This window comes from Corynebacterium jeddahense, from assembly GCF_028609865.1.
GTDB lineage: Bacteria > Actinomycetota > Actinomycetes > Mycobacteriales > Mycobacteriaceae > Corynebacterium > Corynebacterium jeddahense.
In genome coordinates this window covers 1,009,308-1,124,650 of record NZ_CP063194.1, presented here as the reverse complement: position 1 = coordinate 1,124,650, position 115,343 = coordinate 1,009,308, and the positions used below count along the sequence as shown (strand labels likewise).

The 115,343-nt window shown below is 65.1% G+C and carries 101 protein-coding genes, 1 tRNA gene, 1 pseudogene and 1 riboswitch (2 of these 104 cut by a window edge); of the genes and pseudogenes, 49 read left to right on the top strand and 54 right to left on the bottom strand.

Features of this window, described 5'->3' with window-relative positions; translation table 11 throughout:
* The 3 genes in view from prmC to rho are tightly spaced (each overlapping or abutting the next) and all read right to left on the bottom strand, a layout consistent with a single transcriptional unit that may run on beyond the window.
* Positions 1–510: the 5' portion of a peptide chain release factor N(5)-glutamine methyltransferase gene (gene prmC / locus CJEDD_RS05555; RefSeq protein ID WP_042406495.1), read on the bottom strand. It extends 354 nt beyond the left edge of the window; only the first 510 of its 864 coding nucleotides appear in the window; it begins with the start codon at positions 508–510; the stop codon falls past the left edge of the window.
* A complete protein-coding gene (prfA, locus tag CJEDD_RS05550; protein WP_042406493.1) occupies positions 497–1,576 on the bottom strand; it encodes a peptide chain release factor 1 in 1,080 nt (359 codons plus the stop codon). The genes prmC and prfA overlap by 14 nt, the downstream gene beginning before the upstream one ends.
* Positions 1,577–3,415, bottom strand: coding sequence for a transcription termination factor Rho (gene rho, locus CJEDD_RS05545; RefSeq protein WP_042406491.1), 1,839 nt, complete (start codon positions 3,413–3,415; stop codon positions 1,577–1,579). It lies immediately after the preceding gene.
* A 296-nt stretch (positions 3,416–3,711) separates the two neighbouring features.
* On the opposite strand from rho, the gene CJEDD_RS05540 reads away from it, so the two are divergent.
* Positions 3,712–5,496, top strand: coding sequence for a long-chain fatty-acid--CoA ligase (locus tag CJEDD_RS05540; protein ID WP_273657662.1), 1,785 nt, complete (start codon positions 3,712–3,714; stop codon positions 5,494–5,496).
* Positions 5,497–5,509: 13 nt separating this feature from the next.
* Entirely contained in the window at positions 5,510–6,652 is a 1,143-nt protein-coding gene (locus CJEDD_RS05535) for a glycerol dehydrogenase (protein ID WP_273657661.1), read from the top strand.
* Positions 6,653–7,022: 370 nt separating this feature from the next.
* Here the strand turns inward: CJEDD_RS05535 and thrB are convergent, their stop codons facing one another.
* From thrB to argS, 4 genes are all read right to left on the bottom strand, one after another.
* Positions 7,023–7,946 (bottom strand): homoserine kinase, encoded by a 924-nt coding sequence (gene thrB / locus CJEDD_RS05530; protein WP_042408601.1) that lies wholly within the window; start codon positions 7,944–7,946, stop codon positions 7,023–7,025.
* Between the two features lie 13 nt (positions 7,947–7,959).
* On the bottom strand, positions 7,960–9,312 hold the full coding sequence (locus CJEDD_RS05525; RefSeq protein WP_042408604.1) for a homoserine dehydrogenase: 1,353 nt from the start codon (positions 9,310–9,312) through the stop codon (positions 7,960–7,962).
* Between the two features lie 92 nt (positions 9,313–9,404).
* On the bottom strand, positions 9,405–10,769 hold the full coding sequence (gene lysA / locus CJEDD_RS05520) for a diaminopimelate decarboxylase (RefSeq protein WP_042408607.1): 1,365 nt from the start codon (positions 10,767–10,769) through the stop codon (positions 9,405–9,407).
* Entirely contained in the window at positions 10,770–12,422 is a 1,653-nt protein-coding gene (gene argS, locus CJEDD_RS05515; protein WP_042408610.1) for an arginine--tRNA ligase, read from the bottom strand. It abuts the gene before it with no gap.
* Between the two features lie 188 nt (positions 12,423–12,610).
* Between argS and CJEDD_RS05510 the strand changes: the two genes are divergently transcribed.
* From CJEDD_RS05510 to CJEDD_RS05490, 5 genes are all read left to right on the top strand, one after another.
* A complete protein-coding gene (locus CJEDD_RS05510; RefSeq protein ID WP_042408615.1) occupies positions 12,611–14,281 on the top strand; it encodes an L-lactate permease in 1,671 nt (556 codons plus the stop codon).
* A 90-nt stretch (positions 14,282–14,371) separates the two neighbouring features.
* On the top strand, positions 14,372–15,157 hold the full coding sequence (locus tag CJEDD_RS05505; protein ID WP_042408618.1) for a (Fe-S)-binding protein: 786 nt from the start codon (positions 14,372–14,374) through the stop codon (positions 15,155–15,157).
* Positions 15,154–16,707, top strand: coding sequence for a LutB/LldF family L-lactate oxidation iron-sulfur protein (locus tag CJEDD_RS05500; RefSeq protein WP_042408622.1), 1,554 nt, complete (start codon positions 15,154–15,156; stop codon positions 16,705–16,707). The genes CJEDD_RS05505 and CJEDD_RS05500 overlap by 4 nt, the downstream gene beginning before the upstream one ends.
* Before the next feature lie 77 nt (positions 16,708–16,784).
* Positions 16,785–17,393 carry a LutC/YkgG family protein gene (locus CJEDD_RS05495; RefSeq protein ID WP_042408625.1) on the top strand — a complete coding sequence of 203 codons (609 nt, stop codon included), beginning with the start codon at positions 16,785–16,787 and terminating at the stop codon, positions 17,391–17,393.
* 292 nt (positions 17,394–17,685) lie between these two features.
* Positions 17,686–17,762: transfer RNA gene (locus CJEDD_RS05490), tRNA-Arg, on the top strand.
* 550 nt (positions 17,763–18,312) lie between these two features.
* Here CJEDD_RS05490 and CJEDD_RS05485 read toward each other — a convergent pair.
* The 5 genes from CJEDD_RS05485 to CJEDD_RS05465 all read right to left on the bottom strand — a co-directional run bounded on the left by CJEDD_RS05485 (position 18,313) and on the right by CJEDD_RS05465 (position 22,820).
* Complete coding sequence (locus CJEDD_RS05485) at positions 18,313–18,915, bottom strand: cadmium resistance transporter (RefSeq protein WP_042410550.1); 603 nt, start codon at positions 18,913–18,915, stop codon at positions 18,313–18,315.
* Positions 18,912–19,271 carry a Cd(II)/Pb(II)-sensing metalloregulatory transcriptional regulator CmtR gene (cmtR, locus tag CJEDD_RS05480; protein WP_273657660.1) on the bottom strand — a complete coding sequence of 120 codons (360 nt, stop codon included), beginning with the start codon at positions 19,269–19,271 and terminating at the stop codon, positions 18,912–18,914. Before cmtR (CJEDD_RS05480) ends, CJEDD_RS05485 begins: the two co-directional genes overlap by 4 nt.
* A 170-nt stretch (positions 19,272–19,441) precedes the next feature.
* Positions 19,442–20,224 (bottom strand): ATP-binding protein, encoded by a 783-nt coding sequence (locus tag CJEDD_RS05475; protein WP_042410518.1) that lies wholly within the window; start codon positions 20,222–20,224, stop codon positions 19,442–19,444.
* Between the two features lie 2 nt (positions 20,225–20,226).
* Complete coding sequence (gene istA / locus CJEDD_RS05470) at positions 20,227–21,870, bottom strand: IS21 family transposase (protein ID WP_273657659.1); 1,644 nt, start codon at positions 21,868–21,870, stop codon at positions 20,227–20,229.
* A 272-nt stretch (positions 21,871–22,142) separates the two neighbouring features.
* Positions 22,143–22,820, bottom strand: a complete 678-nt coding sequence (locus CJEDD_RS05465) for a TetR/AcrR family transcriptional regulator (protein ID WP_042406082.1) — start codon at positions 22,818–22,820, stop codon at positions 22,143–22,145.
* Between the two features lie 92 nt (positions 22,821–22,912).
* Between CJEDD_RS05465 and CJEDD_RS05460 the strand changes: the two genes are divergently transcribed.
* Positions 22,913–24,142: an MFS transporter gene (locus tag CJEDD_RS05460; RefSeq protein WP_042406081.1), complete on the top strand. Its 1,230-nt coding sequence runs from the start codon at positions 22,913–22,915 to the stop codon at positions 24,140–24,142.
* Here the strand turns inward: CJEDD_RS05460 and CJEDD_RS05455 are convergent, their stop codons facing one another.
* The 4 genes from CJEDD_RS05455 to CJEDD_RS12395 all read right to left on the bottom strand — a co-directional run bounded on the left by CJEDD_RS05455 (position 24,143) and on the right by CJEDD_RS12395 (position 26,075).
* On the bottom strand, positions 24,143–24,700 hold the full coding sequence (locus tag CJEDD_RS05455; RefSeq protein ID WP_042406079.1) for a P27 family phage terminase small subunit: 558 nt from the start codon (positions 24,698–24,700) through the stop codon (positions 24,143–24,145).
* Between the two features lie 246 nt (positions 24,701–24,946).
* Positions 24,947–25,324 carry an HNH endonuclease gene (locus tag CJEDD_RS05450; RefSeq protein ID WP_014320314.1) on the bottom strand — a complete coding sequence of 126 codons (378 nt, stop codon included), beginning with the start codon at positions 25,322–25,324 and terminating at the stop codon, positions 24,947–24,949.
* A 155-nt stretch (positions 25,325–25,479) separates the two neighbouring features.
* Positions 25,480–25,944 carry a hypothetical protein gene (locus CJEDD_RS05445; RefSeq protein ID WP_042406075.1) on the bottom strand — a complete coding sequence of 155 codons (465 nt, stop codon included), beginning with the start codon at positions 25,942–25,944 and terminating at the stop codon, positions 25,480–25,482.
* A complete protein-coding gene (locus CJEDD_RS12395; RefSeq protein WP_273657658.1) occupies positions 25,941–26,075 on the bottom strand; it encodes a hypothetical protein in 135 nt (44 codons plus the stop codon). Before CJEDD_RS12395 ends, CJEDD_RS05445 begins: the two co-directional genes overlap by 4 nt.
* A gap of 269 nt (positions 26,076–26,344) precedes the next feature.
* On the opposite strand from CJEDD_RS12395, the gene CJEDD_RS05435 reads away from it, so the two are divergent.
* The gene (locus CJEDD_RS05435) at positions 26,345–27,694 is read left to right on the top strand and encodes an IS256 family transposase (RefSeq protein ID WP_042406074.1); all 1,350 of its coding nucleotides are present in this window, start codon (positions 26,345–26,347) and stop codon (positions 27,692–27,694) included.
* Here CJEDD_RS05435 and CJEDD_RS05430 read toward each other — a convergent pair.
* From CJEDD_RS05430 to CJEDD_RS05420, 3 genes are all read right to left on the bottom strand, one after another.
* On the bottom strand, positions 27,653–28,750 hold the full coding sequence (locus tag CJEDD_RS05430; protein ID WP_232297684.1) for an SNF2-related protein: 1,098 nt from the start codon (positions 28,748–28,750) through the stop codon (positions 27,653–27,655). The two genes, CJEDD_RS05435 and CJEDD_RS05430, sit on opposite strands and share 42 nt — an antisense overlap.
* Positions 28,731–29,009: a PDDEXK family nuclease gene (locus CJEDD_RS05425; RefSeq protein ID WP_042406072.1), complete on the bottom strand. Its 279-nt coding sequence runs from the start codon at positions 29,007–29,009 to the stop codon at positions 28,731–28,733. Before CJEDD_RS05425 ends, CJEDD_RS05430 begins: the two co-directional genes overlap by 20 nt.
* Positions 29,010–29,145: 136 nt before the next feature.
* Positions 29,146–30,699, bottom strand: a complete 1,554-nt coding sequence (locus CJEDD_RS05420) for a DNA primase family protein (protein ID WP_232297683.1) — start codon at positions 30,697–30,699, stop codon at positions 29,146–29,148.
* Here CJEDD_RS05420 and CJEDD_RS05415 point away from each other — a divergent pair.
* The 4 genes from CJEDD_RS05415 (at position 30,674) to CJEDD_RS05400 (ending at position 33,375) form a co-directional block, all read left to right on the top strand.
* Positions 30,674–31,354: a peptidase dimerization domain-containing protein gene (locus tag CJEDD_RS05415; protein ID WP_074432496.1), complete on the top strand. Its 681-nt coding sequence runs from the start codon at positions 30,674–30,676 to the stop codon at positions 31,352–31,354. The genes CJEDD_RS05420 and CJEDD_RS05415 overlap by 26 nt on opposite strands.
* 191 nt (positions 31,355–31,545) lie before the next feature.
* Entirely contained in the window at positions 31,546–31,809 is a 264-nt protein-coding gene (locus CJEDD_RS05410; RefSeq protein WP_042406070.1) for a hypothetical protein, read from the top strand.
* A 75-nt stretch (positions 31,810–31,884) separates the two neighbouring features.
* A riboswitch (SAM riboswitch) is annotated at positions 31,885–32,002 on the top strand.
* Between the two features lie 24 nt (positions 32,003–32,026).
* A complete protein-coding gene (locus CJEDD_RS05405) occupies positions 32,027–32,632 on the top strand; it encodes a hypothetical protein (RefSeq protein ID WP_251769752.1) in 606 nt (201 codons plus the stop codon).
* 170 nt (positions 32,633–32,802) lie between these two features.
* Positions 32,803–33,375, top strand: coding sequence for an NADPH-dependent FMN reductase (locus tag CJEDD_RS05400; RefSeq protein WP_019174205.1), 573 nt, complete (start codon positions 32,803–32,805; stop codon positions 33,373–33,375).
* A 112-nt stretch (positions 33,376–33,487) separates the two neighbouring features.
* Here CJEDD_RS05400 and CJEDD_RS05395 read toward each other — a convergent pair whose 3' ends face one another.
* From CJEDD_RS05395 to CJEDD_RS05385, 3 genes are all read right to left on the bottom strand, one after another.
* Positions 33,488–35,353, bottom strand: coding sequence for a phosphoenolpyruvate carboxykinase (GTP) (locus CJEDD_RS05395; RefSeq protein WP_070507295.1), 1,866 nt, complete (start codon positions 35,351–35,353; stop codon positions 33,488–33,490).
* A gap of 135 nt (positions 35,354–35,488) precedes the next feature.
* On the bottom strand, positions 35,489–36,370 hold the full coding sequence (locus tag CJEDD_RS05390) for an IS3 family transposase (RefSeq protein WP_016664107.1): 882 nt from the start codon (positions 36,368–36,370) through the stop codon (positions 35,489–35,491).
* Positions 36,340–36,624 carry a transposase gene (locus CJEDD_RS05385; protein WP_016664108.1) on the bottom strand — a complete coding sequence of 95 codons (285 nt, stop codon included), beginning with the start codon at positions 36,622–36,624 and terminating at the stop codon, positions 36,340–36,342. Before CJEDD_RS05385 ends, CJEDD_RS05390 begins: the two co-directional genes overlap by 31 nt.
* 231 nt (positions 36,625–36,855) lie before the next feature.
* Here CJEDD_RS05385 and nrdI point away from each other — a divergent pair, with 231 nt between their 5' ends.
* The 4 genes from nrdI (at position 36,856) to CJEDD_RS05365 (ending at position 41,712) form a co-directional block, all read left to right on the top strand.
* Positions 36,856–37,365, top strand: a complete 510-nt coding sequence (gene nrdI / locus CJEDD_RS05380; RefSeq protein WP_016664109.1) for a class Ib ribonucleoside-diphosphate reductase assembly flavoprotein NrdI — start codon at positions 36,856–36,858, stop codon at positions 37,363–37,365.
* Positions 37,362–39,536 carry a class 1b ribonucleoside-diphosphate reductase subunit alpha gene (nrdE, locus tag CJEDD_RS05375; RefSeq protein ID WP_042406064.1) on the top strand — a complete coding sequence of 725 codons (2,175 nt, stop codon included), beginning with the start codon at positions 37,362–37,364 and terminating at the stop codon, positions 39,534–39,536. The genes nrdI and nrdE overlap by 4 nt, the downstream gene beginning before the upstream one ends.
* A gap of 114 nt (positions 39,537–39,650) precedes the next feature.
* A complete protein-coding gene (gene nrdF / locus CJEDD_RS05370; RefSeq protein WP_016664111.1) occupies positions 39,651–40,679 on the top strand; it encodes a class 1b ribonucleoside-diphosphate reductase subunit beta in 1,029 nt (342 codons plus the stop codon).
* A gap of 199 nt (positions 40,680–40,878) precedes the next feature.
* Positions 40,879–41,712: an ATP-binding protein gene (locus CJEDD_RS05365; protein WP_273657656.1), complete on the top strand. Its 834-nt coding sequence runs from the start codon at positions 40,879–40,881 to the stop codon at positions 41,710–41,712.
* Here CJEDD_RS05365 and CJEDD_RS05360 read toward each other — a convergent pair.
* The gene (locus CJEDD_RS05360; protein ID WP_052333896.1) at positions 41,709–42,362 is read right to left on the bottom strand and encodes a DDE-type integrase/transposase/recombinase; all 654 of its coding nucleotides are present in this window, start codon (positions 42,360–42,362) and stop codon (positions 41,709–41,711) included. The two genes, CJEDD_RS05365 and CJEDD_RS05360, sit on opposite strands and share 4 nt — an antisense overlap.
* 208 nt (positions 42,363–42,570) lie before the next feature.
* On the opposite strand from CJEDD_RS05360, the gene CJEDD_RS05355 reads away from it, so the two are divergent.
* Complete coding sequence (locus CJEDD_RS05355) at positions 42,571–43,875, top strand: ISL3 family transposase (protein ID WP_273657482.1); 1,305 nt, start codon at positions 42,571–42,573, stop codon at positions 43,873–43,875.
* 107 nt (positions 43,876–43,982) lie between these two features.
* Here the strand turns inward: CJEDD_RS05355 and istB are convergent, their stop codons facing one another.
* The 4 genes from istB to CJEDD_RS05335 all read right to left on the bottom strand — a co-directional run bounded on the left by istB (position 43,983) and on the right by CJEDD_RS05335 (position 47,682).
* Entirely contained in the window at positions 43,983–44,717 is a 735-nt protein-coding gene (gene istB, locus CJEDD_RS05350) for an IS21-like element helper ATPase IstB (protein ID WP_081764632.1), read from the bottom strand.
* The gene (gene istA, locus CJEDD_RS05345; RefSeq protein ID WP_273657484.1) at positions 44,714–46,207 is read right to left on the bottom strand and encodes an IS21 family transposase; all 1,494 of its coding nucleotides are present in this window, start codon (positions 46,205–46,207) and stop codon (positions 44,714–44,716) included. Before istA (CJEDD_RS05345) ends, istB begins: the two co-directional genes overlap by 4 nt.
* Before the next feature lie 240 nt (positions 46,208–46,447).
* Entirely contained in the window at positions 46,448–46,723 is a 276-nt protein-coding gene (locus CJEDD_RS05340; protein ID WP_273657655.1) for a hypothetical protein, read from the bottom strand.
* 41 nt (positions 46,724–46,764) lie between these two features.
* Positions 46,765–47,682, bottom strand: coding sequence for a hypothetical protein (locus CJEDD_RS05335; protein WP_042410540.1), 918 nt, complete (start codon positions 47,680–47,682; stop codon positions 46,765–46,767).
* A 120-nt stretch (positions 47,683–47,802) separates the two neighbouring features.
* On the opposite strand from CJEDD_RS05335, the gene CJEDD_RS05330 reads away from it, so the two are divergent.
* From CJEDD_RS05330 to CJEDD_RS05315, 4 genes and pseudogenes are all read left to right on the top strand, one after another.
* Positions 47,803–48,162 (top strand): ATP-binding protein, encoded by a 360-nt coding sequence (locus tag CJEDD_RS05330; protein WP_273657654.1) that lies wholly within the window; start codon positions 47,803–47,805, stop codon positions 48,160–48,162.
* A gap of 302 nt (positions 48,163–48,464) precedes the next feature.
* Positions 48,465–48,961, top strand: a pseudogene (locus tag CJEDD_RS05325) (transposase); the annotation flags it as partial.
* A gap of 36 nt (positions 48,962–48,997) precedes the next feature.
* On the top strand, positions 48,998–49,573 hold the full coding sequence (locus tag CJEDD_RS05320; protein WP_042410300.1) for a hypothetical protein: 576 nt from the start codon (positions 48,998–49,000) through the stop codon (positions 49,571–49,573).
* Between the two features lie 90 nt (positions 49,574–49,663).
* Entirely contained in the window at positions 49,664–50,683 is a 1,020-nt protein-coding gene (locus tag CJEDD_RS05315; RefSeq protein WP_042410296.1) for a hypothetical protein, read from the top strand.
* 682 nt (positions 50,684–51,365) lie between these two features.
* Here the strand turns inward: CJEDD_RS05315 and CJEDD_RS05310 are convergent.
* From CJEDD_RS05310 to CJEDD_RS05295, 4 genes are all read right to left on the bottom strand, one after another.
* A complete protein-coding gene (locus CJEDD_RS05310) occupies positions 51,366–51,968 on the bottom strand; it encodes a cadmium resistance transporter (protein WP_273657653.1) in 603 nt (200 codons plus the stop codon).
* Positions 51,965–52,324 (bottom strand): Cd(II)/Pb(II)-sensing metalloregulatory transcriptional regulator CmtR, encoded by a 360-nt coding sequence (cmtR, locus tag CJEDD_RS05305; protein ID WP_273657652.1) that lies wholly within the window; start codon positions 52,322–52,324, stop codon positions 51,965–51,967. The genes CJEDD_RS05310 and cmtR (CJEDD_RS05305) overlap by 4 nt, the downstream gene beginning before the upstream one ends.
* A 31-nt stretch (positions 52,325–52,355) precedes the next feature.
* Positions 52,356–52,598 (bottom strand): hypothetical protein, encoded by a 243-nt coding sequence (locus CJEDD_RS05300; protein WP_157034557.1) that lies wholly within the window; start codon positions 52,596–52,598, stop codon positions 52,356–52,358.
* A 511-nt stretch (positions 52,599–53,109) separates the two neighbouring features.
* Positions 53,110–53,808: a hypothetical protein gene (locus CJEDD_RS05295; RefSeq protein WP_157034556.1), complete on the bottom strand. Its 699-nt coding sequence runs from the start codon at positions 53,806–53,808 to the stop codon at positions 53,110–53,112.
* Positions 53,809–54,111: 303 nt separating this feature from the next.
* Between CJEDD_RS05295 and CJEDD_RS05290 the strand changes: the two genes are divergently transcribed.
* Positions 54,112–54,993 carry a polysaccharide deacetylase family protein gene (locus tag CJEDD_RS05290; RefSeq protein ID WP_042406402.1) on the top strand — a complete coding sequence of 294 codons (882 nt, stop codon included), beginning with the start codon at positions 54,112–54,114 and terminating at the stop codon, positions 54,991–54,993.
* Between the two features lie 10 nt (positions 54,994–55,003).
* On the opposite strand, the gene CJEDD_RS12265 is transcribed toward CJEDD_RS05290, so the two are convergent.
* The 6 genes from CJEDD_RS12265 to CJEDD_RS05260 all read right to left on the bottom strand — a co-directional run bounded on the left by CJEDD_RS12265 (position 55,004) and on the right by CJEDD_RS05260 (position 63,720).
* On the bottom strand, positions 55,004–55,291 hold the full coding sequence (locus tag CJEDD_RS12265) for a PspC domain-containing protein (RefSeq protein ID WP_042406399.1): 288 nt from the start codon (positions 55,289–55,291) through the stop codon (positions 55,004–55,006).
* Positions 55,292–55,359: 68 nt separating this feature from the next.
* Positions 55,360–55,833, bottom strand: coding sequence for a MarR family winged helix-turn-helix transcriptional regulator (locus tag CJEDD_RS05280; RefSeq protein WP_042406395.1), 474 nt, complete (start codon positions 55,831–55,833; stop codon positions 55,360–55,362).
* A 10-nt stretch (positions 55,834–55,843) separates the two neighbouring features.
* The gene (locus CJEDD_RS05275; RefSeq protein ID WP_042406393.1) at positions 55,844–58,528 is read right to left on the bottom strand and encodes an AAA family ATPase; all 2,685 of its coding nucleotides are present in this window, start codon (positions 58,526–58,528) and stop codon (positions 55,844–55,846) included.
* Positions 58,529–58,530: 2 nt separating this feature from the next.
* A complete protein-coding gene (locus CJEDD_RS05270; RefSeq protein WP_042406389.1) occupies positions 58,531–59,712 on the bottom strand; it encodes a metallophosphoesterase family protein in 1,182 nt (393 codons plus the stop codon).
* A gap of 58 nt (positions 59,713–59,770) precedes the next feature.
* Positions 59,771–60,586 (bottom strand): hypothetical protein, encoded by an 816-nt coding sequence (locus tag CJEDD_RS05265; protein ID WP_042406386.1) that lies wholly within the window; start codon positions 60,584–60,586, stop codon positions 59,771–59,773.
* Positions 60,583–63,720, bottom strand: a complete 3,138-nt coding sequence (locus CJEDD_RS05260) for a DEAD/DEAH box helicase (protein ID WP_042406383.1) — start codon at positions 63,718–63,720, stop codon at positions 60,583–60,585. The genes CJEDD_RS05265 and CJEDD_RS05260 overlap by 4 nt, the downstream gene beginning before the upstream one ends.
* A 136-nt stretch (positions 63,721–63,856) precedes the next feature.
* Here CJEDD_RS05260 and putP point away from each other — a divergent pair, with 136 nt between their 5' ends.
* Genes putP through CJEDD_RS05245 form a run of 3 tightly spaced genes read left to right on the top strand, consistent with a single transcriptional unit; the run spans position 63,857 to position 66,604 of the window.
* Positions 63,857–65,431, top strand: coding sequence for a sodium/proline symporter PutP (putP, locus tag CJEDD_RS05255; protein WP_042406380.1), 1,575 nt, complete (start codon positions 63,857–63,859; stop codon positions 65,429–65,431).
* Between the two features lie 6 nt (positions 65,432–65,437).
* Positions 65,438–66,115 (top strand): HNH endonuclease family protein, encoded by a 678-nt coding sequence (locus tag CJEDD_RS05250; RefSeq protein WP_042406378.1) that lies wholly within the window; start codon positions 65,438–65,440, stop codon positions 66,113–66,115.
* 6 nt (positions 66,116–66,121) lie between these two features.
* Complete coding sequence (locus CJEDD_RS05245) at positions 66,122–66,604, top strand: hypothetical protein (protein WP_042406377.1); 483 nt, start codon at positions 66,122–66,124, stop codon at positions 66,602–66,604.
* A 189-nt stretch (positions 66,605–66,793) separates the two neighbouring features.
* Here the strand turns inward: CJEDD_RS05245 and CJEDD_RS05240 are convergent, their stop codons facing one another.
* Together CJEDD_RS05240 and CJEDD_RS05235 are read right to left on the bottom strand one after the other, a co-directional pair.
* The gene (locus CJEDD_RS05240; RefSeq protein ID WP_052333759.1) at positions 66,794–67,609 is read right to left on the bottom strand and encodes a chymotrypsin family serine protease; all 816 of its coding nucleotides are present in this window, start codon (positions 67,607–67,609) and stop codon (positions 66,794–66,796) included.
* 139 nt (positions 67,610–67,748) lie between these two features.
* On the bottom strand, positions 67,749–69,860 hold the full coding sequence (locus CJEDD_RS05235; protein ID WP_042406374.1) for a DEAD/DEAH box helicase: 2,112 nt from the start codon (positions 69,858–69,860) through the stop codon (positions 67,749–67,751).
* Between the two features lie 109 nt (positions 69,861–69,969).
* Between CJEDD_RS05235 and CJEDD_RS05230 the strand changes: the two genes are divergently transcribed.
* The 8 genes from CJEDD_RS05230 (at position 69,970) to CJEDD_RS05195 (ending at position 78,730) form a co-directional block, all read left to right on the top strand.
* Entirely contained in the window at positions 69,970–71,319 is a 1,350-nt protein-coding gene (locus tag CJEDD_RS05230; protein WP_042406371.1) for a CitMHS family transporter, read from the top strand.
* 54 nt (positions 71,320–71,373) lie between these two features.
* On the top strand, positions 71,374–72,351 hold the full coding sequence (locus CJEDD_RS05225) for a hypothetical protein (protein WP_042406370.1): 978 nt from the start codon (positions 71,374–71,376) through the stop codon (positions 72,349–72,351).
* A gap of 88 nt (positions 72,352–72,439) precedes the next feature.
* Positions 72,440–73,357 carry a hypothetical protein gene (locus CJEDD_RS05220; RefSeq protein WP_042410540.1) on the top strand — a complete coding sequence of 306 codons (918 nt, stop codon included), beginning with the start codon at positions 72,440–72,442 and terminating at the stop codon, positions 73,355–73,357.
* Positions 73,354–74,373, top strand: a complete 1,020-nt coding sequence (locus CJEDD_RS05215) for an IS3 family transposase (protein ID WP_273657694.1) — start codon at positions 73,354–73,356, stop codon at positions 74,371–74,373. The genes CJEDD_RS05220 and CJEDD_RS05215 overlap by 4 nt, the downstream gene beginning before the upstream one ends.
* A 469-nt stretch (positions 74,374–74,842) precedes the next feature.
* Complete coding sequence (locus tag CJEDD_RS05210; protein WP_042408341.1) at positions 74,843–76,243, top strand: amino acid permease; 1,401 nt, start codon at positions 74,843–74,845, stop codon at positions 76,241–76,243.
* 84 nt (positions 76,244–76,327) lie between these two features.
* On the top strand, positions 76,328–77,740 hold the full coding sequence (locus tag CJEDD_RS05205) for an amino acid permease (RefSeq protein ID WP_042408345.1): 1,413 nt from the start codon (positions 76,328–76,330) through the stop codon (positions 77,738–77,740).
* Positions 77,741–77,759: 19 nt separating this feature from the next.
* Positions 77,760–78,428, top strand: a complete 669-nt coding sequence (locus CJEDD_RS05200) for a hypothetical protein (RefSeq protein ID WP_042408349.1) — start codon at positions 77,760–77,762, stop codon at positions 78,426–78,428.
* The gene (locus tag CJEDD_RS05195) at positions 78,416–78,730 is read left to right on the top strand and encodes a hypothetical protein (RefSeq protein WP_157034502.1); all 315 of its coding nucleotides are present in this window, start codon (positions 78,416–78,418) and stop codon (positions 78,728–78,730) included. Before CJEDD_RS05200 ends, CJEDD_RS05195 begins: the two co-directional genes overlap by 13 nt.
* Here the strand turns inward: CJEDD_RS05195 and hisD are convergent, their stop codons facing one another.
* On the bottom strand, positions 78,731–80,032 hold the full coding sequence (gene hisD / locus CJEDD_RS05190) for a histidinol dehydrogenase (protein WP_042408351.1): 1,302 nt from the start codon (positions 80,030–80,032) through the stop codon (positions 78,731–78,733). It lies immediately after the preceding gene.
* A gap of 92 nt (positions 80,033–80,124) precedes the next feature.
* On the opposite strand from hisD, the gene CJEDD_RS05185 reads away from it, so the two are divergent.
* The 7 genes from CJEDD_RS05185 (at position 80,125) to CJEDD_RS05155 (ending at position 88,663) form a co-directional block, all read left to right on the top strand.
* Positions 80,125–81,087, top strand: a complete 963-nt coding sequence (locus CJEDD_RS05185; protein ID WP_042408354.1) for an L-lactate dehydrogenase — start codon at positions 80,125–80,127, stop codon at positions 81,085–81,087.
* 18 nt (positions 81,088–81,105) lie between these two features.
* The gene (locus CJEDD_RS05180; protein WP_042408357.1) at positions 81,106–81,501 is read left to right on the top strand and encodes a (deoxy)nucleoside triphosphate pyrophosphohydrolase; all 396 of its coding nucleotides are present in this window, start codon (positions 81,106–81,108) and stop codon (positions 81,499–81,501) included.
* A gap of 2 nt (positions 81,502–81,503) precedes the next feature.
* Positions 81,504–84,623 carry a DUF3427 domain-containing protein gene (locus tag CJEDD_RS05175; protein ID WP_042408360.1) on the top strand — a complete coding sequence of 1,040 codons (3,120 nt, stop codon included), beginning with the start codon at positions 81,504–81,506 and terminating at the stop codon, positions 84,621–84,623.
* A 53-nt stretch (positions 84,624–84,676) separates the two neighbouring features.
* Positions 84,677–85,744 carry a ParA family protein gene (locus tag CJEDD_RS05170; RefSeq protein WP_042408367.1) on the top strand — a complete coding sequence of 356 codons (1,068 nt, stop codon included), beginning with the start codon at positions 84,677–84,679 and terminating at the stop codon, positions 85,742–85,744.
* 46 nt (positions 85,745–85,790) lie between these two features.
* Positions 85,791–86,321, top strand: coding sequence for a hypothetical protein (locus CJEDD_RS05165; protein WP_042408363.1), 531 nt, complete (start codon positions 85,791–85,793; stop codon positions 86,319–86,321).
* A gap of 128 nt (positions 86,322–86,449) precedes the next feature.
* Positions 86,450–86,956 carry an excalibur calcium-binding domain-containing protein gene (locus tag CJEDD_RS05160; protein WP_273657651.1) on the top strand — a complete coding sequence of 169 codons (507 nt, stop codon included), beginning with the start codon at positions 86,450–86,452 and terminating at the stop codon, positions 86,954–86,956.
* A 156-nt stretch (positions 86,957–87,112) separates the two neighbouring features.
* Positions 87,113–88,663: an HNH endonuclease signature motif containing protein gene (locus tag CJEDD_RS05155; RefSeq protein WP_052333888.1), complete on the top strand. Its 1,551-nt coding sequence runs from the start codon at positions 87,113–87,115 to the stop codon at positions 88,661–88,663.
* Here the strand turns inward: CJEDD_RS05155 and CJEDD_RS05150 are convergent.
* From CJEDD_RS05150 to CJEDD_RS05130, 5 genes are all read right to left on the bottom strand, one after another.
* Positions 88,660–89,838, bottom strand: coding sequence for an ATP-binding cassette domain-containing protein (locus CJEDD_RS05150; RefSeq protein WP_273657650.1), 1,179 nt, complete (start codon positions 89,836–89,838; stop codon positions 88,660–88,662). The genes CJEDD_RS05155 and CJEDD_RS05150 overlap by 4 nt on opposite strands.
* A complete protein-coding gene (locus tag CJEDD_RS05145; protein ID WP_042405669.1) occupies positions 89,829–90,506 on the bottom strand; it encodes an energy-coupling factor transporter transmembrane component T family protein in 678 nt (225 codons plus the stop codon). The genes CJEDD_RS05150 and CJEDD_RS05145 overlap by 10 nt, the downstream gene beginning before the upstream one ends.
* The gene (locus CJEDD_RS05140; RefSeq protein ID WP_232297668.1) at positions 90,507–91,355 is read right to left on the bottom strand and encodes an ECF transporter S component; all 849 of its coding nucleotides are present in this window, start codon (positions 91,353–91,355) and stop codon (positions 90,507–90,509) included.
* A gap of 91 nt (positions 91,356–91,446) precedes the next feature.
* Positions 91,447–92,442 carry a nucleoside hydrolase gene (locus tag CJEDD_RS05135; RefSeq protein WP_042405666.1) on the bottom strand — a complete coding sequence of 332 codons (996 nt, stop codon included), beginning with the start codon at positions 92,440–92,442 and terminating at the stop codon, positions 91,447–91,449.
* Complete coding sequence (locus CJEDD_RS05130; RefSeq protein ID WP_042405664.1) at positions 92,439–93,644, bottom strand: MFS transporter; 1,206 nt, start codon at positions 93,642–93,644, stop codon at positions 92,439–92,441. Before CJEDD_RS05130 ends, CJEDD_RS05135 begins: the two co-directional genes overlap by 4 nt.
* 99 nt (positions 93,645–93,743) lie before the next feature.
* Here CJEDD_RS05130 and CJEDD_RS05125 point away from each other — a divergent pair, with 99 nt between their 5' ends.
* A complete protein-coding gene (locus tag CJEDD_RS05125; protein ID WP_232297667.1) occupies positions 93,744–94,286 on the top strand; it encodes a hypothetical protein in 543 nt (180 codons plus the stop codon).
* Positions 94,287–94,643: 357 nt separating this feature from the next.
* Here the strand turns inward: CJEDD_RS05125 and CJEDD_RS05120 are convergent, their stop codons facing one another.
* The 3 genes from CJEDD_RS05120 to CJEDD_RS05110 all read right to left on the bottom strand — a co-directional run bounded on the left by CJEDD_RS05120 (position 94,644) and on the right by CJEDD_RS05110 (position 99,236).
* Positions 94,644–96,155 (bottom strand): IS3 family transposase, encoded by a 1,512-nt coding sequence (locus CJEDD_RS05120; protein WP_198132963.1) that lies wholly within the window; start codon positions 96,153–96,155, stop codon positions 94,644–94,646.
* A gap of 431 nt (positions 96,156–96,586) precedes the next feature.
* Positions 96,587–97,528 carry a hypothetical protein gene (locus CJEDD_RS05115; protein WP_042405660.1) on the bottom strand — a complete coding sequence of 314 codons (942 nt, stop codon included), beginning with the start codon at positions 97,526–97,528 and terminating at the stop codon, positions 96,587–96,589.
* Between the two features lie 172 nt (positions 97,529–97,700).
* Entirely contained in the window at positions 97,701–99,236 is a 1,536-nt protein-coding gene (locus CJEDD_RS05110) for a carboxylesterase/lipase family protein (RefSeq protein WP_042405658.1), read from the bottom strand.
* 49 nt (positions 99,237–99,285) lie between these two features.
* Between CJEDD_RS05110 and CJEDD_RS05105 the strand changes: the two genes are divergently transcribed.
* The 3 genes from CJEDD_RS05105 to CJEDD_RS05095 all read left to right on the top strand — a co-directional run bounded on the left by CJEDD_RS05105 (position 99,286) and on the right by CJEDD_RS05095 (position 107,637).
* Positions 99,286–100,149: a hypothetical protein gene (locus CJEDD_RS05105; protein ID WP_074432484.1), complete on the top strand. Its 864-nt coding sequence runs from the start codon at positions 99,286–99,288 to the stop codon at positions 100,147–100,149.
* A gap of 76 nt (positions 100,150–100,225) precedes the next feature.
* Entirely contained in the window at positions 100,226–103,783 is a 3,558-nt protein-coding gene (locus tag CJEDD_RS05100; protein WP_232297666.1) for an ABC transporter ATP-binding protein, read from the top strand.
* Between the two features lie 122 nt (positions 103,784–103,905).
* Positions 103,906–107,637, top strand: coding sequence for a multifunctional oxoglutarate decarboxylase/oxoglutarate dehydrogenase thiamine pyrophosphate-binding subunit/dihydrolipoyllysine-residue succinyltransferase subunit (locus CJEDD_RS05095; protein WP_042405655.1), 3,732 nt, complete (start codon positions 103,906–103,908; stop codon positions 107,635–107,637).
* Positions 107,638–107,697: 60 nt separating this feature from the next.
* On the opposite strand, the gene CJEDD_RS05090 is transcribed toward CJEDD_RS05095, so the two are convergent.
* Entirely contained in the window at positions 107,698–108,462 is a 765-nt protein-coding gene (locus CJEDD_RS05090; RefSeq protein ID WP_273657649.1) for a hypothetical protein, read from the bottom strand.
* Positions 108,463–108,470: 8 nt separating this feature from the next.
* A complete protein-coding gene (locus CJEDD_RS05085; RefSeq protein WP_042405653.1) occupies positions 108,471–108,986 on the bottom strand; it encodes a YflT domain-containing protein in 516 nt (171 codons plus the stop codon).
* A gap of 52 nt (positions 108,987–109,038) precedes the next feature.
* Here CJEDD_RS05085 and CJEDD_RS05080 point away from each other — a divergent pair, with 52 nt between their 5' ends.
* Positions 109,039–110,175 carry an Mrp/NBP35 family ATP-binding protein gene (locus CJEDD_RS05080; RefSeq protein WP_042405652.1) on the top strand — a complete coding sequence of 379 codons (1,137 nt, stop codon included), beginning with the start codon at positions 109,039–109,041 and terminating at the stop codon, positions 110,173–110,175.
* Here the strand turns inward: CJEDD_RS05080 and tatB are convergent.
* The 3 genes from tatB to sigE are packed head-to-tail and all read right to left on the bottom strand — an operon-like array spanning position 110,168 to position 111,538.
* Positions 110,168–110,563, bottom strand: coding sequence for a Sec-independent protein translocase protein TatB (tatB, locus tag CJEDD_RS05075; protein WP_042405651.1), 396 nt, complete (start codon positions 110,561–110,563; stop codon positions 110,168–110,170). The genes CJEDD_RS05080 and tatB overlap by 8 nt on opposite strands.
* Positions 110,564–110,573: 10 nt before the next feature.
* On the bottom strand, positions 110,574–110,921 hold the full coding sequence (locus tag CJEDD_RS05070) for an anti-sigma factor family protein (RefSeq protein ID WP_052333724.1): 348 nt from the start codon (positions 110,919–110,921) through the stop codon (positions 110,574–110,576).
* A 14-nt stretch (positions 110,922–110,935) separates the two neighbouring features.
* Positions 110,936–111,538, bottom strand: coding sequence for an RNA polymerase sigma factor SigE (gene sigE, locus CJEDD_RS05065; protein WP_042405650.1), 603 nt, complete (start codon positions 111,536–111,538; stop codon positions 110,936–110,938).
* Positions 111,539–111,627: 89 nt separating this feature from the next.
* Here sigE and CJEDD_RS05060 point away from each other — a divergent pair, with 89 nt between their 5' ends.
* On the top strand, positions 111,628–112,293 hold the full coding sequence (locus tag CJEDD_RS05060; protein WP_232297665.1) for an O-methyltransferase: 666 nt from the start codon (positions 111,628–111,630) through the stop codon (positions 112,291–112,293).
* On the opposite strand, the gene glgC is transcribed toward CJEDD_RS05060, so the two are convergent.
* On the bottom strand, positions 112,290–113,507 hold the full coding sequence (gene glgC, locus CJEDD_RS05055) for a glucose-1-phosphate adenylyltransferase (RefSeq protein ID WP_042405649.1): 1,218 nt from the start codon (positions 113,505–113,507) through the stop codon (positions 112,290–112,292). The two genes, CJEDD_RS05060 and glgC, sit on opposite strands and share 4 nt — an antisense overlap.
* A gap of 67 nt (positions 113,508–113,574) precedes the next feature.
* Between glgC and glgA the strand changes: the two genes are divergently transcribed.
* Positions 113,575–114,729, top strand: a complete 1,155-nt coding sequence (glgA, locus tag CJEDD_RS05050) for a glycogen synthase (RefSeq protein WP_042405647.1) — start codon at positions 113,575–113,577, stop codon at positions 114,727–114,729.
* On the top strand, positions 114,729–115,343 hold the beginning of the coding sequence (locus CJEDD_RS05045) for a GH32 C-terminal domain-containing protein (RefSeq protein WP_273657648.1). Its footprint extends 783 nt past the window's final position; only the first 615 of its 1,398 coding nucleotides appear in the window; its start codon is at positions 114,729–114,731; its stop codon lies beyond the right edge, outside the window. Before glgA ends, CJEDD_RS05045 begins: the two co-directional genes overlap by 1 nt.

Genomic DNA, 115,343 nt, shown 5'->3' with positions numbered 1-115,343 from the left:
GACAATGCGTATCGACGGCGCGAGCGCCGCCACGTTTCGCTCCAAGTACCGCCGCGCCTCGGCCGAGCGCTCCACGGCATAGACGGTGGCGGACGGAACGGCGTGCGCGATGGTGATGGCGATCGCGCCGGAGCCGGAGCCGAGGTCGACGGCGATTGGGTGAGATGTTGCCGAAGGGGCGTCGAGAAGCGAGCGCACCGCCCACTCGGCGAGGAGTTCGGTCTCGGGCCGGGGGATGAACACGCCGGGCCCGACGGCGAGGTCGACGCCGGCAAACGGCGCGGTGCCGGTGATGTGTTGCAGCGGCTCGCGGGCGGCGCGGCGGGCGACGAGTGCCGCGTACGCCTCGTCGAACCCCGCGGGCGGCTCGGCGAACATGAGCTCGAGCGGCGCGACGCCGAGGATGTGCGCGGCGAGCAGGCGCGCGTCGACCCCCGGCGACGCGACGCCCGCGCCGGCAAGGGTCTGCTCGGCGCGGGCGATGGTGGTGCGCAGGTTATTCGGCTTCAAGACGCTCCTGGCGCTCGTGGGTCTGCAGGGCGGTGATGAGGTCGTCCATGTTGCCGTCGAGCACCGAATCGAGGTTGTTGGCCTTGTAGTTGATGCGGTGGTCCGAGATGCGGTTCTCCGGCCAGTTGTAGGTGCGGATGCGCTCGGAGCGGTCCATGGTGCGCACCTGGGAGGCGCGGCCCTCGGCCTCCTCCGCCTCGGCCTTCTCGCGCTCGAGCTGGTCGAGGCGGGCCTGGAGCACCTGCATGGCGCGGGCGCGGTTCTGGATCTGGGAGCGCTCGTTCTGGCAGGTGACGACGATGCCGGTGGGCAGGTGCGTGATGCGCACCGCCGAGTCGGTCGTATTCACGCCCTGGCCGCCCTTGCCGGAGGAGCGATAGACGTCGACGCGCAGGTCCTTCTCGTCGATGTCGACGCTTTGCACCTCGTCCGCCTCCGGGAAGACATAGACGCCGGCCGCGGAGGTCTGGATGCGGCCCTGGGACTCGGTGACGGGCACGCGCTGGACGCGGTGCACGCCGCCCTCGAACTTGAGCTTCGACCACGCGCCGTCGCGCGACGGGTTCTTCGACTTCACCGCGACGGTCATGTCCTTCACGCCGCCGAGGTCGGACTCGGCGACGTCGAGGACCTCCCAGGTCAGGGCGTTCTTCTCGCAGTACTTCTGGTACATGCGGGCGAGGTCGCCGGCGAACAGCGCCGCCTCCTCGCCGCCCGCGCCGGCCTTGAGCTCCATGATCACGTCGTCGCCGTCGTGCTCGTCGCGCGGTGCGAGCAGGTCGGCGAGCTCCTCCTCGAGGCGCACGATCTCGGACTCGAGGCGCTTCGCCTCGTCGGCGAACTCCTTGTCCTCGTTCGCCATCTCCGCGGCGGCCTCGTGGTCCTCGCGGGCCTGTGTGAGGTCGTTGTAGACGTTGATGATCGGCTGGAGCTCCGCGTAGCGCTTCGACAGTTTGCGGAACTGCTCCTGGTCGCCGGCGACGTCCGGGTCGCCCATCTGGGCCTGGATGCCCTGGTACTCGGACACGTAGTCGTCGACAAGCGAAACCTGCGTATTGTCTGCCATTTAGACGTAATCCTCCTCGGTCTCCGCCTGCGCCATCGGCGCGGAGCTGGCCACGCCCATGAGGAACTCGCCGTTCGACTTCGTCTTCTTCAGCTGCTTGATCAGCATGTCGATGGCCTGCTGCGGCTCGAGCGCGGAGAGGATGCGGCGCAGCTTGTGCATGACGCGCGCCTCCTCCGGGCTCATGAGCAGCTCGTCCTTGCGCGTGCCGGACGGGTTGACGTCCACGGCCGGGAACACGCGGCGCTCCGCGATCTTGCGGTCGAGCTTGAGCTCCGCGTTGCCGGTGCCCTTGAACTCCTCGAAGATGACGGTGTCGCCCGCGGAGCCCGTCTCCACCATGGCGGTGGCGATGATGGTGAGCGAGCCGCCCTCCTCGATGTTGCGCGCCGCGCCGAGGAAGCGCTTCGGCGGGTAGAGCGCGTTCGAGTCCACGCCGCCGGAAAGGATGCGGCCCGACGCCGGCGAGGAGTTGTTGTACGCGCGGCCGAGGCGGGTGATGGAGTCGAGCAGAACCACGACGTCCTGGCCCATCTCCACGAGGCGCTTCGCGCGCTCGATGGCCAGCTCCGCCACGGCGGTGTGCTCTGACGGCGGGCGGTCGAACGTCGAGGCAATGACCTCGCCGTTGACGCTGCGCTGCATGTCCGTGACTTCCTCGGGGCGCTCGTCCACGAGCACGACCATGAGGTAGCACTCCGGGTTGTTCGTGGCAATCGCGTTGGCGATGTTTTGCACGATCGTCGTCTTACCGGCCTTCGGCGGGGAGACGATGAGCGCGCGCTGGCCCTTGCCAATCGGCATGACGAGGTCGATCACGCGCGTGGTGAGGATCTTCGGCTCCGTCTCCAGGCGCAGGCGGCGGTTCGGGTACAGCGGGGTGAGCTTGTGGAACTCCTTGCGCGCCTTCGCCGCCTCGGTGGTCTGGCCGTTGACGGTGTCCACGCGCACGACCTGGTTGTAGCTCTTGCGGTTGCGCCCGTTGCCCTGCTGGTGCGCCTGGCCGTTCACGCGGACCTGGCCGGTCACCGCGTCGCCGGAGCGCAGCCCGGACTGGCGCACGAGCTTCTGCGGCACGTACACGTCCGAGGGCGACTGGCGGTAGCCCGTCGTGCGGATGAACGCCGAGCCGTTGTCCTGCACGTCCGCGATGCCGGCAACGTCCTGCAGATCCTCCGGATCGAAGTGCTGCTCGTTGTTGCCGCCGTTGTTGTGGTTGCCGCCCCCGTTGCCCTGGTTGTCGCGGTTGTTGCGGTTCCGGTTGCGACGCCCGCGGCGTCCGCGGCGGCCGCCGCCCTGGTTGTCGTCGTCGTGCTCGTCGCGGTTGTGGTTGCGATTCCGGTTGCGCCCGCCCTGGCCGTCCTGGTTGTTGTCGCGGTTGTCCCGGTTGTCCCGGTCGCGGTTGTCCCGGTTGTCATCGCCGCCGCGCTGCTGCTTCTCGACGCCCTCCGGCTCGCCCCGCCCCTGCTCAGCCATGTCGCGCTGCTGCTCGTCCTGCTGGGAGCGGGCGCGGTTGCGGCGTGCGCGGCGGGCCGCGGAGCGGGATCCGCCGCGGTCCGCATCGTCGCGATCGTCACCCTCGCGAGCGCCCTCGTGCGAGCCCGCGTCCTGCGGCTCGCGGTTGGCGGGCTTGTCGGCGGCCGGCGCGTCGGCGGTCTGCTGCTCCGCGGCAGCCGCGGCCACCTTCTTCGGCACCTGGCCGGTGGTGATCGCCTGGATGAGGTCACCCTTGCGGAGCCCCGAGATACCCTTCAGTCCCTGGTCCGCCGCGAGTTTTCGCAGCTCGGGAAGCTTCATGGCGGCGAGGTCTGCGCCTGCCGCGGTGCCGGTATCGGTCACGTGTGTCCTTTCGTCGCTACGCCGGATGCTGCTCACGCGCCCGCGCGTGCGCGGGGGCGGGCACCGGTAGCGTTCGTGTGCAGTGCGGTCTATCGGGGTGGGCGGTGCTCGTCGTGCGTCGCCCGGCCGGATCTCACGGGCCCGGGAATGCTGCATCCACCCGGCGGCCCGCCGCCACCCTCTGCCCGGGCCATCCCCGGCGGGGTGCGGTTCGCACGATCCACGCAGCAGTGTAGCGCATCGTCCCAGGCGCATTCACCCCGGCACGGCCACGGCCCCGCGCTAACATATCCACCATGCTTTCAACGATGCAGGAAGTGCCGTTCTCCGTCGCCCGCATCCTCGAGTTCGGCTCGACCGCGCACGCCACCACAAAGTGCACGACGTGGCGCGCGGACGGCGCGGAGGAGACGACGTTCGCTGACATCGGCGCCCGCGCCGCAGCGTTCGCGAACGCCCTGCACGACGACCTCGGCATTGACGGCGACCAGCGCGTGAGCACCCTCCTCTACAACTGCGCGGAGCACCTCGAGGTGATGTTCGCGGTCGCCTCGAAAGGTGCGGTGTTCACCCCGCTCAACGTCCAGCTCATGGCGGACCAGATCGCCTACGTGGTCAACCACTCCGAGGCGCAGCTCATCGTCGCCGACCCGCGCCTCGCCGAGAAGCTGGGTACCATCCTTGAGCAGTGCCCGAAGGTGCGGGCGGTCGCGTTCACGGGCGTCGAGCCTCTCGACGCCGCCCGGCAGCACATGCCCGACTCAGTCGCCGTCTACAGCTACGAGCAGCTCCTCGACGGTCGCCCCACCGCCTACCCCTGGCCGGAGCTGCCTGAGAACACCGCCGCCGCGCTCGTCTACTCCACCGCGACCACCGGCGCGCCGAAGGGCGTCGCCTACTCGCACCGCTCCCTCTGGCTCGAGGCGACGGGCCTGCGCGCGACCGATTCGCTCGCCGTCGCCCACGGCGAGACGTTTCTGTGCTGCATCCCCATCTACCACGTGCTCAGCTGGGGCGTGCCGTTCGCGGCGTTTCTCGCCGGCACGCCCCTCGTGTTGCCGGATTCGGACGTCTCGGCGCCCACCCTGGCCAAGCTCATCGCGGGCACGCACCCGCGCGTGGCGCACGGCGTGCCCACGCTGTGGATCCAGCTCATGGTCCACTACCTGCACAACCCGCCGGAGCGCATGAGCCTGCAGGAGATCTTCGTCGGCGGCTCCCCCGCCCCGCCCGCCCTGATCAAGGTGTGGGAGGAGCGCTACGGCGTGGACATCGTGCACTGCTGGGGCATGACGGAGACCTCGACGGTGGGCACGGTGGCGCGCCCGCCCTCAGGCGTGTCCGGCGAGGCGCGCTGGGCCTACCGCATCTCGCAGGGCCGCTTCGCGCCGACGCTGCAGTACCGCGTGGTCAACGACGGCCGGGTCATGGCGTCGAACGACCTCACCCAGGGCGAGATCCAGGTGCGCGGCAACATGGTCGCCGCCGAGTACTACCACTCGCCCACCCAGGAGCCGGGTAAGCTCGCGTCCGCGTTCCGCGGCGAGGCCGTCGACGACGTCCGCGGCCACTTCACGGCCGACGGCTGGCTGCGCACCGGCGACGTGGGCACGGTGACCAACGCCGGGTTCATGACGCTCTACGACCGAGCCCGCGACGTCATCCGCTCCGGCGGCGAGTGGATCTACTCGGCGCAGGTGGAGAACCTCATTATGGAGTCCGACGACGTTGTCGAGTGCGCCGTCATCGGCATCCCCGACCCGAAGTGGGGCGAGCGCCCGCTCGCGGTGACAAAGCTGCTTGCGGGCATCGCAACCGACGAGGCGACCGCGACGCGGCTACGCGAGGGCCTCGCCGACACACTGCCGAAGTGGATGGCGCCGGAGTACTGGACGTTCGTCGATTCCATCGACAAGACGTCGGTGGGCAAGTTCGACAAGAAAGATCTGCGCAAGCACCTCGAGCGCGACGAGTTCGACATCATCACCCTGCCCGGCCCGGGCAGCCGCACCCACGGCGACCCGACCAGCGAACAGGTGCAAGCGATGGAGGTCACACACGACGGGGAAAGTGAAAAATAGCTAGGATGGGGCCATGGCTACCAAACCAAGCATCTTCTCCAGTCCATCCCGCTACGTCCAGGGCCAAAACGCGATCAATGAGCTCGGTACCTACCTCAAACAGCTGGGCACCAACCCGCTTTTGCTTGCCGACGACACCGTGTGGGGCCTCGTCGAAAAGCCACTGACCGACGGCTTCGAATCCGAGGACCTGCCCGTCAACCGCATCGAGTTCGAGGGCTTCGCCACCGCTAAGCGTGTCGACGACCTCGTGGCCACCATCAAGGAACACGACCACGACGTGGTGGTCGGCCTCGGCGGCGGCGCCGCGATCGACTCCGCGAAAGCGGCCGGTTACGAAGCCGGAATCCGCTGGGCCTCCGTCCCCACCGCCGCATCCTCCGACGCCCCGACTTCTACCTTGTCGGTGATCAACACCGACAAGGGTTCCTTCGACGAGTACCGCTTCTTCCCCCGCAATCCGGACCTCGTGCTCATCGACACCCAGCTCGTCGCCGGCGCCCCGGAGCAGTTCCTCATCGCCGGCATCGGCGACGCCCTGGCCACTTGGGTTGAGGCCCGCGCTGCCGCCAAGGGCAACGGCACCACCATGAACGGCGGCCACCCCACCCGCGCAGGCGCCGCGCTCGCGGAGCTGTGCTGGGACATTCTTTGGAACGACGCCTTCGCCGCCCTTGACGCCGTCCGAGCGGGCGTGGTCACCCCGGCCCTCGATGCCGTGGTGGAGGCCAACACGTTGCTCTCCGGCTTGGGCTTCGAATCTGGCGGCCTGGCCGCGGCCCACGCCATCCACGACGGGCTTTCCGCCGCCGAGCAGACCCACGGGTTGCAGCACGGCCAGAAGGTGAACATTGGCACCATCGCCCAACTAATCATGGAAGGCGCCGATACCGACGAGCTCGAGGACTTCATCGAGTTCACCACCCGCGTCGGCCTCCCCACCACCCTCACCGAGGTTGGCATCTCCCCCGACGACACCGACACCCTCGAGGAGATTGCCAAGGCCGCCTGCACCGAGGACGAGACCATCCACAACATGCCGTTCCCGGTTGAGCCGCACCAGGTTGTCGAGGCCCTCCAGGTTCTCGAGACCACCTCCCGCCGCGTCCGCGAGGAGCGAGGTCTCCCCGAACCGAAGCTGTACGTCGCCGATTAGTCCCCTTCTATAAGGCCTCCGTTCTTTGGGGCCGCTGGGCCGCGCATCCATTGCGCGGCCCTTTTTGCTGCCGGCGCAGCCTTCATGATGTAACACCCCGCAAGATTCAAGCCCTGCCGGTACACGCCGGCAGGGCTTCACTTGTGCTGAGGGAGTTTGAAATATTCTTCAGCCCGCTCACCAAATCTCAGGTGGCGACAACCACTTTGAAAAATCGTTCAGCTGCCCGGGCGGATCTCAAGTCTCCATTCCACAGCCTGCCGGCTGAGCCACTAGAGCACAACGCGGACGACGCCACATCAGCACCACCCCACCTGCACAAACACGGCGGCCGAACTATCTTGATCTAGTGGAAACCGGTGACCGGGTTCTAAACAAGCTCCGCGGTGGCGGGGCCAGCCACCTCGAGTTCGATGACACGGAGGCCGGCGGCGCGGGCGTCGTCGAGAAGCGAGGGCTCGACGGCGGTGGTGGTGAGCACCATCGCGGTCGGGCCGGCGCCGGAGAGGTAGGCGGCGTAGCCGCGGTTGCGCAGGCGGTTGACCCACTCGGCGGTGACCGGGAGGACATCGGCGCGGTACGGCTGGTGCAGGCGGTCGCGCGTGCCTTCGAAAAGCAGCTCGGGGTGGTGCTGCAGCGCGGCCGTCATCACCGCGGTGCGCGAGACGTTGAAGCGCGCATCCGTGTGCGTGACGTGGCTGGGCAGCACCTTGCGCACCGCGTTCGTCGAGGCGTGGAAGTCCGGCACGAGCGCGACAGCGTGGATCGACTCGTCGACGGGGATGCGCACGGCGCGGTACGACGGCTTCGAGCGGCCGTCGACCGGGATATCGGTCCAGGACACCACCGCGCCGCCGAGGGCGGTGGCGCCGGCGTTGTCGGGGTGGCCCTCGAACTCGCTGGACAGCTGCACGATCGCGTCGTGGTCGAGGGGCGAGCCGGCGAGCGCGTTCGCGGCGACGACGCCCGCGACGGCAGCCGCAGCGGAAGACCCGAGTCCGCGCGACTGCGGGATCGAGTTGTGGCACACAACCCGCAGCCCCGGAGCGGAAACGTCAGCGGCGGCAAGCCCTGAGTTAATCGCCTTCACAACCAAGTGGGAGGAATCACGCGGAAGGTCATCGGCGCCCTCGCCGAAGATCTCCACCTCGAGGCCGGACTCGGTGACCTCGACCTCGACGGTGTCGTAGATGCTCAGCGCGAGGCCGAGGGTGTCAAATCCGGGGCCGAGGTTCGCGGTCGAGCCCGGGACGGTGACCTTGACTTTCAGGCCCACCTGCAGATCGGTTGCCATGGTGGCTCCTTTTCTACGCGTCCAGCCGGATGACGGAGTTGACGGAGAGCACATCGTCGTGGCCCGTGAGCTGGTCCACGATCGCGTGGAGGTCCTGCTCCCGGGCGGCGTGGGTGACCACGATGAGGTGCGCCTCGTCGCCCGACACCTCCTGGCGCACCGCGGAGAGCGAGATGCCGGCCGCGGCGAAGCGCTTCGTCAGGTTCGCGAGCACGCCGACGCGGTCGTTGACCGTCATGTTGATGTGGTAGCGGGTGGTCACCTCGCCGAACGGGACGACCGGGTAGTCCGCGTACGGGTTCTCCGCCGGGGCGCGGCCGCCGTGCACCTTGTTGCGCGCAGCGCCGACGAGGTCGCCGAGGACCGCGGACGCGGTGGGCGCGCCGCCCGCGCCGTTGCCGTAGAACATGAGCCGCCCGGCCGCCTCCGCCTCGACGAAGATGGCGTTGTAGCTCTTGTCCACGCTGGCCAGGGGGTGCTCGTTGGGCACGAGCGTCGGGTGTACGCGGGCGTTGATGCCGGTGGTGTTGCCTTCGGCGTCGATAAGCCTCTCGCAGATCGCGAGCAGCTTGATCGTCTGGTCGGACTGCTTGGCGGCCTCGATGTCGTCCGAGGTGACGTGGGTGATGCCCTCGCAATAGACGTCGTCGAACGTGACGCGGGTGTGGAAGCCCATCGAGGCGAGGATCGCGGCCTTCGAGGCGGCGTCGTGGCCCTCGACGTCTGCGGTCGGGTCCGCCTCCGCGTAGCCCAGGCGCGTCGCCTCCGCGAGCGCCTCCTCGTAGCTCGCACCCGTGGACGCCATCGCGTCGAGGATGAAGTTCGTCGTGCCGTTCACGATGCCGGAGATGCGCTGCACCTGGTCGCCCGCGAGCGAGCGGCGCAGCATGCCCACAACCGGGATCGCGGCGGCGACGGCGGCCTCGTAGTAGAGGTCCACCCCGGCCGCGTTCGCGGCGTCCGCGAGCTCGGAGCCGTGCGCCGCGACGAGCGCCTTATTCGCGGTGACCACGGACTTGCCGGCGCCCAGCGCCTCGAGCACGAGCTCGCGCGGGTAGTCGATGCCGCCGATGAGCTCGACGACGATGTCTACGTCGTCGCGCGTGACCAGCTCGCGCGCATCCCCGGTCAAGTATAAGCCCTGGACTTCGGGGGCATCTTTGTGCTTCTCGACGTCCGAGACCGCCACCCCGCGCACCTCGATCGGGCTGCTAATCCGCTGCTCGAGGTTGTCCGAGAATTCGCCGAGCAGGCGCAGCACCTCCGTGCCGACGGTGCCCTTGCCCAGCACCGCGATGCCGACCGGGGTGCCGATGCCCTTGCCCGGGTAATTGCCGTTGAAGCCCTCTGCGCTGGCCGAAGTCATAGTCGTTGTGCTCCCTGGTGTGTCCGGTCCGTGCCCGGGGTCGTGTATGAACAGCTTGGTCTACTATCGCCTAATTCCGGGCCCACGCGCAATTAATATTCTCGCGCGAGCAGGTCCTCGACCGTCTCCCGGCGCACCATCGGCGTGACCTCGCCGCCGCGCACGCTCACGATTGCGGGGCGGCCGAACGCGTTGTAGTTCGACGCCATGGAGTAGCAGTACGCGCCCGTCGCGGCGAGCGCGATGAGGTCGCCCGGCGCGATGTCGTCGGGCCACGTGGCGTCCTCGACGAGGATGTCGCCGGACTCGCAGTGCGAGCCGACAAGGCGCGTCGCCGTCGGGGCGCCGTCGGTGAAGCGGTTGACCACGCGGGCGTCGTAGAGCGCGCCGTAGAGCGCGGGGCGGATGTTGTCGCTCATCCCGCCGTCGACGGCGATGTAGCGCCGCGAGGTGGTGTACGAGGTGTCCACGTCCTTGATCACGCCCGCGGAGTACACCGTCACCGCGGACGGCCCGGCGATGGCGCGGCCCGGCTCGACGACGACGGTGGGCGCGGTGATGCCAAGCTCGTCGGCGACGTCCTGCACCGCGGCCAGGAGGTCCTTCGCCACGGCGGCGACGTCAAGGGGCGACTCCCCCGGCATGTACGCGATGCCGTAGCCGCCGCCGAGGTCGAGGTAGCCGAGCGCCACCCCGCGGGTCTTCCAGATCTCCGCGTAGAGGCCGAGCACGCGCTCGGCGGCGAGCTTGAAGCCTTCCGCGTCGAAGACCTGCGAGCCGACGTGGCAGTGCAGGCCGGTAAGTTCGAGCCACTCCGACTCGATCGCCTCGGTGGAGGCGGCGAGCGCGTCCCCGGTGGCCAGCGAGATGCCGAACTTCTGATCCTCGTGGCTGGTTGCAATGAACTCGTGCGTGTGCGCGTCCACGCCGGGCTTGACGCGGACGAACACGTCCTGCGTCACGCCCGCCTCGCGCGCCACGGCCTCGAGCTGGCGCAGCTCCTGGCGTGAGTCGATGACCACGTGGCCCACTTTCGACTCCACGCACAGGCGCAAGAACGCCTCCGACTTGTTGTTGCCGTGGACGGTGATGCGCTCCGGCGGGAAGCCGGCGGCCAGCGCGATGCGCAGCTCGTTCTCGCTGGCCACGTCGAGCGCGAGGCCCTCCTCGTCCACCCAGCGGGCGACGCGGCGGGTGAGAAACGCCTTCGAGGCGTAGTGCACGTTCGCCGGCGCACCGAACGCGGCGGCCATGTCGCGACAGCGGGAGCGGAAGTCGTCCTCGTCGACGACGATCACCGGCGTGCCGTACTCCGCCGCGATCTCCGGCAGCGGGACCCCGGCGATGGTGACCACGCCGTCCTCCTCGCGCTTCGCGCAGCGCGGCCAGACGTGGGCGGGCAGGTCGTTAAAGTCGCCGTCGTCCGTCTCGTACGGCGTGGAGATGAAGACGGTCATTTACATCCGCTCCGGAGCGCTCACGCCGATCAGGCCGAGGGCGTTCGCGACGACCTGGCGCGAGGCCATGGCGAGCGCGAGGCGGGAGGTGTGGATCGGCTCCGCGTCCTCGCCCGCCTTGGGCAGGATCTGGCACGCGTCGTAGAACTTGTGGAACGCGCTCGCGAGCTCCTCGGTGTAGCGGGCGATGCGGTGCGGCTCGCGCAGCTCGGCCGCGGCGCGCACGACCGCCGGGTACTCGCCGAGCGTGCGGATGAGGTCGCCCTCCTTCTCGTGCGTGAGCAGCGCCAGGTCCGGGTCGACGTAGGACACGCCCGCGTCGATGGCCTTGCGCTCGATGGAGCACAGGCGCGCGTGCGCGTACTGCACGTAGTAGACGGGGTTGTCGCTCGACTGCTTCGTCCACAGGTCGAGGTCGATGTCCAGCGTGGAATCCACCGAGGAGCGCACGAGCGAGTAGCGCGCGCCGTCGACGCCAATGGCGTCCACGAGGTCGTCGAGCGTGATCACGGTGCCGGCGCGCTTGGACATCTTCACGGCCTGGCCGTCGCGCACGAGGTTGACCATTTGGCCGATGAGCACCTCCACCGCGCCCGCGTTGTAGCCGAGCGCCTGGGCCGCCGCCTTGAGGCGCGCGATGTAGCCGTGGTGGTCCGCGCCGAGCATGTAGATGGCCAGCGTGTGGCCGCGGTCGAACTTGTCCGCCACGTACGCGATGTCGCCGGCGATGTAGGCCGCGTCCCCGTCGGACTTGATCACCACCCTGTCCTTGTCGTCGCCGAAGTCCGTCGAGCGCAGCCACCACGCGCCCTCGGCCTCGTAAAGGTTGCCGTTGTCCTTCAGCGTCGCCACGGCCTTGTCCACCGCGCCGGACTCGAAGAGCGAGTTCTCGTGGAAGTACACGTCGAAGTCCACGCCGAAGTCGTGCAGCGAGGCCTTGATCTGGTCGAACATCATCTCCACGCCCGCGGCGCGGAAGGTCTCCTGCACCTCCGCGTCGGTGCCCTCGAGCGCGTGCGGCTGCTTCTCGACGACCGCCTGGGCGATCTCCTTGATGTAATCGCCGCCGTAGCCGTCCTCCGGGGTGGCCTCCCCCTTCGCCGCGGCGACAAGAGAGCGGGCGAAGCGGTCGATCTGCCCGCCGTGGTCGTTGAAGTAGTACTCCCGGGTTACCTGCGCACCGGACGCCTCGAGCACGCGGCCGAGCGAGTCGCCCACCGCGGCCCAGCGGGTGCCGCCGAGATGGATCGGGCCCGTCGGGTTCGCCGAGACGAACTCGAGGTTGATCTTCTCGCCGGCGTAGAGGTCGGAGCGGCCAAAGCGCTCGGCCTCCGCGAGCACCTTCGCCACCAGCTCGCCCTGGGCGCCAGCGGCGAGGCGGAGGTTGATGAAGCCGGGGCCGGCGACCTCGGCGGAATCCACCGCCGCGTCCGCCGCGAGCTCCTCCGCCAGCCAGCCGGCGAGCTCGCGCGGGTTCGTGCCCGCCTTCTTCGCCACCTGCAGCGCGATGTTCGTGGCGTAGTCGCCGTGCTCCGGGTTGCGGGGCCGCTCGACGGTGACGGTGTCGGGGACGACGGAGGCGTCGAGGTCGTGGGCCTCAAGGACGCGGGTGGCGGCCTGTTTCACGGTGGTGGCAAGTTCTGCTGGCGTCATGGGGCACCAGTCTAAAACAACCGCCGACACGGGCACTTTTGGGCTGACGGTGGCGGCGCGAAGCGACGTCGACACGCCATATGCCTTAAGTCACACCAATGAATTTTCGCTTCGCTTTTCACTTTTCGCGCCCACCTGGCATATTTATTCCCGTCGTTTCCCGTACACCGACTCGAAAGAGCTCACCCATGGATCAATTCCAAGTCTTCACCGACGCGATCGGCGGCAGCGTCGGCCTGTCGGCGCTCGTGTCCACACTCCCGCTGCTGACGTTCTTCATCATGCTGCTGGGCTTCAAGGCCCGCGCGCACACCTCAGGCGCGGTCGCGCTCGTCGTGGCCATCCTCGTCGCTATCTTCGGCTTCAACATGCCCACCGGAATGGCGATCTCCTCGGCGTTCCGCGGCGGCCTGTTCGGCCTGTTCCCCATCGTCTTCGTCATCCTCACGGCGATCTGGTTCTACCAGATCACGGTGGCCTCGGGCCGCTTCGAGGATCTGCGCCTCGTCTTCGACAAGATGGGCAACGGCGACGTGCGCATCCAGGCGATGCTCATCGCGTTCTGCTTCGGCGGCCTGCTTGAGGCGCTCGCCGGCTTCGGCGCCCCGGTCGCCATCACCGCGACCATGATCCTCGCGCTCGGCATCCCGCCGCTCAAGGCCGCCACCGTCGTGCTCCTGGCCAACACCGCCCCCGTGGCCTTCGGCGCGGTGGGCATCCCGATCGCCACCGCCGGCGAGGTCGGCGGCCGCACCACAGAGCAGACGGAGAACATCGCCGCGATCATCGGTAACATCACGCCGATCCTCGCGTTCTTCATCCCGTTCATCATCGCCTTCATCATCGACGGCAAGCGCGGCATGCGCGAGACCGCCCCGGCGGCGTTCACCATCGGCCTTACTTTCGGCCTCGCCAAGTGGGCAACCTCCCACTACTTCGCGTACCAGCTCACCGACGTCGTCGCCTGCATCGTCGCCCTCGGCGCCGCGTTCGTGCTGCTGCGCTCCTGGCGGCCGAAGGGCGTGCCGGAGATGCGCGAGCGCCTCCAGCTGCCCGCCCACACCGACACGGCCGAGCTGCCGGGCAACCGCGTGTGGATGGCGCTGCTTCCGTACGCCGTCGTCGTGGTCATCTTCGGCCTGGCCAACCTGGGCAGCACCATCCCGGACTGGCTGAACAAGTTCAAGATCTCCTTCCCGTGGCCGGGCCTGGACGGCAAGCTGCTCGATTCCGCCGGCAACCCGGTGAACACCGACTACAGCTTCGCGTGGATCAACAACCCCGGCACCCTGCTGGTCATCTCCGGCCTCATCGTCTCCGTGATCTACATGATGTTCGACGAGAACGGCCGCTACCCGCTCACGTGGGGCCAGGTGGGCAAGGAGTTCACGGACACCGTGTGGAAGATGCGCTGGTCCGGCCTAACCATCGTGCTCGTCCTCGCGCTGGCGTACGTGATGAACTACTCCGGCCAGACCGTGACCATTGGCGAGTTCTTCGCCAACCTCGGCCCCGCGTTCGCCTTCTTCTCCCCGGTGCTCGGCTGGGTCGGCGTCGCCGTGACCGGCTCCGACACGTCCGCGAACGCACTGTTTGCCAACCTGCAGGTGACCGCCGCGGAGAACCTCGGCCTCAACCCGGACCTGCTGCTCGCGGCGAACACGACCGGCGGCGTCGTGGGCAAGATGATCTCCCCGCAGTCCCTCGCCATCGCCGCCACGGCGGTGAATATGGAGGGCCAGGAATCCGAGATTTTCAAGAAGGTCGTCGGCTGGTCCTTCGGCCTCCTCCTCGCCGTCTGCGTGATAGTGTTCCTTCAGTCGAACGTCTTGAGCTTCATGGCTCCGGTCGTCCCGTAATCGACTCAAGCTTGCGGAGCGCCCGAGGTCTCGTTGAGGCCCCGGGCGCTTCGCATTTCCCTGTGATTCCACGAATTGAGGAGCCCGACTATGCGAGTAGCCCTGTTTTCTACTTGTATCGGCGACGCCCTGTTCCCGGACGCGCACAAGGCCTCGGCCATCGTGCTGTCGCGTCTGGGCTACGACGTTGTCTTCCCTGAACAACAAACCTGCTGCGGCCAGATGCACGTGAACACCGGTTACAAAGAGCAGGCCATCCCGATCATCGAGACCTACGTCGACGCCTTCGCCGACCCGTCCATCGATTACGTCGTCGCTCCCTCCGGCTCCTGCACCGGCGCCGTACGCGAGCAGCACGTCGAGCTCGCCGAGCGCTTCGGGTCCAAGGCGCTTGTCGACGGCGCGAAGATCGCCGCGAAGAAGACCTACGACCTCTCCGAGTTCATCGTCGACGTCGCCGGCACCTACGACGTGGGCGCGTTCTTCCCGCACCGCGTCACCTACCACTCCTCCTGCCACTCCCTGCGCTTTATCAAGGTGGGCGAGCGCCCGAAGGAGCTGCTGCGCCACGTCGAGGGCCTCGAGCTTGTGGACCTGCCGAACGCCGAGGAGTGCTGCGGCTTCGGCGGCACCTTCTCCGTGAAGATGCCGGAGGTGTCCTCCGCGATGGTCTCCGACAAGGTGCGCCACATCAAGGACACCCAGGCGGAGTATGTCACCGCGGGTGACTCCTCCTGCCTCATGAACATCGGCGGCGCACTCTCGCGCCAGCACCAGGGCATCCGCTCCATCCACATGGCGGAGATCCTGGCCTCCACGAAGGAGCACCCGCTGACCCCGACGTCCGCGGTGTACAAGAAGGAGAAGATGCTGTGAAGGTCGCACTCGGTCACCCCACGATGCCGCCGTACGCCAACGGCCCGTCCCACCTGCGCGGCAAGGAGAAGTTCCAGAAGGCCGCGCACCACGAGCTGAACAATGTGACCAAGCGTCGCAACTACCAGTACGCCACCACGACGATTCGCGTGAAGCGCCAGAACGTCGTCGACGAGCTGGACGACTGGCAGCAGCTGCGCGAGGCCGGCTCCACCATCAAGCGCTCCGTCGCGGCGAACATGCCCGAGCTGCTCGAGCAGTTCGAGCAGAACGTCACCGCCCGCGGCGGCCACGTGCACTGGGCGCGCGATTCCAAGGAAGCCAACGAGATCATCCAGGACCTGATCAAGGCCACCGGCGAGAAAAAGGTGGTCAAGATCAAGTCGATGGCCACCCAAGAGATCGCCCTGAACGAGGAGCTGGAAAAGGCCGGCATCTTCGCCCAGGAGACGGACCTGGCCGAGCTCATCGTCCAGCTCGGCGAGGACTTCCCCTCCCACATCCTCGTGCCGGCGATCCACCGCAACCGCGCCGAGATCCGCGACATCTTCGTGGCCAAGATGCCGAACACCGACGAGTCGCTCCAGCCGAACCCGGCTGAGCTCGCCGAGGCATCCCGCGAGTTCCTGCGCCAGCAGTTCCTGGAGGCCAAGGTGGCCATCTCCGGCTGCAACTTCGGCTGCGCCGATACCGGCACCGTCTCCATCGTCGAGTCCGAGGGCAACGGCCGCATGTGCCTCACCCTGCCGGAGACGCTGATCACCGTCATGGGCATCGAGAAGCTCCTGCCCTCCTTTGACGACCTCGGCGTATTCCTGCAGCTGCTGCCGCGCTCCTCCACCGGCGAGCGCATGAACCCCTACACCTCGCTCTGGTCCGGCGTGACCGAGGGCGACGGCCCGCAGAACTTCCACATCGTCCTGCTGGACAACGGCCGCACCGCCGCGATGTCCAACGAGATCGGCCGCGAGGCGCTCAAGTGCATCCGCTGCTCCGCGTGCCTCAACGTCTGCCCGGTCTACGAGCGCGCCGGCGGCCACTCCTACGGCTCGACGTACCCGGGCCCGATCGGCGCGATCCTCACCCCGCAGCTCACCGGCATCGACTCCTCCGAGGACCCGAACGGCTCCCTGCCGTACGCGTCTTCGCTGTGCGGCCGCTGCAACGAGGTCTGCCCGGTGAAGATCCCGATCACGGACATCCTGCTGGAGCTGCGCTACCAGAAGGCGAAGAACGAGCCGAACCACGTGGAGAAGGCAGCCTTCGCCTCCCTCGCCCAGGTGTGGGGCCACAGCGGCGCCTGGGACAAGCTGGTGCGCATGGTCGCCCTCGGTCGCGTCCTCGGCGGGTTCAACGGCAAGATCGAGACCATGCCGCCGCCGATTTCCGGCTGGACCGAGTACCGCGACGTCGCGGTGCCGCCGAAGAAGTCCTTCCGCCAGTGGTGGGGCTCTGAGGAGGCCGAGCGCCTGCTCGCCGAGGCCCGCGTCGAAGGCGTCCCGCAGGGCCAGGACGTGAACACCAAGCGTTTCGAGGAGGAAAAGAAGTGACCACCCGAGTAACCGGCACCGCCGGCAACGCTGGCTCCCCCGCCCGCGACACCCGCAACGAGGACGCGAAGCGCGAGATTCTCAAGCGCATCCGCGACGCGCAGCAGCTCTCCGAGGTGCCCGAGCACGTGGAGATCGTGCGCGAGTACCGCACCACCTCCGACCTGTCCGGCGAGGAGCTCCACGAGCTGCTCGTGGACCGCCTCATCGACTACAAGGCCGACGTGGTGGAGACCACGGAGGCGACCCTCGGCGAGGACATCGTCCGCGTGCTCAACGACCGCAACTGCTCCAACGTGGTCTACGCCCCGGGCCTCGACGAGTCCCTCTTCGCCGGCTTCGGCGGCACGGTGCGCCCGGATTCGAACGACACCGACCCGCGCTCGCTCGGCGAGGCCGACGCGGTGGTCACCGACTCCCACGTCTCCTCCGCCCAGACCGGCACCATTGTGCTCGAGTCCGGCGACGTGTGTGGCCGCCGCGCGCTGTCCCTGGTGCCGGACCGCCACATCTGCATCGTGCGCCCGGACACCGTGGTCTACGGCGTGCCCGAGATGATCGCCCGCGTCAACCCGGAGCGCCCGGCGACGATGATCTCCGGCCCGTCCGCGACGTCCGACATCGAGCTCGTGCGCGTCGAGGGCGTGCACGGCCCGCGCGACCTCATCGTCATGGTTGTGAAGTAACCGCCTGACAACACGAAACGGCCGGTCCCTTGCGGGGCCGGCCGTTTCGCTGTCATTGTTTCCCGTGTCACGCCGTTCCCGCGGCGTGCACCAATGATTATGGGGCACCGTCGTTGAGAATCCATGGGGTGAGCCTGGGAGTCCGCCGAATGTTGGTTCCCCATTTCCTCCCCCTCGCAGTTGCGTATCGACGCCCTCCGGACCCCCACGCCAAACCCCTCACCGAACACCCCTCGCGCGCCCCCAAGCAATTTCTTCGGTGGGTATACCGGGTGCTACCCTTAGATCCATTGTCTTCGTAGCTCAGTGGATTAGAGCATCGGTTTCCGGTACCGAAGGTCGCAGGTTCGAATCCTGTCGGGGACACCATTTTTTTTGGGGGGGTTTCACGAAACTGTTCCAATCTTTTCACGAAACCCCGCGCCGGCCGAAGGAAAACGGCCGCGAACACAAAAATGACCCGCTCCGTTCGTTCGGAGGGGTCATTTTTCTCTTCTAAAGCGCCGTTCCTGCTCGGGTTGTCGCGCCGCATTGTTTAGGAGCGCGGACCCAGCGGGGAAGAGTTTCCGTACTCATTCCGAGCTCGCCGGCGATGCAGAATTCCGCATCGCGAGACGTGTGAGGGTCAGCTTGCCCGTGCAGCACAAGTTCGATGGCGCGCTACTGAACTCAGGGGTGTACTTCGAGGGAGTATGTAGGGTTCCTTTTCCAAATTCCCGCTCTCTACTAATCCCGTGGCGAACCAGTAGTGGCGCGTGCACTCGGAGGCTGTGGCTTCGTTCAACTGGTGGCGCGGTTTTTGCAGCGCTCCATGGCGGTCTTATTGCTGCGATCACACAGGACTGGCTGCGGGTAGCTGTTGGGGTCTGAACCGAGAGGGGTACGCCCGGTCGGGGCCGTTTGGAACACTGCCGCTGCGTCAAAGCCCGAAGGCTCCGCCGCTGACGAGGATCACGATGCCGAGGCCGATGAGAACGACGGGAAAGAGGATGTCCTCCCAGCGTTCGAGCACTTCCGCGATCGGGGGGCGGGTGGCGACGAACTTTGCCAGGGCCACCAAGACCGCCACGAGCGCGAGGAAGATAACGCAGTAGGCGACTACTGCGAGAGGTTCCACGCTGAGGAATACAGGGGTGTAGACGCCGATGTTGTCGCCGCCATTGGCAAAAGTGACGCCTGCGACTGTCCCTACGCCGACCTTCTTGCCGGAAACCTTGGCCTCGTCGTCATCGTCGTCATCGTCTCCGCGCCAGGCCTCCCATGCGGCCCAGAGGCCGATGCCCAGAGGGATGAGACCAAAGTATGGAATAGCTGCCGGGGGCAGAAATGCTCCGGCGCCGACGGCCACAAGGATCGCGGCGACGAGGATGCCGGCAAATCCGAGGTACTGGCCGGCCAAAATACGGGCGGTGGTGCCGCTCTGGCCTGCCCCTCGCGCGAAGAAGAGGGAGAGCACGATGATGTCGTCGATGTTGGTAGCTGCGAACAGGCCTATCGCCTGCAAGACCGTGGTGAGGATCATGCGCCCTCCCCAGCTACGTCGCATCCGGGAAGCGAGCAAGCGGGATCGATGCACGGGGCGTCTTCGTCTACTGCGAGGATGGCATCGACCAGTGTCGTCAGCGCCTGCGCCAGGTGCGGATCGGCAATCTCGTATCGTGTCCGACGACCCTCGGGCTCGGAGACGACGATCCCGCAATCGCGCAGGCATGCCAGGTGGTTGGACACATTCGAGCGTGTCAGGTCCAAAGCTCGAGCCAGTTCCGTCGGGTAAGCGGGATGGTCGAGCAGGGTCAAGATGATCCGCGATCGAGTGGGATCGGCCAGTGCACGACCCAGGCGGTTCATCACGTCGAGACGCGAAGCAATAGTCAGCATGAACTGAACTATACAGCGAGCACTGAACCTGTCAGAGACGTCCTAGCCTCAACCGAACCTCGTACCCCTGTGGTTGTTTGTTTAGACCACGTAGATGGTAGCGGTGTGGTGGCTTTCTGGTAGCGCCCGCGTGGGTTTGTGGTAGCAGTGCCCCCACGCGGGATGTTGCTCTATTGGTTGGGGGTCAGTCGCATGTTTTCTCCTTCGATGGTGATGATTTCGGCGCCGGCGACGAGGCGGTTGAGGATGGATTCGGCAATTACGGCATCCGGGATGGATTTGTACCACTCGTCCGGGGTGAACTGCGATGTCACGATGGTCGCTCCGCGGCCTTCACGCTCAGCGAGGATGTTGAGCAGCTGGTGCGCGGTGAGTGTGTCGATGGGTGTAGTCAGGAAGTCATCGAGGACTAACACGTCGGTGTTGTGCAACTCGGTGAGAAACGTCATCCGCTCTGGATCAGCTGGCGTGAGCACGGCGAGGTGGTTGGCTAGGGTGTCGGTGCGGAAAAACGTTGCGGAGTAGTCCTTGCGGCACGCCGCGGTGAGCAATGCAAGTGCGAGGTAGGTTTTGCCGACTGAGGATTTGCCCAGGATGACAATGTTTTGGGTGTTTTGGCACCATTGGCAGTGAGCGAGTCTGCTGATTTGCTCTTTGTTGATGGTGCGGCCGGGCGCGTAGGTGATGTCTTCGACGCAAGCATCGGGATTTGGCGATCGGGATGCTTTGAGTAGTTTGGCAACCCGCCTTTCGCGTTTGGCCGCGACCTGTTTGTCGATGGCGTAGAGGATTTTGTCGGAGAAGCTCCAGTCGTCGAAATCGGGGTTGTGGGCGATGTCGATAACGGTTTGCCCGAACGCGGTCATCCTCAAGTCGGTGAACACCGGCAGGATCGACTCGTCAAGGAAACGCGCGTTTGCTGAAGCTGGCTGTGGGGTCGTTTGGGTGGGCATGGTTAGTGGGGGCCTTTCTTGGTGAGGTTGTCGAGGCTGAACTGGGCCGCGCCGCCTAGGAAGGCGCCTGCGGTATCGCGCGCGGATGGTTGGGGTGTATCTGTGTCCGCTTGTGGCGGGGTGAACGTAGCTGCGGGTGGCACAGGCCCAGTGGGTCGTGTGGCGGCTTCTTTGTGCACGATGGCCATCATGGTTTTCACCGCGGTATATGTCACCGCCCTGCGTGCACCGGTGGTGTCGACGAGGCGTTGGCAGGCTTTCTCGAGGATGATCTTGTTGGCGTGTTTGCCCATGTTGAGCACGTTGCGGCACGACTGGTACGCCTGGGCTGGGATCGGTTTCGACGCGATGAGTTCGTCGATGACATGGGCGGTGGCGGGGCCAATCTTCGCGGCTTCGCGCAGGAAGTACTCTCTCGTCCACAACCCGCGCGTTTGACCTATGTCGGTGGGGATGTGGTCATTATCGGTGACATATACCCCACGCGCCTGCGCGACCTGGTGGCAGGCGACGCGCTCACCGGAATCGAACACACATAGTGTGTCCCCGGTGATGCGCACATCCACGATCCGCCCGGCGACCTGCTTGGGTACCGAGTAATGGGCCCCATTGACTGTGATGTGCAAATCTGGGGCGACTTTGGCGCGTTTCCACTCGGTGCGCTGCCAGGGCGTGTCCGGTAGCGCACCGAGGAACTCGCGTTCATAGGTATCAAACACTTCGCGTCGACTGTGCTGTTGGCCTCGAAACGGAGTGGCGGTGTTGATCTCGTCGACCAGTTCGCGGATGCGGGCGTTGAGCTCGTCGCAATCGACGCATTGGTGGTCCGCCAGGGCGTGGATGACTTTCTGGGTGATGATTTTCACCCCAGCTTCCACACTTGCCTTGTCCTTGGGCCGCTTCGCCCTTGTCGGCAGGGCGGCGGTGTTGTAGTGCTCCAGAAACTCCTCGTAGGTGGAATTGACCTGCCGGTTGCGGTCAGCTGCACTGATCGCGTTCGATGCAGTGGAGGCGTTATCAGGCACGATAACCTCGGCGATCCCACCGAAGTACTCGAACGCTTGCCTATGCGCATCCAGCCACGCATCTTGGCGTTCGTTCGGGCACGCCACGGCAAACAGCATCCCCGAATACGGCAGCGACGCCACGAACACGCTGAGCTTGACACCTTGCCCGCCAAGGGGGTCGAACAGGCGCATTTTCGTTCCCGCCCAGTCCACCTGCATGGTATGGCCGGGAGCATGGGTGATTCTGGCGGTCACGCCCCTGGTATCAACATGCTGGGCCACTAACTGGCGGAAGCGCTCGTAGCTGTAATACCTCCGCCCCGCCCCGGCAGGTGTGGCGGTGTAGCGACCCCACAACACCTGCAATGTCACCTTGTTGCGGCCGGTGCGGGCTTTGACCACGGCCTCAAAATCAATCGGGACGAAATCACCCTGGCCGCTGCTGCGGCCGTCGACGAACATGGCATCGAGTTCGTCGATGGTCAAGCCTTCAACCTGCTCAACCGTTGTAAACCCATGAGAGCGAAGTACGGTGTTCGCCCGGGAAATCGCCCGGTGGGAACACCCGAGTTGGTTCTCAATCTCACGGTATGAACGCTGTTGAATCAACAGCTTCATCACCGCTTTGTAATCCGTCATCGGCGGACTCCTTCCGGTAATCGACCGCACCCTTTTGATGCGGCCACCAGAAAGCGTCATGCAACACCGACCAACCCGCTACCGGAAACTCACCAAACCGCTACCGGAAAGTCACCACGGTGCTACCAAATACAAGGTCTTAACACACGCTTTCAGCGGTTTTCAACGACATATACAACTCGCTTTCATAAATTGATATGGGGTGGGAATAAAAAAGTGAGCGCCAGCTGTGCGGGCGCTCACTAAGACGATGATTGAGAAGTGGGTCAGAGTTAAGGCAGCAGGGTGTGTTCGATGCCGTCTAGGATCACATCGATGACGAGGTCGTAGTATTCCTCGGACATCGCTTCTTCTTCATCAAGGTGTGAGAGAGGCTCCAGGTAAGAGTTGACAATACTGGTCAGTCCAACAGATTGAGCCATCATAGGCTCAAGCCTGACAAGCATTTCGTGCAGGTTGTGGTGAGGTTGGATTTGATTGGATGCGCGCAGGTTTCTCGCTCCGATCGTGTGGATGATCGAGTTCGCGATAATTGTGTAGGCCACAGGCGAATTGTCACCAAACCCAGCTTCTTGTAGTTTGGCCCAGGCTCCATCGATCATCGGCAAAAACTGTTCAGTGAACTTGCCCCGCGCGAACCTGTCGGTAATCCCTGGATATGCTAACAATGCGGGGCGTAGATTGTGAGCCATAGCTCGAAACCAGGCTTTCCATTCAAGGTCCGGGTCGGGAACTTCAATCCCGACACATACCCGGTCTACAACAGCATCACAAATGGCTTCCTTGTTTGGAAAATAATGATAAATCACTGAGGGAACCACGCCCAGTTCACGGGCAATGTCCCGTACTGACCATCCCTCAACGCCACTGATCGCGCTTAACTGTACAGCTTGTTTGACAATCAGCTCGCGTGATAGCCCAGCCCTTCGCCCCGTTAGCACAGTGTTCATAAGGTGACCCTTAACTTATTCCTTGACCCTTACTAGAACACCATTCTACAATATCCCTAAGTGAAACAGTGTTCTAGTAATGGAGTGTAGTGATGCCTGACCCTCGTAGTAATAAGCCGACACAGAGTTCTATTGATCCAGGAGCGCAAGCGAACCTGGTAGTGGGAATCGTTTTTCTCGCCTTTATGGGGCAAATGATTCTCAATCCGATCATCGCGCCACTGTCACGACAGATGGGATTGCGGGAATGGCATATTGGCGCCACTATCTCTTTGGCAGCGATTGTACTAGCGAGCTTGAGTGCTTATTGGGGGCGAGCTTCCCAACGTGTCGGCGCTAAACGTGTACTCGCTGCCGGGCTTGTGATCGCGATCATCGCTTTGAGCGCCTTCGGTATTGTCTCCTACCTGGGGATGAACCAGGTAGTTGGCGGTGTCGGACTAGTTTTTGGTGTTGTGATCACTCGTGGTTTGCTCTATGGCGGAGGGATTTCAGCGATCGCCCCGACCGCGCAAGCCCACCTGGTCACGCATGCTGCCAGCGAGAACGGGCGGGTAAAAGCACTGGGCATGATTGGAGCGGCTCAAGGGATGGCCTCCATTGTTGGAGGTGTTACTGGAGGTGTGTTAGCCGCTGCTGGTGGCCTGCTCTTGCCCTTGGTGGTCATGCCCGTTGTGATGGTGATTGGTCTGGTTGTTCTCTTGGTGAGTTTCGCACCTCAAAGCCAAGGGCAACTTTTTGCAAAGCCTCAACGGATTCGCTTCACTGATCCGCGTGTAGCTCCCTGGCTAGCAACTGGTCTGGTGATGTTTCTTGTGTTTTCTTCTGTTGCTACGATTTTTGGATTCACTGTTCAAGACCGCTTCGCCCTGTCGGCAACTGCGACCGCAGGTATTTCCGCGATTTACCTGACCATCATGGGCGTGACCATGATCATTGCCCAAGCGGTGATTGCTCCAAAGACAGGGTGGGGAGCAGCGAAGCTTTTACGTACTGGCCTGACCATTACACTAGTTGCAACTGTGCTCATTTGGCCTACCTCCTCGCACGCTTTACTGGTTGTCGGGTGTATCGTGCTGGGGGTAGGTATGGGACTGGCGATGCCCGGGTACAACACTGGCCCAACGTTGAAGATGAGTGCAGATGAGCAAGGCGCAGTGGCTGGCATCATTAACGCTAATAATGGGTTGGCGTACGCGATTGCCCCGCTGGCTTCGACCGCCCTTTACGGGTGGAACCCGCTGGCACCCTTCGCCGTCTGTATCGCCTTGATTGCAGTGGTCGTCATCTACGCCCACACCGCACCCGCACTACGCCAATAACTATGAGCGTGCCTGAAGTAGCCGTTCCATCACGTTATCCGCAGGAGTCGGCCCCGAGTAGTCCACCAGCGAGTTGGCTTTGACCACATCGAAAATCTCGTACCAGAGCGTATTCGCCTGCTTGCTAAACGACTGAGACATGGCCACGAATGGGGACGCGATAGCCGCCCCCGTGGTCGGATGCTTACCCAACAGGCCAAAATCGGAGATTGCTTCTTCGCATTGAATGAACCGAGCAAAATTCTGCGCATAAGCCTCAATCAACCGTGGAGCTACGAGTTTTTCGCAGCCGCGCTCCTTGAGCCAGTTCCAGGTATCGCGGTAGATTACGTCAGCACCCAAAGGGTTACCATCACGCTGCACAGCCGCCAAATAAGCCGAAGGTTCTGGCATTACGCTACCTTCAAGATCCCCGCCCGCTTCCAGATCTGGTGGGTCGAGCGACGCGATGTGGAGGACGCGTGCGTCTTTGCCTTCGGTGATCTTCTCAAACGCAGGTGTGGGCTTCGCACCTGAGCCTGCTCTGCGTCCGCCGCGCAGTGTTCCGTCTTTCGCCATGAAATCTCGCCTCCTTCCAGGCGGTTAGCCCGGTGATGGAGGGCTTGGGGGTTAATACCCTGTTTGATTCGGTCGTTTTGTGTACGGTTGGCCCCGCCCGCTGAGGAGCAGCCCAGCTGTGGAGATCCGCTCGCCCCCACCCCCTCGGCAAGCGCGCCACGTCGCCTCGTGCCGGGCGAACGGGGTCGAGGTTGGCACAGGTGAGGGTCGGCAGGGAGGCCGCGACAGGCGGGCACACAGCCCTTTTTAGTAGCTGTAGACCCGAGGGGCTTGCCGCCACCGGTCGCCATCGAGCGCGGACTGGCGCGAGTGGCACGGCTTGCACAGACTGCGCAGGTTCGACTCGTCGTGGGTGCCGCCGTGGTCGAGCGGGATCACGTGGTGGACCTCAGCCACGGGCGTGTACCGGCCACGGGCCAGGCAGTCCTCGCACAACGGGTGGGCTTCGACGTAGGCCGCGCGGATCTTTCGCCACCGGTGGTCGTAGCGTCGGTTGATCTTCGGGTCGCGCTGGTAGGTCCGGTAGCGGGTGTCCTCGGCGCGGGCGTGCTCGGGGCAGAACCGCGTCTCGGTCAGCTCGGGGCAGCCGGGCTGGGAGCACGGGCGCTTGGGTTTGAAAGGCATCCGTCTCACCACCCTTGTCGTTCATGGCAACGACCCCCAGACGAACCGTGATGATTCGTCTGGGGGTCGGGACCTACTTTTCAACCACTTACAGCATGCGACAGGCACACCCTGAAAGTCATCCCCTCTTTGCGACACTCATGCGCGCCAATGCTTCAGTCTCTGCCGAACAAGAGACGCGCGAAGCGGGCAAGGGCGCGCTGCTTCTTGGCGAAGGCAGTCTTGCGTTCGACGTAGAAGTGTTCGGCGACTTTGACGGCGGCGTCCTCGGCGGAGAGGTCGTCGAGGAAGAAGACCTCGAGGACCAGCCGGTCATCGTCGCTGAGGCTTTCCCAGGCCGGGTTGAACCAATCCATGTAGGCCTGCGCTTTTTGGTTGCGGGCTTTGAGCGCGTCGAGGTTGTCGAGGATCGAGCAGACTCTCGCTTCACCGGCGTGCCGGTTGTTGCCCCGTGGCAGGCCGTCGAATCGGGGTGAGCCGATTGAGGTCAGTGAGGCTTTGAGCTCGTTGGCGTACCCGTCGCCTTGCTGGAGAATGACAGCTTGGGTTGCGTAGTCCTGGAGGACGCCGATGGCGGCTTTGCGGTAGTCGAAGTAGTCCCAGATGGGGTGGTCGTTCATGAGTGTGCCTGCTTTCCCAGAGTGTCGGCGACCGCATTGATCAACGCAGCCTGTGTCATGTCTTTGTTGTCCAGCGCGGCCAGTACCGCCTCATCGAGGGTGTGGCCTGCGGCCAGGTGGGTGATCGTCACCGGCTGGTCTTGTCCCTGGCGGTAGAGCCTTGCGTTGGTCTGTTGGTAGAGCTCCAAGGACCAGGTCAGGGAGAACCAGACCAGGAGTTGCCGCCTTGCTGGAGGTTGAGCCCGTGTCCGGCTGAGGCCGGGTGGATGAGCGCCAGCGGAATCTCGCGGGCGTTCCACGCTTTGATGTCGGTACTGGTTTTCAGCTCGCGGGCCCCAGGGAAGGAGGGTGTCAGGAAGTTTGTGTGTGAGGCTCTGATCTGAAAGGAGTTTCACCGATAATGACTACGGTGCCACCGAAGAAAGGCTATGACCCGTCGAGGGTCAACGCGATCAGCGAGAAGCTGATGGATAACCCCGAGCTCGCTAAGCTCATCGGGGAGCTCTCCACCTCCACCGATGACGCCAGCGAGCTGGTGAAGGGGCTTTTGCAGGCATCGATCAACGCTGGCCTGCAGGCGGAGATGGATGCCCATTTGGGCTACGAGCACTCCGACCGCAAAGCCAAAGCCCAGGTAGAGGATGTCGGTGGTGGTAACCACCGAAATGGGTCGTACACCAAGACCGTCGATTCCGGCTACGGCCCGTTAGAAGTGACCATGCCCAGGGATCGGGCAGGGACATTTCGGCCGCAGATGGTGCCCAAGGGTGCTCGCCGGCTCACCGAGCTCGATGACATGATCATCTCCCTGTACGCGGGTGGGATGACCGTGCGCGATATCCAGCATCACCTCGCCACCACCCTGGGTGTGGATATGAGCCCGGATACCATCAGCACGATCACCGACGCGGTGCTCAATGAGGTGATGATCTGGCAGAACCGCCAGCTAGATGAGTTCTACCCAGTGATCTTCCTCGACGCGCTACGCGTGAAAATCCGCGATGGCCACCGCGTGGTCAACAAGTCCTGCTACATGGCTGTCGGTGTGGACATGGACGGCATCAAACACATCCTGGGCTTGTGGATCGCCGATAACGAAGGCGCCGCATTCTGGGCTTCCGTGTGCGCTGACCTTGCTAACCGTGGAGTGCAGGACGTGTTCATCGTCTGCTGCGACGGACTCAAGGGCCTGCCTGATGCGGTCGAGGCAACCTGGCCGAATTCGATGGTGCAGACCTGTATCGTGCACCTGATCCGGGCGGCGAACCGGTGGGTGTCCTACCAAGACCGCAAACCCGTCTCCAGCGCACTGCGGGAGGTCTACACCGCACCCAACGAGGACACCGCCCGCGCCGCCCTGGACGCGTTCGAAGCATCTGAGCTTGGGCGGCGCTACCCCCAGTCGGTGAAGGTGTGGCGCGACGCGTGGGAGCGGTTCGTGCCGTTTCTGCAGTTCCCGCCGGCAGCCCGCCGGGTGCTCTACACCACGAACTCCATCGAGTCGCTCAACGCTGAGCTGCGCAAAGCCACCCGGAACCGGGGCCAGTTCCCGAACGATACTGCGGCGCTGAAGACGCTGTGGTTGATGATCTGCAACATCGAAGACAAGCGCGCCGCCCAGCGAGCGAAGAAGGCGAAGCGAGCAACGGAATGCAACGGCTATATTGAAGGAGCGAAAGCCACCGGCTGGAAACAAGCCATCAACCAACTAGCCGTGGCTTATCCCGACCGGTTCGCGGACTACATGTAAACCAAGCCCCCGCACACAAACAATCGGACACTCTCCAGGGAAGCGTTCGGTGATGCGCTCACGGTCGTGTTTGAACCAGTAGGCCACGAGCAGCGGCTGGCCGTTGGCCGCCTCCACGAGGTCTTCGAGCGCGTCGAGCTTGCGGTCGTGCACCACCACGGTGTTGCCGTCCTCGTCGTAGATCGCACCGGAGGCCAGCTGTAGCAGCTTGCCTGACAGTGCTGCGGCGTTCGCGGCATCGATGACCTGCCCGTCGAGGTCGAGCACCATCTCATCTCGCAACCGCTCGTAGGCTTTGCGCTCCTTCGGTTCGAGGTCGACGAGCGTCGTGGTGACCGTCAGCTCGGGCAGGCGCAGGTAGTCGGTGGTGCGCATCGACAAGGTGATGTCGCTGATCGCCTCGTAGATCTCGTCCTCGGCACCGGGTGCGGGCTTGTAGGTGAAGATCTGCTGGCCGTTTCGCCGATCGGGTACGAACCAGCGGTTGCGGTAGTGGGTGATGAACCTGCCGAGGCGCTGGCCCTCATCAAGGAGACGGAACTGCGCCCACAGGTCCATCAGCCCGTTGGCTGCTGGCGTGCCGGTCAGTCCCACGATCCGGGTGAGACGTGGCCGCACGGAGGCGAGTGCTTTGAACCGTTGCGCCCGGTGGTTCTTAAACGAGCTCAGCTCGTCGATGACGACCATGTCGAACGGCCAGACTTTGCCGAGGTGGCGCACCAGCCAGGGCACGTTTTCGCGGTTGATGACGGTCACCATCGCCTCGGTGGCAAGCGCGTCCACCCGCTGGGTTTTCGACCCGACGGCGACGGCAATGATGAGTCCTGCCAGGTGGTCCCATTTGGTGGCCTCGGCGGGCCAGGTATCGCGGGCGACTCGCAGGGGTGCGACGATGAGGACGCGGCGGGCCTGGAAGGAGTCCAGCAGCAGGTTCCAGATTGCCGTCAAGGTGATCACCGTCTTGCCTAGCCCCATCCCGAGCAGGATCGCGGCCTGCGGGTGGTCTTCAACGAAGGCGGTGGCCTGTCGTTGGTAGTCATGCGGCTCGTAGCGCATCAGCCACCTCCTGGATCGCGTCAATGTTGTCAACGACGACCGCATCAACGCCGTGCTCTTTGAGCTGCTGGATGCGGCGGCGTTGGATGGGGCGTGGGAGGCGTCCGGGGGCTTTGAGTTCGACGAAGATGACGCGTCCGCGATGGATGCAGATGCGGTCTGGGACCCCTGCGGTGCCGGGGCTGGTGAATTTCCAGCACAGGCCACCGATCGCCTCAACGGCTTTTTTCAAGTGTTGTTCGATTGCGTGCTCGTTCATGGTTCATGTCCTCTCGTGTGAGAGGCCCATGACGACCTATGACGATGCGATATGGACTTTTCCTAAGGGCTATATTTTCTGCCCTATAGCAAACTCACATATAGGTCGTCATAGGTCGTCATAAGGCCCGTCTGAATTAGTTGTCGAACTCGTTCTTCAAGGCCAAACCGTGGACGAACATGCCGTGCATCGTCCTTTTACGTGTGAAGCCGTGGTGTTCGACGGTGGCGTTGAAATCGACCATGGGACGCGCCCACCCAGCAGTGTTCATCGCCCACGCTCGGTAGGTCTGATAGAGGTCTCCGGCGCGTTCAGACAGGTGCTCGTCGATGTCGCAGTGGGTGTCAAGGAACTGGGCGAACCAGTTGTTCTCCTCCCGATACGCGCTCGATGCGGCCACCACGCGTGCCGGGGCCTTCAGGTGGTAGTTCTCGGCGTGGATGAGGCGCGCACCTTCCATAATCCAGGCCAGGATCGCCCCGCCGGCCTGCGTGTAGAGGTAGTCGGCATAGTTTTTGATGTCGCTTTGGCCTTCGATCTTCGCTTCGAAGGGGATGACGATGAGCCTGCGCCAGATGCCCGCATCCATCGCACCCACCCTGGGCAGATGGTTCGTGTAGAGAATCAAGGTGTGCGAGGGGGTGAAAGCAAACGGTGCCTTGTACTTCTTCTCCGCGTAGATCTGATCGGTGGAAGCCAGCTGCTTGACCACGGAGGTGGACATGCGCACGCCTTCTTCGGACTCGGCGGAGATGATGAGGCGTTTGCCTTTGGCCTCAGCCAGCTCCGGTTTGACGTTGCGCATCCCACCGATCGTGAGCACATCAGCACTCATGTTGCCTGCATACGTGCCTAAGACTCTGGCGATGGTGTTCCAGAACGTCGATTTGCCGTTGCGACCATCTCCGTAAGCGATGACGAGGGCTTCGACGAAGACTTGCCCGATTGCAGCAAGGCCGACGATGCGCTGCACGTAGGCGATGAGCTCGGCATCGCCTTGGAAGAACACCTCGAGGGCTTCCTGCCACAGGTGCGCGCCGTCGGTGCCCGGGTCGAGGCTGGTCTGCTTGGTCACCAGATCCGCCGGATCATGGTCGTGGCGCGACATGGTCCCGTGGCGCAGATCGTAGGTGCCTGATGGGGTGTTGAGCAGATACGGGTCGGCATCGAGCTGCTCAGGGGTGGTCAGCAGCATGGGGCGGGCTTCTTTCAGGCAGTTGGTGATCCCGCGTGATTCTCGGCGTTTGAGCGCGTAGGCCGCATAGGTTTTCGCGTCCTCGAACGCGGCGAACGCCTCCTGTTGGGCGGCGTTGAACATGGCCTGGGCTTTCGCCTTCGACATCGACGCCAACAACATGGCAGCCCCCGTGGCGGCGAGCTGGTCTTTGGCGTCTTCGAGCAGCTCGTGGGCCTCGGCCAGTTGGCGTTCGGTGAGCTCCTGGGCGACGGCTTGGGCTGCGGGTGCGGATTCGTACCAGACACCGTCGTAATAGACGAGCCAGTCGGTGGCCTCCGAGTAGCGCAGCGTGTCCGGATAGGCCTTGGTTAGGGCGTGGGCTTGGCCGACGTCGCTGTAATCGGCGGGGCGTACCGAATCCAGGCTCGCCTCAAAATCCTCTGGTGGCACATACCCGGGCTGGTTCTCGACCGTCTTGGCGAACCGGGTGGCCGACCGCCAGATCGACTCCACCTCTGCCTCGGGCAGCGGCGGTCACGGCTCGGAACCGGAGACAACGATCGACCCGGTGGTGATGGCGGCGGCCACGGTGATGCGTTTACAAACCGTGGTGTCGCGGGAGATCAGCCCGCGTGACACCGCGGTTGTGACTGTCGGGCGGATCGAGGCCGGGAGCAAAAACAACATCATCCCGGAGTCCGCCTCGCTCGGGCTGAGCGTCCGCAGCTTCAGCGAGACCGTGCGCGAGCGCCTGGTTGCGGGAATCCAGCGCGTCATCGAGGCCGAGGCCGCGGCGTCAAACGCTCCAAGGCCACCGAAGATTGAGTTCGGTGACCGTTTCCCGGTCACCTATAACGACCCGGAGATCACGGAGGAACTGAACGCGGTCTTTGTTGACGCCTTCGGGGAGGACGCGTTTTTCGCACCCGGCGCGCTCTCCGGAAGCGAAGACGTCGGAGTGCTCGCCACAGCCGCGGGGGTGCCGCTTGTGTACTGGATGCTCGGCGGTCACGACGCCGCGGAGTACGCCGCGGCGGAGGCGGCGGGAACGGTCCACACCGATGTGCCGTCGAACCACTCACCGCACTACGCACCCGTCATCGATCCGACGCTGCAGCGCGGTGTTGCAGCGCTTGTGCTCGCCACAAGGCACTGGCTCGACCGCTAGACACAGGCCCGTTTACGCCTTAGATTAATTATGTCTTACATAAATAAATGGTGTGGGCGCCGACGGCGCAGGCCGACTCCTGGAATATGTCGCAGTGGAAGACGAACCGGATGGTTGGTTCATCTATCACGCAATGCCTGCCACAAAGAAAGTTCTGATCGAGGTAGGCCTTGGAGCAAGGAGGTAGCGTCATGAGCACGTACACCGATGTAAACGGGGTTGAGTTCACCGATGAGCAAATTGAGCGCTGGGCGGCAGAGGACGAATCCGAAGCGGGATACACCGGCGACCACCTCGGCCCGTCACGCCCCGGTCGACCCGTCAGCGTCGGAACCGATGTGCGCCCGGTGACTGTGCGGCTCGATGCTGCGCGCCGCGCGAAACTCGAACACTACGCACACTCCCACAGCACGAGCATCTCGCAGGCCGTTCGGGATCTCATCGACGCGATGTAGCCCTCATCAAGGCGACCAAGGCGACCAAGGCGACCCGTGACAGCGGATCGTTTTGTGTGCTACGATCACTTCCACGTTCAAGAGTCGTAACCGTAGGTACCTGGCCGGTTACGCGACAACCCGAATCCATCGATTCCCGGGTGTCCCAGGGGAAGAACGGGCTTCATGAAATCTCATGGAGCAAGATTCGATGGGGCGCTTGCCCCAAGAAAGGGGCGTGAGCTCCGTGTCTGCACATCATTTTTCATTTGAGACCGACCAAGACTGGTGGAGCCGGATCGGGCTTGGTTACTCTGGGGTCAAACCCGGCACTCGTTTCGGGAACCGCGTGAGAGCGTCGCTGCTGAAGATCTTGCGCGAGCACCCGCCGGTTGCATTCGCTGGCGGTGACAACGGCGCCACGCTGTCACTTGACGACTTCGCCGCACTGATCGAGGCCGCGGCAGCTGACGCTGTTCGCGCCGGCGAAGAAGAAGAGCGGATCACCGCTGAGACCCTCCGTGAAGAGGGGAGCGCGCGGGTTGAGCAGGCGTACGCGATGCCCGACGCTGATTCGCTGATCACCGAGGGGCGCTGGGCCGGGCTCACGAAGGGCGAGGCGTTTGCGTGGTGCTGGGCGCTTTTCGAGTACGAACCGCACGGCTTCGTCCACCCCAACTCGCAGGTCCGGGTGGAGAGCCGGGCGAAACTTGCGCAGGGCGAACTGCCGTCGGTGTTTGGTTACCCGGAGCGCGCGAAAGAGTTGAAAGCCAGTGGCTTGGATCCCCGCAAGTTCCGGGAGCACCAGGCCGCGCTTGGTGCTCGGAGCTTCGGTTACTCATGAGGTTCGCAATGGCGGAATTGTTAACATAGGCTTGACCTCGTGAGCGAGTGCCGGTTCTGCTCGGCTTGGGGCAGCGACCGGCAGCTCGCGCCGCGCGAGTCTGTGGCGTATGAGGGCGCGGATCGCGGTGCATGATCCACAGTTGAAATAGAGAAAAGAGAGTGAAACGTATGACGAAGCGCGTGAGTGTGATTGTTGGGAGCCTGCGTCGTGGCTCCTTTGCCCGTAAGATTGCGCACAACCTGATTCCGATGTTCCCTGAGGGGTACGAGGCGAAGATCGTGGAGATCCGCGACCTGCCGCTGTACGATTTCGACTACGACGACCCAGAGGTCACCGACAAGCCGGTGCCGGCGGAGTACACGGAGTTCCGCGAGACGATTAAGGCCTCTGACGGGGTGCTGTTTGTGACCCCGGAGAACAACCGCACCATCCCGGCGTGCCTGAAAAACGCGGTGGATATTGGGTCGAAACCCAACGCCGACGTTGCGTGGAAGGGACTCCCGGCGGGAATTGTGAGCCACTCTGTTGGACGCATGGGCGGGTACTCGTCGCAGAAGAACCTGCGCCTTGCGCTTTCCTACTTCGACATGCCAACGCTTGGCCAGCCCGAGGTGTTCCTGTCGCAGTCGCCTGAGCTTTTCGGTGACGGGGATAAGATCACCCGCGAGTCAACCGTTGAGTTCCTGCAGAAATACATTGACCGCTTCGCTGAGCTGATCGAAAAAACCAGCCGCGATTAGTTTTCGCGGGCGCGTAACCCAAAGGCGAGGGGGAAACCGAACACGTTTCGGTTTCCCCCTCGTTTGTTGTGTGGCAGTTTTGTGTCGCCGCGGCCGCGCGGTGGCGCAGGCGCTAGCTGTCTGCGCCCCCTGCGTCAGTTGCCGCCTCGGCCCGCAACGCCTCGACAAGCGCCTCGTGTGCGTCCCAGATTTCGCGCGGCATATCGGGCAGCTCGCGCAGGTGCTCAGCGCGGTGATCGGTTTCCTGCAGCCAGCGTTCAACGTCAACCCGCAGCAGTTTGTCGAGATCCGCCGCGTCGATTTCGAGACCGGTAAAGTCGAGCTCTTCAACAAGCGGGAGCACGCCGATCGGGGTTTTGCGTCCCTTGACTTTGCCGTCGCGGTACTGTGTGAGCCAGTTCAGCGCGCGCAGGTTCTCGCGGAAGCCCGGCCACAGGTAACGACCGGTTTCGGGTTCGCGCTGGAACCAGTTGACGTGGGCAAACATCGGCATCTCTTTCAGCTGCCCGAGCACTTTAAGCCAGTGTTCGGCGTAGCGACCCTCGGAGTACGAGAAGAACGGACGCATCGACATCGGGTCGTAACGCAGCTGCCCGTCAAGCCCGTCCGCTGCGAAAGTCGCCTCGGCGCCGAGTGTCAGCCCGTCGTAGACGCCATCAACAAGGTTGTCGATTGCGCGGATCAGCGGTTCACGATCGCGGGTGCGGCCACCGAAGATAATCGCGTCAACGACCACGCCCTCGGGTTTGGAGACGTCTTCGGCGAGGTTCGGGATGCGCTCCAGCGGAATCGTGAAGCGGCTGTTCGGGTGCGCCCACGGTTCGTTTTGCTGCTCGGCGGTGCGGTCGGTGATTTTCGCGCCGGTCCAGTCGAGCCACCCTGCCGGGTCGGCCGGGGGTTCGGGGGTGAGACCCTCCCACCACACCTCGCCGGTGACTTCGTTGTAGGCGGTGTTGGTGAAGATCGTGCCCGATCCCTCAGCGATTGCCGCCATCGCGGTGGGGTTGGAACCCTCGTTGGTGTCTTTTGCGACACCGAAGGCACCGTTTTCGGGGTTGATGGCACGGAGTTTCCCTTCGTCGTCAACCCACATCCAGGCGATGTCGTCGCCGTAAAAATCAACGCGGTAGCGGTCGCCGAGTCCGTTTGGCGGCAGCGTCATCGCGAGGTTGGTTTTCCCTGACGCGCTCGGGAAGCCGCCGCACACGTGCGTGGTGACGCCGGTTTCACGGTCGTGGATCCCAAGCAGCAGGAACTGCTCCGCGAGGAACTTCCCTGAGGCGTAACCGTCGTAGGACGCCTGGCGCAGACCGTGGGCGATTTTACCAAGCAGCGCGTTGCCGCCGTACGCGGAGCCGAAGTGCAAAATGGTGCGCTCGTCTGCGACGGTCACAAACATCCGCTCGTCGGCGTCGGTGCCCTGCTGCAGCGCGGTCAGGTCACCGGTGACGTGCACACCGCGCACGAAGAAGTCCTGGTCGCTGACACCGTCGAAGTGCTCAATTCCGACGCGGGCCATGCGGATCATCTGCAGCACCACGTTGCGGTCGTCGGTGAGCTCAACTCCGAGCGCGAAGTTCGCAAGCGGGGTGCCGGGAGGGGCCATCAGGTACGGCACCACGTACATGGTTTTACCCGCCGAAGCGCCGCGCATGCGGCTCGTCAGCAGCGGTTTGACCTCGCTTGAGTGGCGCCAGTTGTTGTAGCGCCCGCGATCCGCCTCGTCAGCCGTGGCGACAAAGGTGCGCTCTTCGGTGCGGGCGGTGTCTTTCGGGTGTGACCGTGAGTAGTAGCGACCTTTGCCTGCGCGCAGCATTTCGCCGGCGGCGATGGCCTCTTCGAGCAGCCTGGCGTCATCCGCTGCTGAGACGAGCTCGATCTTTTCAGGATTGGTGATCTCTGCCCACTCGCTCACAAAAGCGCGAACGCTTTCCACGTGAATCTCTGGAGGAACTTGAAATTGCTTTGATGCGGTCACCAGGCGCCCTCATTCATTCTTTAGTTTCCGGGTCTCACTTGTGATCTCTACCGTAGTACGTCGAGTCTGACAGCACCATAAGTATCCCCTTTGAGTCTTGGGTTTGGAGTGGCCTAAGAATTAGGCCCACTCGGTTTAAGTGTTGACCGTGTTTTCTTGTTTCCATTGTTCCGCGTATTTCCGTGGGCTGAGGTAGCCGAGTGAGGAATGCGGATGGAAGTTATTGTAACGTGATGACCATTGGGCCACGAGTAGGCGGGCATGCTCGAGATTCTCGATACTGTTGTCCTCCAAGAGTTCGTCTCTCATCCGGTTATGGAAAGACTCAACGAACCCGTTATGCCAGGGCTGGCCTGGTGGGATGAATGCCTGGATTGTCTCACCCTCGGCTGCCCACTCCTGGAGCGCATGAGCGATGAACTCGGGCCCGTTATCCATCCGGATCACCCGCGGGCGCCCGCCGTGCTCCAGACAAGCCACGTCAAGGAGTTCGGTCACCGAGACCGCGTTAATGTTCTTGTCGACCGTGAAGGCGAGGTGTTCGCGGGTGTATTCATCGATAATGTTACAGATTTTGATTGTCTTGCCGTGCCAGGTTGAATCGAACTGGAAGTCCAACGCCCACACGTTGTTCGGGTACTGGCCGGCAGGAACATCACGATGGGTATCGGCAGCTAGACGCTTGAGCTTCTTCCTAGGCAAGACACGCAAGCCCTCTTCACGCCAGATCCTGCGGAAAGTCTCGCGGCATATCCCGTACCCTTCGGCGAGGGCGTTTCTCCAGGCGCGCCGGTGTCCCCACCGGCGATGATCCTTAACGAAGTCGTGCATCCACGCCCGTAGGTCCGCGTACTTATCCGGCTTGTTCTCGCGGGTCCTAGCGCGCCGGTAAGCACTGCGAGAGAGCCCAACAATCTGGCAGGCAAGTCTTTGGGAGTAGCCCAGCCCGACCAGATGCCAGACGGCATCATGGCGGCGAGCTGGGCTTAGAAGTTTCCCTCCGACAATTCTTTCCACGCAGCCTTTTCCAGCTCTGCCTGACCTAGGAGGCGTTTGAGGCGCGTGTTTTCCTCGCGCAGGCGCTGGAGCTCTTTCGCCTCGCTCTTGGTCATCGCCCCATAGGTAGCCTGCCACCTGTTCAACGTGGCTTCGCTAATCCCCAACGTGGTCAGGATCTGAGCTGTAGTTGATCCCGATTCCTTCAATTCCCGCGCCCTATCGAGCTTACGAACAATCTGCTCGGGAGTATGCTTGCTGAATTTCTTCACCATTCATCCATTCTCCCCACCCACAGGCAGGGCATCAATGGACAGCACTCAAGTCACCTGGACCTAAAAACCTAGAGCACTCCAGGTTCGGTATGACGTAGTCTGTACTTCGGCGTGTCGTAGATTTGTGAGATTATTCGTGCTAAACACTATATGTGGTGCCCGCAATGTGGGTCAGGACTAGATGTAGGGATGGGATTGCTGAGGTGCAAATGCTGAGAGGAGAACATGCTGATGAGTGAACGCAGGGAAGGCCGAACACGAAGCGTCGCGGAGGTGCGAGTGCTCGAGGGGCAAGATTCACCTGACCTGGTGTTTTTCTCGAGCGTTTCGGAGAACACCCTCCGCTTCGTCGAGAAGCTCGAGCGCCCGGCGGTGCGGATCCCACTCCGACCGCGCACAGAGGGAATGATCCGAGTGACCAGGCCCTACGTGCTCGTGGTTCCGACCTACGGCGGCGGAGCGCAGGCCGGGGCGGTGCCGCGGCAGGTGATTACGTTCCTGAACGATCCTGCAAACCGCGCGCTGATCCGCGGCGTGATTACCGCGGGGAACACCAACTTCGGTGAGCACTACTGCATCGCAGGACCGATCATCTCAGCCAAGTGCAAAGTTCCTGAGCTGTACCGCTTTGAACTTCTTGGCACCAACCGCGACGTTGCTCGAGTCAAGGCTGGTTTAGACGAATTTTGGGCACGACAGAACACATTAGAAGCAGAAGCAAATGAGGAGGACGTCGCATGACGATCGCCACACCATCAGAAACAACCACCCCCAACACTGCACGGGTTGGCGGGGTCGGCGAGCGGAAGGACTACCACGCGCTCAACGCCCAGCTGAACCTGTTTGCGGCGGACGGGTCGATCCAGTTTGACAAGGATCACGAAGCGGCGGAGGCCTACCTGAACCAGCAGGTCATCCCGAACACGAAGCAGTTCGCTTCGGTGTGGGAACGCCTGGAGTGGCTGATCGAAAACGAGTACTACGAAGCCGAATACCTGCGCGCCTACGACAAGGACTTCGTCGAGCGCCTCCACGAACAGGCCGACGCTTTCGGGCACAAGTTCCAGACCTTCCTCGGTGCGTTTAAGTTCTTCACCTCCTACGCGCTGAAAACCTTCGACGGCAGCCTCTTCCTCGAAAACTTCGAGCAGCGAGTTGTTGCCACGGCGCTGTTCCTCGGTCAGGGTGACGAGGAACTGGCTTCGAAGACGGTCACCGAGATCCTCTCGGGCCGTTTCCAGCCGGCAACTCCGACGTTCTTGAACGCGGGTAAGAAACAGCGCGGCGAGCTCGTGTCGTGCTTCCTGCTGCGCGTTGAAGACAATCTCGAATCGATTGGCCGCAGCGTTAACTCTGCGCTGCAGCTGTCCAAGCGCGGCGGCGGTGTGGCGCTGCTGCTGTCAAACCTCCGCGAGGCGGGTGCCCCGATTAAGCAGGTCGAGAACCAGGCTTCCGGTGTTGTTCCCGTGATGAAGATCCTCGAAGACAGCTTCAGCTACGCGAACCAGCTCGGCGCTCGCCAGGGCGCAGGCGCTGCGTACCTGCACGCGCACCACCCCGACATTATGCGGTTCCTCGACACGAAGCGTGAAAACGCTGACGAGAAGATCCGCATTAAGACCCTGTCGGTTGGGGTTGTGATTCCGGATGTGACCTTCGAACTGGCTAAGCAGAACAAAGATATGCACCTGTTTAGCCCCTACGATGTGCTTCGCGAAACCGGTATTCCGCTTTCGGATCAGTCAATCACCGAGCGCTACGACGAGTTCGTCGCGAACCCGCGGATCCGCAAGACCACGATCAGCGCGCGCGAGTTCTTCAAGACCCTCGCTGAGCTGCAGTTCGAGTCGGGCTACCCGTACGTGCTGTTCGAAGACACTGTGAACCGTGCGAACCCGCTCGAGGGGCACATCAACATGTCGAACCTGTGCTCGGAGATTCTGCAGGTGAACACCGCCTCTGAGTACGACGCCGCAATCGGGTACGAGACGATCGGTCACGACATTTCGTGCAACCTCGGCTCGCTGAACATTGCGGCGGCAATGGCCAGCCCGGACTTCGGCGCAACCGTTGAGATTGCGGTGCGGGCGCTGACGAGTGTGTCGGATCAGACCGACATTCAGGCGGTGCCGTCAATTGCCGAGGGTAACCGTGCGTCACACGCCATCGGCCTCGGCCAGATGAACCTGCACGGCTACCTCGCTTCGCAGCGCATCCACTACGGCAGCGAAGAGGGAATTGACTTCACCGACGCGTACTTCCGCACGGTGACCTACCACGCGCTGCGCGCTTCGAACCAGCTGGCGATTGACCGCGGTGCGACCTTCGCGGGCTTCGAGAAGAGCGACTACGCTGACGGCAGCTACTTCGACCGTTACACGGCCGAGGAGTGGGTGCCAGAAACCGCGCGGGTGCGTGAGCTCTTCGCCGAGGCTGGAGTTGCGCTGCCGACGGTTGCGGACTGGGAACAGCTGCGCGAGTCGATCCGCGAACACGGTATCTACAACGCGTACCTGCAGGCGGTGCCACCGACCGGGTCGATTAGCTACGTGAACAACTCGACGGCTTCGATCCACCCGATCGCCTCGAAGATTGAGATTCGTAAAGAGGGCAAGCTCGGCCGCGTGTACTACCCGGCTCCGCACATGACAAACGACAACCTCGAGTTCTTCGAAGACGCCTACGAAATCGGCGCCGAGAAGATCATCGACACCTACGCTGCTGCGACCAAGCACGTGGATCAGGGTCTGTCGCTCACGCTGTTCTTTAAAGACGAGGCGACCACTCGCGACATCAACCGCGCGCAGATCTACGCGTGGCGCAAGGGCATCAAGACGCTGTACTACATCCGCCTGCGCCAGCCCGCGCTCGAGGGAACCGAGATCGAAGGCTGCGTTTCCTGCGCGCTGTAGTCGCGTTCGCGCCCGCGTGTGCGCCCGTGCTGCGCGCGCGGGCGCACCGCGCGCCGTCCGCGCACTCCGCGCACTGACCACCAGACACCACTAGTGAAAGAGCTTTATTGAACTATGACTGATCCGTTGAACACCGACCGCCCGCTGCAAGAGATCTCGGTCACCCCGCCGTCGTACCGCCACGACCCGGCAGCGCGGCTGCGCCCCATTAACTGGAACCGCGTCACCGACGACAAAGACCTCGAGGTGTGGAACCGTCTGACCGCGAACTTCTGGCTGCCAGAGAAGGTGCCGCTGTCAAACGACATCCCCGCGTGGCAGAAAATGACCCAGGAAGAGCGCACCCTCACGATGCGCGTCTTCACCGGTCTGACCATGCTCGACACCGTGCAGGCAACTGTCGGTGAGATCGTGCAGATCCAAGACTCCCGCACCGAACACGAAGAGGCCGTCTACACCAACATTGCGTTCATGCAGTCGGTGCACGCCCGCTCGTACTCCTCGGTGTTCTCAACGCTGACGAGCACCCCGGAAATCGACGACGCCTACCGCTGGGCAGTTGCCAACGATCTGCTGCAGGAACGCTGCAAGAAGGTGCTGCACCACTACTACGGCGATGATCCGCTCAAGCGTAAAGTGTCTTCGACGCTGCTGTCGTCGCTGCTGCTGTACGCAGGGTTCTACCTGCCGCTGCACTTCTCGGTGCACGCGACGCTGACGAACACCGCAGACATGATCCGCCTGATTCTGCGTGACAAGGCAGTGCATGGTTACTACTCGGGTTACAAGTACCAGCGCGGACTCGAGACGCAGAGCAAAGAGCGTCAGGAAGAGATGCGCAAGTTCACCTTCGACCTGCTGGAAGAGCTCTACGAGCTTGAGCTGCAGTACTCGGGTGAGCTGTACGAGCCGCTCGGCCTGATGGACGACGTTGCCGTGTTCGTGCGTTACAACGCGAACAAGGCGCTGATGAACCTCGGTTACCCGTCGCGGTTTACCGCTGAAGAGACCGAAGTGAACCCTGAGATTCTCGCGGCGCTGTCACCTGGCAGCAACGAAAACCACGACTTCTTCAGTGGATCAGGATCGAGCTACATCATCGGTAAGGGCGAAGACACCACCGACGACGACTGGGACTTCTAGGCTCAAGGGCTTAACGGCTCGATTCGGGCCGCACCGCCCGAATAGCGCACCGCGGGTTGGACGCTGGCACACGCCGGCAACCTTCCCGCGGTGCGCTGTTTTGTGCCCGAGCCAGCGCGATTCTTGTCGACTATGATCGACAAAACCTCCGCAAAGTAGCAGCTTGTCGACTATACTCGACAAAACAGGGAGGTTTGTGGTGGACAGAATCATTGAACGCCCGAGATACTTTTCGCGGATCCAGCCCTTTATCGACAAACCCCTCGTGAAGGTGCTCACCGGTGTGCGTCGCTGCGGCAAATCTACGATTCTGCAGCAGCTGCAAGAAGTGATTCGCGCGGGCAGCGCTGATCCACAAGTGTTTGCGATGAATTTTGAGTCCGCTGACGGGCTTCACATCACAGACGCAGCGGCGCTGCTACGGCGCATCGAAGCCGAAAACCTCAACAAAAACACCCGCGCGTATTTCTTCTTTGACGAAATTCAGCAGGTCGCCGACTGGGAGAAAGCCATCAACGCGATCCGCGTCGACTATGACGCAGATATCTATGTCACCGGGTCGAATTCGCGCATGCTTTCCGGTGATCTCACCACACATCTTGCCGGTCGCTACGTTGAGTTCTTGATCCAACCGTTTTCGTTTGCGGAATTTGTCGAGCTGCACCGCCAAAGCGACCGCACACTGAGCGAACACTTCCAGCACTTTGTGCAGTTCGGCGGTTTCCCGGCGTTGAAATACTTCAACCTCGACCGGGAACCCTCGCTCGACTACCTTGACTCGGTGTACAACTCGGTTGTGCTCAAAGACGTGATTGAGTATCACCAGATCCGCGACGTCGACATTTTTCACCGCATCGTCGGTTACTGCTTCGCAAATATTGGAAAAACCTTCTCGGCGCAGTCACTGGTGCGTTTTTTCAAAAGCGAGGGGCGCACCGTTTCGGTTGATACCGTGTTGAACTACCTTGAGTTTTGCGTGAACGCTTTCTTGATCGCTTTGTGTCAAGTGGTTGTGAACGGGTTTGGGTGTTAGATCGTGATGGGTTGTGGGGTTGGGGCGGTTTGGGTGGTGGTGCGGATGATGCTGACTTCTGCCGGGAGGCCTGTGCCAGCTTTGGTGTCCGGTAGTTGTGTGATGGTGCCTTTGCTTAGCGCGTTTCGCATCCCTTCTTCTCGTTTGCGTTGCAGTTCGCTCCAGGTGCCGTCGAGGACTGCTTGTGGTGGGTAGTAGTTGATCCCGCTGTGTGGGGTGGCGTTGTAGACCGGCACCCAAGCGCTGACCCAGGTGTTTGCTTCGCCCAGCGTGGTGAAGGTTTTCGGGTAGTAGGTCCTAGTCTTTAGGGTGTGGAACACCGACTCGGTGTGCGGGTTGTCGTTGCTGGTGTGCGGCCGGTTCAATGAGCGGGCCACACCATGTTCGGCAAACAGTTTGCCGAGTCGTTTGCTGGTCATGGCAGCGCCGTTGTCGGAGTGGACAGTGTGCACATTTGGAAAACGGGTGAAGATGTCGGCGAACATCGCTGCTGCAAGCTGGCTGTTTTCTCGTTCTGCGACGACGAACCCGACGATGGCGCGCGAGTACAGATCGATCACCATGTGCAACGCGAAGGTCTGTCCGTAGTATTGGCCAGGCAAAAACGTGATATCCCAGCACAGTACCTGCCCGGGGGCGGTGGCGTGCACATGCGGCGGTGTGGCGTCGCGGCGGCGTTTGGCTTGTCTGGCTTTGGTGTTGTGGCGTTGGTGCAGCAGTTGTGTTTTGTGGCTCTTCGTGTTTGGGAGTGCGTGGGTCGTTTTTCGGGGTGCTTGGGTGTGGCACAAGATGTGGGGGTCCTTGCTGGGTTAAGGATTTAGGTGTTCAAGCCAATCCGAACTCAACAAGGACCCTGTAATGCAGCCTAGTTCCAACATTGTCGCCGATACCATTTGCCGCACCGCGGAGCTTGGGTTGGCGATTACGAATGCCGCCCACAACGACACGCTCACCGTCATCGACTGTGAAGCGCTCGACCCGATCAACTCCTGCCCATCGTGTGGACAGCCAGGTGTGCTGCGTGACCACGTCTGCCGGGAGTTGGTGGATCTTCCTGTTGTCGGGTTTCCCACCCGGTTACGGGTGCGTCTGCCGCGCTTTCGGTGTGTGAACCGCCTCTGTTCGCAGAAGATCTTCCGGGCTGGCCTGGCATGTGCTGACGATCGCTCGAAGGTCACGCATCGGGTGGTGCGCTGGATCTTGCAGCGTTTAGCGATTGACCGGATGAGTATCGCCGCCACCGCCAAAGCACTCGGGATCAGCTGGCAGCTGACATGCGATCTCGCATTGTCCATGGCCAGGGAACTCGTCGCCGACCCCGACCACTTGGCCGGGGTGCGCATTATCGGGGTTGATGAGCACAAATGGGCCCACGATCGACGTGCGGCCGGCGGCGGGTTCGTCACCGTGATCGTGGATATGACCCGCCACCACACAGGCCAACCAGCGAGGTTGCTCGATGTCATTCCGGGAAGAAGCGCGAACGTGCTCACATGCTGGATCAACCAACAGCCGAAAGCATTTCGCGACGAGGTGGAAGTGGTCACCATGGATGGGTTCCAGGGCTACGCCACCGCAGCTGACGAGGCGCTTCCTCACGCAACCCGGGTGATGGACCCGTTTCACGTGGTGCGTCTTGCCGGCGACAAAGTCACCGCGTGCCGTCAGAGGCTGCAGCGTGAAACCTACGGCAGGCGCGGCAGGACCAACGACCCGTTATATAAAAACCGTCGCACCATGCTCACCCGCACCGGTCTGCTTAATGGCGAGCAGCAGCACCGCTTGGATGTGTTGTTCAACTACGACGATGACTACGCGGTGCTGCAAGAGACATGGCTGGTGTACCAGGAGATCATCGACTGCTACGAAGACCCCAACAAGCGCCGTGCGAAAACGAAGATGCGCAGGCTGATCAACCGGCTCCGCGGGCTTCGTCAGGCCGGGCTTCAAGAGCTGACCCAACTCGGGCGAAGCCTGCACAAACGCCGCACCGACATCCTCGCGTTCTTCGATATCGGCGCCTCCAACGGGCCGGTCGAAGCCATCAACGGCCGTCTCGAACACCTCCGCGGCATCGCGCTAGGGTTCCGCAACATCAACCACTACATCTTGCGTTGCCTGATTCACTCCGGCGGCCTCCAACCCAAGATCAACGCACTCTAAAACACGAAGAGCCTGTTTTGTCAAGTTGTTGTAGGCCATTTCGGCTCGGATTTTTAGGCCAGGTCTGCACGGTTTTGGGCCGTTTAAGCGTTACTGGGGTTTCGGGGTTATTTCATGAGGGCGTTGGCCATGCGGTAGGACTGGCCGGTGAAGGTGATCATGCGGCCGTGGTGGACGATGCGGTCGATCGCTGCTGCTGCCATGTCGTCGTTGCCGAAGACTTGGCCCCATTGGGAAAACGCGAGGTTGGTTGTGATGATCAGGCTGCGTTGTTCGTAAGCGTCGGCGATGGCTTGGAACAACAGTCTTGCCCCGTCGGTGTCGATGGGGATGTATCCGAGTTCGTCGATGACGAGGAGTTCGTTTTTGCCCAGAGCTGTGAGCTCTTTATCGAGCCTGCCTGCGTGTTTCGCGTTGCGTAGATGGTCGACAAGTCCGGCGGCGGTGAAGAATCTTGCGGGGATGCCTTGCAGGCACGCTTGGGTGACGAGTGCGATAGCGAGATGTGTTTTCCCGGTGCCGACATCACCGTAGAAGACGAGGTCTTCACTGCCGTTGAGAAACTCGAGTGTGGTGAGGTGTTCGCGGGTGATGTCGGCTGGCAGGGTGACCGGTGACCAGTCGTAGCTGTCGAGGGTTTTGCGTACCGGGACACGCGCGCGGTGCATCAGGCGGCGCGCTCTGGATGCGGCCCTGGATTCAAGCTCCGCTTCGAAGAGCTCAATGAGGATGTCGCATTGGCGTGGGGTGGCATGGTCTGCGCATTCGCGTAGTACGGCGGTGGTGAGGTAGAGCTGGCGGCCAAGTGCGACAACGCGATCTTTGGGGGTTGGGGTGGTCACTTTGCGGTTGCCTCCGCATGCTGTGAGGTGGTGGTTGTGGTGGCAAGGAGCTGGTCATAGGTGGTGAGGTTCGCTCTGCTGTGTTGTGTTGGTGGTGGGGCGCTGTAGCGTGCGGCGATACCCAGATGAGGCCCAGTTGGTTGGGCGTCGGTCTCTAACAGTGCTGCGGCTGCGGTGACGGTGGCGTCGAATCCGCACTCTGTGGCGGTGGTTTCGGCGTGGGTGAAAAAATCCCGGCGTGTAGCGGCATCCGCCCCGTCGAGGTAGCCCACGACAGCGTCCGGCATGTGATGGCGAAGCGGCGAGTTCGTCCACGCCCCGGGTTTCTTCGCTAACCCAGGCAGCAGACTCATCGGGTTGATCACCGTCGAGTCCGCAGTGCCGAAGACTCTCGGCAGCGCGATGATACGTCTGGTGTCGTCATCTAAGACGGTGACGGTGTCGTGGGACAACTCCAGCGTGACTTGCCTGTTCGCCCAGGCAGGCCCGACCAGGTAGCGATTGCCGTCTAGCGTGACAACACCGGTTTTGTCGGTGCGGCGCACGTCGAAACGCACCGGGTTAAACCGCACCGACGGGCACGCTTTAAGCGCATGCTGATCATGTGTGAACAGCTCAGCGACCGTGGCTGCCTTCTTGTAGTGGGTGTGGGTAGCAAACGCGGCGCACCCGGACTCCAAAAGGGTGTTCAACTCCGCTAGGGAGGCAACTTCCGGCACAGGCACGAGCAGGTTTCGGCGGATGAAGCCGACCGCGTTTTCCACATTGCCTTTCTCATGGCCCGAATACGGGTTGCAGTACCGCGCCCGGGTCCTATAGTGCGCTTTGAACGCGGCGAAAAGCTCCGATTCCACCACTTTCGGGCCGACGCGACGCCCGACGGCGGTCGCGTTATCGAAGACCATCTCAGTTGGCACCCCGCCGGCGGCGTCGATGACATCCAGCAGCCCGGTAATGACGCACTCGGCGGTTTCACCGGCAAAGGCCCTGCAAAACCTCATATTTGAGTACGGAAACGTCACCACCAGAAGGTGCACAACCCGCGCGGCTGAGGCCATGATGACTTCTGCCTGGCCGAAATCGACCTGGATGACCCCCGGTGACCATTCCAACTCCATGAACCCATCGCCTGGGGCTTTATGGTCCTTCTTCCACTGCTTCACGTAGCGCTGCACCGGTGAATACGAGCCTGTATACCCATGCTCGTTGGTAAGCCGGTCACAGATCCGTTTTGCTGTGTGGCGTTGCTTGCGCGGCATGCGCTGGTCTTGCTCAAGCCACTGATCAACAACCGCGCACAACGCCTCACCCAGCACGATTGAGCCTGGTTTGCGTGTCTTCACCGGCGCGGTCGGGCTGAAATCGTCCTGGTTGACGTACTTATCGACCGTAGCGCGCGACACGTTCACCGCCTTCGCGATCGCTCGTCTGGACATTCCCTCGTCGTCGAGCTGTCTGATAGTTTCGATCGTGGTCATGCTGATCGTCATCTACTTTCTGGTCCCTTCCTGAAAAATCCAAGTCCCCAACCTCGCGGCCAAACGAAGATGGGACGTTTCTCAGGAACAGAAACCTACTGGGGGGTGGTTATCGGCATGGCCCTTTCCCTTTCCAGAAAAGGGGCCACACCAGCCACAGCAACGCACCGGGGAACTGGCCTACTTTTCCGCGCTGAAACGGACCAAAACAGGCCGCCGAAACGGACTACTTCCCAAGCCGAACTGGACCACCTACATCAGATCAGACACAAGCAGTTTGCCGTGGGCTTTAGCCACCCGGTAGAAGCTGCGCAGGCTCGCCAGGTAGGTCCCGTTGTTCAACGCGGCGTAAAACACCTGGTCCACCCCGCAATGCGGATTGTCGTCCAGCAGCTCCACTATGTCTGTGACTGTGGCATCAGACAGCCGGTTGATCCGGCGTTGGTGATGCGGGATCGGGTTGTCGGTGCGTGGGCGCGGATTGGTTTCGTAGAAGACCCGGCTGCGCGAGGCACCGATGATGCCCATCGCCTTCGTTTTGGAGTAGCCGACGGAAACGAGCTGGTTGATCAGCGTTTCTTCTGCTTGCCGGCCTTGCTCGTAGAGGCGTTGTTGGGCGTCGGTGAGGACTTTTCCTCCGCGTTTGAGTCCACGCCAGGTGCTCCTGGCATGGTCGCTAAAGCTTTTCCCAACACATCAGTGGCCAGCTCAGCCCGCTCTGCCCTTTCCGTCGCCTTATCTAAGGCACGCTGCATTGCTTCTTCACGGCGTTTGGCATCGAGTTCGATCTTGCGTTTGTCCTGCGTCAGCGCGGAAATTTCCTTGCGCAGCTGCTGAATTTCGGCGCATTCATCCATCGTCAACGTTCCAATCCTCCTTGGTCTTGTGCGTGTTGGCAGGTCACCGTCAGCCACCATTGCTGTCCAGCGTCGCACGGTGTGACCAGCAAGTCCATGCGCCACCAACCAGGCTTCTTTCTGGCCATGCGGCACTAACCCGTACTCGACGACCACCTCACGGATGTACTCCGCACTCGGTCTGCCCAGGTAGGCAGCATCAACCATGTGTTTGGCGCGCTCGACGCCGTCAACGCCGTCGTCAATAGTTTTCGACTTCTGCAATGCGCGGGCCCACCGCCCGATATGGGGATACTCGATTCCCTGCCGGGCGCACCACGGGCCTTTCGTGCCATGCGGCAACAGGTTGTAAATCGTGATCATCTGCCGCTGCTGCGCTGGATGAAACCACTTTCCAAGGCCAGTCACGCGGTACGGGGAGAACACGAACGCCACAGCCTCAAGCGACGCCAACGTCTCCTCATCGAGTACTTCCCCCGCCGCCAGCACACGCGGCGGCTGCGACAAGATCTCCTCGACCTCCTCGCGCGACGTCTTAGGCTTGACCTTTCGGGCAACCACCGGGGCTTCAGCAACCGGTGGCGACGTCAACGTCGACGGCACCAACTGAGGCAACTGCGAATCGGTCATGAACAAAACCTCCTACGGTTCGTCGTTCACAACCACCCTGACACTAAGGGGATTTATCGGGTTCCGCGCTTTGACATTGCGGGGAAGGCGAGGCTTCGGGCAACTGAGAAGTACTATGCGGTGGATCACGGTTTTCGTGAAACGCTCGGCCTTTCGAACCAGGCCGACATTGAGCTGACCCTCGAAAACATCGTGTGCGTGGAGCTGCTTGCGCGCGGGTACGAGGTAAGTGTCGGAAGAGCCGGCGCGCGCGAGATTGACTTCATCGCCCGCAAAGGTTCCGACACTGAGTACTTCCAGGTGAGTTACCTGCTCGGCAGCCAAAACACCGTCGACCGCGAGTTCGGTGCCTTTCGCGGGGTTACCGACAACTTCCCGAAAACCGTGCTGAGCATGGACCAGTTCGACATGAGCCGCGACGGGATCCAACACAAAAACATTATCGAGTGGCTTGTCGAGCCCTCACCGTTGCACAGCTAGGTGTCATCGCCTAGCCTGAATACCAACATGACCGGTACCGCTACCCATTTTGGTGGGAGCCCAGGGCCGGTCTTTGTTTTTCTCGATCTAGCCGTCATGCTCCTGTAGCCAAATGAGGCCACCCAACGCGCTGGGGCCGTGGCATTATTTAGGTAATCGTTCAGCCCGCTTCGACCATCAGGTTGGAGACGGGCTGGATTTCTTTCGAGGCATGAAAACCCGATGAAGAAGATCAAAAATCCCACCACGGTTGTGAAGCGTCCTGGGTTTAGTTCCTACCTCAGCTAAGGAAGGATTGAACTATGCCTAGAAAGTATTCCGTCGAGTTCAAGGAAAAGGCGGTCCATCAGATCATCGAAATGGTCCGCCTGGAGTCCTGCTCACTGCAATGCGCCTACACAGAGGTCGGCGAGCTCCTTGGAGTATCTCACCACACGTTGCGGGCTTGGTACCGTGACAGCGCTTCAGTACGTGATGACTCAGACGCTTCAGGTGGCGAAACAATGGAAGAAGAGCTCAAGCGTCTGCGCCGCGAAAACCGCGAACTGAAACGAGCAAACGGGATTCTTAAGACTGCTTCGGCTTTTTTCGCAGCGGAACTCGACCGACCCACGACCAAATGATCTCCTACATCGACGCGTACAAAGATCAGTTTGGGGTCGAGGCCATCTGCCGAGTCCTCAAACAAGCAGATCGTGGATTCATCACCTCACGCGGCTACCGCAAAGCCACCACACGCGTTCCCAGCGCAAGGGCCTTAAGCGATAGCCTTCTCATCCCAGAGATACAGCGTGTGCATGTTTGCCGACTTCGTCTCTAGGCAGGCTCCTGGCGTATGAGCCACCACCACTTTGACGACTCAGACATTGAGTTCCTTTCCGTACCGGTTCCGAAACGGCGGCGTCCCGAGTCGGTCCTTCTCCACCTCGACTTGTTCCTCGACCGCGACGAGCTCGCGCACATGAACGTGTTCCTTGGTCGCAACGCCGAAACCGTGCGCCTGCTAGGTGCAGACGGCGAACACGTCGAGTTCGACGTGGCGCAGGCCAAGAAGTTCTTGACCGCATTGGTGAAGAACTGCGACGGCGCCACCGGACTCGTGACGCTTGAGGCTGACGCGGACCCGCGGGACTTGTCGATGTGGGAGCGCTCTCGGCTCGTCGCAGAAACACACATGGAGCACGACACTCTCGTGGCTGACACAGGCGTCTACGAGGACGCGCCTCGCGAGTTGATCGACGGCCGCTTTGGCAAGCGGGCCTACGAGGTCTGGACAGAAGGTGGTACCGAGTTTCTCGGCCGCACGAACCAGCTCGCGCTTGCCCGGAGGATCGCGGAGAACTGCCGGAAGGAAGGTTGGCCGGCCGTGGTGTGCCAGACGCGACGGTGGTTTGTGCCGGCTGGCGAGTAGACAACGGCACGGTGATTTTGTCCCAGCCAAGAGCGAACCCTTCACCCCCAGACACGATTGCTCGCCCGCAACCCAAGGCACACTGGGACCATGACCAATGACTCTCAGCCTGACTTCGACGCGCACGAAAACGACGACCAGGACGCCACCGACCCCCTCGACCGGCCACTTTCAGACTTCACTGACGACGAGCTCAACAGCCTTCTTCACACGCACTACCCAAACCTGATGGCTGAAATCGCCGAAACGATGCGGAAGGCCTACGCCCCAATAGACGCCGAGTTCCTCAAATCCATAAGCCGAGCCAACATTCCGAACCTTGGGTTCGACTACTCCAGCCTGTTCCAGGACATAGTGCCTAAGATTGACCTCTCGGCCTACGCTCCGAAGATCGAGCTGCCACCCATTTCGGAGGAACTACAAAAAACCCTCGACCAGGCGTACAAGGGCATCTCTGAAAGCGTCGCCGTCTTGCCAGGCGTGGAAGCCGTCCTTCAAAGCGCGAGAGAGATTTCGGAGCAGTACGCAGGATTGCTTCCCTTCGCCCGGCGGGAACCCCTGCCGTATCTCCAGAGCTTCAACGACGAGTTCCTCGCCGTCTACGCCTGTCTCGTACTCGCCGCGGCCCGAGTTGAAAACCTGATGGCCGACCTATGCCAGCACCACTTCGGTGAAGGAGAGCTGCGGGGCGCCACGCACCGAGCACAGAAGATGGCCAGGGGGCTACGAAAAGCACTCGCAAACGAAGCGCCTTGCGCAACCTGCCGCGGCATAGCGGAAGACCTGGAAGAGCCCATCGACATGAGGAACACCTTCGTGCATGGGAGCTGGGAGGCCGGCGCTGACATTGCCAGCGAGGAAGAGAAGGCACGGCAGGCTCTCGTTGGTCGTGCGCTAGGCGACAGTCGCGTGAGAAAGCGCAAGCTCTTGGACAAGGGGCAACTTGAAGCACTTGCCTCTGGTTGGAAAGACGGCGACGAGAACGCTCTCGATGACCTTTTCGAAGAGCAGGTCATCTCCCTCGGCATCGTCACGGCCTACGCCGAGATTTTCACCGAGTTCGGCGACGCCCTGGAGGACGAATTGCTCTTCCACAAGCAGGAGCAATAAAGCCGTGCAACAGGGATCGGCGGATTGGTCAATCTCCTGGTAGCGGGCACGCGTTGGAACTAAATCAAGCAATGCGTGGAACCAGACCGGGAACAAGCCTCTATTGCTGCTGGTGGTGTAGTTTTCCGAACACCCCTTTTGGGGGGGTTTCACGAAACTGTTCCAATCTTTTCACGAAACCCCGCGCCGGCCGAAGGAAAACGGCCGCGAACACAAAAATGACCCGCTCCGTTCGTTCGGAGGGGTCATTTTTCTCTTCTAAAGCGCCGTTCCTGCTCGGGTTGTCGCGCCGCATTGTTTAGGAGCGCGGACCCAGCGGGGAAGAGTTTCCGTACTCATTCCGAGCTCGCCGGCGATGCAGAATTCCGCATCGCGAGACGTGTGAGGGTCAGCTTGCCCGTGCAGCACAAGTTCGATGGCGCGCTACTGAACTCAGGGGTGTACTTCGAGGGAGTATGTAGGGTTCCTTTTCCAAATTCCCGCTCTCTACTAATCCCGTGGCGAACCAGTAGTGGCGCGTGCACTCGGAGGCTGTGGCTTCGTTCAACTGGTGGCGCGGTTTTTGCAGCGCTCCATGGCGGTCTTATTGCTGCGATCACACAGGACTGGCTGCGGGTAGCTGTTGGGGTCTGAACCGAGAGGGGTACGCCCGGTCGGGGCCGTTTGGAACACTGCCGCTGCGTCAAAGCCCGAAGGCTCCGCCGCTGACGAGGATCACGATGCCGAGGCCGATGAGAACGACGGGAAAGAGGATGTCCTCCCAGCGTTCGAGCACTTCCGCGATCGGGGGGCGGGTGGCGACGAACTTTGCCAGGGCCACCAAGACCGCCACGAGCGCGAGGAAGATAACGCAGTAGGCGACTACTGCGAGAGGTTCCACGCTGAGGAATACAGGGGTGTAGACGCCGATGTTGTCGCCGCCATTGGCAAAAGTGACGCCTGCGACTGTCCCTACGCCGACCTTCTTGCCGGAAACCTTGGCCTCGTCGTCATCGTCGTCATCGTCTCCGCGCCAGGCCTCCCATGCGGCCCAGAGGCCGATGCCCAGAGGGATGAGACCAAAGTATGGAATAGCTGCCGGGGGCAGAAATGCTCCGGCGCCGACGGTCACAAGGATCGCGGCGACGAGGATGCCGGCAAATCCGAGGTACTGGCCGGCCAAAATACGGGCGGTGGTGCCGCTCTGGCCTGCCCCTCGCGCGAAGAAGAGGGAGAGCACGATGATGTCGTCGATGTTGGTAGCTGCGAACAGGCCTATCGCCTGCAAGACCGTGGTGAGGATCATGCGCCCTCCCCAGCTACGTCGCATCCGGGAAGCGAGCAAGCGGGATCGATGCACGGGGCGTCTTCGTCTACTGCGAGGGTGGCATCGACCAGTGTCGTCAGCGCCTGCGCCAGGTGCGGATCGGCAATCTCGTATCGTGTCCGACGACCCTCGGGCTCGGAGACGACGATCCCGCAATCGCGCAGGCATGCCAGGTGGTTGGACACATTCGAGCGTGTCAGGCCCAAAGCTCGAGCCAGTTCCGCCGGGTAAGCGGGATGGTCGAGCAGGGTCAAGATGATCCGCGATCGAGTGGGATCGGCCAGTGCACGACCCAGGCGGTTCATCACGTCGAGACGCGAAGCAATAGTCAGCATGAACTGAACTATACAGCGAGCACTGAACCTATCAAGTCCGATGTAGTGGCGTAGCCGTGTGTGCTGCCCAGAAGACAGTGGAAGTGGCAGCGATACCGGCAAAGTTGCGAAACAGCGTCGCCAGTTCGATATCCAAGTTGTGCGCGAGCCTGGCATAGTTCGCGAGATCCGTTTTCAGGCCCCAAGCAATGACCCGAGCGGGACAAAACTCGATGGCCTCATCATCTTGAACCGGGAAGGCTCGAACAAACTTATCTACCTCATCCGCAGCCACGGCTCGATTCCCGTTGGCAGCGGGGACACCTCGGGGTTCGACGACGGTTCGCACCGTCAAGGAGAGCCTTGCCGGATGGATTGCTGAGAGGGACAACGACGTAGACAACACTGGCGACGGTGCATACTTAGTTGAACCACGCTCGTTTCTGGTGATCGGCCCATGTGCGATTTGCGCCGCGCCTAAGGCAACCGATTTGGCTCGAAGTTCCGTAGCTCTGCAAGTTTCCGCTCGAACCGTAAGTCACCGGAGGTGCTCACCTTTGACGAACTCGTCGAGCGTTCACGGCGGAGCGTGGAGCTTGTCGAGAGGCAGCAAGAGGCGGAAGCGGAATTTCCTGACTTCCCGTTCTAAGGAGCGCTCCTGCTCAGGTCTTATAATTGACTTCTGTCGTGTAACCGGAGGCGAAACTGCGTGTAACCGGGGTATAACCGCGGACCTGATATAACTGGTCAGGAGGTTTCGTGAAAGCCCCTTGGGGAGGGCTTTGCTGCCAGAGCATCGCGCGCGGCTAGCGCAAAAAACCGGGTTCGGGCGAGCGATCGGAAGCGCCCACCACCCACTGCTCGGGGAGGCGGAACCCGTCCTCGGTCATGAGGTCTTTCCAGTCGAGGATGGCGCGGGTCCAGCGAGCCGAGTTCGTCTCCTCCCAGTCGTTGTCGCGATCGAGGGACACGGTCGCGTCGATGTTGCGCTCGACGTGGGCGGAGACGTCGTCGCAAAGCCGAGCCCCAAAGTCGCCCGGCATGAGCTGCCCGGCAAAGCCCACAAACTGTTCGAAGAGCGGGTCCGCGTACCACTCGCTCGGCGGGGCGATGCGGTTGCCCTCTTCGTCGTATTTCTCGGGGATGATGTGCTGGTTTTGGGCGATGCTGGTTTCTTCAATGTCGATCATGCGCACGAGGCGGTTCACGTTGAGCTCGTACGCGCCGTCATCCCCGACGCTCCTGAGCCAGCGGCTTTCACAGAGGTTGTCGATGCATTCACGCAGCGAGTGGCCGTAGCAGGCCCACCAGGGGGTGTCGAACTGTTCCTCGGGGATGCGGGGAATGAACCCGATACGCCCCTGGCGCACGGTGCCGTCGTCCTCCACGACTGGCCCGGTCGTGTCGTCCGCGAACTTCGTCACGTGCGAGAGCGCGTGTTTGTCGTAGCACCACGCATCCGGCGTCATCACGAGCATGACGGCGTCTGAAAGATTCTGTCCCATTATTGTCTCCTTTGTTTTGTTTAGCCTGGACCGGGCTGCCCCGCCGGGAGCCATACCCGTAACCCCATCGTTTAAGCATGTCACGATCGCTTTTTGGGACATGGTAGGCGTCCCCGCGGGCCTACTATGTGACCGCCGAATAATGCGATTGATTCGGATTTCCATTTATCCCGCGTCGGCCGCCAGGTGATCGCCTACCTGCGCACCGGCGAGCTCGGACCCGTCGACCAGCCCGGCTTCTTCGACCAGTAGGCAGCAGCTTCTCGACGCCACGTTCCGCCCCCGCCGTTACACTCCCACACTGTGCTGAGCCGAAGATCGTTCCTGTCCGCCGCCGCAGTCGCGGGTGCTTCTGCACTAGCCGGCTGCACGGCACCGAAGCTGCGTTCCGCGCCGTCCACGGTGACGGCCACCGCGACCGCTACCTCCACTGCCACCGCAACGGTGCGCGAGACGGCCACTGCTCCCACCACCACGGCGCCCCCGCCGCCTGGCCCCGAGCACTACGCCGGCCGGGTGCCGCAGGCGTTCGGTACCTCCCTGCCCGGCATCGTGGAGACGGTGCCCACCACCCCGGGCCGGCGCACCATCGCGCTCACCTTCGACGCGTGCGGCGGCCCCGCGGGCTCCGCAGTAGACCAGTACCTCATCGACTCGCTGCGCGAGTTCCACGCCCCTGCGACGCTGTTTGTCAGCTCCACCTGGGTAGAGGCCAACCCGGAGGCGACCCGCCACCTCATCGCCGACCCCCTCTTCCGCCTGGAAAACCACGGCACCCGCCACCTGCCGCTGTCGGTGACCGGGGCGGCGGCCTACGGCATCCCCGGCACCGCCAACCCCGCTGAGGTGATGGCGGAGATCGACGGCAACCGCGCGCTTCTTGCCAGCTACGGCGTGGCCTCGAACTGGTTTCGCGCCGGCACGGCCCACTACGACGACGTCTCCGTAGACATCGCCAGGGACCGCGGCGTGCAGATCGCCGGGTTCTCCGTCAACGGCGACTACGGCGCCACCGCGAGCCCGGGCCAGGTGGCCGCGAACATCGAGGGCGCGCCCGACGGCGCGATCGTGCTCTCGCACATGAACCACCCCCAGGGCGGCACTGGCCCCGGGGTGCGCCAGGCCCTCGAGGCGCTGCGCGGCTCCGACGTGCGCTTCGCGTTCCTCGACGGCAGCTCGGTCTAAAAATCGGCGCCTAGAACTCGGCCGGCATGATAATCCAGGCGACCGCGTAAGCGAGCACCCCCGGGAGCACGCCAGCGAACATGAGCAGCACGAACACCACGCGGACGACGGTGGAGTCGATGCCGAAGTACTTCGCGATGCCGCCGCACACGCCCGCGATGTGCTTGTCCGTCATCGAGCGCTCGAGGCGCTTCGGGGCGTTGCCCGGGTACCCCGGCACGGGGTTGCCCCCCGGAAAGGGGTTCGGGTTCTGCGGGCCCTGGTTGTAGGGGTTCTGCGGGTCGTAGTGGCTCGACATGGTGATCCTTTCGTTGGGCGTCACTGCCACCACCAATCCAACCCGCGCGCCGCGCCGCCTGCAAGGTCTTAGCTCTGCGACGCGGGGAAGTTGTCCGCCTCAACCACCTCGGTGAGCACCTCGAGCAGCTGCGCCCGGCGCTTTTCGTTGAGGTGGTCGAACACGAGCCGGCGCACCGTCTCCACGTGGTCCGGCGCCGCAGCCTCGAGGCGCGACATCCCCTCGTCGGTGATGGTGACGAGGACGCCACGCGCGTCGCCGGGGCACTTCTCCTTGGTCACCAGCCCGCGCTTTTCCATGCGGGTGACCTGGTGCGAGGCCCGGGAGCGGTCCCACCCGAGGTTTTCACACAGCTCGCGCAGGCGAAGCACCCTCCCGTCTGCTTCGGACAGCGAGACAAGCACGGAGAACTCGGGCGAAGAAAGCCCGGAACCGGCTTGCAGGCGATCGTCGATCGTCCGGGAGATCTTGGTGGACGCGGCGAGCATCAAACGCCAGAGGTGCTGTTCCTCGTCGTCGAGCCAATGCGGCTGGAAAGTCATGACAAAAACTTTAGTCTATGGTGCCACCTATATTTTTCAACTCGTCGATAGATACGGTTCGTGCCGCCGCGACGCGGTCGAAACGCTGTGGGAAACACGTGAGTACGAGCACCTGGGACGTCTTACCTACCTGACTGAACAGCGAGTTCATCCGCGCCAGGCGCTCCGGATCCGTCGCGCCGAGCGCGTCGTCCACGATGACCGGCACGGGCGTGGCTGCCTCGCCGGCGGAAACGAGGTCGGCGATGGCGAAGCGGGTGAGGATGGCCAGCTGCTCCTTCGTGCCGCCGGAGAGCTCCTTGAGCGGGACGGTCACGCCATCGACGGTGCGCTCGCTGATGGCGAGGTCCTCGCCAAGGTTGAAGTCGACCGTGGGGCCGAACAGGACGCGGGCGCGGTTGCGGATCGCGTCCGTGAACGGCGCGACGTAGCGTGCTCGCGCCGCGTCGCGGTGCGCGAGCATCGTCTCGCGCAGCAGCTTCACGGCCTCCGCGCGCCGCGTCGCCCGGTCCAGGTCGGTCTGCGCCGCCTCGAGCTCCGCAGCGGCGCGGTCCGCCTTCTCCGCCGCGCCCGCGGCGATCTCGATGCGGCCCGTCAGCTCCGTAATGCGGTTGCGGGCCTCCGCGCCGCGGGCGTCGAGGTTCGCCAGGCGTGCCTGCGCGCCCTCGAGGAGCTGCGCTGCGAACTCCGGGTCCGCCTCGGCGAGCTGGCTGTTGAGCTCGGTCGCGGCGGCCTTCGCAGCCCCCTCCTCGGCCGTCGCGGCTTCGAGTGTCTCGGCGAGCGCGGACGCCGGCGCGGCGGCCTCGGCCTTGTCCAGTTCCTGCGCCGCCAGCGCCGTCTCGGATTCCTTCGCCTCGAGCCTGGTCTGCAGCACGGTCAGCGCGTTCGCCGCGGTCTTGTCGGCGTACGGCTTCAGCGCCGCCTCGGCGGATTCGACGTCGCGCTCCGCCGCCGCCAGCGCGGCCTGCGCGGCCTTGAGCTCCTCCTCCGCCGCCTGCTCCGCCGCGGCGGTATCGGCCGGTTCCTCCGCGGGTGCGTCGGCACCGTCCCCTCCGGCTGTCTCGCGCAGCTCGTCGACTTGCTGCGTCAGGCGGGTGCGCTCCGCGCGCAGCTCGTCGGCGCCGGCGCCGGCGAGGGCGTCGTCGAGACGCTGGCGGGCCCCTTTGAGATCCGCCTCGTGGGCCTTGCACGCGTCGCGCGAGTCCCGCGCCTCCTCCACCGAGGCGCAGCCGGTGGCGGCGAGCGCGTCGGCGTACGCGCGCTCGGCCTGCTCGACCGCGGCATCCGGGTCGCTCGCGCCCTGGGCGGCGCGGAAGACCACGGCGAACTCCCCCAGCCCGAGCCGCGTGCCTTCGCGCACGGCGACGGTCTCGGTGCCGTCGATCTCACGCGCGTCGCCGTCCACGGTGAGGGTCGCGTGCGCCGCGGTGATCTCCAACTTCGCGGACGCCGCGTCGCGCAGGCGCCGCTGCAGCGTCAGCTCGCTGTGCGCCTGCTCGAGGGCGCGGACCTGCTTGTCGGTCACGGTGCGCTGCGGCGCGGATTGCAGCAGCGCCTCGTACGCCTGCTCGGCTGTGCCGATGCGCTCGAGTTGTTCGCGCACGACCGTGAGGCGTCGCAACGCACGTGCGTACTCGCGGGCGGCTTCTGCAGACTTCACCTCCGCGCGCACCACCTTCACGCGGGCCTTCGCCGCCTCGAGCGCGCCGGTGTGCTCCGCGATCTTGCCCTGCTCCGTCTCGCTGGCCTCCTGTGCTGGGCCGAGGGAGTCGCGCAGCCCCGCCTCCTCCTCGCGCAGGGCATCCACGCGGGCGGCGAGCGCCTTGCGGTCCGCGACATCCTGGGTGGCCCGCTCGCGGGTAGCGGCGGCGCGGGCGAGGCGCTCCTCGGCGGCCTGCGCCTGCTGCTTCACCTTGTTCGCGGCGGCGAACTCGGCCTCGCGCGTCGCCAACTCCTCTTTGGCCTGGGGCAGCTCCGCGTCCACCGCGCGGATCTCCTCCTCGCGTCGCGCGACCTCGTCGACGAAGCCGACGAGGCGCTGCACCGCGTCCTCCTGCTCGCGCAGCTCCTTCTCCGCCTGCTTGACGGCGTCAAACTTCGCCGCGTACGTTCCCTTCTTCTTCGGCGGGGTGGCCGTCGTCCAGTACTTCCCGTACTCGGCCTCGATGGCCTGCATGAGCCCGGTGTCCTCGTCGCCGGCGTGCTCGTCGCCGGACTCCGCCTCGAGGGCTTTCGTAATCGACGGGATGCCGGCGGCGGCGATGCCCGGCTCAAGCTCGCCCTGGCGCAAGAACAGCGTGCGGGCGAGCTGGGTGTCCATCTGCTCGCTGAGGATGCGCTCCAGCTCGTCGTCCGCGGCGCGGCCGGTGAGGTTGCGGTGCTGCGGGGCGTGGATCTCCAGCTCCGAGAGCTTGCCCTTGAGCCAGCGCTTGTGGATGGTGAACGTGGTCTCGCCCACCGTCGCCGTGAGCGTCACCTCCGGCGAGGCGTCGCGCCCCACCGGCGCGAGCACCTTGATCTTCTTGCTGGCGCCGGAGTGGCGCTCGTTGAGCACGGCGTCGATGGCGTCGAGGATGGTGGACTTGCCCGCCTCGTTGTGGCCGTGCACCACGATGACGCCGGTGTCCGGCAGGTCGCGCAGCTCGAGGTGCTCGACGGCGCGGACGTTGTCGATGGTCAGCGAGTGGATGCGCATGGTTAGTTCGTCTCCTTGGACAGGCGGAACAGCAGGTTGATGGCGTCCCTGGCGGCCGCGGCGCGCTCCTCGCCACCCGGGCCAGACGCGGCCTCCGGGGAGGCCTGGCCGATGAGCTCGCGCATCGCTTCCTTCGCGTACCCGGTCAGCGGCAGGTTTTCCAGCTCCTCCTCGTCGGGCTCGAGGTGCAGGCTCATGAGGCGCTCGCGCGGGTAGAGCGCGGCGAAGATGTCTTCGAGCTCGCCCAGCTCGCGCTCGAGCTCGCGCGTCGCCTCGAGGCCGAGCGTGCCCGTGAGCGAGTACTTGATCACGGTGCGGTCCTTCTCCGGGTACGCCTTGAGGTCCTCGATCACCGTCGCGACGTCGTCGGCGTCAGCCACCTCCCAGGCGCGCGCCTCGAACGTCCACGTGCCCACGGGGACCTTCTCCACCTCCACCGTCGCGTCGAAGCCCTCCTTGTCCACGGTGACCACGAGCGCGTTGCCGGAGTCAACCTCGCCGCCGGCCACACCCGGGGTGCGGTCGAAGTAGTCCGTCGTCTCCGGCGAGCCGGAGAACCACACGCGGCCGGAGCTCGACAGCGGCGCGGTCGAGTGCGTATCGCCGAGGGCGACGTAGTCGATGACGCCCCGGGAGGCGGCCGCGTCCAAGCAGGCGATGTCGATGAGCGCGTCCGTGTCCTCGGTGCCGAAGCCCTCCGCCTGGCCGTGCCCCACGAGCACGCGCACGGCCTCCGTCGGCTCCAGGTCGTGGATGGCCTTCGCGCACAGGTCCTCCGAGGCGTGCTTCGTCAGCAGCGGGGCGCCGACGAGCTCCACGCCCTCGCGCACCGTCACCGGCACCGAGTCGCCGAGCACGTGCACGCCCTCGATGCCCTCGGTGCGGCTAAAGATGGAATCCGCCACGAGCGGGTCGTGGTTGCCGGGCAGGAGGTAGACCGGCACGGGCAGCTTGCGCAGCACCTCAAGCGCGCGCCCGAGCGTCTTCGGCTCGAGCGAGTTGTGCTCGAACACGTCGCCGGCCACGACGATGAATTCCGCGCCTCGCTCGACCGCGAGCTCGCCGATGCGGGTGACGGCACGCAACCGTGCGTCGTCGAAACGCGACTGCGCCTCGGGCGGCAGGAACTTTCTAGTCATGCCCAGCTGCAGGTCGGAGGTGTGGATGAAGGTGGTGTGGGTCATAGCTACAACTCCTACCACCCCGCCCCGACACCGGCACCCGGAGCATCGAACGCGTGTGCTAGCGGCGGGTGAGCGCGTCGTAGAGGTCCTCGATGTCGGAGACCGCCCGCAGCTGGTCGATGTTGGTAAACGACACTGTCTGCATCGCGCTGTGGAGCAGGTCGATGTCGGAATCCTCGATCATCGGCGCCACCTTCGGGCGCGGCAGCTCCGGCAGCTTCCGGCCCGCCCAGAAGTACCGCGAGCCCGGCTCCGCGTTTTCGCGGGCGAGGTCCTGGGCGGCGCGCCGCTTGCGATCCTCGAGCGAGCTCAACGTCACCCCGCGCATCGTGAGCACGATCGTCGGGTCTGCGTCGATGAGCGCCGCCGCCCGCTCCGCCAGCGCGACGGCGTGCTTGCACACCCGCACGCCGTCCGGGCAGTCGCAGGTGAAGCGGATCTCTCCGGGCTCGCTGCACACCAGGACGTCGAGCACGTCATCCTCGATGTCGCCCTTGCGCATCGCCTCGACGGAGCCCGCGGTGCCCACGAGCGAGTGCAGCGCCTGTTCGATGTCCCGCGTCGAGCGCCGCGGCAAGTGCAGGTTCACGCGGAACGGCTCGTTCTGGCTGCCGGCCACGTCCGCCCGCATGCCCATAGGGACGGGGGTGAGGTCGAGCACGCGCCCCTGCGTCGCGTACTCGTGGCCCCGCTTCGCCCGGGCGACGTCGGTCTGGCGCACCGCGGCATTGAACACGCGCATCGCCGCCGGGGAGTACGTCGGCGGCGCAGTGGCCTCGACCGCCGGGCCGCCGGTCTCTTCGGCCGAGTCGACGCGCCGCTTCACGCCGAAGTTGAGGAAGATGACGTTGCCGTCCTTGGGCGTCTGGCTCATTGCTGCCCCCTGTAGCTGATCAACTGCGCGAGGTCCTCGGAATCCAGCTCCGTGATCCAGCCCTCGCCCTGGCCCACGACGGCGCCCGCGAGCTGCGTCTTGCCGTCGAGGATGTCTTGGATCTTCTCCTCCATCGTGCCGCGGGTGATGATCTTGTAGACGGTGACGTCCTTGTCCTGCCCGATGCGGAAGGCGCGGTCCGTCGCCTGGTTTTCCACCGCTGGGTTCCACCACCGGTCGAGGTGGACGACCATGGAGGCGGCGGTGAGGTTGAGCCCGGTGCCGCCGGCCTTGAGGCTCAAGATCATCGCGCGCGGCCCGTCCGGGCGCTGGAACCGCTCCACCATCGCGTCGCGCGCGGACTTGCCCACCCCGCCGTGGAGGAACGGCACCTTCTCGCCGAGGCGCTCCGAGAGGTACGGCTGCAAGATGTCGCCGAACGCGCGGTACTGCGTGAAGATGAGCACGCGCTGGTCCGTCTCCGCCGCGTGCTCGAGCAGCTCCATGAGCTTGGCCACCTTTCCCGAGCGGTGTTTGCCCTTGAAGGTCACTGGCGAGCCGTCGCCGAGGTAGTGCGCCGGGTGGTTGCAGATCTGCTTGATGCGGGTGATCGTCGCCAGCACGAGCCCCTTGCGCGCGATGCCCTTGCGCTTTTCCAGCTCGGCTTTCATCTCGTTGACCAGCGCCGTGTACAGCGCCGCCTGTTCCGGGGTCATGTCCACGGCGACGACGTGCTCGGCCTTCTCCGGGAGGTCGTCGATAATCGCCGAGTCTGTCTTCAACCTGCGCAGGATGAACGGCGCCGTGAGGCGCTGCAGCTGCCGACCCATCTCCTCGGCGAGCTCCGGATCCCGGCGCGACTCGATCGCTTTGGCGAAGTGGTTGCGGAAAAACGCCTGCGAGCCGAGCATCCCGGGGTTGACAAAGTCGAGGATGCTGCGCAGCTCCGACAGCTTGTTTTCGATCGGGGTGCCGGTGAGCGCGATGCGGTGTCGCGCGGGGAGGGCTCGCACGCTTTTCGACGCCTGCGTGCCCGCGTTCTTAATCGCCTGCGCCTCGTCGAGCACCACATGGTCCCACTTCACCTTCGCCAGGTCCTTCGCGTCGCGCGCGGCCGTGCCGTACGAGGTGAGCACGAGGTCGGCGCCGTCGGCGGCCTCGAAGAACTCGTCGCCCTTGAGCCGGTCGCTGCCGTGGTGCACCTGCACCTTCATTCCCGGCACGAAGCGGGCGGCCTCGCGCGCCCAGTTGCCCACCACCGACGTCGGCGCGATCACTATCGACGGCCCACCGGCCGTGCCCGCCTCCCTCTCCACCGCGAGCAGGGTGAGCAGCTGCAGCGTCTTGCCCAGGCCCATGTCGTCCGCGAGCACTGCCCCGAGGTTGTTGCGGGACATGAAGTAGAGCCAGTCCACGCCCCGGCGCTGGTACTCGCGCAGCTCCGCGTCGACTGTGTCGGGGATGCCCACCCGCTCCGGGGCCGGACGGTCCGTGCCCCCGACGAGCGAGGTGAACCAGGGCGAGCCGGTGAACTCGATGGGACTGTCCGGCCCCGCCTCGAGCGCGAGCTGGCGCAGTTCCGCGGCGGAGACCACGCCCTCGCCCTCGGCGTCGCGCAGCCGCTCGTACTCCTCCTGGGCGGCCCGAGCGCGCGCGGCGAGCTCGGCGGCGTCCGCGGAACCGGCGGCCTCCGCGAGCCGGGCGCGCGTCGCGGCGGCTTCCGCCTCGAGCCTGGCGTTGTCTACGGACGAGGCTTTCAGGGACTCGAGGTACTTCGCCGTCTTCGCAATCTGGCGCGTGTCCGCGAGCACCCACTGCCCTCGCAGCTTCACCAGCCCCGACTTCGAGCGCACGAGCTGGCTCATCTCCTCGTCCGTGAGCTCCACCCCGCCGACGGAAAGGCGCCAATCGTAGTTAACCAGGGTGTCAAAGCCCATCATGGTCACCGTCGAGGAGTCGTACGGGTTCTCGTGCTTGGTGATCTTCAGCTGCGAGCTCGTCTCCGCCGCCGCCCAGGCGCGCGGGAGCATGACGGTAAAGCCCGCGACCCGCAGCCGGGGTGCGACGTCGCGGACGAAGACCACCATCTCGTCGCCGGTGAGAAAGACGTCCCAGTCGCCCTCGTCCGGCGAGAACCCGTTGCCGAGCGTGCCCGGTGTGCGCCCGTGCAGGTTGGGGTTGACGTAGTCCGTCACCTGGCAGGCGCGGCTGAGCTGCTCGCGCAGCGCCTCGGCGCTCGTGCCGTCGTACTCCGATAGGCGCACGGGCCGCGGCGAGTCCATCCCGGAGCGCACCTGCACGCGCACCGGCCACTGCGCCGCGGTCGCGTCCGACGCGTTGGCGGCGTTGTCGTTGTTGGCGGCGTTGCCGTTGTTGTCGTCCGGCGCCTCCGCGATGAACACGAGCTGCAGGTTGGCGGCCGTGATCGTGCCGTTCCAGTCCCCCACCCGCCGCGCGAGCGTCGCGCCACCGCGCCGCAGCGGCGCGCCGAAGAGCAGCGAGTGCACGAAGTCGTGCCACGGGTACGGCCGGGCGCTGCCCTCCGCGGCGACGCGGCGCAGGCGCGCCGAGGCGATCCAGTGCGTGAACGTCTGCGCGCAGTCCTCGCTCAGGTTCGGGTTGTTCACCGTGAGCACGCCCGGCGCGGCCGCCACCATCTCCGCGAGCCACGAGCGCTCCCCCACGCCGGTGCCGAGCTGCCACTGCGCGTACCAGCTGCCGTCACGGTACGGCACGTGGATAGACACCCGCCCGGCGCGGATGAAGGCGGTCAGCCCGTTGTACATGCGCAGCAGCCAGTACAGGTCCTGCGCGATCGCGTCGCGCTGCGCGGGCGTGGCGGCCGGCGAATCCCCGTCGAGGAACGCGAGGTTGTCCAGGAACTGCACCGCCTCGTCCGGCGCGAACACCGCCATGGGCGCGCGCAGCTGCACCGGGCGCCCCTTCGGGGTTTGCAGGGTGATCTCTTCGCGGTGGCGGAACCGTTGGCCGTCGAGAAGCGAGTGCACGATCGGCGGGAACGTGCCGGCCGGCACCTGGTCCATGGTGATAATGCGGTGGCCCTCCACGCGCTCAGCCCAAATCGCGAGCCCGGACTCGTGGAGCCACAGGCCGTGGAGGAGGAATTTAGGCATAACCTCCCTTATACCACCCGCCCCCGACACTGCCCGCGCGGGAAAATTCCGGAAGTTGCCCGCCCGCGTCACACCTGTCGACTACAGTGTGGCGCACATTTCATTTCCAGTGAATTCACAGATGCAAGGAGCGCCCATGTCGGAGAACTTCTGGCTCGTGCTGGCCATCGTCCTCTACTTCGGACTTATGGTGGCCATCGGCTTCTACTCGTGGCTGCAGACGAGCAAGTACGACGACTACGTGCTCGGCGACCGCGGGCTCAATCCCCTCGTCGCCGGCCTGTCCGCGGGCGCGTCCGACATGTCGGGCTGGCTGCTCATGGGCCTGCCCGGCGCGCTGTTCGTCTCCGGCATGAGCGAGCTGTGGATCGTCATCGGCCTGTTCATCGGCACGTGGGCGAACTGGAAGTGGATCGCGCCGCGGCTGCGCGCCTACACGGAGGTGGCCAACAACTCGATCACGCTGCCCAGCTTCTTTGAGAACCGCACGCACGACACCTCCCGCGTGCTGCGCTTTACCGCCGCCGTGATCATCATCTTCTTCTTCACCTTCTACGTCTCCTCCGGCATGGTTTCCGGCGGGCGCTACTACGAGTCCACGTTCGGCGGCGATTACCTCACCGGCGTGCTCATCGTCGGCTCCATCACGGTGCTCTACACCTTCATCGGCGGCTTCCTCGCCGTGAGCTACACCGACGTGGTGCAGGGCACGCTCATGTTCCTCGCGCTCATCACCGTGCCGGTCATGGCGCTGCTCTCGCTCGACCACCCGGGCGACATCTTCTCCTACGCCACCTCGAACCCGTACGGCCCGTGGGAGCACGGCAACCCGTCTTACTTCAACATGGTCGCGGGCGTCTCGGCCGCCACGATCATCGGCAACCTCGCGTGGGGCCTGGGTTACTTCGGCCAGCCCCACATTGTCACCCGCTTCATGGCGCTGCGCTCGCCCGCCCAGGCCGCGTCCGCCCGCCGCACCGGCACGATCTGGGTGTTCATCTGCTACGCCGGCGCCGTGTTCACCGCGCTCGTGTCCACCGTCTACTTCGGCCAGAAGTCCGAGAGCGTGACGGACCAGACGGGCTACGAGACGGTCTTCCTCGACCTCGCCCGCATCATGTTCCACCCGCTCATCGCCGGCATCGTGCTCACCGCCGTGCTCGCCGCGATCATGTCCACCATGTCCTCGCAGCTGCTCATCACCTCGTCCGCGCTCATCGAGGACCTCTACCGCATCTTCAAAAAGAACCCCAACCACACCACCCTGCTCGTGCTCTCGCGCACGATGGTCGTCGCCGTCGCCGTGGTGGCCATACTGCTTGCCATCCACCCCTCCGACACCATCCTCGGCCTCGTCGGCTTCGCGTGGGCCGGCTTCGGCGCCGCGTTCGGCCCCGTCGTCATCGCGTCGCTGTACTGGAAGCGCCTCACCGCCCCGGGCGCGATCGCGGGCATGATCGTGGGCGCGGTGACCGTGTTCATCTGGGGCACCTATCTCTCCGACGTCATCTACGAGATCGTCCCCGGCGTCATCCTCGCCACCGCCGCGATGGTCGCCGTCTCGCTGGCCACGCGCCCGAAGCCTGGCACCGACGCGGAGTTCGACACCGCCGCCGCAGCCACGGATTACGCGCTCGCCCACCCGGACTCCACCTTCGACGACGCGCTTACCGCCATCGAAGGGAACCGCGGGGGCACCACCGCCGTCTAAGGAGGTATGCGCCACTACCTCGCCGCCCTCACCACACTCACCCTGCTCATCCTCCCGTTCCCCACCGCGCTCTCGCGTATCGACGTCCCACAGGTCCCCCAACGCACCACCATCATCGGCTACGACCGGACCGCGTTCGGCCCAGGCTGGGCGCCCGTGCTCGCCGGGGCTCCTGCTGGCAGTGCTCTAGCTGGCAGTGCTCTAGCTCCCCGGGCGCAGTGCGACACCCGCACCCGCGTCATGGCCGACGCGTTCGGCGCCGACTGCGCCGCCCCCTGGCCCAGCTGGCAGGTCGAGCCGATCCCCGACCCCTACACCGGCCGGCCGATCCTGCCCGCCGACGTGCAGATCGACCACATCCTCCCCGTCTCCGCCGCGTGGGACCTCGGCGCCCACCGCTGGGACGACGCCACCCGCGCCCGCTTCTACAACGACCCGGGCAACCTCGTCGCCGTCTCCGCCGACGCGAACCAGGCGAAGTCGGACAAGTTGCCGTCGGAATGGATGCCAGAGGCGCGCAGCGCGCGGTGTGCGTATGGACGCCGGATGGTGGACGTCGCAACGCAATACGCCCTCCCGCTCCCCGCCGCGGACGTGCGGGCGATCAAGCGCGCGTGTTCCGGCGTCGCCGGGCTGGTGTCGCGCCGCGAACTGGGAGGAATCTCCCACGTTCCCGTAATGTAATGGGACATGAACACCTTCCTCATCTTCTTGCACGTCGCGGCCGCGATTCTGCTGCTCGGCCCCGTCGTCGTGGCAACCTCCATGTTCCCGCGCCAGGTCGCCGAGGCCCAGGCCGGCGGCGAAGAGGCCACCGGCCGCGCGTCCGTGCTGCACCGCATCACGAAGACGTACGGCATGCTCTCCCTGCTCGTGCCGCTGCTCGGCGGCGCCGTGCTCGCCTTCGACTGGGACACCTACAAGTCCAACTACTGGTTCCACACCGCGATCGTGCTCTCCGTGATCGGGTGGGCGATCCTGCTGGCCATGGTCATCCCGCAGCAGCGCAAGATGATGGGCACCATCGGCGCCCTGCCGCCCGCGGAGGCCGACCCGTCCGACGTGACCGGCAAGTTCGAGAAGTCCAAGGCGAAGGCCACCGCCGGCGCCGGCATCTTCAACCTGCTGTGGATGCTCGTTCTCATCCTCATGTTCTTGCCGGACCCGTCGTAGGTTCGCTGGGGCGCTCGGTTCTCGGGGCTGGCCCGGCCCCCGGCGCTTGGCCCCCGGCCCGGCACCAAATCCAGCTAGTAAGACCCAGCTAATCGCCTTCAAATCGCGATTAGCTGGGTCTTTGTAGCTGGATCCGCGGTTGGAGGCCCGGATCCGAGGCCCGGCGGCGGGCCCGGCGGAGGCGGAACCCTAGCTGTACTGCAGCGCCGACGGCACGCCGAGGCCCATACCCGCCACGGCCCGGAATACGGCGTCGTTCACGCGCCGCAGCGCCTCGCCGACCGGCCCGGTCAGCCCCGGGAAGAACGCGTTTTGCGCCCACACGCCCACGAGGCGCGCCTCGGGCACCGCGGGGCCGTCGTCAGGAACGACGCCGATAACGAAGTTGGCGGTGCGCAGCAGTGGCAGCGGGTTCGACGACCACATGCTGGACGTCACGCCGACGAAACCGCGGCCCGGCACCCACATCGGCCCGCCCGAATCACCCGGGTGCGACAGCGGCGCCGCGGCGAAGAAGGTGTTGTCGGCGGAGCCGGAGAACGGGCCGCAGTTCGTGCGTCTCGACGCGTACCCGTAATAACAGACCGTCTCCCCCAGCCGGATGTCCCGCGGGTGAACCCACGCATCGCCGCTGAACCCATTGCCGCCGACGCCGACGCCGCCGTCCCACTTGATCGCGCCCCAGTCGTTGCCGAGGCGCCCGTCGTACGCCTTCGACCGGTAGAACGTGCCGGCAGCGCCGGTGCGCGCGCCCGTGACGGGGTTGATGAGCTCGACGCGCGCGCCCTCGGTGCCGCAGTGTGCGGCGGTGAAGCTGCGGTGGCGGGCGGGGTCGTTGTAGCCGATCGTGCAGATACCGGTGCCCTGCACGTAGACCGGGGTCCCCTGCTCCACGACGCGGGTCTGCGCCTGCGCCGGCGTGGCCTGCGCCCCGAGCGGAGCGGCGACTGCGAACACCGCCGCGAGCAGGGTTTTCGTGGTGTGGCGCAGGCGGCAACGGGGCATGGCTGGATCTTTCTCACGGCAAACAAAAGGCGGCCGCCGGAAGCGGGCGCGTGTGAGGATCACACTACTCCCGGATCCGGCGGCCGCCCGCCAACCTCGCCGATAGCGCAGTCAGCACTGAAAGCGCCGTCAGCGCAGGCTAGTCGTCGTACCTGCCGCGCCCGCCGCGGTAGCCGCCGCGATCGCGGTCGCGTCCGCCGCGCCCGCCACGGTCTCGGTCTCGATCCCGGTCGCGGTCCCGGTCACGCCCGCCGCGGTAGCCGCCGTGGCCTCCGCGCCCGCCGCGGTCGTCACGGTCGCCGCGACGCGGGGCGCCGTGGTCGCGCTGGATGTTGATCAGTTGGCCGGAGATGCGCGTGTCCTCGAGCCTGTCCAGGACTGCGGGGTCCAGGTTCTTCGGCAGCTCCACGAGCGTGAAGTCGCCGCCGATGGTGATGCGGCCGAAGTCCTTGGAGTTCAGGCCGCCCTCGTTGGCCAGAGCGCCGACGATCGCCCCGGGGCGGACGTGCTGGCGCTTGCCCACGTCGAGGCGGTAGGTGTCGAAGCTCTCCGAGTCGTCGTGACGGCGGCCGCGCGAGCCACGGTCGCCGCGGTCGCCGCGGTCGCCACGGTCACGGTCGTCGTAACGCCCGCGGCCCCGATCCCGGCGATCCTCGCGGTCGAAGCGGTCCCGGTCGCGGCGGTCGCGCTTGTCGCGGGGCGGCTCCTTCATGAGGAACTCGTCGCCGGCGAGCGCCTGGGTGGCCAGGGCGGCGGCGATGTCGTCCATGGGCACGTTGTTGTTCGCGGAGTACTCGCGGACCATGGTCTTGAACACTTGCAGGTCGCTGGCCTCGAGGGACTCGGTGATGGAGTCCATGAACTTTTCCTTGCGCGACTCGTTGACCTCGTCGACGGTGGGCAGGTCCATCTCCTCGATCTTCGCGTTGGTCACGCGCTCGATGGAGCGGAGCATGCGGCGCTCGCGCGGGGTGACAAACAGGATCGCCTCGCCGGTGCGCCCCGCGCGGCCGGTGCGGCCGATGCGGTGGACGTAGCTCTCCGTGTCGTTCGGGATGTCGTAGTTGAGCACGTGGGAGATGCGCTCGACATCCAGGCCGCGGGCGGCGACGTCGGTGGCCACAAGGATGTCCAGGCGGCCGTCGCGAAGCTGATCGACGGTGCGCTCGCGCTGCTGCTGGGCGATGTCGCCGTTGATCGCGGCGGCGGAGAACCCGCGGGCGCGCAGCTTCTCGGCGATCTCCTCCGTCTCGTTCTTCGTGCGCACGAACACGATCATCGCCTCGAACTCGGTCACCTCGAGGATGCGGGTGATCGCGTCGAGCTTGTTGCGGTGCGCCGTGAACAGGTAGCGCTGCGTGATGTTGGTGTTGGTGCGCGTCTCGCTCTTGACGGTGACCTCTTCCGGGTCGTTGAGGTAGTCGCGCGAGATGCGGCGGATCGCGTTCGGCATCGTGGCCGAGAACAGGGCGACCTGCTTGTCGTCGGGCGTGTCCTCGAGGATGCGCTCCACGTCCTCCTGGAAGCCCATGTTGAGCATTTCGTCCGCCTCGTCGAGGACAAGGAACTCCAGGTTCGAGATGTCGAGCGAACCCTTTTCCAGGTGGTCGATCACGCGCCCAGGCGTACCGACGATCACTTGCGCACCCCGCCGCAGCCCCGAAAGCTGGATGCCGTAGGCCTGGCCGCCATAGATCGGCAGGATGTGCACCCCGCCGAGGTGGTCCGCGAACGACTGGAACGAGTCCGAAACCTGCAGCGCCAGCTCGCGCGTCGGGGCGAGGATGAGCGCCTGCGGGTAGCGCTTCCCCGGGTCGATCTTGGACAGCACCGGCAGCGCGAACGCCGCGGTTTTGCCGGTGCCGGTCTGCGCGAGTCCGACGACGTCGCGGCCCTGCATGAGCAGCGGGATCGTCTGCGCCTGGATCGGCGAGGGCTGCTCGAAGCCGACACGCTTGACGGCCTCGACAACCTCGCGCGGCAGGCCGAGGGTGTCGAAGCCGTTCCCGGGCTCTTCGGTTTGCTCGGCGTCGGCCGAAGGCTCGTCGTGAAGCTTCAGAACCTCGCCCTCAGTTTCAATGGCCACGGAGTCCTCCGCGGCGCCGGTCTCCTCAGCAACCCCCGCATCCCTGGTGTCCTCGATGACGGCCTCAACGATCTCGGCCGCGACATCCTGCGGGTTTTCCTGATTTTCCGACACATTCATGTCCGGCTCGTTCTCGCCGCCGGTGGCGTTTTCGGAAATACTCATCGCTTGCCCAGCGTACGCCACGAAGTGCCCCGGCAACGATTCCGCGACAGCGCGAGGCGGCCATGACCTAGATCACGGTCTCGGTGTGACTGCGTCCTAGGATGCACTCATGACTTCGCCTCTCGCGCTGACCCTGCTTGGGTTGGCCATCATCGCCGTTACCGTCGGACTCCTGCTCAAGGGAAAGACCCACCCAATCGTCGCTATGACGCTCGTGCCCATTGTCGGCGCGCTGCTCACCGGCGCCGGGATCTCGCAGATTTCCGACTACTACGGCGACGGCCTCGACCGGGTGATGAGCGTCGTGGTGATGTTCATCTTCGCGATCATCTACTTCGGCATCCTCTCCGACGTGGGGTTGTTCGAGCCCGTGATCAAGGGGCTCATCAAGGCGACTCGCGGCAACATCGTGCTGGTCACGCTCGGCACGGCGGCGATCGCCATCGTCGCCCACCTCGACGGGTCGGGGTCTACCACCTTCCTGCTCACCATCCCCGCGCTGCTGCCGCTCTACGAGGCGATGGGGATGTCGCGCTACGTGCTGCTGACCATCGTCGCCCTGTCCGCGTCGGTGATGAACATGCTGCCGTGGGGCGGCCCGGTCGGCCGCGCCAGTTCCGTCATCGGCCCGACGCCGAACGAGATCTGGACCCACCTGCTGCCGGTGCAAGGCGTCGCCATCGTCCTGGTCTTCGCAGTCGCCGCGGTGTTCGGCGTGGTGGAGCGGAAGCGCGTCGCCAAGCAGCATGCCAGTGGGACGAGTGTCGACGTCAACGCGGTCGCCGAGGACTTCGCCCGCACGCAGCGCGACGAACGCGCGAAGCTCGACTTCACCCAGCGCACCGGAACGTGGGTGACGTGGGCCAATGCGCTGCTCACCGTCGCGCTCATCGGGGTGCTCGTCTCGGGCCTGTCAGCGCCTGCCCCGGCGTTTTTGGTCGGCACCGCTCTGCTCCTGGTGGTGAACTTTTCTACCCTCGACGACCAAGGCGACGTCCTGCGCCGCCACGCGCCGACCGCACTGTCGATGGCGGGCGTCATCCTCGCCGCGGCAATGTTCCTGGGCATCCTCGACGGCACGGGCATGCTCGAGCAGATCGCACTCTCCCTGATCAAGATCCTGCCGGACTCCGTCGGTCCGTATTTGCACATCATCGTCGGCCTGCTCGGCGTGCCGCTCGACCTCGCCACCTCCACCGACGCCTACTACTTCTCCGTCCTGCCCATCGTGCAGCAGACGGCCGACGCGTTCGGCGTCTCCGCGATGGGCGCGGCCTCGGCCATGATTGTCGGCAACGTCATCGGCACCTTCGTCAGCCCCTTCTCCCCGGCCCTCTGGCTCGCGCTCGGTCTCGCGCACGGCGAGATGGGGAAATACATCCGCATCGCGTTCCCCATCTGCTGGGCGTTTTCCGTCGTGCTCGTCCTCGGTGCGTGGACATTTGGCGTGTTCGCCTGACCATCTTCGCGCTTTCCCGCGCCAGATCAGGCACCGCCGGATAAGTTGGTCACCATGAACCGACGTGCCGCCGCTGCCCTGGCTCTCGCACTGCCCATCGCGCTCACCGCCTGCTCCGCGGGCGACGCACCCGAGACGATCGAAGTGACCTCCACGGTCACCGAAACCCCTGCGGAGGATGACGGGGCGACGGAAGCACAATCGACCGCCTCGCAGTCCGAGACCACCGCAGAGGCGACAACCGCGTCCACGCAAGCTGAGACATACGAGGACCTCGACCCCGAGCTGTTCAACCTCGGCGGCGCGTACGTCGTCGGCGGCGCTGACACCGGCGTGGCGGGCTGCATGGCGAAACCGGGCACCAATTACCCGTTCAACTGCCAGATCAGCTTCACCTACCCCGTGCCGCCAGTTGAAGACCTGGGTGGGGCGGGCACAGCGATCGCGCCGAACGTCGCGAGCTGGAAGGACGGTCGCTTCATCACCGCGTTCTCCCCCGGTTCGCAGGGGTACATGACGCCGCCGCGCCCGCTTGAGCAGGGCCAGCGCGTCACTATCGACGGCGCAACGCTTACCCACCTCGTTGACGGGGGTTTCCGCGTCGAGTACAACGGCGACGCCTTCGAGGTGCACGACGGCGTCTACGCCCGCGACGGCGAGGTGGACCAGGCCCTCGCCGTCGCCGCAAAACCGGTCTCGCGCGGCACCCAGTGCGGCAGCACGTTCACCCCGTCCCTCCAGGACGTCGCCATCGTCGCGTCCGAGGACGGCACCACCTGCGGCACTGCTGCGCGGGTGATGCGCGATTACGTGCACGCGCTCATCGACGGCCAGACCGAGGGGCAGGCCGCGCTCTGGACCGCCCCGAACGGCTGGAGCTGCACGGGCCGCTGGTTCTTCACCGGCGAAGAGAACGTCGGCGCGAACGGGAAGATGGCCTGCGCGGCGAAGAGCCTGCAGGGCGCGCCGGTGGAGGGCCACGGTTCCGGCGAGGTGGTCGCGCTGACGGCGGAGGACCGCACCCGGTTGTAGGCGCTGCGCCAAGCCCCGTTGTATAAATCCACATCGGACCCTTAGTGTCAGGGTGGTTGTGAACGACGAACCGTAGGAGGTTTTGTTCATGACCGATTCGCAGTTGCCTCAGTTGGTGCCGTCGACGTTGACGTCGCCACCGGTTGCTGAAGCCCCGGTGGTTGCCCGAAAGGTCAAGCCTAAGACGTCGCGCGAGGAGGTCGAGGAGATCTTGTCGCAGCCGCCGCGTGTGCTGGCGGCGGGGGAAGTACTCGATGAGGAGACGTTGGCGTCGCTTGAGGCTGTGGCGTTCGTGTTCTCCCCGTACCGCGTGACTGGCCTTGGAAAGTGGTTTCATCCAGCGCAGCAGCGGCAGATGATCACGATTTACAACCTGTTGCCGCATGGCACGAAAGGCCCGTGGTGCGCCCGGCAGGGAATCGAGTATCCCCATATCGGGCGGTGGGCCCGCGCATTGCAGAAGTCGAAAACTATTGACGACGGCGTTGACGGCGTCGAGCGCGCCAAACACATGGTTGATGCTGCCTACCTGGGCAGACCGAGTGCGGAGTACATCCGTGAGGTGGTCGTCGAGTACGGGTTAGTGCCGCATGGCCAGAAAGAAGCCTGGTTGGTGGCGCATGGACTTGCTGGTCACACCGTGCGACGCTGGACAGCAATGGTGGCTGACGGTGACCTGCCAACACGCACAAGACCAAGGAGGATTGGAACGTTGACGATGGATGAATGCGCCGAAATTCAGCAGCTGCGCAAGGAAATTTCCGCGCTGACGCAGGACAAACGCAAGATCGAACTCGATGCCAAACGCCGTGAAGAAGCAATGCAGCGTGCCTTAGATAAGGCGACGGAAAGGGCAGAGCGGGCTGAGCTGGCCACTGATGTGTTGGGAAAAGCTTTAGCGACCATGCCAGGAGCACCTGGCGTGGACTCAAACGCGGAGGAAAAGTCCTCACCGACGCCCAACAACGCCTCTACGAGCAAGGCCGGCAAGCAGAAGAAACGCTGATCAACCAGCTCGTTTCCGTCGGCTACTCCAAAACGAAGGCGATGGGCATCATCGGTGCCTCGCGCAGCCGGGTCTTCTACGAAACCAATCCGCGCCCACGCACCGACAACCCGATCCCGCATCACCAACGCCGGATCAACCGGCTGTCTGATGCCACAGTCACAGACATAGTGGAGCTGCTGGACGACAATCCGCATTGCGGGGTGGACCAGGTGTTTTACGCCGCGTTGAACAACGGGACCTACCTGGCGAGCCTGCGCAGCTTCTACCGGGTGGCTAAAGCCCACGGCAAACTGCTGCACCAACGCCACAACACCAAAGCCAGACAAGCCAAACGCCGCCGCGACGCCACACCGCCGCATGTGCACGCCACCGCCCCCGGGCAGGTACTGTGCTGGGATATCACGTTTTTGCCTGGCCAATACTACGGACAGACCTTCGCGTTGCACATGGTGATCGATCTGTACTCGCGCGCCATCGTCGGGTTCGTCGTCGCAGAACGAGAAAACAGCCAGCTTGCAGCAGCGATGTTCGCCGACATCTTCACCCGTTTTCCAAATGTGCACACTGTCCACTCCGACAACGGCGCTGCCATGACCAGCAAACGACTCGGCAAACTGTTTGCCGAACATGGTGTGGCCCGCTCATTGAACCGGCCGCACACCAGCAACGACAACCCGCACACCGAGTCGGTGTTCCACACCCTAAAGACTAGGACCTACTACCCGAAAACCTTCACCACGCTGGGCGAAGCAAACACCTGGGTCAGCGCTTGGGTGCCGGTCTACAACGCCACCCCACACAGCGGGATCAACTACTACCCACCACAAGCAGTCCTCGACGGCACCTGGAGCGAACTGCAACGCAAACGAGAAGAAGGGATGCGAAACGCGCTAAGCAAAGGCACCATCACACAACTACCGGACACCAAAGCTGGCACAGGCCTCCCGGCAGAAGTCAGCATCATCCGCACCACCACCCAAACCGCCCCAACCCCACAACCCATCACGATCTAACACCCAAACCCGTTCACAACCACTTGACACAAAGCGGGACGACAAAAGGCGCTGCGTTTGCCCAGGTCGGCGTCGGGGGAACCGGCCGGGGTGCGGATTTTTACAAACCTCGTTCACAACATCGCACGAGGCTCGCCGCCAAAACGGCCCACCAAAGCGCCGGGCCGTGCTACATTCAACCGCGTGATAGAAACCGCAGCGTTCGCGAACCCGGCACCGACCGGGTCGTTCGCTGTGCAACCCGGGACCCATCTGGCCCACCGTCATCAGCATCTGCTGCGCGGTGTCGGCCATCTGCTGTTGCTGCGTTAGGTGCCGGAGGGCGTCGATACGCAAGTCGATGCGCAACCGGCGCACGACGCCCACCCAGATTCCGCCCGCGCACCCGCACCGCGGGCCTGTGGGCCGCGGAAAGCGAGAAGACGCAACCTCCCCCATTCGCGTAAACCCAAACGAAAAGGCACAGTTGATGTCTACCATGACTGCCCCCACCCGAAACCCGTCCACGCAGCCGAAACGCAACGGCTTGACCCACCGTCACATCCACTTCATCGCGCTCGGCTCCGCCATCGGCACCGGCCTGTTTTACGGCTCGGCAGGAGCGATCCAGGCGGCCGGCCCGTCCGTGCTGCTTGTGTACCTGCTCGGCGGCGCGGTGGTGTACTTCATGCTCCGCGCGCTCGGCGAGATGAGCGTGCGCACTCCGATGACCGGCTCGTTTGCCGTCTACTGCCGGAAGTACCTCGGCGGGCTGGGCGGCTACATCACGGGCTGGATGTTCGCGTTCGAGATGATGATCGTGTGCCTGGCGGACCTCACCGCCATTGGCCTCTACATGAAGTTCTGGTTCCCCGACACGCCGGCGTGGGTGTGGATCGCGGTGACGCTGCTCATCATCGGGGCCGCTAACTTAGCGACGGTCCGATGGTTCGGCGAGCTCGAATTCGCGTTCACCATCATTAAGGTCACCGCGGTGGTGGCCATGATCCTCGGCGGCGCGGCGATCCTCGTGTTCAACCTCGGCTCGCAGTCGGACGTGGCCAGCGTGTCCAACCTGTGGAACGACGGCGGGTTCTTCCCCAACGGCATCGAGGGCATGATCGCGTCCTTTATCCTCGTGCTCTTCGCGTTCGGCGGCACCGAGATCATCGGCGTCGCCGGCACGGAGGCCGAGGACCCGGAGCGCTCCATCCCCAAGGCGGTGAACACCGTCCCGGCGCGCATCCTCATCTTCTACGTGCTGGCCATCTCGATCATCCTCATGCTCAACCCGTGGCGCACGATCACGGGCGAAGAATCCCCCTTCGTCCAGATCTTCAGCACCCTCGGCGTGAACTGGGCGGCGGGCCTGCTCAACTTCGTGGTCATCACCGCCGCGCTCTCCGCTATCAACGCGGACCTCTTCGGCACCGGCCGTGTGCTCACGGGCCTGGCCAAGGAGGGCCTCGCGCCGCGGCGGATGGCGCAGACGTACCGCGACGTGCCGGTGATGACGATCGCCACGCTCCTCGGCGTCCTCGTCGTCGGCGTGGTGCTCAACGCCGCGTTCCCGAACGTCTTTGAGACCATCGCCGCGCTGGCCACCTTCGCCACCGTCTTCGTGTGGCTGATGATCCTGCTCGCACAGGTGGCCATGCGCAAGCAGATGCCTATCGACGAGCAACGCGCCCTCACCTTCCCCGTCCCCCTCTGGCCGTACGGGCAGTGGTTCGCCATTGCGTTCATCCTCTGCACGTTCGGCATCATGGCCTGGCTGCCGGACTTCCGCCTCGCGCTCGGCATCGGCGTGGCGTTCCTGGCGCTGGCCACCGCGATGTACTTCGTCACCGGCCGCCCGCAGGCGATCGAGCAAGAAGAGCAGCTCGCTTAACGACGATCCCCTCAACCCCGCCCCGGACACCCCGGGGCGGCCCCATTTCAAAGCCCCTTCCTCATCCCAGAAAGCGCATTTGTCATGGCAACGACAACAGCCCCAGCCCCACAAACGGCACCTGCCCGGACCACACCTCGCGGTTTGAACCACCGCCACATCCACTTCATCGCGCTCGGCTCCGCCGTCGGCACCGGCCTGTTCTACGGCTCGGCGGGCGCAATCCAGGCCGCGGGCCCGTCGGTCCTGCTGGTCTACCTGATCGGCGGCGCGGTGATGTACTTCATCCTCCGCGCCCTCGGCGAGATGAGCGTGCGCCACCCCGTCCGCGGCTCGTTTGCCGTCTACTGCCGCGAGTACCTGGGCGGCTTCGGCGGATTCATCACCGGCTGGGCCTTCGCTTTCGAGATGATGATCGTCTGTCTCGCGGACCTCACCGCCATCACCATCTACATGAAGTTCTGGTTCCCCGGCACACCGGCGTGGGTCTGGATCACCACTACCCTGCTCATCATCGGTGCCGCCAACCTGGCGAATGTGCGCATGTTCGGCGAGCTCGAGTTCGGGCTGACCCTGATCAAGGTCGGTGCCGTGGTGGCGATGATCGTCGGCGGCGCCGCCATCCTCGCCTTCAACCTGGGCCCGAACCCGGAGCAGATGGGTGTGGCAAACCTGTGGGCTGACGGCGGCTTCTTCCCTAACGGCGTCAGCGGCATGGCGGCGTCCTTCATCCTCGTGCTTTTCGCCTTCGGCGGCACCGAGATCATCGGTGTGGCGGGTGCGGAGGCCGAGGACCCGGACCGTTCCATCCCGAAGGCCGTGAACACCGTCCCGGCGCGCATCCTCATTTTCTACGTGCTCAGCATCCTGATCATCCTGTTGATCAACCCGTGGCGCTCCATCACCGGCGAGGACTCCCCCTTCGTCCAGATCTTCGACACCCTCGGCGTCACCTGGGCCGCCGGCCTACTCAACGTGGTGGTGCTGTCGGCGTCGCTATCCGCCATCAACGCGGATCTGTTCTCCACCGGCCGCGTCCTTGCCGGCCTGTCCAAGGAAGGCCTTGCGCCGAAGGTGATGGGCCGCACCTACCGCGACGTGCCCGTCATGACCGTGGTCATGCTGCTGCTCGCCCTCGTCGTCGGCGTGTACCTGAACACCAAGTTCCCCGACATCTTCGAGACCATCGCCGCACTTGCCACCTTCGCCACCATCTTCGTCTGGCTGATGATCCTGTTCGCGCACATGGCCTCGCGCAGGCAGATGACGCGCGAGGAGCAGCAAACGTTGAAGTTCCCGGTGCCGCTGTGGCCGATTGGTCAGTGGTTCTCCATCTTCTTCATCCTCTTCGCCTTCGGCACGATGGTGTGGCTCCCGGAGTACCACGTCGCGCTCGCGGTAGGAGTCGGGTTCCTGGTGCTGATGAGCATCCTCTACTTCGTCACCGGCCGCCCGCAGGCAGTCGCGAACACCGAAGTGGAGTACGCCGCGAAGTAGCGGACATTACCCTGTCCCTATGGACGACATGCAGAGGCTGTACCAATCAGCAGCAAAACTTCAGCAGGTTGCCCCCGATGCTGTGTTGGTCGGAGGCAGCGCTGCTGTTTTTTACGCTGGACACCGCATGTCGTTCGACCACGACCACGTCATCGAAAACCTCCAGAGCCGGTACGACGCCGTGCTGGAGGCAGTTATGGGCCTCGACGGGTGGTCCACCAACCCTCGGGCGTCAAAACCACCGATGACCATTATGGGCTCTCTGGATGGGTATCAAGCCGGGTTGCGGAATCTTCGGCGGAAAACTCCACTAGAGGTGCAAGAACTGCAGCTTCCTAACGGCGATAAATTGCGCATTCCAACGATCGAGGAAGTCCTGCGCACCAAGGCCTTTCTCATTGTGCAGCGCAACCAGGTTCGCGATTTCCTCGACGTGGCCGCTTTGAGCACCCAAATGGGGATCTCATCTGCGTGTCATACACTGCTGCAAATCGATAGCTTTTATTCCGAATTCACCGGTACCAACGGTTCCGTACTCTCGGAGCTGGTGTGCATGCTCGCTGAACCCGACCCGGCGGATAGCAGAAACAAGGATGCCCTCTCCCAATACAAGGGGGCAGTCGCAGGCTGGGATTCATGGGACCGAGTGGAGGCGACCTGTAAGGAGTTGGCTGCATGTCTCACGTAATCAGCCCCCTCATGTTCCGCAACGTGTCGGCTAGCCCCGATGACCCGATTTCAACGTGGCCATACGAGGTCTACGCCGCCACCTTGCAGTACGGCAACATCTTCGACTGGCGGATCTTCGCAAACGAGATTCGACGCGATCCGTGGGGCGAAGTCGCTGACCTCATGGACTCGGTCGTCCACGAGCTTCCGAACCTGGATGCGTCCCAGCTTTTCTTCCTCATCCTCGGACAGGCGCGGGGCGACGAAGCCATATTCACCAAATCGCTTCCCGGTCGCCAGAAGGGGTACGAAGCCTGGTAGCTACTCCCCCAGCCGCACCTTGATCGCCTCCCCGTGGGCCGGCAGCTGCTCCGCGTCAGCCAGCCGCACCACGGCGGGGGCGATTTGGCGCAGTGCCTCTTCCGAGTACTCCACCACGTTCACCGGGCGCAGGAACGTGTGCGTGGACAGCCCCGCCGCGAACCGCGCCGTGCCTGAGGTGGGGAGCACGTGGTTGGATCCAGCGGCGTAATCGCCGAGAGGCACGGGCGTGTGCTTGCCGACGAACACCGCGCCCGCGTTCACCACCCCATCCGCCACGGCACGCGCGTCACGGGTGTGGATTTCAAGGTGCTCCGGGGCGTAGGCGTTGGAGATGCGGGTGGCGGACCGGAGGTCGTCGACAAGCACGATGCCCGATTGCGGGCCAGTGAGCGCGACGGCGACACGCTCGGAGTTCAGCGTGACGCGGTAGCGGGCCTCGATCTCGCGGTCGACGGCTGCGGCCAGCTCCTCGGAGTCCGTGATGAGCACGCTGGCGGCCTGCTCGTCGTGCTCGGCCTGGCTGATGAGGTCGTAGGCGAGGTAGACGGGGTCCGCGGTGTCGTCGGCAATGATCGCGATCTCACTGGGGCCGGCCTCCGCGTCGATCCCCACCACCCCGTTGACCAGGCGCTTCGCCGCCGCGACAAACACGTTACCGGGGCCTGTGACCATGTCCACCGGTTCCAACCCCTCGGACCCGAACGCCATCAACGCCACCGCCTGCGCACCGCCGACGGCCCACACCTCGTCCACGCCAAGTAGCGCGCACGCCGCGAGGATCGTCGGGTGCGGCCACCCGCCTTGCTCGGCCTGCGGCGGGGAGCACACGACCATCGACTCCACTCCGGCTTCCTGAGCGGGGATGACGTTCATGAGCACGCTCGATGGGTACACCGCCTTGCCGCCCGGCACGTAGAGGCCCACGCGGCGCACGGGGATGAAGCGCTCGGTCACAGTGGCGCCGTCGGCCACCTGGGTCACGCGCTCTTCCGGTTTCTGCGCCGCATGGACGGTGCGGATGCGCGCGGCCGCCTGCTCGAGCGCGTCGCGCACCTGCGGGTCCAACGCCTCTAGCGCCGCCGCCACTACCTCACCGGGGACGCGGATTGAGGTGGGCCGGATGCCGTCGAAAAGCATGCCATGCTCGAGTGCCGCCTCCGCGCCGCGTTCGCGCACCGCCTCCACGATCGGCGAAACTTTCGGCAGCACCGAGGTCACGTCGACGCCGGCTCGCGGAAGCACGCGGCGCAGCTGGCTTATCGACGTCTCCTTGCCCCTCAAATCCGTCACCTTCAGCACGTTGGCCCTCCTCCGCCGTCGGGAATGCATTGCTGCACCCAGGCTACGTCCCCGGCGCGCACAACACCCCGAAGTTTGGAATGCTTAGGCGCATGACTGTCACGCAGGGCAACAAAGTAGTGCTCATCGGTGCCGGCTACGTCGGTTTGGCGTACGCGTACGCACTTCTTAACCAGGGCTTGTCGGACGAGCTGGCCATCATCGACCTCGACGAAGAGAAGGTGTGGGCCCAGACGGAGGACTTAAGCCACGCCATCCCGTTCTCCGGCTACCACATGGAGGTCTGCCCCGGCACCTACGAGGACTGCCGCGACGCCGCAATGGTGGTCAACTGCGCGGGCGTGGCCCAGCGCGAGGGCGAGAGCCGCATGGACCTGGTTGCCCGCAACGTGAAGATCTTCGAGAGCATCAACCGCGAGGTCATGGCCAACGGCTTCAACGGCATCTACGTGGTGGCCACTAACCCGGTGGACGTGCTCTCCTACGTCACCTGGAAGCAGACCGGCCTGCCGTCCAACCAGGTCATCGGCTCGGGCACCGTGCTTGACACCGCGCGCTGGCGCCACAACCTGGGCAAGTACTTCGACATTTCCCCGTCCGCGGTGCACACCTACATCATTGGCGAGCACGGCGACAGCGAACTGCCGGTGCTCTCCTCTGGCTCCGTCGGCGGCGTGCCACTGCGAGCGCTGCTGGAAACCGAGGCTGAGACGAACCCCAAGATTTACGACGACATCGATGAGATGTTCGTGCGCACCCGCGACGCCGCCTACGAGATCATCAAACGCAAGGGCAACACGTCGTTCGGCGTGGGTAACGCGCTCGCCCGCATCACCCGCGCGATCCTGCGCAACGAGGACGTGGTCCTGCCCGTCTCCGCGCTTTTGGAGGGCGAGTACGCCCACCGCGACCTCTACATCGGCACGCCCACGGTGCTCAACCGCGACGGCGTGCGCAACGTGGTGGAGCTGCGCCTGGACGAGGACGAATACGCCAAGTTCGACGCGTCGGCGGAGACGCTGCACAAGGTGATCGGGCAGTTGGAGCTGGGGTAGGCGGATACGATAAGCCGCATGCTCAAGCAGATCGATGTGGTGGGAGCCGTGTTTCTCCGTGACGGCAACGTCTTCGCCGCCCGGCGCGGCCCCGGCAAAGCGATGGCTGGGATGTGGGAGTTTCCCGGCGGAAAAATCGAGCCGGGCGAGACCCCGCAGGAGGCACTTGAGCGAGAGCTGCGCGAGGAGCTGCGTATCGAAGCCCAGGTGGGCGACCATCTTGTCACCACCCGCCACCAATACGACTTCGGTGTGGTGATTTTGGCGACGTACATCTGCGAAATCGAGGTCAGGGAGCCTGAACTCACCGAGCACAGCGAGGCACGATGGGTTCCAGTGGCGCGGCTGACTGAGTTGGATTGGGCGCCGGCCGATGTGCCTGCGGTCGAACTGCTGCAAGAAAGGTTCGGGTAGTCGTGTCCAGAGAAGACGCTGCACTTCCATTCGGCGTCTACGAAACCCCGGTGACGAAACGGGTCGCCGAACGCGTCGTTGCCACCGAGGGTGCCAATCCCTTTGCACGCAGTGCGATCACCAGCGTTTCCTCCGACCACGTGGCTCGCTACACCGACGCCATCACCAGAACCATTGGTGGACACCTCGCTCAAAAGCTCATCCGGACCTCAGATCCGGCCGAGCGGGTGGAGTTGATTAACTCGCTGGCAGTGCTCATCGACCCGGACGATGCGATCGATTCAGAGGCGCTGCTTCATGCCGTTTACGAGGAGACGCTTGGCGCCGCCCCCGCTCTCTCCCCAACTCCCCCAACGGGTGCATCGCTACTGACCAACGCGAGCAGTGACCTCAGTATGGCGGCCGAGATCAAGCGCGAGATTCAGACGGCGGACAGCGTTGATTTACTATGCGCATTCATCAAAAACTCCGGCATCGCCGTCATCCGCGACCAGCTGGAGTTTCTCCGCGATCACCAGATTCCGTTGCGCGTGATCACCTCGACATACTGCGGGGCGTCGGACATCCACGCCATCAATAGGTTGGTCGATGAGTTTGGTGCCCAGGTCAAGATCGGCTTCGAATCGCGCGACACCCGGCTTCACGCCAAGGCGTGGCTCTTCCGCCGCAACTCGGGGTTTGACACCGCCTACATCGGTAGCTCAAACCTCTCGAACTCTGCACTTATCGACGGCGTCGAGTGGAACGTACGAGCCTCCCGCACCTCTACACCAGACATCCTGGACAAGTTTGAGGCCGTTTTTGAGACGTATTGGAACGACGCCCACTACGTCAACTACATTCCACGCGACGACCACTCGCGACTGGCGGACGCGCTGCGCCGAGAGAAATTCGGAGACGGCACTGGTCAGATCGAATTATCTGGACTGGAAGTCCGCCCCTTCCCCTACCAGGAGGCGATGCTCGAAGCACTTCGCGTGGAGCGCGAGGTTCACGACCGCCACCGAAACCTCCTCGTCGCCGCGACCGGCACAGGAAAAACCGTGGTGGCCGCGCTGGACTATGCGGCGGTGACGGAGTCGTCGGCAAGCAAAATGCCCCTGCTCTTCGTTGCACATCAGCGGGAGCTGCTCCGACAGGCGATGCGGACGTACCGCGAGGTGCTGCGGGACCCGAACTTCGGGGAACTGCTCGACGGTACGCATACGCCCCGCGAGGGAACACACGTTTTTGCCACGATTCAGACGCTGCACAAGCGTCTCGACGACTTCGCGCCCGACCGCTTTGAGTTCGTCGTCATCGATGAGTTTCACCACGCTGAGGCATCGACGTATAAGAAGGTGCTGGATTACCTCCGACCCAAGGAACTGCTTGGGCTCACAGCTACGCCGGAGCGCAGCGACGGGGTCAACGTGCAGCGCTTCTTCGACTACCGCGTGGCGTACGAACTGCGACTATGGGATGCACTGCAGCTAGGTCTCGTCGCCCCGATGCATTACTACGGGCTCAATGACGAGACGGACCTGCGCAGCGTGAAATGGTCGCGGACGAGTCGGGCCTACGACATCGAGGCACTCAGTGACTTCTACGCCCGACTCGGCGATTCGCGGGTGAAGCTGATTCTCAACGAGCTGCAAAAGCGCGTGTTCGACCTTGATGGCCTTAAGGCGTTGGGCTTTTGCGTGAGTATCCAACACGCGCAGTACATGGCAGACCGGTTTTCCTACTTTGGCGTACCCGCCGCAGCGATCACTTCGCGGACCGTTCCTTTCGAACGCGATGCTGCGATTCAACGTTTGCGGGCTGGCGAGCTCAAGGTGCTGTTCACTGTCGACCTGTTCAACGAGGGCGTGGACATCCCTGACCTGAACACGCTCCTGCTGCTGCGCCCGACGGAAAGCCCGATCATCTTCCTGCAGCAATTGGGCCGGGGCCTGCGCAAGATCCCGGGCAAGGTGTGTACCGTGCTGGACTTCATCGGTGAGCAGCGTGCCGAGTTCGACTTTGAGCGCCGCTACGCCGCCTTAACGGGCAAGCGCGGCAAAAAGCTAGAGAAGGAAATTGAGCGAGGCTTTCCGACGCTGCCCGGCGGTACCCACATTCAACTCGACCGAGTTACCCAGGAAAGGGTGCTGAGGAATGTGAAGCGGGTCGCAGGCAATTCGATTGTGAAGATCCGCGCACTTGTGCAGCAAGAATCCACCACCGACCTTTCTGCGTTCCTGTCGAATACCGGGCTGGCGCTCGAAGATCTCTACCGGAACAAGAAGGATGGTGGATGGACCCGTCTACTCCGGAGCCAAAGTCTGTTGCCGCAGTCTTCGGATCCCAATGAGGACTTCCTTCTGGGCCGGGTGCGATCCATGCTCCACATCAACGATCCGATGCGCGCGGAGGCTTACCTGCGAATTTTGTCCCCAGAGGGCGCTTCATACGATGCGATGCCCGAGTTAGACCAGGTGTTTACCCGGATGCTGGTGACTTCCGTTTGGGCGAACCAGCCCGGAGTCGCCGCACCGAAATCGTTCGAAGAGGCGCTGGGCATCCTTCGCAGTGCCCCAGCCTTTGTGTCCGAGCTTGAGCAGGTGATCAGATACCGGCTGGACCAGGCACGAATTGCCCCACAGCCGATCGCTGGACCGGGCGCTGGCGTGCTGTTCACGCACGCCGATTACTCCACGGCAGAGCTCACCGCGGCGCTACGAGAGGCACCTCTGCCGAAGCTGCTTCACCTTCCACGAGAAGGGGTGTACCACGCCAAAGAAGCCGGCGTCGATCTGTTCTTTGTGACGCTGGTGAAAAACGAGGACGACTTCTCGGAGACCACGAGGTACGCCGACTACCCGATCTCTCGCGACCTGTTCCAGTGGGAGTCGCAATCCACTACGACGTTGTCATCTAAGGACGGACAGCGCTACATCCACCACAGCGAAACGGGCCATTCCATTTACCTGTGCGTGCGCAACACCCGGCAGAACTCGATCGGGGTAGCAAATGCCTTTACGCTGCTTGGAGACGTCACCCACGTCAGCCACAAGGGCGAAAAGCCCATCCGCTTCGAGTGGCGTCTCACCCGCCCCATGCCCGCGCATCTGTATGAGCAGGGCCGCGCGGTGGTGTAGGCAGTGGGTTACGATTTTCAGGTCCCACAACCAACGGAGGAAACGTGACCGGCATCAAGACCCTGAGCTTCTTCAACAACAAGGGCGGTGTCGGTAAGACGACCCTTTCCACCAACGTGGCGTACAACCTGGCGCTTAAGGGGTACCGCGTGCTGTACGTGGACTGCGACCCACAGTGCAACGCCACCCAGCTGCTGCTCAACGAGATGCAGACGAAAGAGATTTACGACGGCGTGCCCGACCCAGAGGTTGCCCTCCGCCAGTCGTTGTCCAAGACGGTCTACGGCCTCTTCATCCCGCTTCGGGAGGGCGAACCGGAGATCGATGCCGACATCCCGGTGTTTAGGTCGGAGCGTTTTCAGGTGGATGTGATGGCAGGGCATCCGTCGTTAAGCCAAATTGAGGATGTGATGTCGTCTGCCTGGCAGACGGCGCTGAGCCGCGAAACCGCGTCCTTTCGGCGCGTGCATTGGGCGGGCCAGCTGATCACGGCGATGGAGGACGCAGACCGCTACGACATCATCATGTTCGACGTCGGGCCCAGCCTCGGCCCGTTCAACCGAACCGTACTGCTGGGTTGCGACGCCTTTGTCACCCCGACCGCCACCGACCTGTTCAGCTACCACGCGTTTGGCAACCTCGCCCGTTGGTTCGACATGTGGGTCACCGAATATTCCGAGATGGCGGAAGCCAACGTGGAAGCGTGGAAATCCTTCTCCTCAAGTTTTGAAAAGAAGGCCCGCAACCTGCGCATCCCCGGCCACGGCGGCGGCCAGGTGCAGTACCTCGGCTACACCACGCTCGAGTACGTGAAAAAGAAGGCGAACGGCCAAGACCAGCTCGTCGGCGCGTTCGAGCGCTTCCGAGGCAAGTTTGCCGACGAAGCCCGGCGCATCGGGCGCGCCCTGAGCCAACGCGAAGATGAGTACCTGCTCGGGCACGAGCCCCACATGTACTCGATGCCCGCCACCGCCCAGGACGTGCACGCGCCCATCGCGGAGCTCGCGTACGGCGATGGGATTAAGGGGTCCCAGGGCACGCAACGCGACAATTACGCGGGCCAAATCAAGGCGGTGTCAGATGCGGTCCACGACCGGTTGTTCGGGAGCGCTGCAGTGTAGGTTTCAGCCGGCTAACTTCGGTCCTCGAACGTTTGAGGAGGTCGAAATGAGCAGGGATTATGACTGCCACTTGCACCTTGATTTTCGCGCCCACGTCAAGGCCAAAATTGAGGCGATGCTGCCAGTTATTCGTATTGAAGAAGTGGACGACGGCGACGAAACGTACTCCGCGAGATTGCGCATAGGCGGGGCAGTCAAAGGGAATGGGTCCCTCCCTCAGAGGATCGTGTTGTCACCTGACTTGGTGGCTATCGATCGAAGCTCCCACCGCCAGGTAGCTGTTGCCTCGTGTTTGCCGCGCATTGATTGCGACGGAAACGCTCCGAGCGGCTTCCTGAATCTCCTCGAAGGCTCGGATCCGAGTATTCGCTCATGGGTAGTGACGGAGGAACCTTCCGTTGCCCGCCTCGCGCTGCTTGCGTACGAGAACCCCAACATCCAGATACTTCACCTCTGCCTCCCCCATTTGAAACGGGAACTTGCGAAACGAGACTCTGATGTGGCGGAGCTGCTCTCGACGCTGGAGGGTGAGGGAAGGATACATTCCTTAAATATGCAGCTTAGAGGGCAAATATAAAGAGTATAAAGAATATAAAGACCCGGAGTTGTCTATCGGATTTGGGCCGTGCGGATGCGGATCGGCAGGACGCTGGGAATTTCTCCGAATCGGGAACTCGCCTCCCCAGAAAGTGCGATAATCCCGCTATGAGAAAACCTGTTGTTTCACTGGTAGTCGCATTGTCAATCGCTGTCAGCCCGGCGGTCGCACCGAGCACAGCCGTCGCTGCCCCCGCCGCCCCAACCACCACTGAGTCTAAGGCTGGGCCCATTATTGGAGGAATAGTCGGCACCCTTGCAGTTCTCGCCGCAGGCGCAGGCGCAGCATGCTGGGCGATGCAGCAAGGCATCATCCCCAACCCAGCCCCCCAATTGATTCCGTGCCACCCCGCTCCGGCACCAGCACCCGCCCCCGCGCCCGAACTTGCCCCGGCCCCTGCCCCGGCCCCTGCTCCAGCGCCGGCTCCTGCCCCGGCCCCCAAACCGGCTCCCGCCCCGCAGCCAGCCCCCGCGCCCACTCCGGCGAAATCCTACCCGAACTGCCGTGCGGTTTGGAATGACCTCGGTCGCCCGATTCGCCGTGGCGAGCCGGGTTACGGTTCCCACCTCGACCGGGATGGAGACGGTGTAGGCTGCGAAAAGCGCCCGAAGTAGGCCCAATTATCCCTTCGAATTGGGCACCGTAGGCCGTCGAGAAGCGATATACTCGCCCCTAATTCGCTCGTTTGTTCGATCTCTTCCAAGTCGTGTCGGAGGGTGTTGATAGATTGCTTTTCAACACCCCGTTAATCGGATGGAAGGGAGGGTGCCGTGAGCGAGATCGCCCAGGTCGTGGACCAAATCGTTGAGGGTTTCACAAAGCTGCGTTCGCTTTTCGACGACCCCTCGGCCCTCCCCTTCTCATCGATCGCCGGTGATGTTGCTCGCCTTGAACGGGCTATGGACAAAAAGGCGTATATCGACGCGTCGTTCGCGCAAGCGTGTGTGCTCGCGGACGCGGGCCGACTCGTCGGTGCAAACTACCCGGACGCGTACCTGATGGAAAAACTCGGGCTTTCTAAAGGTGAGGCGTACAACCGTCTCGCTCGCGCGAAGGCGATGTTCACCCCGCCCCCACCGCCCGAGCCGGACGTCGAGGAGTTTTTGGACCTCTTCGGAAGCGACTCGTCCGACACCACCGACGAGGACCGCGCCGCCGCCGAGGACGCCGCTCGCCGCGCCGCCGAAGAGGAAGCGGAGCAGCGCCGCCGCGACCAGGAGGACGCACGCAAGCGTGCCGACGACATCCCGGCCGCCAAACAGGACATCATCCGTCGCGAACTGGACAAGCTGCTGAAGGCGGCCGAAGGCGAGCGCATGCGCATCTACTCCCGCGCGATGGAGGAGGCGAAGTACCGCGGGGAGAAAGATTTGCGCGCGTACGTCAAGCGGCTTGTCGATGCCGCCAACAAGCCCCACGCCAAAAAGGACCCCAACGCCGGATTTGAAAAGCGCGACGTCTCGCAAGGCAAGGAGAACGCCGACGGCACATACGACGTGCGGCTGACTTTGACTCCCGGCGACTACGCCCTGTTCAAGGCGCACACCGATAAGGGTCTCGTCCCGAACTCCAACATCCCACCCGAGCATCAAAGCGACCGGGATACGCGCAGCAAAGGCCAGCGCCGCTACGACCAGTTCGCATCCATCCTGCGCCAGTACGAGCACACCGAGCAGTCGCGTAACGGTGGTGCCGCATCAGTCGTGGTCGCAATCACCTTGGATGATCTCGCGCAGGCTGATGCCAGCACCTTGTTCCACACCAACGTCGGAGTCGACCTCAACCCCTTCGACCTGGTGCGCCTAGGTATGGACGGCACGAGCGATTTCCTGCTCACCGTCGACGGGCTTACCGGGGTGCCGCTGCACCTGGGCCGGTCGAAGCGCCTCGCGTCGGTGGGTCAGCGCATCGCGATGTTCGCCATCCAGGGCGTGTGTTCCTGGGCCGGATGCACCACCGCGATGAGCGAGTGCGAAGCCCACCACATCATCTCCTGGCTGCGCTACGGCACCACCGACATCACCAACCTCACCGGTCTGTGTCCCACGCACCACAGGTGTAACAACGACCACCGCGACGGGTCCTTTAACAAGGGTTACATGGACTATGACCCGGATACTGGCACCGCCACCTTGGTCAAAGCCGACGGCACCCGTCACATCAACACCACAGACCCCGCCATGCACTCCGCCGTCAACCGTCTCAGGGCGAAGCGTGCCCAAAACGCGGCGCCGCCACAGATGCACCCCGCCAGGCCCACCAGTCCGCCACCACACCGCCCACCCACCAGGCCCAACCACCGCACCCCCATGCGGCCCTAACCCTTCAGCCATACCTCACTGACCGGGGCGTACTCCCCCACCTCCGACGCGAACGTCTCGTCGTGGCAGGTCAGCACCACCGCTTGACCGCGCGACACACCGGATGCGATGATCGCGTGCGCCCGATCGCGGGCAGGTGCGTCGAGGCCGACGTCGGGCTCATCGAGAAGCACGAGCGGCCTGCCCTGCCCGAAGACCTGAGCAAGCTGGGCAAGCCGCAACCCAGCCGCCGGCAGGTCGAACGGGTGCATCTCCGGGTCGAGGCCCAGCGCCTCCACAGCCTCCGGTTCCGCAACGAAGTCCCCCACCGTGGATTCGGCGACCTGGTCTGCGGCGCGCTGCAGCGCCAACGAAACCGCGACGCCGCGGGAGCTCTCGAGTCCGGCGTTGCCGTCCAGACCCGCCATCGCACGCAGCAGGGTCGTCTTCCCGGCACCGTTCGCGCCACGCAGCCACAGCACACCGCCCGGCCGCGGCTCCAGGCGGACCGGTCCCGCCGTGAACTCCGGTTCGGTGCGTGCCCGGAACTGCCACCACCTGCGCGTGCGTCCCCCGCGGGTAGCACATACCTCCCCCAGCTGAAGCGGCGGGCCCAAAGGCGGCCCATCCAGCGCTAGGCGCGGTGGCAAGCTTGGGGCGTGCGGCTCCGGAAGACCGTCCACGAGCACCCCACCGCGGATCGTGAGAAAGGCCGAATCGAGCTCGCGCGGCCGGTTGCCCAACAGCACCACTCGCGAGGGCAGCCCCGCCAGGAGGCTTACCACCTGGGTGGCGGAGTGGGGGTCGAGGCCGGCGAGGGGGTCGTCGAGAAGCAGGATGCGCGGCTCGAGCACTGCGACGCAGGCGATGGCCAGGCGCCGCGTCTGCCCGCCCGAGAGTCGCGCGGGGTGGCGCTCCGCAAGATCGGACAAGCCGGCCGCCGCCAACACGCGGGCGCAGCGTTGCTCCATCTCCGGCCGCGGGACACCACGCTGCTCCAGGCCTATGGCGACCTCCTCCACAACCGTCTCGCGCAAGTACGTGATGTGCGCGACGGGGTCCTGCTGCACCACCGCGGCGCCCGGCCAGTCGGCGTGCACCTGCCGGGCGATGGTCGTCAGCCCGGCACCGGAATCGGCCACCACCTGCACCATCCGGTGCCGCTCGAGGGCCCCGGAAAGCACGCTCAGATCCATACCGCCACCCCCAGGCACAACAATGGGAATCCCCAACGAACCGCCCTCTGCCAGGGGGAATCAGGAACAGGCCGCAGCACGGTGCGGGGGCCTTCGAGGTCGTAGCCCGCGGTCTCGAGCGCCTGGCCGCGGGCCGCACCGGTGGTGAGCAGCTCCGTGAGCACCGGCATGATCAGGTGCGGCGCGATCGTTTTCACCGTCACCGCGCGCCCCAGCAGCGCGTTCGCGTCGCGCACCACCCGCACCCGCTGGCCGCCCTGCGGGAATAGCTGCAGCGTGGAACCCGCGAGGTAGGACATGCGGTTGCCGCCCGGCACCGCCTGCAGAGCCTTGGCAAGGTCGGCGACCGTGAAGAAGGTGCCCGCCGCCAGCAGGGACGAGATCAGCGCCACGAAGCGCAGCGTGAGCATGCCGGCGACCGCGAGGCCGTCGGCAGTCAGCAGCGGCGCGATGCGAGCGGCACCGTACGGGGCGTGGATGAGCAGCATCGACAGCGCCACGGGCAGGGCGAGCGCCCCCACCGCGGCCACGAGCGAGGCGTTTCGCACCCTCGCCGTACCCGCCGCAAGCGCCAGGGCGATAACCGCCGCCGAGACCCACGGCCGGTTGATCCCCATGACAAGGATCCAGCCGGAGAACCCGACGGCGAGCGCTGTGAACGGATGCACCTACTTGTTGGCAGCCACCGAGGCGCCATCAGCACCCGGGCCCGCCGCGGGGGCGAACGCGTCCACCGTGCGCCGCGGCAGCGCCTTGACCACCGCGTACGCGATCAGCATCACGATGACCTTGTCCAACGGGTCCGAGATGAACGCCTGGAAGGTCACCGCCTGCAGCAGGGAGTTGCCCATCTCGCGGAACAGCGACACCAGCGCACCAGTGCCCACGCCCGCCGTGCCGCCGTAGACGAATGCGGCCACCGGCGCCGCCACCGCGCCGCCCAAGAGCCCCAAGATGATGCCGTACAGCACGACCAGGCCGATGTTCTTGAAGGCCTTGAAGCGGTGGATGAACTCGCCGGAGAGGTACCCGATCAGCGCAGCACCAGCCGCGAACGGCAACGCCGCCGGGTTGAGCAGGCCCCACACCACGTTGTTCAGCGCGCCCGTGGTCATGCCGGCGACCGGGCCCGCCAGCGCCGCCACCAGCACGGTGCCGATCGAGTCCAAGTACAGGGGGATGCCGATCGAGCCGACGATCTCGCCCACCACAGAGTTGATGATCATCGCGATCGGTATCAACCCCAGCGTGCGCGCCGGCAGCACCGGCACCGTGGCCACCAGAAGCAGGATCGTGCCCAGGCCGTAGCCGACCAGCGTTATCACGCCCGAGGTGGATCCCGTGACGTTCTCCCAGTCGGTCGGGCGCGCCAGCACGAGGTAGAGCCAGGTCAGGGCGATGATGGCGGCGCCGGCGGCCACGAGGGCGCGGCGTGCCGGGGTCCACTGCGCGACGGTACGGCCCGCACCGGGGCGGGCGTCGAGGCCGCCCTGGGGTGGGTTCGGGGTGTGTGACATGTTTTGCTCCAAGCGTTTTCAAGGGGAAGACAACCGCGCCCGCGCGCCTATGTCACCTCGGCCCGGGGCTAACGGTTGGGCATTCTAGCAGCTAGTCCTCCGCGCGCCGGTGCCGCAGCTGGGTGAGCTCAGCGTCGCCCGCGGCCACCTTCGCGTGCACCTCGCAGGCCCAGTCGAACCAGCCCCACGCCGCCTCCACGTCCGCCTCGGTGACCAGGCGCGCGTTGGGTTCACGCCCCCATATCCCGCGCAGGTCCGCCACCGAGGTGCCCCGCATCAGCGGCGAGTCCGCCTCCACGTCCACCGTGGTCACGCGCCCCGAGTGCTCCACAAACCCGAGCCCAATGAGCACCGCGAGCAGGTCATGGATTTGCGCGCGGTAGCCCTCCCCCACCTCCTCGTGGAACTCGAAGTAGAAGCGCGTGATTTCGGGCAATTGCTTAGCGACGCCCAAGGGCCCCAACGCCCCGACACATCGCTCCAGCCGCTCCGGCGTGAGCAGCATCCGCTCCGTCACTCCCAGGGAACACAGCGTGATCGGCACCGGTGTCGTGGCGAACACCTCGGCGGCGGCGTGCGGGTCCACCCAGAAATTCCACTCGGCGCTCGGCGTCGTGTTCCCGGGGTAGTTCACCGCCCCACCCATCACGGTGATGTGCTTCAACTCCGCGTAGTGCTCCGGGTGCGCCTCGGCGAAGGCTGCGAGGTTGGTCATCGGCCCCGTGACCACCAAGTACAGGTCGTCGGTGCCGCGTTCGATGGCGTCACACCACAGCGTGTCCCAGTCGCGCGCCACCTCCCGCTCGGGAGCGGTGGCGTAGCCGAGGCCGGTTTCGCCGTGCGTTTCCGGTGTGGTGGTCAGCTCGCACACCAGCGGCTCGGGGCAGCCTGCGGCCACAGGCACGATCGGTAGGCCGCACAGGGACAGCACCCACGCGGCGTTGCGTGCGCATTGTTCGGCGTGGGTGTTGCCGGAGGTCGTCGTCAAGCAATCGAGCTCGAGCAGGCCCGCATGGGCCGCGGCGGTGAGCCAGATGATGGCGTAGGTGTCGTCGATGCCGGGGTCGCAGTCCAGGATGACTCTCACTGTTTGGTTTCCTTTCCGGCGACGAGCCAGACGATGAGGGCGGCGGCGCACAGGCCCCCGCAGACGCCGAACGCAGCCCGGAAGCCCGCGGCCTCGGCGACGGCGCCGAGGACGATCGGCGCGAGGATCTGGCCGGCGTCCTGCGTCATTTGGAACGTGGAGAGCACCTTACCGCCCGAGCGGTCGTTGCCGATGATGTCCGCGAGGCTCGCCTGCACCGCCGGACTCATCAACCCGCCGCCGACGCCCGCACACGCGGAGAGCGCGATGAGCGGCCAGAAGCTCGTGGCGGTGCCGAGCAGCCCCGTGAACACGCCCGCGGCGGCGAGGCCAGCGGCGATGAGCGGGCGGCGCCCGATCCGGTCGGCGAGGCGGCCGGAAAACTGCAGCGTGACGGCCATGCCGAACGCGAACGCGGTGAGCGCGAGCCCAGCCGCCGCCCCGCCGCGCTCGAAGACGGACGCCGCGAACAGCGGCAGCACCGCCACCCGCGCGCCCATGTTGACGAAGCCGTTGGTGAACGCCGCGGCGAGCAGGCCCTTGTATGTGGGCACACTCCACGCCTGGCGCAGGGGCATCGGTGGCTTTCGCGTGGGCACAGGGTGCGCGCCGGGCTTCGGGTGCGTCAGCCTCGCGACGGCCAGCGCCGCCAGCGCCACCACCGCGCCGTAGATGGCGAACGGGGCGCGGAACCCGAGAAACGACAGCGCCGCGCCGACGATGGGTCCGACGACGTTGCCCACCAGGAAGGCCGAGGCGTACAGCGCGTTCGCGCGGCCGCGGATGCTCGGGTGCGTCACCCGCACGATGAGCGCCTGCGCGGAGAGCGTGAACATCGTCGAGCCGAAGCCCGCGAGGAAGCGCAGCGCGAGGATTTGCCAGTAAGCCTGGGCGAACGCGACGACGAACGTCGAGGCCGCCACGACACTCAGGCCGGTGAGGTAGATCGGACGGGACCCAAGCTTATCGACGAGCACGCCAGCGCCCGGCGCGCCCAACAACCGCGCGAGCGCGAACACGGAGACCACGGCGCCCGCGGCGGCCATGGAGACGCCGAAACTGCCCGCGAACTGCGGCAGCACCGGGGCGATGAGCCCGTAGCCCAGGGCGATGAGGAACGCGGCGCCGACGAGCACCCAGATCGTGCGGGGGATCGTGGGGGTTGGTTCCGGTGCTGTGCGTTGTTGTGCTGCGTTTTCCATCGGGGGCCAGGGTACACAGTGGCTTTTCCTCTCCATTTATCGAACGTCCGTTCGTTCGGCGCGTAGGTGGTGTCGGGCGCCGTTCGTAGTGTGTGCGCCATGAAGTTCACTCCGAAGCACACCAAGTCCATGTTCCGCTCCGATTCGTTCGCCGATGCCGTCGCCCCCGACTCTTTTGCCGACATCTCCCCCGCCTCCCTTGCCGCCGAGATCCGCGCCGCGCACCCGGAAACGATCGACACCGTTCACGCCGTCATACACCACCCGCGCTCACTGTCTCGCCCGACGGCGGCGTGGCGACCACCCGTGATCACCCTGCCCCGGATGGGCAACGGCCCCCAGCTCTCCCTCGCCGTGACGCGCCGGCGCGTCGGCCCACGCGCCCGCGCGCGCATCCAGGGGTTCGGCGAGACCCAGGTGCCCGCCTACCTCATCGAGCTGCGCGTCGCGGACACCGCCGGGGTGCCCGTGGACACTGCACTCTCCGAAGCCTGGGTGCGCGCCCTCGTCCCCGAAGACGGAGCGCACGCCGTCCACGAGCTCCCCGCCGCCCGCGCCGTGACGTACGTCTGGCTCGTGGACGGGGCGTTCTCCCCCATCGCCTCGCCGTCCTCGATGTTCGAAGGGCTCAGCGCGGCGTAGTGCCCGCGCCTCCACAGCCCGCCGCGGGCCGGTTCCGCGCCGCCTCAGCCCGCCTCGGGCCGGTTCCGCGCCGCCACACAGCTAAATCCAGCTACCTAGATCCAGCTTTTCGCCGAAAAATCGCGATTAGCTGGGTCTTTGTAGCTGGATTCTCTCATTTTCGGGCCTCGGTGCTCTCCGGGCCCCGGAAGACGAGCCAGTTGATGGGGTGCTCTCGGGGCATTAACTCGGCGCGCCGGCGCTGGGCCACCTCGAGCCTCCTCCGGGCCAAATCCAGCTACTAAGTTCTAGCTTTTCGCCGATAAAGGGGATGCGGTCTTTTTGTTGGAGTGCGTTTTGGGGGACTTTGTCTCGTTGTTATGCACTCAGTGCCTTGCGGTGCTCGGCGATGGTGGTGTAGCCCTCGCCGAGTGTCGACTTCAATCGTGTGTTGATGTAGAAGTCGATGTAGGAATCAATATAGTCGCGCATCTGCGCCACGGTCATGGTTTTCACCTCGGGTCGGCCGTGGAGTATTTCTTGCTTCATCGTCCCGAAAAACCCTTCCACCCGGGCGTTGTCACCACTGTTGCCTTTGCGTGAAAGCGACGGGATGTAGCGCCACCGGCTGGGGCAGAACAGTTCCTGCTGGCACACAGAACATGCCAGGTTGTCGTGGGCGTGGTGGGTGATCATGCTCACCCAGCGTGGACTGCGGTAGAGCCCACCCCGATCGGAGTGGATGATTGGTGTTACCCCTTCGGGTTTGCACTCGTCGATGCGTGCGATCATCTCGGCAACAAGGTCGTGATCTGGCGAGGTCGACATCGTCACCGCGATGGGCATCCCGTCGTAGAAGTCGATCGCTGCTGAAAGAAACAACTTCCCGTCCGCGCAGTGAATTTCGGTCACATCCGTGCCGATTTTCTCCCACGGCGCATCCGCGTGGAAGTCGTGGGTGAGCCCCTGTGCCGCGGCGTGCTCGGTGAAGTACTGCGACAACGCCACCTGAGGCATCCCGCCACCATCAACACCACCCTCGGCATCACCCTCGGCGCCATTACCGTTGCTGTTGCTGTTGCGTGTAGGGGTGATAAGCAGCAAGTTTTGTGGTGTGTGGTCGGTTTCCCCGGTGTATGAGGAGTACTTCGTCGATTGCTTCGCCGGTGGGCGGCACCCAAGCTCTGCCATCAAGTTGCGCACGATCTTTTCCGACACCGTATGACCCATCGCCTGTAACCAGGCGTGGATGCGCCGGTAGCCGTAACTTCGCCGGGATTGCTCGACCGCCTGCAAGATCAGCACCTTCAGCTCGTCGCGGCGGCGTGCACGGTCCTGCACCGTGACCGCGTGCTTGCCGCGATGATAGTAAAACGTCGACGTGGCAATCCCGATCAACGCGCACGCCCGGGCAATGGAAAAACCGTGGACCTCCGTGAGGGCACCAACAACAGCGGCCTTCGCCGCAGTCGTCAACACACCATCACGGACGTCGTCTTTTCCCGGCGTGTCACCGCCACCCATGAGCACTTCGATGATGGCGTCTTTGACCGCATCACGCTCACGCTGCTGCACCAGCAGCTGCTTGAGCGCTGCAACATCATCAGGCAGCGCATCAATATCTTTCACCGGCCCCGGCCCAGGAAGCCACGAATCCACTGGACGAGGCGGGCGGGGCTGATCACGGTTGGTATCGATACGTTGCTGCTCTGTGGCGCGTTTTGCTTTGCGGTCTTTACTCACACGCTTCATTGTCGCCTCATAGACCGCATCAAAGCCCAACGACGCCACATGGTCTTGCTCATCCTTATCGGGGAAATACCGCCGCACCCACACAATCGGCACTGTTTCACTGACCCCGAACTCCGCAGCGATCTCAAGCAACGGCATCGACGAGGTCAACCTGCGCGCCACCACACCAGCGATCGTGTCAGCACTGTGACCACCACGGCGCCCATCCAAACTACAACCCCGCCTGGTGGCAGCAACCCACTTCGAAATCGTGTGCTCCGACGGGCGGCGGCCACACTGACCCAACGCCCAATCACACACCTCCCGGGCAGGCATACCACCTAAAAACCTCTCAACCGCACCCTTGCGGACATCAACTGGAAACCCTGCGGGCATCGGAATACCTTCCCGCCCCCAACACTCCAAACTTTTGTCCGCGGTCCCAAATCGCGATTAGCTGGGTCTTTGTAGCTGGATTCTCTCGCTTCCGGGCCTCGGAGCTCTCCGGACCCCGGAAGACGAGCCAGTTGACGGGGTGCTCTCGAGGGATTGAGGACAATATTGTCCTCAATCCCTTTCGACACCTCCCCCTAGTGGCGGTCGTGCTCGGCCGAGTTCTCGTTGGACTCGTTGTCCTCGTCTGCGTCATCCTCGTCCGCGTCTTCATCGTCGAGGCTGTCGAGGTCGTCGAGGTCGTCGTCGTCGAAGAGCGCGTCGTCGTCGAGGTCCACATCCGCGGCATCGTCGAGCTCTTCGTCGTCGAGCTCTTCGTCGTCGAGGTCCACATCCCCAGCATCGTCCTGGCCGAAAAGGTCGTAGACATCCGGCTCGTCGAAGTCGTCGTCGACGGGCACGAGCTGCGCCTCCCAGTCCTCGGCCTGGTCCGCGGCGAGCGAGAGCACGTCGAAGAGGCGGTCGAAGTCGGTGAAGCTGCCCAGCTCGAGGCGCTCAGCGTCGGCGACGGCCTCGTCGTGGATGACGTCGAAGAGGCGGGCGCGATCCTCCTCGGAGAGCTCGGCGTCCCCGTCGGACTCCCAGAGCTCGCCCTCGGCGTCGTCGAGAACGTCGTCGTAGTCCTCGGGCAGCGCCACGAACGTCACCTTGGCCCGTGGCACGCCGTCGACGGCCTCCACGACAACCTGCAGCTCCGCATTGTCGCCGACCTCCGCGCGCACCTGGTTCGGGTTGAGGTGGTCGTGGAAGAACTCCAGGTCGCCGATGCGCTCGTCGGTGCCTTCGAGCAGGTCACGGAGGACGGTGATCACCTGGTCGGTGGCCATGTGCTCGGCGACGGCGGCCACGGCGTCCTCCACGGAGAACACCACGGCGACCAGTACGGCCTCGAAGTCGTCGTCGTCCTCCGCCACATCTGCGGCGGCGATGTAGACGTTGGCGGCCGGCAGGTGCGGGTCGATCTCCACCAACTGGAGCTCCAGCGCGGCGGTCATGGGCACGAACAGGGTGTCGCCGCCGACGCGGGACTCAATGCCATCGCGGTCGAGGGAAGCCGCAATGTCCTCGAAAAAGCTCATGTCAGGTGTTCCTTCCGCGTTGCACCGTCTGGGACAGGTTGGGGGCAGGTTCAGGCCATTCGGAGGGCCCGGGCCAAGCCTAGCGACGAACCCTGCCCGGCGCGCAGGATTTGGCCCAGCACGATGCCCACGACGATGCCCACGACGATGCCACGACGATGCCCAGCACGCTTCAGCCCAGCATGTCCTGCCGGTGATTGCCCCACTCGCGCATGTCGAAGGACTCCCAGGCGCGGCGCTGCGGCGCCTTCGGGTCGTACTCGACGCGCATTCCGTCGTCGAAGACCGCGGTAGCGCGGCCCGGGGCGTCGTCGCTGCGGAACCCGTAGATCGGCCACTCCTCCCCCGGCGCACCCGTGTGGAAGAACCGCCCCCAGTGGTACTGCATGACGCGGCTGACGTCCTCGAGCGGGGCCCTCGGACCGAAGCGATCGAACTTCGACGCCTTCGTGGAATTGGGCTCGCCGAAGACGGCCGGCAGGTCCGCGGTGTGCATCGCGCCGAGGCCGATCATGCGCATCGCGGCGGACGCGTACTCGAAGCGGTACATCCAGGTGCTCGCCTTCTGCCGGTGCGCCGTGGCCACCATGACGGTGGGTGCCCAGAACACCGCGTCGGCGATGAGGTCGGCGTAGTCGGCGCGCTCGCCGACGTCGCCGTACGCGCGCAGTACCGCCTGGGCGTGGTTCGGGTCGAACGCCTCGAGGGCGCGCAGCGCGGCGCGGCGGCGGGACTTCGCGGTCTGGTACATCGCCTTGGCAAAGCTCGCCTCGTCGGAGTTCGTGCCCACGATGAGCGGCACGGCGGCCTCCTCGCCCGACTGGAACGTGTCGATGGGGTGCTCGGTGAGCGTGGTGCCGTCGACTGTCGGCATGAAGCTCGAGTTGAGCTGGACGAGCTGCTTGCCGTTGAGCAGCATCGACTGCCCGGCGCGCACGAGCTCTTCGGCGTCGGTGTCGCGGAGCTCGTCGATAGTGGTGGTGCGGGGCAGGCCCATCTTGTTCAGCAGCTCGCGCACCCACATGGTCGCCTGGAGGCGCGAGTGCACGCTCGCCGGCGGCGGGGACTGGGCGATGGCGCGGTGGAACAGCCCGCGCGCGCCGGGGGCGCACATGAGGTGGATCACGGCGGCGCCGCCCGCGGATTCGCCCATGATGGTCACCGCGTCCGGGTCGCCGCCGAAGCCGGCGATGTTGTCGCGCACCCACTCAAGCGCGAGGATCTGGTCGAGCAGCGCGGGTGTGGCCACGCAGTCGCCGCCCACCGAGCGGAAGTCGAGGTAGCCCAGCACGCCGAGGCGGAAGTTCACGGAGACGTAGACGACGTCCGTCGCCGCGGCGAGGTAGTGGCCCTGGAGCACCTGCTCGTGGCTGGCGCCGGTGACGAAGGTGCCGCCGTGGAAGTACACCACCACGGGCAGTTCCTCGTCGGTGTCCGGGCGCACGATGTCGAGGGTGAGGCAGTCCTCGGTGCCCAGCACGGTGTCGCGCCAGCCGAATGTGCCTTGCATGGCGGGGGCGGCGAACACGGAGGCGTCGTAAAGCCCGCGCCACCGCTCCACAGGCTGGGGCGCGCGGAAGCGGCGCGGCCCGGCGGTGGAGGCGCCGTAGGGCACGCCGCGGAAAGTGCGCATGCCGGTGCGCTCGTCGACCACCCCGCACACCGCACCCGCCGCGGTGGCGGCGACCGGACGCTGGGCAGCAGTCATGGGACCCAGGGTAGACGCTTTCGCGCGGTGTCGAACTAAGCTTCCCACCATGTTCGGACACAAGAAGCCCTCCACCGAGGTGGACATCCGCCGCGAGATTGACGACGCCACCAAGGCCGACCCCGCCCAGCTGGAGAAGGACGCCGGCCCGCTCGGGCGCGCGTTTATCAACGCCGTGGACAAGGCGGTGCACCTGCAGACCTCCTCGATCCGCGCGTACGTGGACTGGCTGCGCCGCCAGAACCCGGACGCGAGCCCGGCCGAGATCCAAAAGACGATGGACAAGCACCTGAAGAACACGGTCAGCGGCACCGGCGCGGGTGTGGGCGCGACGGCGGCGGTACCCGGCATCGGCCTGGTCACCGGCGCGGCCGCGGTCGCCGGCGAGTCGGTGCTCTTCCTCGACCTCGCCGCGTTCTACGCCGTCGCCTCCGCGTACCTGCGCGGCGTGGACATCGACGACCCGGAGCGCCGCCGCGCGATCGTGCTCACGCTGCTCATGGGGTCGAAGGGCATCGCGATTGTCGACGCCATCCTGGGCGACGACGCCACCACCATCCCCGGCAAGTCCACCCTGGCGAAGTTCTCCGGGCCGACGCTCACCCAGACGAACAACGTGCTCGAGCGCATGGCGATGCGCTCGCTGAACAAGCAGATGCGCCGCGCGTGGCTGGGCAAGCTCATGCCGCTGGGCATCGGCGCGATCGCGGGCACGACGGCGAACCGCAAGCTCGCCGACGGCGTCATCGAGAACGAGCACGACGCGCTCGGCGCGGTGCCGGCCGGGTTCGCCACGCCCCTCCCGGAAAAGGAGGAGCAGGACATTGACGACGACGCCAAGGGCCTGAGCCTGAACCCGAAGGAGTTCGCGGCGTGGATCCTGCACCTGTTCAAGGACGGCCAGCGCGATTAACAACCTCCTCACACGCTCGCTCGCCGCCAACCGCGGCCCCGCGGCCGCCGCGTTTGCGGCCGCGGCGCTCGCGGCGTTGTTCCAGGTCGCGGTGCCGGCGCTCACCGGCCGCGCGATCGACATTGCGACGGGGCAGGCCGAAGGATCCGTCGCCAAGGTGGCGTGGGCGATGGTCGCCGCTGCGGGAGCCACCTACCTGCTCAGCTTCGTCCGCCGCACCACCTCGGGCCGCCTGGCCACCACCTCGCAGCACTGGCTTCGCACCGAGATCCTGCGCACGCTGCACCGGCTCGACGGGCCTGGGCAGGACACGATCGTCACCGGCCAGATCGTCTCGCGCTCGATCTCGGACCTGAACCAGTACCACATGGTACTGGCGAATTTGCCCATGCTGTGCACCCGCGTCGTGCAGCTCGCGGCGACGCTCGTGGTCATGCTGCGCATGGACGTCTCGCTCACCGCCATGTCGCTCGCGCTGCTGCCGCTCATCCTCATCGAGGCGAACCGCTCGCGAAAGACGCTCTACGCCGCCACATGGGTGAACCAGCACGCCACCGCGGAGCTCGCCGAGCACGTCGAGCAGACCGTCTCCGGCGTCCGGGTGGTCAAGGCGTTCGGCCAGGAGGCTCGCGAGATCGACCGCCTCGACGAGCTCGGGCGCCGCCTCTACGCGGTGAAGATGCGCGCCGCGAAGCTCACCGCCCGCTTCCAGCCGGTGCTCTCGCAGCTGCCGAAGGTCGCGCTCGTGGTCACCATCGTCGCCGGCGGCATCCTCGCCATCGACGGGCGCATCTCCATAGGCCAGTTCGTCGCGTTCACGGCGTACCTCACCTCGATGACGTCGACGATGGCGATGCTCACCAACCAGTACGTGCGGCTGCAGATGGGCATGAGCTCGTTCGACCGGCTCGACGAGGTGCTCGCGCTCGCCCCAGAGCCAGACCGAGCGCCAGACCGAGCGCCAGACCGAGAGCCGGCCCGCGAACCCGAGCCCGCCAACCCCGCCGGCCTGCGCTTCGACGACGTCCGCTTCGCCACCGGCGGCCACCAGGTCCTCGACGGCTTCACGCTCAACGTCCGCCCCGGCGAGACGGTCGCGCTCGTCGGGGCGCCCGGCGCGGGCAAGACCATGGCTGTCCAGCTCGCTGGGGGCTTCTACCAGCCGGATTCCGGGAGCGTCTCGCTTCTCGACGGCGCCAGCGACCCCCACGCCCTCCGCCCGCACGTCGTGTGCGTCTTCGACGACGCGTTCCTCTTCTCCTCCTCCGTGCGCGACAACATCGCGATGGGCGCCGCCCTGCCGCCCGCCGAGCTCGACGCCGCGGTGCGTGAGGCGGCGCGCCTCGCCTGCGCGGACGAGTTCATCGAGCGCCTCCCCGACGGCTACGACACCCAGGTCGGCGAGCGCGGGCTCACGCTCTCCGGCGGGCAGCGACAGCGCATCGCGCTCGCCCGCGCGCTCATGGCCTCGCCCGAGGTGCTCGTGCTTGACGACGCGACCAGCGCCATCGACGCCGTCACCGAGGCCCGCATCCTGGCCAACCTGCGCGACGCCCTCGGCGACGTGGCGGTGCTCACCGTCGCGCACCGGCAGTCCACGGTCGACCACGCGGACCGGGTCGCGGTGGTGGCCGGAGGTCGCGTCGTCACGCAAGGGCCCACCGCCGAGGTCGTGGAGCGCGCCGAGTACCGCGCGCTCATGTCGCCCGACGAGCCCGCGGCGCTGCCCGCGCCGGCGGCCGGCGAGCTGTGGCCGAGCGTCGCCGAGCCGGAGCGCGAGCGCGTCATCGTGCCCACCTCGGGCCGCGCCTCCACCGTCAACGCCACCCCCGAGCTCCTCGCGCGGGTGGAGCGGCTGCCAGAAGCGCGCGAGGAACCGGGGCTCGACGCGGCCACGCTCGCGCGGCTTCGCACCCCCTCGAGCGAGTTCCGCGTGCGCGATTTGTTCCGGGCGGTGCGCTGGCTCATCGCCGGCACGGTCGCGCTGCTCATCGTCGGCGTCGTCGCGGACCTCGCCTTCCCCACGCTCGTGCGCGCCGCCGTCGACCGCGGCATCGCGCCCGCCGACCGCGCGAGCCTCGTGCGCACCGGGCTCATCGCGCTCGGCGTGGTCCTCGTCGCGTGGGCGTCGTCGGCCGCGATGACCGTCCTGTCCTCGCGCTCCGGCGAGCGCCTCCTCTACGGCCTGCGGCTGCGCAGCTACGCGCACCTGCAGCAGCTCGGCCTGAGCTACTTCGAGTCGCGCCTGTCCGGCAAGATCATGACGCGCATGACCACCGACATCGACACCCTCTCTAGCTTCCTGCAGACCGGGCTCGCGCAGGCGATCGTCGCCGTCGGTTCGCTTGCCGGCGTGACGGTCATGCTCGTGGCTACCGACGGCGAGCTCACCCTCGTCGCGCTCGCGGCGGTGCCCGTCATCGTCGCGGCGACGTGGGCGTTCCGGCACTTCTCCAAGCGCTACTACGCCCAGGCCCGCGCCCAGATCTCCGCGGTCAACGGGGAGTTCGCCGAGCTCATCGGCGGCATCCGTATCACGCAGACGCACCGCGCCGAGGGCCACTTCGAGTCCCGCTTCGCCGCCGTGAGCGACGAGTACCGCCGCCTGCGCATGCGCTCCGTGCGGCTCGTCGGCCTGTACTTCCCCGGCATGCAATTCGTCTCCCAGGCGATGACGGCCGCGATCGTCGGCGTCGGCGCGGGCCGCGTCGCGGACGGCACGCTCTCCGTCGGCGTGCTCGTCGCGTTCACGATGTACCTCGGCCAGCTCTACGGCCCGATCCAGCAGCTCGGCCAGATCTTCGACTCCTGGCAGCAGGCCACCGTCAGCTTCGACCGCATCCGCGAGCTGCTCAACGAGACCACCACCGTCCCCGACACCGGCACCCGGCCGGGCGCGCGCGAGGCGGCCGCCGGGGAGCTTTCGCTTGACGACGTCTCCTTCGGCTACACCCCCGACCAGCCCGTCGTCGACGGCATGGACCTCGCCATCGCGCCGGGCACGGCCGTCGCGCTCGTCGGCCCGACGGGGGCGGGCAAGTCGACCGTCGTGAAGCTGCTCGCCCGCTTCTACGACCCGACCGCGGGCACGGTGCGCGCCTCGGGCACGAACATCGCCGAGTTCCCGCTGCCCGCGTGGCGCCGCGCGCTCGCGCAGGTGCCGCAGGAGTCCTACCTCTTCCCCGGCACCGTCGCCGACAACATCGCGTACGGCGTGCCCGGCGCCTCCGACGCGGAGATCGAGACGGCCGTGGCGCGCATCGGGGCCCTCGGCGTCATCGCGACCATCCCCGGCGGCTTCAACGCCCGCGTCGGCGAGCGCGGCCGCGGCCTTAGCTCCGGGCAGCGCCAGATCATCGCGCTCGCCCGCGCGGAGATGCTCAACCCGAGCGTGCTGCTGCTCGACGAAGCGACGGCCACCCTCGACCCCGCCACCGAGCGGGCCGTGCTCGACGCCTCAGAGCGGGCGGCGGCCGGGCGGACGTCGATAGTGGTGGCCCACCGCCTGGCCACGGCGGCGCGGGCCGACCGAATCCTCGTCATCGACCGAGGACGTATCATTGAGGACGGCTGCCACGAGTCCCTCCTCGCCGCCGGCGGAAGGTACGCCCATATGTGGGCCGTTAACCGCTAACGGGGGTGAATCGGGGGGATGGCGTGGACGCGAACAACCCAAGTTCGCGCACTACCAGCGCGGACGATTACAGTCAAAGAAACGTTCCGCGAAACAACGAAGAAGGAAGGCGAGAACCTGCCGTGAGCAGCGAAAACACGTTCGGCCAGAACAGCTGGCTGGTTGACGAGATGTTCCAGCAGTACAAGGAGGACCCCGACTCTGTGGATGCCGAGTGGCGCAAGCTGTTCGACGAGAAGGGCGCCCCGAAGACTGCGAAGGGCACACCCACCGTCACCCCTTCCGAGCCGGGCTCGAGCCAGCCCAAGACCGACCCGAAGGTTGCCCGCACCACCGGCGCGCCGAGCCAGGACGGCCGCGAGACAAAGGTCGACGAGGCCGCCTCGAAGGCCGCCGCCAAGCCCGCGCGCTCGACCGCCCCGGCGAAGACCTCGCCGCTGGACAACATCGCCTCCGTCGAGGCGGAGCCGGGCGAGTACCAGCTCAAGGGCGCGTTTAAGGCCATTGCGAAGAACATGAACGAGTCGCTCGAGGTGCCGACGGCGACGACCGTGCGCGACATGCCGGTCAAGCTCATGTTCGAAAACCGCGCGCTGATCAACGACCACCTCAAGCGCACCCGCGGCGGCAAGGTGTCGTTCACCCACATCCTGGGTTACGCGATCGTGCAGGCCACCCGCCTGCACCCGGACATGAACAAGAACTACAAGGAGGACGGCAACAAGTCCTTCGCCGTCCAGCCGGAGCACATCAACCTCGGCCTGGCCATCGACCTGCCGGGCAAGGACGGCTCGCGCTCGCTCGTCGTCGCCGCCATCAAGGAGTGCGAGACGAAGAGCTTCTCCGAGTTCGTCGAGGCGTACGAGGACATCGTCAACCGCGCCCGCGACGGCAAGCTCACGATGGACGACTTCTCGGGCGTGACCATCCAGCTCACCAACCCGGGCGGCATCGGCACCCGCCACTCCATCCCGCGCCTGACGAAGGGCCAGGGCACCATCGTCGGCGTCGGCGCCATGGACTACCCGGCGGAGTTCGCCGGCGCGTCCGAGGACCGCCTCGCCGAGCTGGGCGTGGGCAAGCTCGTCACGCTCACCTCCACGTACGACCACCGCGTCATCCAGGGCGCGGAGTCCGGCGAGTTCCTGCGCGACATCTCGCAGCTGCTCATCGACGACAAGTTCTGGGACGACATCTTCACCTCCCTGGCCATCCCCTACTCCCCGCTGCGCTGGGCCCAGGACGTGCCGAACACCGGCATCAACAAAGACACCCGCGTCATGCAGCTCATCGAGGCGTACCGCTCCCGCGGCCACCTCATCGCGGACACGAACCCGCTGCACTGGCACCAGCCGGGCCTGCCGAAGCCGGACTCGCGCGACCTGCTCATGGAGACCCACGGCCTGACCCTCTGGGACCTCGACCGCACCTTCCACGTCGGTGGCTTCGGCGGCAAGGAGCAGATGACCCTGCGCGAGGTCATGTCCCGCCTGCGCGCCGCCTACACCCTCCACGTGGGCACCGAGTACGCGCACATCATGGACCGCGACGAGCGCGAGTGGCTGCGCGACCGCGTCGAGGCCGGCATGCCGAAGCCGACGGGCGCGGAGCAGAAGTACATCCTGCAGAAGCTCAACGCTGCTGAGGCCTTTGAGAACTTCCTGCAGACGAAGTACCTCGGCCAGAAGCGCTTCTCCCTCGAGGGCGCCGAGACGCTCATCCCGCTCATGGACGCCGCGATCGACACCGCGGCCGGCCAGGGCCTCGAAGAGGTCGTTATAGGCATGCCGCACCGCGGCCGCCTCAACGTGCTGTTCAACATTGTGGGCAAGCCGGTGGCCACGATCTTCTCCGAGTTCGAGGGCAACATGCGCGCCGCGCAGCAAGGCGGCTCCGGCGACGTGAAGTACCACCTCGGCTTCGAGGGCGAGCACATCCAGATGTTCGGCGACGGCGAGATCAAGGTCTCCCTCGCGGCGAACCCGTCCCACCTCGAGACCGTCGACCCGGTCCTCGTCGGCATGGCGCGCGCGAAGGCGGATCTCGTCCAGGCCACCAAGGGCCGCGAGGACCACCCGGTCATGCCGCTCATGCTGCACGGCGACGCCTCGTTCGCCGGCCTCGGCGTGGTGCAGGAGACCCTCAACCTGTCGAAGCTGCCGGCCTACAGCGTCGGCGGCACCGTCCACATCGTGGTGAACAACCAGATCGGCTTCACCACCACCCCGGACTCCGGCCGCTCCTCCTTCTACGCCACCGACCTGGCCAAGGGCTTCGACTGCCCGGTGTTCCACGTCAACGGCGACGACCCGGAGGCCGCCGCGTGGGTGGCCCAGCTCGCCGTGGAGTACCGCCGCGAGTTTGGCAAGGACGTCTTCATCGACCTCATCTGCTACCGCCTCCGCGGCCACAACGAGGCCGACGACCCGACGGTGACCCAGCCGATCATGTACGAGCGCATCGAGTCCCACCCCTCCGTGCGCACCCGCTACACGAAGGACCTCATCGGCCGCGGCGACATCACCCAGGAGGACGCCGAGAAGGCCGCGCAGGACTTCCACGACCAGCTCGACGCGGTCTTCTCCGACGTCAAGTCCGGCGAGGGCAAGCCGAGCGAGCAGACCGGCATCACCGACTCCCAGAAGCTCACCCGCGGGCTGGACACCTCCATCTCCGAGAAGCAGTTCAAGCGCCTCGCCGAGGCGTACGCGAACCTGCCGGACGACTTCACGCCGAACAAGCGCCTGAAGTCCGTGCTGAAGAAGCGCGGCGGCTCGCTCGAGGAGGGCGACATCGACTGGGGCTGGGGCGAGCTGCTCGCCTTTGGCTCCCTGGCGGAGCAGGGCAAGTTCGTCCGCCTCGCCGGCGAGGACTCCCAGCGCGGCACGTTCACGCAGCGCCACGCGGTGCTTTACAACCCGGACAACGGCGAGGCGTACAACCCCCTCGACCACAACGCGCAGGAGCACGGCGACGGCCGCTTCCAGGTGTGGAACTCGGCGCTCACCGAGTACGCGGGCATGGGCTTCGAGTACGGCTACACGCTGGGCAACAAGGACGCCATCGTCGCGTGGGAGGCGCAGTTCGGCGACTTCGCCAACGGCGCCCAGACCATCATCGACGAGTACCTCTCCGCCGCCGAGACAAAGTGGGGCGAGATGTCCTCGCTCATCTCCCTGCTGCCGCACGGCTACGAGGGCCAGGGCCCGGACCACTCCTCCGCCCGCATCGAGCGCTACCTGCAGCTCGTGGCCGAGGGTTCGATGACCATCGCCCAGCCGTCCACCCCGGCAAACCACTTCCACCTGCTGCGCCGCCAGGCGCTCGGCGAGATGAAGCGCCCGCTGGTCGTGTTCACGCCGAAGTCGATGCTGCGTAACAAGGCCGCCGTCTCCCAGCCGGCGGACTTCATCGAGGTGGACAAGTTCCAGTCCGTCATCGACGACCCGAACTTCGTCGAGCCCGGCAACACGAAGGTCGGCGACACCGACAAGGTGAAGACGATCCTGCTGTGCTCCGGCAAGGTGTACTGGGAGCTGGACAAGAAGCGCGAGAAGGACGGCCGCGACGACGTCGCCATCATCCGCGTGGAGATGCTCCACCCGATCCCGTTCAACCGCCTCGCCGACGCGTTCAAGAACTACCCGAACGCCAAGCAGATCCGCTGGGTCCAGGAGGAGCCGGCAAACCAGGGCGCGTGGCCGTTCTACAACGAGCACCTGCGCAACCTGATCCCGGACATGCCGGAGATGGTCCGCGTGTCCCGCCGCGCGCAGTCCACCACCGCGACCGGCGTGTCCAAGGTGCACCAGCTTGAGGAGCAGCAGCTTCTCGACGAAGCCTTCGCCAAGTAACGCCACAGCGGAGGGCCCCGGGAAGGAGGATCACCTCCTCCCCGGGGCCCTTTGCGTTGCCTACTTACCGGAGCCGCCCGTGGCGGAATCCGGGTCCGCCGCGCCCGCGGGGTCCGCGAGCTCGCCGGCGTGGACGTCGATGTGGGCGTACTCGATCATCCATGCGGCGAGCACGTCGGTGAGCTCCCCGCCCGCGGTGTACTCCTTCGTCATCTTCTCCAGCGCGCTGCTGGCCAGCACGCGGGTGATGAAGTTGAGGCGGTTGACCTCGGTGCGATCGAACACGCCCTTGCGGAAGACCGGGATGACGTTGTTCGGCAGATCCCCCGCCCCGCAGCCCTGCGAGGGCGAGGGGTCCACCGTCTGCACGTTGCCGGGCAGGGTGGCCACCGCGGCGTCGTAGACGCGGTCGCTGAAGCCCGCGTCGTCGGGGTCGGCGTCGTGCTCCTTGCGCAGCGCCGCGGCCGCGGCCGGGTCGTTCGCCTCGACGAGCGTGCCGGTGCATGCGACGACGAAGTCGACCTGCGTCTCCTGCAGCACCGGCAGCGCGTCGGCGCCGGCGTTCACGCCGTTGTCCAGCGCCGTCACGCTCGTCGGGCGGCCCAACTGTTGAAGCACGCGGCTGTAGATCTCGCCGAGCACGACCTGCTCCGGCGAGGTGGCATCAACGCCGATCGCCACCGCGTCCTTGCCGGTGGCGGCGTGGGCGTAGACGCCGTCCTGCGACGCGCAGCCGGTCAGCCCGGCCGCGCCGGCGAGAACCGCGGGCACGGCGAGCAGCGCCGCCACGCGGCGGGGTGTGCGGACTGTGGTTTGTTGGCGCATTGGGGCCGTTAGGCGTCGTTACGCGGCTGCACCGGCGCGCCGGTAGCGGCGATGAGGTCGCGCGCCTGCGGTGCGGCGTCGGGCTCGCAGAGGACGTCGTAGCGCCCGGCGACGATCGTGGTGGCCGAGGAGAAGTCGCGCTTGCCGCCCGTGAACGCGTACGCCACGGCGGCGAAGATGAGGCCGAACAGGGCGCCCATGATAAGCGTCCAGAAGAACATCGCCCACACGGTGCCCGGCTCGGCGAACATGGCCATGATGAGGCCGAGGAACAGGCCCATCCACAGGCCCGACAGCGCGCCGGTGCCCAGGACCTTGCCCCACGTCAGGCGGCCGGTGATGTTCTCCACCTGCATGAGATCCACGCCGACGATGGAGAGCTTCTCCACCGGGAACTGTTGGTCCGAAAGCGCGTCGACGGCGTGCTGCGCCTCCGCGTACGTCTTGAAGCTGCCGACCGGCCAGCCCGTCGGCACCTGGCCCACCGGCGCCTGGCCGGCGGGGTTGTTAAAGGGATGAGTCATGCCGCCCAGTGTATCGGGTCAACGCGCGGACGCCGTTATACTGCTCGACGAGATGGCTACTGAACAACAGATCACCGAAGCGGACGTCTACGCGGCCCTGGCGCGCGTGGAAGACCCGGAAATTGGCAAGCCGATCACCGAGCTCGACATGGTTGAATCGGTCGCGATCGACGGCAGCGACGTCGCGGTGGGTATCTACCTCACCATCGCCGGCTGCCCGATGCGCGAGACCATCGAGTCGAACGCCCGCGCGGTGCTCGAGGAGCTCGACGGCGCGGGGCGGGTGAGCGTCACCATGCACGCGATGAGCGACGAGCAGCGCCGGGCCCTGTCGCAGAAGCTGCGCGGCGAGCAGACCGGACCCGTCATCCCCTTCGCCGACCCGGACACGCGCACGCGCATCTACGCCGTCGCCTCCGGCAAGGGCGGCGTGGGCAAGTCCTCGATGACGGTGAACCTGGCCACGGCGCTCGCCGCCCAGGGGCTCACCGTCGGCATCGTCGACGCGGACATCTACGGCCACTCGGTGCCGGGGCTCATGGGTTCCGACGACAAGGGCCCCACCGTCGTTGACGACATGATCATGCCGCCGATCGCCCACGGGGTGCGCCACATCTCCGTCGGCCAGTTCGTCGAGGGCAACGCGCCGATCGTATGGCGCGGGCCGATGCTCACCCGCGCGATCCAGCAGTTCCTCGCCGACGTGTACTGGGGCGACCTCGACGTGCTGTTCATGGACCTGCCGCCCGGGACCGGCGACGTGGCCATCACGGTGGCGCAGCTCGTGCCCAACGCGGAGCTCATCATCGTGACCACCCCGCAGGCCGCCGCAGCCGAGGTCGCCGAGCGCGCCGGCACCATCGCCCAGCAGACGGATCAAAAGATCGCCGGCGTCATCGAGAACATGGCGGGCATGACGCTTCCCGACGGCACCGTGCTCAACATCTTCGGCGAGGGCGGCGGCGAGCAGGTGGCCGAGCGCCTCACGCAGCTCACCGACTCCGACGTGAAGCTGCTCGGCTCCATTCCGCTCGACCCGCAGCTGCGCGAGCACGGCGACGACGGCACCCCCGTCGTCATCGCTGAGCCCGACTCCCCCGCCGCCCGCGCCATCCTCGCCGTCGCGGACCAGCTCAAGGTGCGCCGCGATTCGCTCGCGGGCAAGAGCCTCAATCCCCGCGTTAAGTGATGTCCTCCCAGGAGAAGCCCTTGCTTTGCGACGGCCTCCGGTCCGCCACCTCACGCTCCGCCTGACGCGGCGCGGGGGCCTGCTGCTTGGGCTGGTTACTGGGCCTGTCGGTCTCCGCGGGGGTTTCCTCGTCGAACAGCATCTTCGCCATCGCCCGCTTCGGGCCCATCGCCGCGTACTGGGTGACGGTGTCGATGGGCTTTTTGAACTCCTCGAATTCCTCGAACTCCCCGTTGAGCTCGGCCTTCGCGTTGTTGATCGCCTTTTTCGCCGCGTAGATCGCCGCGCGCACGTCCTCGACGACGCCGGGCAGGCGCTCCGGCCCGATCACGATGAGGCCGATGATGAGGATGAAGAAGATCTCGCCCCAGCCGATGTTGGAAAACACCTACGTCACCTTACTCGCGGCCCGACGTGCCGTGGCGGGCGATCCGGCCCAGCACCGCGGCGATCCCGCCCCGGCCGTCCTTGGCCCCCGTTGCGCCTGGGTCGTCGCGGGCATCCTCAGCGTGCAGGCTCGCCAGGCGCTCCACGAGCGAGGCCGGCGCGTGCACCTGCGAGTCGTCGGCGACCCGCAGCCGGTCTGCGGCGCGGCGCTGCGCGGCGACCTCGGCGAGGCACTCCTCGCAGTCGTCCAAGTGCTTCGTGGCGCGCCGGTACGCCCCGGCTGTGAGCTCCCCGTCCACGTAGGCGGCGACGGCCTCGGGGTTGAGGTGGTCGGTCGAGTTGAACTCGCGCTTGTGCATCCCGGCACGCTCCCCTAGAAGGCGCGGATGAGTTCCTTGGCGGAGGCGTCGATACGCGCTTGCGCCTCGAGGGACTCCCGCAGCTGGGCGCGCCCGCGGTGGATGCGCGAGCGCACCGTGCCCATCTTCACCCCGAGCGTCTCCGCGATCTCCTCGTAGCTCATGCCGACCACGTCGCAGAGCACGACCGCGACGCGGAAGTCCGGGCTGAGCTCGTCGAGCGCGTGCTGCAGCGCCGGGTCGAGGTTCGCGGTGGAGTACGCCTCCTCCGGCGTCATGTCCGTGCCGGGTACGCGCTCGTAGTCCTCCGGCAGCGCCTCCATGCGGATCTTCGCGCGGCGGCGCACCATGTCGAGGAAGAGGTTTGTGGTGATGCGGTGCAGCCAGCCCTCGAACGTGCCCGGCTGGTAGTGCTTCAGGCTGCGGAAGACGCGCATGAACGTCTCCTGCGTGAGGTCCTCCGCGTCGTGCTGGTTGCCGGTGAGGCGGTAGGCGAGGCGGTAGACGCTGTCCGCGTGCTCCTGGACGAGCTCCGCCCACGACGGCATCTCGCCCTCGCCGGCATCGAAGGCTGCGGTGCCGGTCAGGCGGGGTGCGGGGGCGTCCTCGAATGTCATGAGGGGTATTGTCCCAGACCCGCGTGGATTCCTCCAGACAACCAGCTGGCAACTGCCTGGGTACCTCGGCGGGGGTTATGATGGCCCGCGTGAGTGAGACCGCGTTTAGCCAACTGTCCGCCTACATCGCCGCGCGCGGCGACCACCTCAGCGACGAGGTCGCCGACGCGCTGCGCCTCGCGCGCGAGGACACGGCGGAAAACGGCGTCGCCGCGCCGAGCACCTACGTGGGCGACCTGCTCACCGTGCTCGCCGCCGCCACCCCGGGCGGGACCCAGGGCGCGGTCGCCGTCACCCCCGCGGCCGGCGTTGTCGGCCTGCACCTGCTCGCCGGGCTGCCGGAGAAGGCCACCCTGACGTGCATCGAGCCCGAGGCCGCGCTCCAGGCCGGCGCGAAGGAGGCGTTCCGCGGCGCGGGCTTCGCGCCGACGCGCGTGCGCTTCCTCACCTCCCGCCCCCTCGACGTCATGGGCCGCCTCGCCGCCGGCGCGTACCAGCTCGTCTACGCCGACGTCTCCCCCGTCGAGCTGCGCCCGCTTATCGACGCCGCCTGGCCCCTCCTCACCCCCGGCGGCACCCTCGTCGTGGCGGGTTCGCTGCTCGACGGCACCGTGGCGGACACCACCCGCCGCGACCGGGAGACGGAGGCGGCGCGGGAGGCGGACGCGTTCGTCGATACGCTGTCGCTCGACGGTGCTGCCCTGGCGCGCCTGCCGCTCGACGGCGGGCTCACGCTGGTGACGAAGCGGGCCTAGACCACCTCGTTCTTGCCCACGCAGACCACGCCGTGGTCCGAGACGGTGAAGCGGGCGCAGTCGCGCTCGGCGTCGACGCCGATGATTTCGCCGTCGGAGACGTAGACGTTCTTGTCCAAGATGGCGTGGCGGACCACCGCGCCCTTGCCCACGCGCACGCCCGGCATGAGCACGGAGCCCTCCACCGTCGCCCCCTCCTCGACGCGCACGTCGGTGGAAAGCACGGAGTTGCGCACCGTCGCCCCGGAGATGATGGAGCCCGACGCGACGATGGACTCCTGCGCGATGCCACCCATGACGAACTTCGCCGGCGGCAGGTTATCGTCCTCCGTCGCGTGGATCGGCCATGCCTTGTTGTAGAGGTTGAACACCGGATCCACGGAGATGAGGTCCATGTGGGCCTCGTAGAACGAATCGATCGTGCCGACGTCGCGCCAGTACCCGCGGTCGCGGTCCGTCGCGCCCGGCACCTGGTTGCGGGAGAAGTCGTAGACGTTCGCCTCCCCCTCGGCCACGAAGTACGGGATGATGTCGCCGCCCATGTCGTGCGCGGAGTCCTCGTTCTGCTCGTCCTCGAGCAGCGCCTGGATGAGCGCCTCCGTGGAGAAGCAGTAGTTGCCCATGGAGGCGAAGGTGACGTCCGGGTCGTCCGGGGTGCCCGGCGGGTCGGCGGGTTTTTCTAGGAACTCGGTGATCGTGCCGTCGTCGTCGGACTGGATGCAGCCGAACGCGTGCGCGTCGCTACGCGGCACGCGGATGCCGGCGACGGTGGCCGCCTTGCCCGAGGCGATGTGGTCCTCCACCATCTGCGACGGGTCCATGCGGTAGACGTGGTCCGCGCCGAAGACGAGGACGTAGTCCGGCGCGTCGTCGTAGATGAGGTTGAGCGACTGCACGATCGCGTCCGCCGAGCCGGAGTACCAGCGCTTGCCGCGGCGCTGCTGCGCGGGCACCGAGGCGATGTACTGCTGCGTCGGGCCGGAGACGTTCCACGCGGTGGCCACATGGCGGTCGAGCGAGTGCGACTTGTACTGCGTGAGCACCGCGATGCGCATGTAGCCGGCGTTGACGAGGTTGGACAGCACGAAGTCGATGAGGCGGTAGTTGCCCGCGAACGGGACGGCGGGCTTGGCGCGGTCGGCGGTGAGGGGGTAAAGGCGCTTGCCCTCCCCGCCGGCCAGGACGATGGCGAGAACTCGAGGCTGGCTTTTCATAAGCGCAAGGCTAATGTGATTTTCAGGCTCGTGCAGGGATTCGGCATCGTCAGTAGGCTCGGCGGGCATGAAAGTCGGAATGTTCACGCGCGAGTACCCGCCGGAGGTCTACGGCGGGGCCGGGGTCCACGTCACGGAGCTGACACGGTTCATGCGGGAGATCGTCGACGTCGACGTCCACTGCATGGGCGCCCCACGCGACGAGGCCGGCGTCTACGTCCACGGCGTCGACCCCGCCCTCGCGGACGCGAACGGCGCGATCAAGACCTTATCGACGGGCCTCCGGATGGCCGACGCCGCCTCCGGCCTCGACGTCGTGCACTCCCACACCTGGTACTCGGGCCTCGGCGGCCACCTCGCGGGCCTGCTCCACGAGATCCCCCACGTGGTCACCGCCCACTCCCTCGAGCCGGATCGCCCGTGGAAGCGCGAGCAGCTCGGCGGCGGCTACAACGTCTCCTCCTGGTCCGAGAAGAACGCCATGGAGTACGCCGACGCCGTCATCGCCGTCTCCTCCGGCATGAAGGACTCGATTCTGCGGGCGTACCCGCGTATCGACGACGCTAAAGTCCACACCGTCCTCAACGGCATCGACCCGGAAAAGTGGTACCCGGACGCCGGCACCATCGCCGACGAGCTCGGGGTGGATACATCCCGGCCCGTCGTCGCGTTCGTGGGGCGCATCACCCGCCAGAAGGGCGTACCCCACCTGCTCAAGGCGGCGCAGCGCTTCGACGAGGGGATCCAGCTCATTCTCTGCGCCGGGGCCCCGGACACCGAGGAGATCGCAGCGGAGACCGAAGGGCTCGTCGAGAAGCTGCAGGCGCAGCGCGACGGGGTGTTCTGGGTGAAGGACATGCTGCCCCCGGAGCGGATCCGCCAGGTGTACTCGGTGGCGGACGTGTTCGTGTGCCCGTCGATCTACGAGCCGCTCGGTATCGTCAACCTCGAGGCCATGGCGTGCGGCACCGCCGTCGTGGCGTCGCGCGTCGGCGGCATCCCGGAGGTCGTCGTTGACGGCGAGACGGGCGTCCTCGTGGACTACGACGCGGCCGACGCCGAAGGCTTTGAGCGTAGGCTCGCCGAGGCCGTCAACGCCGTCGCCGGCGACCGCGAGCGCGCCGCCGCCATGGGCGCTGCGGGGCTCGAGCGGGCCAAGAGCGAGTTCTCGTGGCGGACCATCGCCCAGCAGACTGTCGACATTTACAAGGGGTTGATCTGATGACCGTGTACCGACCAGAACTGCACGTGACCGCCGAGCGCGGCATCCTCGAGGGCCCCGCCGGCGTCTTCCGCTCCGGCGACGAGGACTCGCGCGTGTGGCACATGTTCTACCAGTACCGCCCCACCCCGGACGCGCCGAGCCGCTGGGGACACGAGATGAGCGAGGACGACCCGTTCAGCTGGCTCGACTGCAGTGACGTCATCGCCCCGGCCGGCGGGGAGACGAACGTGCGCGCCGGGTCCGTCACCGCGTCCGGCGACGGCGTCGACCTGTACTTCAGCTCCGAGACCGCGGCGGGCAACACGGTGCAGATCGCGCACGTTGCGCACGTCGACGAGCTGTGCGGCGACGATGAGGACGACGACATCGCCGCGGCCGAGCGCATCGGTGCGGTGGTCGGGGACTCCGCGGGCGCGTCGAACTTCCGCTCCCCCTGCGTCGTGCCGGACTGGGGCAGCGCCGACCGCGAGCAGGACCACGACGGCTGGCTCATGCTCGCCGTCTCCGGGCCGGTGACGGCGCCGAAGCCCGTCGTGCTCACGTCGACTGACGGGCGCGACTGGCACCTCGTCGGGCCCCTCACCTTCGACGGCGACACCGGCGTCGATCTC

Excerpts from the sequence above, each read along its gene's own strand:
- prfA (WP_042406493.1), bottom strand. The coding sequence starts at position 1,576 with ATGGCAGACAATACGCAGGTTTCGCTTGTCGACGACTACGTGTCCGAG.
- CJEDD_RS05540 (WP_273657662.1), top strand. The coding sequence starts at position 3,712 with ATGCTTTCAACGATGCAGGAAGTGCCGTTCTCCGTCGCCCGCATCCTC.
- CJEDD_RS05535 (WP_273657661.1), top strand. The coding sequence starts at position 5,510 with ATGGCTACCAAACCAAGCATCTTCTCCAGTCCATCCCGCTACGTCCAG.
- thrB (WP_042408601.1), bottom strand. The coding sequence starts at position 7,946 with ATGGCAACCGATCTGCAGGTGGGCCTGAAAGTCAAGGTCACCGTCCCG.
- CJEDD_RS05525 (WP_042408604.1), bottom strand. The coding sequence starts at position 9,312 with ATGACTTCGGCCAGCGCAGAGGGCTTCAACGGCAATTACCCGGGCAAG.
- lysA (WP_042408607.1), bottom strand. The coding sequence starts at position 10,769 with ATGACCGTCTTCATCTCCACGCCGTACGAGACGGACGACGGCGACTTT.
- argS (WP_042408610.1), bottom strand. The coding sequence starts at position 12,422 with ATGACGCCAGCAGAACTTGCCACCACCGTGAAACAGGCCGCCACCCGC.
- CJEDD_RS05510 (WP_042408615.1), top strand. The coding sequence starts at position 12,611 with ATGGATCAATTCCAAGTCTTCACCGACGCGATCGGCGGCAGCGTCGGC.
- CJEDD_RS05505 (WP_042408618.1), top strand. The coding sequence starts at position 14,372 with ATGCGAGTAGCCCTGTTTTCTACTTGTATCGGCGACGCCCTGTTCCCG.
- CJEDD_RS05485 (WP_042410550.1), bottom strand. The coding sequence starts at position 18,915 with ATGATCCTCACCACGGTCTTGCAGGCGATAGGCCTGTTCGCAGCTACC.
- cmtR (WP_273657660.1), bottom strand. The coding sequence starts at position 19,271 with ATGCTGACTATTGCTTCGCGTCTCGACGTGATGAACCGCCTGGGTCGT.
- CJEDD_RS05475 (WP_042410518.1), bottom strand. The coding sequence starts at position 20,224 with ATGCCCACCCAAACGACCCCACAGCCAGCTTCAGCAAACGCGCGTTTC.
- istA (WP_273657659.1), bottom strand. The coding sequence starts at position 21,870 with ATGACGGATTACAAAGCGGTGATGAAGCTGTTGATTCAACAGCGTTCA.
- CJEDD_RS05465 (WP_042406082.1), bottom strand. The coding sequence starts at position 22,820 with ATGAACACTGTGCTAACGGGGCGAAGGGCTGGGCTATCACGCGAGCTG.
- CJEDD_RS05460 (WP_042406081.1), top strand. The coding sequence starts at position 22,913 with ATGCCTGACCCTCGTAGTAATAAGCCGACACAGAGTTCTATTGATCCA.
- CJEDD_RS05455 (WP_042406079.1), bottom strand. The coding sequence starts at position 24,700 with ATGGCGAAAGACGGAACACTGCGCGGCGGACGCAGAGCAGGCTCAGGT.
- CJEDD_RS05450 (WP_014320314.1), bottom strand. The coding sequence starts at position 25,324 with ATGCCTTTCAAACCCAAGCGCCCGTGCTCCCAGCCCGGCTGCCCCGAG.
- CJEDD_RS05445 (WP_042406075.1), bottom strand. The coding sequence starts at position 25,944 with ATGAACGACCACCCCATCTGGGACTACTTCGACTACCGCAAAGCCGCC.
- CJEDD_RS05435 (WP_042406074.1), top strand. The coding sequence starts at position 26,345 with ATGACTACGGTGCCACCGAAGAAAGGCTATGACCCGTCGAGGGTCAAC.
- CJEDD_RS05430 (WP_232297684.1), bottom strand. The coding sequence starts at position 28,750 with ATGCGCTACGAGCCGCATGACTACCAACGACAGGCCACCGCCTTCGTT.
- CJEDD_RS05425 (WP_042406072.1), bottom strand. The coding sequence starts at position 29,009 with ATGAACGAGCACGCAATCGAACAACACTTGAAAAAAGCCGTTGAGGCG.
- CJEDD_RS05410 (WP_042406070.1), top strand. The coding sequence starts at position 31,546 with ATGAGCACGTACACCGATGTAAACGGGGTTGAGTTCACCGATGAGCAA.
- CJEDD_RS05400 (WP_019174205.1), top strand. The coding sequence starts at position 32,803 with ATGACGAAGCGCGTGAGTGTGATTGTTGGGAGCCTGCGTCGTGGCTCC.
- CJEDD_RS05385 (WP_016664108.1), bottom strand. The coding sequence starts at position 36,624 with ATGGTGAAGAAATTCAGCAAGCATACTCCCGAGCAGATTGTTCGTAAG.
- nrdI (WP_016664109.1), top strand. The coding sequence starts at position 36,856 with ATGAGTGAACGCAGGGAAGGCCGAACACGAAGCGTCGCGGAGGTGCGA.
- nrdE (WP_042406064.1), top strand. The coding sequence starts at position 37,362 with ATGACGATCGCCACACCATCAGAAACAACCACCCCCAACACTGCACGG.
- nrdF (WP_016664111.1), top strand. The coding sequence starts at position 39,651 with ATGACTGATCCGTTGAACACCGACCGCCCGCTGCAAGAGATCTCGGTC.
- CJEDD_RS05355 (WP_273657482.1), top strand. The coding sequence starts at position 42,571 with ATGCAGCCTAGTTCCAACATTGTCGCCGATACCATTTGCCGCACCGCG.
- istA (WP_273657484.1), bottom strand. The coding sequence starts at position 46,207 with ATGACGATCAGCATGACCACGATCGAAACTATCAGACAGCTCGACGAC.
- CJEDD_RS05340 (WP_273657655.1), bottom strand. The coding sequence starts at position 46,723 with ATGGGCATCATCGGTGCCTCGCGCAGCCGGGTCTTCTACGAAACCAAT.
- CJEDD_RS05335 (WP_042410540.1), bottom strand. The coding sequence starts at position 47,682 with ATGACCGATTCGCAGTTGCCTCAGTTGGTGCCGTCGACGTTGACGTCG.
- CJEDD_RS05320 (WP_042410300.1), top strand. The coding sequence starts at position 48,998 with ATGAGCCACCACCACTTTGACGACTCAGACATTGAGTTCCTTTCCGTA.
- CJEDD_RS05315 (WP_042410296.1), top strand. The coding sequence starts at position 49,664 with ATGACCAATGACTCTCAGCCTGACTTCGACGCGCACGAAAACGACGAC.
- CJEDD_RS05310 (WP_273657653.1), bottom strand. The coding sequence starts at position 51,968 with ATGATCCTCACCACGGTCTTGCAGGCGATAGGCCTGTTCGCAGCTACC.
- cmtR (WP_273657652.1), bottom strand. The coding sequence starts at position 52,324 with ATGCTGACTATTGCTTCGCGTCTCGACGTGATGAACCGCCTGGGTCGT.
- CJEDD_RS05295 (WP_157034556.1), bottom strand. The coding sequence starts at position 53,808 with ATGGGACAGAATCTTTCAGACGCCGTCATGCTCGTGATGACGCCGGAT.
- CJEDD_RS12265 (WP_042406399.1), bottom strand. The coding sequence starts at position 55,291 with ATGTCGAGCCACTACGACCCGCAGAACCCCTACAACCAGGGCCCGCAG.
- CJEDD_RS05280 (WP_042406395.1), bottom strand. The coding sequence starts at position 55,833 with ATGACTTTCCAGCCGCATTGGCTCGACGACGAGGAACAGCACCTCTGG.
- CJEDD_RS05275 (WP_042406393.1), bottom strand. The coding sequence starts at position 58,528 with ATGCGCATCCACTCGCTGACCATCGACAACGTCCGCGCCGTCGAGCAC.
- CJEDD_RS05270 (WP_042406389.1), bottom strand. The coding sequence starts at position 59,712 with ATGACCCACACCACCTTCATCCACACCTCCGACCTGCAGCTGGGCATG.
- CJEDD_RS05265 (WP_042406386.1), bottom strand. The coding sequence starts at position 60,586 with ATGAGCCAGACGCCCAAGGACGGCAACGTCATCTTCCTCAACTTCGGC.
- CJEDD_RS05260 (WP_042406383.1), bottom strand. The coding sequence starts at position 63,720 with ATGCCTAAATTCCTCCTCCACGGCCTGTGGCTCCACGAGTCCGGGCTC.
- putP (WP_042406380.1), top strand. The coding sequence starts at position 63,857 with ATGTCGGAGAACTTCTGGCTCGTGCTGGCCATCGTCCTCTACTTCGGA.
- CJEDD_RS05250 (WP_042406378.1), top strand. The coding sequence starts at position 65,438 with ATGCGCCACTACCTCGCCGCCCTCACCACACTCACCCTGCTCATCCTC.
- CJEDD_RS05245 (WP_042406377.1), top strand. The coding sequence starts at position 66,122 with ATGAACACCTTCCTCATCTTCTTGCACGTCGCGGCCGCGATTCTGCTG.
- CJEDD_RS05240 (WP_052333759.1), bottom strand. The coding sequence starts at position 67,609 with ATGCCCCGTTGCCGCCTGCGCCACACCACGAAAACCCTGCTCGCGGCG.
- CJEDD_RS05235 (WP_042406374.1), bottom strand. The coding sequence starts at position 69,860 with ATGAGTATTTCCGAAAACGCCACCGGCGGCGAGAACGAGCCGGACATG.
- CJEDD_RS05230 (WP_042406371.1), top strand. The coding sequence starts at position 69,970 with ATGACTTCGCCTCTCGCGCTGACCCTGCTTGGGTTGGCCATCATCGCC.
- CJEDD_RS05225 (WP_042406370.1), top strand. The coding sequence starts at position 71,374 with ATGAACCGACGTGCCGCCGCTGCCCTGGCTCTCGCACTGCCCATCGCG.
- CJEDD_RS05220 (WP_042410540.1), top strand. The coding sequence starts at position 72,440 with ATGACCGATTCGCAGTTGCCTCAGTTGGTGCCGTCGACGTTGACGTCG.
- CJEDD_RS05210 (WP_042408341.1), top strand. The coding sequence starts at position 74,843 with ATGTCTACCATGACTGCCCCCACCCGAAACCCGTCCACGCAGCCGAAA.
- CJEDD_RS05205 (WP_042408345.1), top strand. The coding sequence starts at position 76,328 with ATGGCAACGACAACAGCCCCAGCCCCACAAACGGCACCTGCCCGGACC.
- CJEDD_RS05200 (WP_042408349.1), top strand. The coding sequence starts at position 77,760 with ATGGACGACATGCAGAGGCTGTACCAATCAGCAGCAAAACTTCAGCAG.
- CJEDD_RS05195 (WP_157034502.1), top strand. The coding sequence starts at position 78,416 with ATGTCTCACGTAATCAGCCCCCTCATGTTCCGCAACGTGTCGGCTAGC.
- CJEDD_RS05185 (WP_042408354.1), top strand. The coding sequence starts at position 80,125 with ATGACTGTCACGCAGGGCAACAAAGTAGTGCTCATCGGTGCCGGCTAC.
- CJEDD_RS05180 (WP_042408357.1), top strand. The coding sequence starts at position 81,106 with ATGCTCAAGCAGATCGATGTGGTGGGAGCCGTGTTTCTCCGTGACGGC.
- CJEDD_RS05165 (WP_042408363.1), top strand. The coding sequence starts at position 85,791 with ATGAGCAGGGATTATGACTGCCACTTGCACCTTGATTTTCGCGCCCAC.
- CJEDD_RS05160 (WP_273657651.1), top strand. The coding sequence starts at position 86,450 with ATGAGAAAACCTGTTGTTTCACTGGTAGTCGCATTGTCAATCGCTGTC.
- CJEDD_RS05150 (WP_273657650.1), bottom strand. The coding sequence starts at position 89,838 with ATGGATCTGAGCGTGCTTTCCGGGGCCCTCGAGCGGCACCGGATGGTG.
- CJEDD_RS05140 (WP_232297668.1), bottom strand. The coding sequence starts at position 91,355 with ATGTCACACACCCCGAACCCACCCCAGGGCGGCCTCGACGCCCGCCCC.
- CJEDD_RS05130 (WP_042405664.1), bottom strand. The coding sequence starts at position 93,644 with ATGGAAAACGCAGCACAACAACGCACAGCACCGGAACCAACCCCCACG.
- CJEDD_RS05125 (WP_232297667.1), top strand. The coding sequence starts at position 93,744 with ATGAAGTTCACTCCGAAGCACACCAAGTCCATGTTCCGCTCCGATTCG.
- CJEDD_RS05120 (WP_198132963.1), bottom strand. The coding sequence starts at position 96,155 with ATGCCGTTGCTTGAGATCGCTGCGGAGTTCGGGGTCAGTGAAACAGTG.
- CJEDD_RS05115 (WP_042405660.1), bottom strand. The coding sequence starts at position 97,528 with ATGAGCTTTTTCGAGGACATTGCGGCTTCCCTCGACCGCGATGGCATT.
- CJEDD_RS05110 (WP_042405658.1), bottom strand. The coding sequence starts at position 99,236 with ATGACTGCTGCCCAGCGTCCGGTCGCCGCCACCGCGGCGGGTGCGGTG.
- CJEDD_RS05105 (WP_074432484.1), top strand. The coding sequence starts at position 99,286 with ATGTTCGGACACAAGAAGCCCTCCACCGAGGTGGACATCCGCCGCGAG.
- CJEDD_RS05090 (WP_273657649.1), bottom strand. The coding sequence starts at position 108,462 with ATGCGCCAACAAACCACAGTCCGCACACCCCGCCGCGTGGCGGCGCTG.
- CJEDD_RS05085 (WP_042405653.1), bottom strand. The coding sequence starts at position 108,986 with ATGACTCATCCCTTTAACAACCCCGCCGGCCAGGCGCCGGTGGGCCAG.
- CJEDD_RS05080 (WP_042405652.1), top strand. The coding sequence starts at position 109,039 with ATGGCTACTGAACAACAGATCACCGAAGCGGACGTCTACGCGGCCCTG.
- CJEDD_RS05070 (WP_052333724.1), bottom strand. The coding sequence starts at position 110,921 with ATGCACAAGCGCGAGTTCAACTCGACCGACCACCTCAACCCCGAGGCC.
- sigE (WP_042405650.1), bottom strand. The coding sequence starts at position 111,538 with ATGACATTCGAGGACGCCCCCGCACCCCGCCTGACCGGCACCGCAGCC.
- glgC (WP_042405649.1), bottom strand. The coding sequence starts at position 113,507 with ATGAAAAGCCAGCCTCGAGTTCTCGCCATCGTCCTGGCCGGCGGGGAG.
- glgA (WP_042405647.1), top strand. The coding sequence starts at position 113,575 with ATGAAAGTCGGAATGTTCACGCGCGAGTACCCGCCGGAGGTCTACGGC.